The sequence below is a fragment of the Pseudomonas sp. NPDC087803 genome (assembly GCF_044742995.1).
Lineage (GTDB): Bacteria > Pseudomonadota > Gammaproteobacteria > Pseudomonadales > Pseudomonadaceae > Aquipseudomonas.
Genome location: NZ_JBIUVO010000004.1, coordinates 1 through 115,343, shown reverse-complemented (window position 1 = coordinate 115,343; position 115,343 = coordinate 1). Strand labels below are relative to the sequence as shown.

At 62.2% G+C, this 115,343-nt stretch carries 71 protein-coding genes and 2 pseudogenes (1 of these 73 running past the window's edge); 32 read left to right on the top strand and 41 right to left on the bottom strand.

Features of this window, described 5'->3' with window-relative positions:
- Both ACIOUG_RS06195 and ACIOUG_RS06190 read left to right on the top strand, forming a co-directional pair.
- A protein-coding gene (locus ACIOUG_RS06195) for an alpha/beta hydrolase family protein (protein ID WP_401063411.1) crosses the window boundary here: on the top strand, positions 1 to 1,020 show its 3' portion. 12 nt of this gene lie to the left of the window's left edge; only the last 1,020 of its 1,032 coding nucleotides appear in the window; its start codon lies beyond the left edge, outside the window; its stop codon occupies positions 1,018 to 1,020.
- A 138-nt stretch (positions 1,021 to 1,158) separates the two neighbouring features.
- The gene (locus ACIOUG_RS06190) at positions 1,159 to 1,323 is read left to right on the top strand and encodes a DUF2986 domain-containing protein (RefSeq protein WP_401063410.1); all 165 of its coding nucleotides are present in this window, start codon (positions 1,159 to 1,161) and stop codon (positions 1,321 to 1,323) included.
- On the opposite strand, the pseudogene ACIOUG_RS06185 reads toward ACIOUG_RS06190, so the two are convergent.
- Positions 1,318 to 1,503: pseudogene (locus ACIOUG_RS06185) on the bottom strand (AraC family transcriptional regulator); the annotation flags it as partial. The gene ACIOUG_RS06190 and the pseudogene ACIOUG_RS06185 sit on opposite strands and share 6 nt — an antisense overlap.
- On the opposite strand from ACIOUG_RS06185, the gene ACIOUG_RS06180 reads away from it, so the two are divergent.
- The 3 genes from ACIOUG_RS06180 to ACIOUG_RS06170 all read left to right on the top strand — a co-directional run bounded on the left by ACIOUG_RS06180 (position 1,433) and on the right by ACIOUG_RS06170 (position 3,909).
- Positions 1,433 to 1,621, top strand: coding sequence for a hypothetical protein (locus tag ACIOUG_RS06180; RefSeq protein WP_401063454.1), 189 nt, complete (start codon positions 1,433 to 1,435; stop codon positions 1,619 to 1,621). The pseudogene ACIOUG_RS06185 and the gene ACIOUG_RS06180 overlap by 71 nt on opposite strands.
- Before the next feature lie 417 nt (positions 1,622 to 2,038).
- Positions 2,039 to 2,776, top strand: coding sequence for a hypothetical protein (locus ACIOUG_RS06175; RefSeq protein ID WP_401063408.1), 738 nt, complete (start codon positions 2,039 to 2,041; stop codon positions 2,774 to 2,776).
- Positions 2,777 to 2,823: 47 nt separating this feature from the next.
- Positions 2,824 to 3,909, top strand: coding sequence for a hypothetical protein (locus ACIOUG_RS06170; RefSeq protein ID WP_401063405.1), 1,086 nt, complete (start codon positions 2,824 to 2,826; stop codon positions 3,907 to 3,909).
- 215 nt (positions 3,910 to 4,124) lie between these two features.
- Here ACIOUG_RS06170 and ACIOUG_RS06165 read toward each other — a convergent pair whose 3' ends face one another.
- Entirely contained in the window at positions 4,125 to 5,468 is a 1,344-nt protein-coding gene (locus ACIOUG_RS06165) for a hypothetical protein (protein WP_401063403.1), read from the bottom strand.
- Positions 5,469 to 5,630: 162 nt separating this feature from the next.
- Here ACIOUG_RS06165 and ACIOUG_RS06160 point away from each other — a divergent pair, with 162 nt between their 5' ends.
- The 3 genes from ACIOUG_RS06160 (at position 5,631) to ACIOUG_RS06150 (ending at position 10,335) form a co-directional block, all read left to right on the top strand.
- A complete protein-coding gene (locus ACIOUG_RS06160) occupies positions 5,631 to 8,009 on the top strand; it encodes a DUF3772 domain-containing protein (protein ID WP_401063401.1) in 2,379 nt (792 codons plus the stop codon).
- Positions 8,010 to 8,214: 205 nt separating this feature from the next.
- Complete coding sequence (locus ACIOUG_RS06155) at positions 8,215 to 9,396, top strand: MFS transporter (protein ID WP_103486029.1); 1,182 nt, start codon at positions 8,215 to 8,217, stop codon at positions 9,394 to 9,396.
- A 33-nt stretch (positions 9,397 to 9,429) separates the two neighbouring features.
- Positions 9,430 to 10,335, top strand: a complete 906-nt coding sequence (locus tag ACIOUG_RS06150; protein ID WP_007966361.1) for a LysR family transcriptional regulator — start codon at positions 9,430 to 9,432, stop codon at positions 10,333 to 10,335.
- Here ACIOUG_RS06150 and ACIOUG_RS06145 read toward each other — a convergent pair.
- The 5 genes from ACIOUG_RS06145 to ACIOUG_RS06125 all read right to left on the bottom strand — a co-directional run bounded on the left by ACIOUG_RS06145 (position 10,309) and on the right by ACIOUG_RS06125 (position 14,758).
- Complete coding sequence (locus tag ACIOUG_RS06145; RefSeq protein WP_401063397.1) at positions 10,309 to 11,073, bottom strand: ABC transporter permease; 765 nt, start codon at positions 11,071 to 11,073, stop codon at positions 10,309 to 10,311. The genes ACIOUG_RS06150 and ACIOUG_RS06145 overlap by 27 nt on opposite strands.
- Complete coding sequence (locus ACIOUG_RS06140) at positions 11,073 to 12,272, bottom strand: ABC transporter substrate-binding protein (RefSeq protein WP_401063394.1); 1,200 nt, start codon at positions 12,270 to 12,272, stop codon at positions 11,073 to 11,075. Before ACIOUG_RS06140 ends, ACIOUG_RS06145 begins: the two co-directional genes overlap by 1 nt.
- The gene (locus ACIOUG_RS06135; protein WP_401063391.1) at positions 12,238 to 13,080 is read right to left on the bottom strand and encodes an ABC transporter ATP-binding protein; all 843 of its coding nucleotides are present in this window, start codon (positions 13,078 to 13,080) and stop codon (positions 12,238 to 12,240) included. Before ACIOUG_RS06135 ends, ACIOUG_RS06140 begins: the two co-directional genes overlap by 35 nt.
- The gene (locus ACIOUG_RS06130) at positions 13,077 to 14,147 is read right to left on the bottom strand and encodes an acyl-CoA dehydrogenase family protein (RefSeq protein ID WP_401063389.1); all 1,071 of its coding nucleotides are present in this window, start codon (positions 14,145 to 14,147) and stop codon (positions 13,077 to 13,079) included. Before ACIOUG_RS06130 ends, ACIOUG_RS06135 begins: the two co-directional genes overlap by 4 nt.
- Before the next feature lie 65 nt (positions 14,148 to 14,212).
- A complete protein-coding gene (locus ACIOUG_RS06125; RefSeq protein ID WP_027614171.1) occupies positions 14,213 to 14,758 on the bottom strand; it encodes a carboxymuconolactone decarboxylase family protein in 546 nt (181 codons plus the stop codon).
- 103 nt (positions 14,759 to 14,861) lie between these two features.
- Here ACIOUG_RS06125 and ACIOUG_RS06120 point away from each other — a divergent pair, with 103 nt between their 5' ends.
- On the top strand, positions 14,862 to 15,773 hold the full coding sequence (locus ACIOUG_RS06120; protein WP_401063387.1) for a cupin domain-containing protein: 912 nt from the start codon (positions 14,862 to 14,864) through the stop codon (positions 15,771 to 15,773).
- Between the two features lie 1,299 nt (positions 15,774 to 17,072).
- Positions 17,073 to 17,534 carry a DUF3574 domain-containing protein gene (locus tag ACIOUG_RS06115; protein ID WP_064587263.1) on the top strand — a complete coding sequence of 154 codons (462 nt, stop codon included), beginning with the start codon at positions 17,073 to 17,075 and terminating at the stop codon, positions 17,532 to 17,534.
- Here the strand turns inward: ACIOUG_RS06115 and ACIOUG_RS06110 are convergent.
- From ACIOUG_RS06110 to ACIOUG_RS06060, 11 genes are all read right to left on the bottom strand, one after another.
- On the bottom strand, positions 17,531 to 18,895 hold the full coding sequence (locus ACIOUG_RS06110; protein WP_401063385.1) for an APC family permease: 1,365 nt from the start codon (positions 18,893 to 18,895) through the stop codon (positions 17,531 to 17,533). The two genes, ACIOUG_RS06115 and ACIOUG_RS06110, sit on opposite strands and share 4 nt — an antisense overlap.
- A 41-nt stretch (positions 18,896 to 18,936) precedes the next feature.
- Complete coding sequence (locus ACIOUG_RS06105; RefSeq protein ID WP_401063383.1) at positions 18,937 to 21,324, bottom strand: TonB-dependent receptor plug domain-containing protein; 2,388 nt, start codon at positions 21,322 to 21,324, stop codon at positions 18,937 to 18,939.
- Positions 21,325 to 21,752: 428 nt separating this feature from the next.
- Entirely contained in the window at positions 21,753 to 22,418 is a 666-nt protein-coding gene (locus ACIOUG_RS06100; RefSeq protein WP_401063380.1) for a sulfite oxidase-like oxidoreductase, read from the bottom strand.
- A gap of 68 nt (positions 22,419 to 22,486) precedes the next feature.
- A complete protein-coding gene (locus ACIOUG_RS06095; RefSeq protein WP_401063378.1) occupies positions 22,487 to 23,542 on the bottom strand; it encodes a substrate-binding domain-containing protein in 1,056 nt (351 codons plus the stop codon).
- Positions 23,543 to 23,573: 31 nt separating this feature from the next.
- Complete coding sequence (locus tag ACIOUG_RS06090) at positions 23,574 to 24,599, bottom strand: ABC transporter permease (protein ID WP_401063375.1); 1,026 nt, start codon at positions 24,597 to 24,599, stop codon at positions 23,574 to 23,576.
- Entirely contained in the window at positions 24,592 to 26,142 is a 1,551-nt protein-coding gene (locus tag ACIOUG_RS06085; protein ID WP_401063373.1) for a sugar ABC transporter ATP-binding protein, read from the bottom strand. Before ACIOUG_RS06085 ends, ACIOUG_RS06090 begins: the two co-directional genes overlap by 8 nt.
- 8 nt (positions 26,143 to 26,150) lie before the next feature.
- Positions 26,151 to 26,822 (bottom strand): methionine ABC transporter permease, encoded by a 672-nt coding sequence (locus ACIOUG_RS06080; RefSeq protein ID WP_401063371.1) that lies wholly within the window; start codon positions 26,820 to 26,822, stop codon positions 26,151 to 26,153.
- Positions 26,819 to 27,619, bottom strand: a complete 801-nt coding sequence (locus ACIOUG_RS06075; RefSeq protein WP_401063370.1) for a methionine ABC transporter ATP-binding protein — start codon at positions 27,617 to 27,619, stop codon at positions 26,819 to 26,821. The genes ACIOUG_RS06080 and ACIOUG_RS06075 overlap by 4 nt, the downstream gene beginning before the upstream one ends.
- Positions 27,616 to 28,425, bottom strand: coding sequence for a MetQ/NlpA family ABC transporter substrate-binding protein (locus ACIOUG_RS06070; protein WP_401063367.1), 810 nt, complete (start codon positions 28,423 to 28,425; stop codon positions 27,616 to 27,618). Before ACIOUG_RS06070 ends, ACIOUG_RS06075 begins: the two co-directional genes overlap by 4 nt.
- 27 nt (positions 28,426 to 28,452) lie before the next feature.
- Positions 28,453 to 29,505, bottom strand: coding sequence for an isopenicillin N synthase family dioxygenase (locus tag ACIOUG_RS06065; protein WP_401063365.1), 1,053 nt, complete (start codon positions 29,503 to 29,505; stop codon positions 28,453 to 28,455).
- Positions 29,506 to 29,720: 215 nt separating this feature from the next.
- The gene (locus ACIOUG_RS06060; protein ID WP_401063362.1) at positions 29,721 to 30,656 is read right to left on the bottom strand and encodes a Gfo/Idh/MocA family protein; all 936 of its coding nucleotides are present in this window, start codon (positions 30,654 to 30,656) and stop codon (positions 29,721 to 29,723) included.
- Positions 30,657 to 30,904: 248 nt separating this feature from the next.
- Between ACIOUG_RS06060 and ACIOUG_RS06055 the strand changes: the two genes are divergently transcribed.
- Positions 30,905 to 31,168 (top strand): hypothetical protein, encoded by a 264-nt coding sequence (locus ACIOUG_RS06055; protein ID WP_003224234.1) that lies wholly within the window; start codon positions 30,905 to 30,907, stop codon positions 31,166 to 31,168.
- Positions 31,165 to 31,323: pseudogene (locus tag ACIOUG_RS06050) on the top strand (cell filamentation protein Fic); the annotation flags it as partial. The gene ACIOUG_RS06055 and the pseudogene ACIOUG_RS06050, both read left to right, overlap by 4 nt.
- 304 nt (positions 31,324 to 31,627) lie before the next feature.
- Here ACIOUG_RS06050 and ycaC read toward each other — a convergent pair.
- Positions 31,628 to 32,260 carry an isochorismate family cysteine hydrolase YcaC gene (gene ycaC / locus ACIOUG_RS06045; RefSeq protein ID WP_007966399.1) on the bottom strand — a complete coding sequence of 211 codons (633 nt, stop codon included), beginning with the start codon at positions 32,258 to 32,260 and terminating at the stop codon, positions 31,628 to 31,630.
- Between the two features lie 506 nt (positions 32,261 to 32,766).
- Between ycaC and ACIOUG_RS06040 the strand changes: the two genes are divergently transcribed.
- Positions 32,767 to 33,525, top strand: coding sequence for a helix-turn-helix transcriptional regulator (locus tag ACIOUG_RS06040; RefSeq protein WP_401063359.1), 759 nt, complete (start codon positions 32,767 to 32,769; stop codon positions 33,523 to 33,525).
- Positions 33,526 to 33,585: 60 nt separating this feature from the next.
- Here ACIOUG_RS06040 and ACIOUG_RS06035 read toward each other — a convergent pair whose 3' ends face one another.
- From ACIOUG_RS06035 to ACIOUG_RS06005, 7 genes are all read right to left on the bottom strand, one after another.
- Complete coding sequence (locus ACIOUG_RS06035; RefSeq protein WP_401063357.1) at positions 33,586 to 33,945, bottom strand: DUF6124 family protein; 360 nt, start codon at positions 33,943 to 33,945, stop codon at positions 33,586 to 33,588.
- Between the two features lie 140 nt (positions 33,946 to 34,085).
- Complete coding sequence (locus ACIOUG_RS06030; RefSeq protein ID WP_401063354.1) at positions 34,086 to 34,460, bottom strand: DUF6124 family protein; 375 nt, start codon at positions 34,458 to 34,460, stop codon at positions 34,086 to 34,088.
- A 653-nt stretch (positions 34,461 to 35,113) separates the two neighbouring features.
- A complete protein-coding gene (locus tag ACIOUG_RS06025) occupies positions 35,114 to 37,069 on the bottom strand; it encodes a MacB family efflux pump subunit (protein ID WP_401063351.1) in 1,956 nt (651 codons plus the stop codon).
- Positions 37,070 to 37,071: 2 nt separating this feature from the next.
- Positions 37,072 to 38,220 (bottom strand): macrolide transporter subunit MacA, encoded by a 1,149-nt coding sequence (macA, locus tag ACIOUG_RS06020; protein ID WP_401063349.1) that lies wholly within the window; start codon positions 38,218 to 38,220, stop codon positions 37,072 to 37,074.
- Between the two features lie 66 nt (positions 38,221 to 38,286).
- Positions 38,287 to 56,130 carry a non-ribosomal peptide synthase/polyketide synthase gene (locus tag ACIOUG_RS06015; RefSeq protein ID WP_401063347.1) on the bottom strand — a complete coding sequence of 5,948 codons (17,844 nt, stop codon included), beginning with the start codon at positions 56,128 to 56,130 and terminating at the stop codon, positions 38,287 to 38,289.
- Positions 56,127 to 69,137, bottom strand: coding sequence for an amino acid adenylation domain-containing protein (locus tag ACIOUG_RS06010; RefSeq protein ID WP_401063345.1), 13,011 nt, complete (start codon positions 69,135 to 69,137; stop codon positions 56,127 to 56,129). Before ACIOUG_RS06010 ends, ACIOUG_RS06015 begins: the two co-directional genes overlap by 4 nt.
- Before the next feature lie 275 nt (positions 69,138 to 69,412).
- Positions 69,413 to 75,826, bottom strand: a complete 6,414-nt coding sequence (locus ACIOUG_RS06005) for an amino acid adenylation domain-containing protein (protein ID WP_401063342.1) — start codon at positions 75,824 to 75,826, stop codon at positions 69,413 to 69,415.
- A 487-nt stretch (positions 75,827 to 76,313) separates the two neighbouring features.
- On the opposite strand from ACIOUG_RS06005, the gene ACIOUG_RS06000 reads away from it, so the two are divergent.
- The 4 genes from ACIOUG_RS06000 (at position 76,314) to ACIOUG_RS05985 (ending at position 79,840) form a co-directional block, all read left to right on the top strand.
- Entirely contained in the window at positions 76,314 to 77,108 is a 795-nt protein-coding gene (locus tag ACIOUG_RS06000) for a helix-turn-helix transcriptional regulator (protein WP_401063341.1), read from the top strand.
- A gap of 84 nt (positions 77,109 to 77,192) precedes the next feature.
- The gene (locus ACIOUG_RS05995) at positions 77,193 to 78,599 is read left to right on the top strand and encodes an efflux transporter outer membrane subunit (RefSeq protein ID WP_401063339.1); all 1,407 of its coding nucleotides are present in this window, start codon (positions 77,193 to 77,195) and stop codon (positions 78,597 to 78,599) included.
- Positions 78,600 to 78,755: 156 nt separating this feature from the next.
- Positions 78,756 to 79,361: an SCO family protein gene (locus ACIOUG_RS05990; RefSeq protein WP_115987469.1), complete on the top strand. Its 606-nt coding sequence runs from the start codon at positions 78,756 to 78,758 to the stop codon at positions 79,359 to 79,361.
- Positions 79,361 to 79,840 (top strand): copper chaperone PCu(A)C, encoded by a 480-nt coding sequence (locus ACIOUG_RS05985; RefSeq protein WP_027613130.1) that lies wholly within the window; start codon positions 79,361 to 79,363, stop codon positions 79,838 to 79,840. Before ACIOUG_RS05990 ends, ACIOUG_RS05985 begins: the two co-directional genes overlap by 1 nt.
- A gap of 69 nt (positions 79,841 to 79,909) precedes the next feature.
- On the opposite strand, the gene ACIOUG_RS05980 is transcribed toward ACIOUG_RS05985, so the two are convergent.
- Complete coding sequence (locus ACIOUG_RS05980) at positions 79,910 to 80,404, bottom strand: hypothetical protein (protein ID WP_401063336.1); 495 nt, start codon at positions 80,402 to 80,404, stop codon at positions 79,910 to 79,912.
- A gap of 183 nt (positions 80,405 to 80,587) precedes the next feature.
- Between ACIOUG_RS05980 and ACIOUG_RS05975 the strand changes: the two genes are divergently transcribed.
- The 3 genes from ACIOUG_RS05975 to ACIOUG_RS05965 all read left to right on the top strand — a co-directional run bounded on the left by ACIOUG_RS05975 (position 80,588) and on the right by ACIOUG_RS05965 (position 83,697).
- Positions 80,588 to 80,962: a hypothetical protein gene (locus ACIOUG_RS05975; RefSeq protein WP_003224193.1), complete on the top strand. Its 375-nt coding sequence runs from the start codon at positions 80,588 to 80,590 to the stop codon at positions 80,960 to 80,962.
- The gene (locus ACIOUG_RS05970) at positions 80,959 to 81,156 is read left to right on the top strand and encodes a helix-turn-helix transcriptional regulator (protein WP_003224191.1); all 198 of its coding nucleotides are present in this window, start codon (positions 80,959 to 80,961) and stop codon (positions 81,154 to 81,156) included. Before ACIOUG_RS05975 ends, ACIOUG_RS05970 begins: the two co-directional genes overlap by 4 nt.
- 309 nt (positions 81,157 to 81,465) lie before the next feature.
- Complete coding sequence (locus ACIOUG_RS05965; protein ID WP_401063333.1) at positions 81,466 to 83,697, top strand: LTA synthase family protein; 2,232 nt, start codon at positions 81,466 to 81,468, stop codon at positions 83,695 to 83,697.
- 132 nt (positions 83,698 to 83,829) lie between these two features.
- Here the strand turns inward: ACIOUG_RS05965 and ACIOUG_RS05960 are convergent, their stop codons facing one another.
- Positions 83,830 to 85,866 carry a TonB-dependent receptor gene (locus ACIOUG_RS05960; protein WP_401063330.1) on the bottom strand — a complete coding sequence of 679 codons (2,037 nt, stop codon included), beginning with the start codon at positions 85,864 to 85,866 and terminating at the stop codon, positions 83,830 to 83,832.
- 337 nt (positions 85,867 to 86,203) lie between these two features.
- On the opposite strand from ACIOUG_RS05960, the gene katG reads away from it, so the two are divergent.
- The gene (gene katG / locus ACIOUG_RS05955; protein WP_401063328.1) at positions 86,204 to 88,474 is read left to right on the top strand and encodes a catalase/peroxidase HPI; all 2,271 of its coding nucleotides are present in this window, start codon (positions 86,204 to 86,206) and stop codon (positions 88,472 to 88,474) included.
- A gap of 221 nt (positions 88,475 to 88,695) precedes the next feature.
- Here katG and pepN read toward each other — a convergent pair whose 3' ends face one another.
- The 6 genes from pepN to ACIOUG_RS05925 are packed head-to-tail and all read right to left on the bottom strand — an operon-like array spanning position 88,696 to position 95,212.
- Positions 88,696 to 91,353 carry an aminopeptidase N gene (gene pepN, locus ACIOUG_RS05950; RefSeq protein WP_401063327.1) on the bottom strand — a complete coding sequence of 886 codons (2,658 nt, stop codon included), beginning with the start codon at positions 91,351 to 91,353 and terminating at the stop codon, positions 88,696 to 88,698.
- A 10-nt stretch (positions 91,354 to 91,363) separates the two neighbouring features.
- A complete protein-coding gene (locus tag ACIOUG_RS05945; protein WP_401063325.1) occupies positions 91,364 to 92,194 on the bottom strand; it encodes a DUF2797 domain-containing protein in 831 nt (276 codons plus the stop codon).
- A complete protein-coding gene (locus tag ACIOUG_RS05940) occupies positions 92,191 to 92,451 on the bottom strand; it encodes a YeaC family protein (RefSeq protein ID WP_401063322.1) in 261 nt (86 codons plus the stop codon). The genes ACIOUG_RS05945 and ACIOUG_RS05940 overlap by 4 nt, the downstream gene beginning before the upstream one ends.
- Positions 92,452 to 92,484: 33 nt before the next feature.
- Positions 92,485 to 93,354, bottom strand: a complete 870-nt coding sequence (locus tag ACIOUG_RS05935) for a rhomboid family intramembrane serine protease (RefSeq protein ID WP_401063319.1) — start codon at positions 93,352 to 93,354, stop codon at positions 92,485 to 92,487.
- Positions 93,351 to 94,325 (bottom strand): metallophosphoesterase, encoded by a 975-nt coding sequence (locus ACIOUG_RS05930; RefSeq protein ID WP_401063450.1) that lies wholly within the window; start codon positions 94,323 to 94,325, stop codon positions 93,351 to 93,353. The genes ACIOUG_RS05935 and ACIOUG_RS05930 overlap by 4 nt, the downstream gene beginning before the upstream one ends.
- Complete coding sequence (locus tag ACIOUG_RS05925; RefSeq protein WP_003224174.1) at positions 94,322 to 95,212, bottom strand: NAD(+) kinase; 891 nt, start codon at positions 95,210 to 95,212, stop codon at positions 94,322 to 94,324. Before ACIOUG_RS05925 ends, ACIOUG_RS05930 begins: the two co-directional genes overlap by 4 nt.
- Before the next feature lie 115 nt (positions 95,213 to 95,327).
- On the opposite strand from ACIOUG_RS05925, the gene ACIOUG_RS05920 reads away from it, so the two are divergent.
- A complete protein-coding gene (locus ACIOUG_RS05920) occupies positions 95,328 to 96,278 on the top strand; it encodes a DUF1853 family protein (protein ID WP_401063315.1) in 951 nt (316 codons plus the stop codon).
- Between the two features lie 131 nt (positions 96,279 to 96,409).
- On the opposite strand, the gene ACIOUG_RS05915 is transcribed toward ACIOUG_RS05920, so the two are convergent.
- Entirely contained in the window at positions 96,410 to 97,693 is a 1,284-nt protein-coding gene (locus ACIOUG_RS05915; RefSeq protein WP_401063313.1) for an arsenic transporter, read from the bottom strand.
- Positions 97,694 to 97,849: 156 nt separating this feature from the next.
- Positions 97,850 to 98,407, bottom strand: coding sequence for an NADPH-dependent FMN reductase (locus ACIOUG_RS05910; RefSeq protein WP_401063310.1), 558 nt, complete (start codon positions 98,405 to 98,407; stop codon positions 97,850 to 97,852).
- A gap of 183 nt (positions 98,408 to 98,590) precedes the next feature.
- On the opposite strand from ACIOUG_RS05910, the gene ACIOUG_RS05905 reads away from it, so the two are divergent.
- Positions 98,591 to 98,827 (top strand): hypothetical protein, encoded by a 237-nt coding sequence (locus tag ACIOUG_RS05905; RefSeq protein ID WP_025109098.1) that lies wholly within the window; start codon positions 98,591 to 98,593, stop codon positions 98,825 to 98,827.
- Positions 98,828 to 98,912: 85 nt separating this feature from the next.
- On the top strand, positions 98,913 to 99,806 hold the full coding sequence (locus ACIOUG_RS05900; RefSeq protein WP_401063307.1) for a LysR substrate-binding domain-containing protein: 894 nt from the start codon (positions 98,913 to 98,915) through the stop codon (positions 99,804 to 99,806).
- Here ACIOUG_RS05900 and ACIOUG_RS05895 read toward each other — a convergent pair.
- The 5 genes from ACIOUG_RS05895 to ACIOUG_RS05875 all read right to left on the bottom strand — a co-directional run bounded on the left by ACIOUG_RS05895 (position 99,772) and on the right by ACIOUG_RS05875 (position 105,180).
- The gene (locus tag ACIOUG_RS05895) at positions 99,772 to 100,386 is read right to left on the bottom strand and encodes a GNAT family N-acetyltransferase (RefSeq protein WP_401063305.1); all 615 of its coding nucleotides are present in this window, start codon (positions 100,384 to 100,386) and stop codon (positions 99,772 to 99,774) included. The two genes, ACIOUG_RS05900 and ACIOUG_RS05895, sit on opposite strands and share 35 nt — an antisense overlap.
- A 14-nt stretch (positions 100,387 to 100,400) precedes the next feature.
- Entirely contained in the window at positions 100,401 to 102,656 is a 2,256-nt protein-coding gene (locus ACIOUG_RS05890; protein WP_401063302.1) for an Orn/Lys/Arg decarboxylase N-terminal domain-containing protein, read from the bottom strand.
- A gap of 243 nt (positions 102,657 to 102,899) precedes the next feature.
- Positions 102,900 to 103,658 (bottom strand): DNA polymerase III subunit epsilon, encoded by a 759-nt coding sequence (dnaQ, locus tag ACIOUG_RS05885; protein WP_401063299.1) that lies wholly within the window; start codon positions 103,656 to 103,658, stop codon positions 102,900 to 102,902.
- Positions 103,659 to 103,868: 210 nt separating this feature from the next.
- Positions 103,869 to 104,330 carry a ribonuclease HI gene (gene rnhA, locus ACIOUG_RS05880; RefSeq protein WP_003224162.1) on the bottom strand — a complete coding sequence of 154 codons (462 nt, stop codon included), beginning with the start codon at positions 104,328 to 104,330 and terminating at the stop codon, positions 103,869 to 103,871.
- Positions 104,331 to 104,421: 91 nt separating this feature from the next.
- A complete protein-coding gene (locus ACIOUG_RS05875) occupies positions 104,422 to 105,180 on the bottom strand; it encodes a methyltransferase domain-containing protein (protein ID WP_003224159.1) in 759 nt (252 codons plus the stop codon).
- A gap of 66 nt (positions 105,181 to 105,246) precedes the next feature.
- Between ACIOUG_RS05875 and gloB the strand changes: the two genes are divergently transcribed.
- From gloB to ACIOUG_RS05835, 8 genes are all read left to right on the top strand, one after another.
- The gene (gene gloB / locus ACIOUG_RS05870; RefSeq protein ID WP_401063295.1) at positions 105,247 to 106,014 is read left to right on the top strand and encodes a hydroxyacylglutathione hydrolase; all 768 of its coding nucleotides are present in this window, start codon (positions 105,247 to 105,249) and stop codon (positions 106,012 to 106,014) included.
- Between the two features lie 99 nt (positions 106,015 to 106,113).
- Positions 106,114 to 107,580, top strand: a complete 1,467-nt coding sequence (locus ACIOUG_RS05865; RefSeq protein ID WP_401063293.1) for a LysM peptidoglycan-binding domain-containing protein — start codon at positions 106,114 to 106,116, stop codon at positions 107,578 to 107,580.
- Positions 107,581 to 107,756: 176 nt separating this feature from the next.
- Positions 107,757 to 109,589: an extracellular solute-binding protein gene (locus tag ACIOUG_RS05860; protein ID WP_401063290.1), complete on the top strand. Its 1,833-nt coding sequence runs from the start codon at positions 107,757 to 107,759 to the stop codon at positions 109,587 to 109,589.
- Positions 109,586 to 111,427, top strand: a complete 1,842-nt coding sequence (locus ACIOUG_RS05855) for an extracellular solute-binding protein (RefSeq protein ID WP_401063287.1) — start codon at positions 109,586 to 109,588, stop codon at positions 111,425 to 111,427. The genes ACIOUG_RS05860 and ACIOUG_RS05855 overlap by 4 nt, the downstream gene beginning before the upstream one ends.
- Before the next feature lie 4 nt (positions 111,428 to 111,431).
- A complete protein-coding gene (locus ACIOUG_RS05850) occupies positions 111,432 to 112,505 on the top strand; it encodes a microcin C ABC transporter permease YejB (protein WP_003224148.1) in 1,074 nt (357 codons plus the stop codon).
- Between the two features lies 1 nt (position 112,506).
- Positions 112,507 to 113,526: an ABC transporter permease gene (locus tag ACIOUG_RS05845; RefSeq protein WP_401063284.1), complete on the top strand. Its 1,020-nt coding sequence runs from the start codon at positions 112,507 to 112,509 to the stop codon at positions 113,524 to 113,526.
- A 1-nt stretch (position 113,527) separates the two neighbouring features.
- Positions 113,528 to 115,138 (top strand): ABC transporter ATP-binding protein, encoded by a 1,611-nt coding sequence (locus tag ACIOUG_RS05840; RefSeq protein ID WP_401063281.1) that lies wholly within the window; start codon positions 113,528 to 113,530, stop codon positions 115,136 to 115,138.
- A 19-nt stretch (positions 115,139 to 115,157) separates the two neighbouring features.
- Positions 115,158 to 115,343 (top strand): SDR family oxidoreductase (locus tag ACIOUG_RS05835; RefSeq protein ID WP_401063279.1); only part of this gene is annotated, 186 nt, incomplete at its 3' end.

Below are 115,343 nucleotides of genomic sequence, written 5' to 3'. Positions count from 1 at the left end.
CTCGGCACCCTTTTCCTGATCGGCCTGTGCACCAGCGCAGTTGCAGAAACTCACCCCGTCGGCTTCCACACCAGCACTCTGCCGGACCCGCAGCGGCCGCTGGAAATGGCGGTCTGGTACCCATCGACCAGTACCGCGACGGCGCAAGTGATCGACAACAATCCAGTATTCGTCAGTACTTCCGCCGTGCGCGACGCGCCGCCGACGGCTGGCGAGCATCCGCTTGTGGTGCTGTCCCACGGTTATCGAGGCAACTGGAGCAATCAGATGTGGCTGGCCAATGCGTTGGCCGATCAGGGCTACATCGTCGCGGCGGTCAACCATCCCGGCAGCACCACCCACGACCGCAGCCCGCAAGCGGCCGCGCAGCTGTGGCAGCGGCCGGTTGATCTGCGGCGGGCCATTGAAGCCGTTGTGGCGCAGCCGGGAAAATTTGGCGCGGTGGCGCCGCAGCGGATTGCCGTCGTCGGGCATTCGCTCGGTGGCTGGACGGCTCTGGAAATCGCCGGCGCACGCTTCGACCCCGAGCGCTTTGCCGAGGACTGCAAAACCCATGCGCAACTCGCCAGTTGCAGCGTCTACAAACAGATGAACCCTGCCAGCACCGCGCAAGCCAAGGCCGACCTCGCTGCCGACCGGCGCTACGAACCGGTCACTGCCATCGTTTCGCTGGACCTGGGCCTGTCACGCGGCATGACCGACGCAAGCCTCGCGGCGCTGCCGGTACCGACGCTGGTGATTGCCGCCGGTGCGCCGTCCGCAGACCTGCCGGCACAACTGGAATCCGCCGACTTGGCCAAACGCCTGCCAGCGGCTACCACGCGTTATGTCGAGATCAGCGACGCCACTCACTTCAGTTTCACGTCAATGTGCAAACCGGGGGCGATCGAAATGCTCGAAGAAGATGCGCCGGGTGACGGCGTCATTTGCCGGGATGGCGAGCATGCCCGCCCGCGTGAGGAGATCCAGCAGCAGGTGGTGGCGCTGATCGGCGATTTTCTGGTGACGTCGAAACCATGATCCCAGCAGCTGACGCGGATCGAGCTACGTGAGCAGTTTGATCCCGCGTCGCTGCGACAGGCTCGCCAAATCGCTCAGACCCGGTTTTAATGCGCGCTTGATCGGCATATGCCCGGCTCCCCTTCATCGAGTAGACACATGAACCGCCAAAAGAAACTGCAGCAGTTGTTCAAGGAAAAGGCCAAAAAGGCCAGCGCCAAACTGGCGCCGAAAAAGCCCAAGTACATCAGCAAGGCTGACCGCGCGAAAATGGCTGCTGACGCGGCGGCCGAACCGGTTGAGGCCAACGAAAACGCTTTATAAAAACGCTGAAATATTGCTCATTGCCCGCGTGACATAGAGTTCCTTCTCGCCAACCGGTGCCACGTAGTGAAACGCGCTGCGTGCGGCCTCCAGACCGACAAGGCGGGCAATGAACCAGGCCGCCAGGTACTACGTAGACAAGCACCCGCCTGCGGTGGCGACATTGCCACTGGCCACGAACGATCAGCGCGGCATTCTCAGCTTCCGCGCATTCACCTCAATGCCCGAGAGCGCCCCTCCTGAAACCGCTCAAGCGACCTTCCTGGTAAAACGCATACTGCTGAACCCAGGCATCTGATGAACCGAACAGTCTTGCTGCCCGCATCCCATTAAAGCCTTCATCATCTTTGGCATCCACGACCTGCAACTTCCCGACTGCTTAAACTCTGACCGGTGTCGAACGCTCCATTCACACTGGAGGCGTGGTTTTCCCGAACTTACTATTAAATTCGCTGGATTCATGGCCAACCATTAATCTGGCCGAACTTAAATTAAAACTTCGACGATAGCTGCCAATTTCGCAGAGACTCACTATTGCGCATCTTGTTCAGCAAAACATGTAAACCAACACGTTACAGTTATTTCTGAAGGTTATAGCCGAAATTACAAAAAAATATAAAAACCTGTCACTTCTGACAGGTGGACTAAAAAACGCAGTCTTTTAGAATGAGATCTCCTAACTCCCATTCGACAAAAACATAACTTCGAGAAGAACATGGACCAATACATATTCGGCAATGAAATCCCACCTAAAATTGACTACGAAAACGAAAGAATCACAATCGTGGAAAGACTGATACTTCATAAAATCGGAGAGGAACTAAAGGTTTCAATTAGTTCCCGCACTGGAATTTTAGAATATTATGAAGACACCCTTGACAAGATTGAAATATCTACCCCCGAGGCTGGAGATATTTTTGCTAGCGAGGATGGATATCGCTGTCGCTTTAGGCTTGGAGATGGAAATTGGCATGATCAGATTCACATTCAGCGCTTTAGCGGTGCAAATGCAAAAAATAGTTCGGCCAATATCAGTCAAAGCAGTGTAGAGCAAGCCATATGGTCAAAGTGGTACGAAAGAGAGCCAGATATTCTCACCGACAAAACAAATGAGTTGCAACGCGAATGTAACGTAAGATTTTTAGAAGCCCAGAAAGAACTTAACATCACAAGCACCACACAGTTAAACTTCAACCCCACCAAAGAGCAAGAATACGAAGCTTTACGCATTAAACTACCCAACTCCAAACCTAACGCAACAGAGGAAGAACTCAAGGCAAGCATGGGCGCCGCCAAGATAGAATCGAAAAAAAACAGAATTGAACAAGATTATCAAACCGCCTACAAAAATCTATTAGCTCAAGGTGTAAAACGCATTGCCGTCGATTTCGCCATCAGAGAAATAAAACAAACAGCCAAAGACAAGATAGTTTCAATTATTTTAAACAAGTGAAACATGTCTCAAAACAACCGTCATCATCCTTTAAGGAGAACTTAAACATGTCAATCGCAGTCAGTGCAGGAGGAGATGCCGCAGCTGCTGTTACAGCAATGGTAGAGGAAATCATTGATAATGGATTTGCCACAGATCCACTCATACGCCCCGACAAATATAGCATCCACCAACCAGGAGCGGTTAAAACCTACAACGAGAGTAAAACCATCTCAGCGCGATATCGAAATTGGGCTGATCTGGGAAACAACAGAGCAGTGTTATTACCCTTACCTGTCCTATACCCGCAAATTTGGTTTCACACTGAAACAAGCAAAGAATTCAGAAGCGTTTGGGATTGTGAATACGGAGCCGACAAACCTTCGTATTCCGGACCAGAAGGTAATCGCAACAGTGTAGAGTCAGATACACGCTGCGCCTACAGTGGTAAAGGTGCACGCGCGGGACAGTTGATTTATAAGTACGGCGAGAATGGTCTGGCACAACCCGTCTGGAATGAATACAGCTTCACCACTTTAAACGAAGAGGGTGAGCTTTATTTCAGAATCAACACTACAAATGATGACTTGGAATCAAATTTAGGATATATGAATCTAATAATCGCCCGAAACCCGGTAAGCACGCCAAGACAAGACATGATATATACAGTTTACGCAAAGCGGGGGTGGACAAGTACGAAACTCCCCCGCTGGACCAACTGGAAATTTATAGACAAAGAGGGATATAGCCCGAATGCTTTCATGTCAATGCCAATGCCTGCCATTGTGGAGCGCGGTGCATTTTGGCTATACGCTTCGGACCCCGAACCAGAAAAACCCGTGAAAGATACTAGTGGAGCCTTTCGATATCCTTACTGCGGACCTGGCGGATGCAAAGAAAGCGTCGAGGGTGATACGCGATATCCCTATCACGGCCCAGGTGCCAAACGGGGGCAGCTACTTTTCAAGTATGGAGCAAAAGGAACTGTTCTTCCCCTCTGGAGCGGCGACGCGGTTTATGCACAAGAATGCGCGGGTTCGTTATATCTGGCTTGTAACGGGCCCACGGTTATTCTTCCAGACGACAACATCATTCGAAGTGACGTTGATGTCAGCAGTGCAGGGTTTGGTCTATTACCATTACGAGTATCTTGAGTAAAAACAACATTACACCTCCAGCCTTCGCTGGTGCCCAGCCGGTTTTTTGCAAAGTTTAAAGTTACAATGACGCAGAAAGCCGGCATTTCAACTTCCACTTTATCGTTAAATAGTCCAGCTCAAAAAATAACGGCACTTTAGCTTAAACATTATTATCACGCTCAACGCGACGGGATCATCAGTGTCTGTCCGCAGCCCCTCGGATTTCAACTTCATGTCAGCCTGGCCACCGACCCTGCCGGCAATGCCCCGTCCTTCTCAAGCGCACTCAGTTTCTCGACAATTCGGGCACGCTCGCTTTCCGATGTTTCTCGGTCGGTAATCGAGTAAGTCTGGCCATAGACCCATGCACGCAACTGCTCAAGCGCGGAAGGTTCAGCCGGTGCGCGAAACAATTGCTGCAACAGATACCCGGCCTGCGTCCACTTGGGCATCAGCTCAAGCAGCGCCTGACGTCGAGAGGCGGACAGCGCTGGCCAGAGGGCTTCGAGCTGAGCGCGGAATGCTGACTCGATGACTTTCCATGGCTGCGGGCGCAGGCCGCGTACACCGGCTTCGAACACCGGGCGTGACGGATCCGCGATCGCCGCGATCAGTAACTCAGGCCGGCTCTCTCCTTCGAGGCTCAGGACCAGCGACCGAACCTCGCCACTGTTTTGACTGAGGGCCGCGTTCATCCACCCTGGCGGGATCCCCAGGCCCAGCGACTGTGCCAACCCGAGTACGCCAAGCCAATGGGCTTTGCTGGCGGGAATCTCGCCTGCCAGTTGCGCTTGAAGTACCTGCAATGGGTCGACGCCATACTTTCTGGCGGCCCAGAGCGCAGTCGATCTTGCTGCAGACGATGGGTCGGTCAGAAAGTCTTCGATCAGCCGTGTGCGATCCGTTTGCAACTCAATGGCCTGCAGAAACGCCAGGCGCCTGAGAATACTGCTGTTGCTGGATAGTCCATGAGCGATGGCCTTCTGAGCCGATGCCAGGGGCAGCGCCATTGCCCTGCCGAGCGCAGCCCGACGCACACTGAAGTCTGCATGCTGAAGGCTCGCGACAAGAAACGCCTCCAGTTCATCCCCGCGCTTTGTCTGCACGAGTACCCTGAAAAACAACCGCGTACAGGCGCCACGGCTGGTTTCCAAGGCAGCCGTGGTTAGCGCGAGGCATTCGGGTGTTGCCAGCAGCGCTTCAAGCTTTTGGATGGTAACGCCGTGGTCTTCGCGTCGGCGCTGCTCCAGGGCAAGGATCGCGGGAGTCTTGGCAATCAGCCAAGGGCCATACTCGGGGGTCAGATAGTCTGCGAAAGCGTCTCTGGCTGCCGCGCGTACCTGCGGCACCCAGTCGTTGAGCCGCACGATAATGGACGCCAGCCGCTCGACCGACTGCGATGAGCGGATTTGCCGTAGACCGGCCTCCCGAGTGAATCCATCCCAGGACGTGACCAGCCACTTCCAGTCATGTGCCGGCAATACTTCAGGTGGATCTACTGGATCTACCGAGCGTTCGGTCTTTGCTGTGGTGGATGTTTTTCCGGTGAGTCTTTGCAACAAAACTTTCCACATGTAGCTGACTATCCCTGACGTCCAACCATTGGCGTGAGCCATAGCATGCCTGTCGCCGAGTTTTTTTGAAACGCATGCCCTGCTCCCCCGAAATTTTCCGCCGCGCCCGGTTCGATCACCTAACCTCATAGATTGTGTGATCAACGAGAACCGGCCCCTCTCATGCGCAACACATTGAAGTCTTTGTTTTTTTTCGCGCTGCTCCTGCTCGCTGCGGGCAGGTCGGTGGTGTGGGCGGCGGATTTGCCGGCGCCCTCGGCGACCGCTGCGGCGCCGCTGGTGGAGGTTTCGCAAAGTGATCTGCAAGCCCTGCAACTGCGCCTCGACGGGCTGAAGCAGCAGATTTCCGCCGCCAACAACTACAACCAGCTCGAAGGCCCGCAAGACCGGGTACAGACGTTCATTCTGGACATTGATCGGTTGTCGGCTTCGCTGTTGCCGCAGCAGGCACAACTGGCGGTGCAACTGGGGGTGCTCGGCGCAGCGCCGGATACGCAGATTGCCGCCGAACAGGCGGAAATCGCCGCACAACGGGCAATGCTCAGCGAACAGAAAAACAAGGTCGATGCCACGCTCAAGAGCCTTGCCGCGCTCAAGCAGAGCGCAGCCGAGCTGATCACGCAAATCGCCGGCATCCGCCGCACGCTGCTTGAAAGCGAATTGACGCTGCGCACCGACAGCATCCTGAGCCCGGACTTCTGGTCGCCATTGGTGTCGCCAGAGCCGGATGACCGCCAGCGCCTGAAGTTTTTCATCAATCAGGTGAACCTCACCTGGGCCACGGTCTGGGCGCCCGGGCAACGCTTTTTCACCTGCGTGCTGGTGCTGCTGGCGCTGGCTTTCTGGACGGTCGGCCGCCGACTCGCCGAGCGCGGCCTGACCTGGCTGTGCATCCACCGCATGCCGGAGGGTCGTCTGCGCCGCAGCGCGCTGGCATTCGCTTCGGCGCTGGCGACCCTTGGGACCACGGCCATCGCCCTGCATCTGCTGTTTTACGCCTGCACCCGCCACGAACCGCTGACGCCGGTGCTGCAGACTTTTTCCGAGGAATTCGAAAAAGCCGTTTACGCCTGCGTCCTGATCACCGCGCTGAGCCGCGCATTGCTGTCGACCAGACATCCCTCGTGGCGGCTGCCGGCGATTGCCGATTCGGTGGCACTGGCACTGAGACCCTATCCAAGGATTCTCGCGACCATCCTGCTGGTGCTGGTGACGCTGGTGCAGGTCAGCAATGCCACCGGCATGAGCAGCCAGATCGTTATCGCTCAACGTGGGGTGGTCGCCATCATGGTGATCGCGATTCTGGTACCGCTGCTGTTGCGCGTCGGCAGAGTGCGCAAGGCGTTGATCACTGCCAATGAACCGGAGGCCGGCAGCACGTTTGCCGGGGCGATCTACAGCATCGCCACGGTGTGCATGTGCGTGTCGGCGCTGGCTCTGCTCACCGGCTATGTGTCGCTGGCCCGCTTCGTCACCTATGAATTGGTCTGGGCCTATATCGTGTTGGCCGGGTTCTATTTGCTGGTGCAGGTGGTCAAGGACGCCTGCGAATACCTGTTCTCGCCACGCTATTCCGCCGGCAAAACCATCAAGCAAACCCTGGGCATAGGCGACCGGCGTCTGGAGCAGATCTCGACCGTGCTGTCCGGGGCCAGCCGCGCCGGGCTGTTGTTGCTGGCGGTAATCACCCTGTTCGTCGGCGGCATCGGCACCACGTTCGGGCAGCTGACCAGCAACGTCATGGGCATTCTCGGCGGCGCCGGGTTGCGCAAGCTGAACATCGTCCCGGCGCATCTGATCAATGCCGTGCTGGCACTGCTGATCGGCATCTACCTGATACGCGCCCTGCGCCGCTGGCTCGACAACGAATTCCTGCCCAAGACCGACATGGACCCGGGCATGTGCGCGTCGCTGAGCACGCTGTTTTCCAACATCGGTTATGCCACGGTCCTCCTCCTGACGCTGTCGTCGCTGGGCGTGCGTTGGACCAATCTGGCGTGGATCGTCAGTGCGCTGTCGGTGGGGATCGGTTTCGGCTTGCAGGAGATCGTCAAGAACTTCGTCTCCGGGCTGATCCTGCTCACCGAACGGCCAGTGAAGGTCGGCGACCTGATCAGCATCAGCGGCGTCGAGGGCGACATCCGCCGGATCAACGTGCGCGCCACGGAAATCCAGCTCAGCGACCGCTCCATCGTCATCGTGCCCAACTCGCAACTGATCTCGCAGAACCTGCGCAACGTCACCCTCGGCGGCAGCGCCCAAGGAGTGGCGAGCCTGGAGCTGATGTTCCCGCTGGACATCGACCCCGAGCAGGTCAAGGAACTGCTGTTGAACACCTACCGCGAAAACGAAAACATCCTCGACAAACCGGCGTCGTACGTACGCTTCAGCAAACTCTCGCCGGATGGCATCACCTTGACGGTAACCGGCTACGTTGGCAGCCCACGGATTGTCGGCGGGACCAAGAGTGATCTGCTGTTCGAGATCCTCAAGCGGCTGGGCGCCGAGGGCATCGCGCTGGCCAAACCGCCAGCGACGTAATCCTCCTTGCAGGAGCTGCGGCAGGCTGCGATCTGATGATCTTGAAATCCAGACATTGCACTCGACAGAGCCTGCAGGCTCTCGTGCCGCGAATGGATTCTGGCAAGGTATAAATCTATTTATGCCAGTACGCGAAATCGCCAATTTCACTTATGCGTCACCAATCCCTAGCCTCTCGCCAAATTCCTTCTTGAGCGAGGCTCCCATGCCCTTTGTCATCTACATCTTTACCCTCAGCGCCTTTGCCTTGGGTCTGGCCGAATTCGTTCCGATCGGCCTCACCGACGTCATGGCTCGCAGTCTCGGCGTCGACGTCGAGGCGACCGGGGCAACCATCACTGCGTACGCCTTGGGCGCCACTTTCTCAGCACCGATCTTCAGTGCACTGACGGCAAGTTGGTCGCGCAAGAACGTAATGCTGGTGACCGCTCTGGTGTTCAGCGTCGGCAGTCTCGCCGCGGCGTTTGCAACCTCGCTGACCTTGATGCTGGTAGCGCGATTCATCGCCGGCATGGGACATGGCCTGTTCCTGGCGGTGGCTTCAAGCACCGCGGCGCGTCTGGCCGGGCCGGGTCGCGCAGGGAGCGCAGTGGCAGTGGTGTTTGGCGGGTTTACCCTGGCGATGGCGATTGGCGTGCCTGTCAGCACCTATCTGGGTGGCGTAATGTCGTGGCGCCTGGTGCTGGCGGCGATTGCCGTGTTCGGAGCAATTGGTTTCTTCGGCTTGCTGTTCGGCATGCGCGATCCGCTACCGACTGCATCCGACGGCAGCTCGGCGTTGCACAGCCTTAAAGCGCTGCTCAACGGCAAGTTGCTGGCCGGCGCCCTGGTCACTGTGCTCGGCTACGCCGGTTCGTTCGTCGCCTACACCTACATCGCGCCAATGCTGACTGAAGTCACTCATACCACTGCCGCCACTGTCGGCGTGTTCATGTTGTTGTACGGCGCGATGGCAGCCATCGGCAATGTACTGGGCGGCAAACTGACCGATGCCTGGGGAGTGGATCGCGCCAGCGCCGCATTGATTGCCGGGATCGTAGGGGTGACAGCGGGCATGTGGGGCTTCTCCGGTTCGCCGTGGATGATGGGCTTGCTCGTCGGCTTGTTGGGGATGTTCAGCTTTGCTGCAGTGCCGGCCTTGCAGGCCCGGCTACTGGGAATCGCCGAGCGCCATGCGCCGCACGCGCATGGCGTTGCGGCCGGGCTGAACATTGCCGGGTTCAACTCGGGGATCGCGCTGGGTTCAGTGCTGGGTGGCGTGACGATCAGCCAGGTGGGCCTCAGTCATGTCGGGCTGACCGGTGCGGCAGTCTCAGCGCTCGGGCTGCTGCTGGTGTTAAGTCAAATGTTCGCTACGCCACGCTATCGCACGGCTGATAATCTGTAAGCCAACCTACATTTTCACGGGCGCCGAAGCACCATGAGCCACCTCACCCACCTGCGCACATTCCTCGAAGCGTACCGCACCAAGTCGTTCTCCAGGGCGGCGGACCATTTGGGCATCACCCAACCGGCGGCGTCGATGCATGTGCAGGCGGTGGAGGCGCTGGTCGGCAAACCGCTGTTTCAGCGTTTGCCTCGCGGGGTGGAACCTACCGAAGCGGCGGATGAACTGGCGCGTTCGGTGGCACCGTTTCTCGATGGGCTGGAAAACAAGATCGCGTCGCTGCGTCCGGGCCTGATCAAGGGCGGCACAGTGCATCTGGTCGGCCCCTCCGACTTCCTTCATGCGCTAGTCGCCGCTCGCCTCGCACCGCTGATCGACGAAGGCTTCACCCTGCGTTTTCACACCGGTGCCAAAAAGCGCATTTACGAGATGCTCGAAGCGAAGCAGACCGACTTCGCGATCACGGCCTCCATGCCCAACGAGCAATCCCACGGTTACGCCCATCTGCTCACCGAACGCCTGTTGCTGGTGTATGCACCGAGCCTCCTGGATCGCCTCGGCAAAGACCCGAATCAAGCACAACTCAAGCAAGTCCCGTTGATCGCTTTCGATGAGGATCTGGCGCTGGTTCGGCCACTGTGGACTTCAATGTTTCAGGTCGCGCCGCAACTGCAAGCGGCGCTGACGATTCCCGACCTGCGGATCATCAAGCAGCTGGTGCTCGACGGTCACGGCTGGAGCGTGCTGCCGGACTACCAGTGCGCCGACGCCATCGCTGACGGTCGGCTGATTTCACCGACACCGCCCAGCGAGGCACCGGTCAATGTGCTCTATCTGGTGTGGAGCAAAAGCGTGATGAAAAGCCCGAGCCTGCTTTACGTGCGCGACTATTTGCTCGCTGCATTCAGCGCCTCAGGCCGGCGCCCAACGCCGATGTAGCCATCGCGCAAACGCATCCAGCGCAAAGCCCAGCACACCGATCAGCAGCACCATCGCCATCAGCTCCGAATACGCCAGTCGATCTCGCGTATCGAGAATGAAGTAGCCCAGCCCCGCGCTGACCCCGAGCATTTCGCACGGCACCAGCACGATCCACAGAATGCCGATCGACAGCCGCACGCCGGTCAGCACATGGCCGAGTACGCCGGGCAGGATCACTTTGCGCAGGGTTTCCCAACGGGTGGCACTGAGGCTGCGACTGAGTTGCAGCCAGCGCGGGTCAAGTTGGCGCACGCCGGCCACGGTGTTGAGCAGGATCGGCCACACCGCAGCGAAGGTCAGCAGAAAATAGATCGGCTGATCACCAACGCCCAGCAGCATCACCACCACCGGCATCCACGACAACGGCGAGATCATCCGCAGAAACTGAAACACCGGCGTGGTCGCCGCCTCCAGATGCCGGTAGCTGCCGATCATCAGGCCCAGCGGCACGCCGATCAGCAATGCCAGCAGCAGGCCGACCACAATCCGTTTCAGGCTGACCAGCACATGCTCGTACAGCTCCGGGCGCAGCAGCAGTTCGCCGAGGCTGGCCAGTGTCGCCTCGGGTGAAAAGCGCAACGCCAGGCTGTCGTTGCCACCGAGCAGATGCACGCCTAGCCACCACAGCAGCAACAGGCACAACAGCCCTGCTACGCCCAACAAACCGTGCACGGTCGATGAAGATCGTTGACGCATCAGAGGCTGAACTCCTCGCTGCGTTCGAAGCTTTCCGGCAGGCCGAAGGTCTGCATGCCACCCACCGCCGCAATGGCGTTGCGTACAAAGCGGTCGTCCACCAGATCTTTAGCGGTTTGCTGCGGATCGAGGCTGGCGAGAAAGCCTTTATCTCCCTCGATCAAGGTGTCCTTCAGACGCTTGACCAGTTCTTCGGTGTAGCTGGGGAACGGGTACGGTTGAAAGTCGATGCGCTGCTCGTCCCACTGGCTGTGCTGGATCGCACCGCTGGCCAGGTATTGCTCGCGGTCGCTGGTGGCCGGCGACAGCACCCGGTCGAGCACCGGTTGCGCGTGCGGGGTGTAGCGATTGGCGCCATCCTTGGACAGCAGTTTCGCCGCCTCGGCGCGGTTGTCGCGGGTCCAGACCTGCGCCTTGACGATCGCGTTGACCACTTTCTGCGACCACTCGGGACGGTTGTTCAGATCCTGCTCATGCATGAACACCACGCAGCAAGCGTGATTGCGCCAGACGTCGCCGGTAAAGCGCTGCACGCGGCCGACCTTGAGCTCCTCGGCCAGCGCATTGAACGGCTCGGCGACGATGTAGCCGGCGATGCGTTTGCTCGCCAGGGCTGGTGGCATGTCCGACGGCGGCAGCACCAGCAGATTGACTTCGTTCGGCGCCAGCGCGGCGTTCGCCGACTTGCTCACCGGCACCAGTCCATGGTCGCGGAACAGTTGCTGCACCACCACGTTATGAATCGAATACCAGAACGGAATCGCCACCGATTGCCCGCCCAGTTGCTTGACCTCGGTGATGCCCGGCGCCACGGTCAGACCCGAGCCGCCGACGTGGTTCCACGCCACGACCTTGGCCGGCACCTTGCTGCCGTAGCGCGCCCACACGGTCATCGGCGACAGCAGGTGAATCACGTTGACCTGTCCGGAAATGAACGCCTCGATCACCTGCGCCCAACTGCGCAGCAGCACCGGGCGTTCAGCCTGAATGCCTTCGGCCTCGAACAGGCCATTGTTGTGTGCGACCAGCAACGGCGTGGCGTCGGTGATCGGCAGATAACCGATGCGCACTGGCGCGTTCGGATCGGCAGCGGCGCGCGCGCTGAGGCTGTTGAGCAGCGGCAACGCACCGCCGGCAGTCAGCAGCGCGCTGAGTTTGAGGAAGTCACGACGTGTGTGAGTGAAGTCGTCCAGGCACATGGTCAATCTCCGACGTAGCGGGCACAGGTTGAGTGAGGGGGTTGCGGCTCGCCCGCCGAAGGGTTTTGAGGATGTCAATGCGCAGCGCACCCAGTTCCTCGACCAGCTCGGCACGCGGCTGAGGCAGGTCGATGCGCCACTCGCCGAGGATGTGCGCCGGGCTGTTACCCAGTAGCAGAATCCGCTCGGAAAGCAGCAGGGCTTCGTCGATGTCGTGAGTGATCAACACCGCTGCGGTGTGGTGCTCGGCAATCAGTTGCAGGAGCAACTGCTGCATGTCGGCGCGGGTGATTTCATCCAGCGCGCCGAACGGTTCATCGAGCAACAGCACCTGTGGCTGACGGGCCAGACAACGGGCCAACGCGGTGCGTTGGGCCATGCCGCCGGACAACTGCGCCGGGTGCTGCAACCGCGCGTGTTCGAGGCCGACCGCAGCGATGGCGTGGTCGATCCGCGCCTTGCGCTGCTCGGCCGTCAGGTGCGGCTGGCGGGCGAAGTCGAGGCCGAAGGCGACGTTCTTTTCCAGGGTCAGCCACGGCAACAGGCTCGGATCCTGAAACGCCACCGCCACCCGTGGATGCGCGCCGGTCAGTGGTTCGCCAAGCAGGCTCACCCGGCCCTGTTGCGGCGCCTGCAAACCCGCCAGCACTCGCAGCAGACTGGATTTGCCGACACCGCTGGGGCCGAGAATGGTCACCACTTCACCGGGCTGCAATTGCAGGTCGAAGTGCTCCAGCACGGTGTGCCAGCCCTGCTCTCGCGGGTAGCCGAGGCTGATGCCGTGCGCTTCCAGCAACGGTGCGGTCATGCCGTCGCTTCCCGTTTCTGCCGCTGCAATTCGGCGCGCAGTTGCACCAGGCTTGGGGTGACAATCGGCACGAACGCCGACTCGCGCCAGCGCCGGGCGAAACCGCTGCCGTGCTCGGTCAGATAGGCTTTGCCGCCGCTGGATTGCAGTTCCAGTTGCACGGCGTTGGCGGCGGATTCGGCCAGCGCGATGCGGATCTGGAACAACGCGCCCGGCTGGGTCAGGAAACGTCCGTCGTGCAGGCCCTGCTTGAGCGCTTCGACGCTCTGCGCCAGTTGCTCGCGTTGTTCCTGCAACGGCTCCAGCAAGATCGAGCGCCCGTCCCGCAAATGTCCTTCGACCTCGGCCAGTGCCCGTCGCGCCAGACCGATCGCCATACCGCATTGCAGACCGAGAAACGCCGGGCGCACCGCCGGCAGAAACTTGCGTGCATCTTCATGCAGCAACCATTCGCGAGCGACCGCCACTTGGGCAAAATCAATGGCCGCAGTGTTACTCGACTGCAGCCCCATCAGTTGCAGGTCGGCGGAGCGTTGCAAACCGGCCGCGTCATCCGCAATCGCCAGCACGAACGGCGAACCGCCCTCCTCGTGCTCGATTGCCGCCGCCACCACAAAACCGCTTTTGCGCAGATTGGTGACCCAGTGCAGACGCCCGTTCAAGGTCCAGCCGTCTGCGGTGTGGGCGGCGCGCACTTGCAATGCCTCGATGCCGGACAGGTACTTCATCGCGTTGGACAAGCCGGTGGCTCCGGCCAGCTCTCCACTGAGCAGCGACGGCAGCAGTTTTTCCCTCAGCGCAGCATTAGGAGTGTGCAACAGGTATTCGATAAAGGCTCGTTGACCCCAGAACACAAACGCCGCCGCCAGTGAATGGCTGGCGACAGCAGCCAGGGTTTCCACGGCATCACTGACGTGACCGCCGCTGCCGCCCAGTGCCGGGTTGATGCCGACGCGCAGCACCTCGGCTTGCGCCAATTGCGTCAGCACCTGCTGCGGATCGCCGTCGCCCGCATCCAGTGCCTGGGCGTTGTGTTCCAGCCATTGAATCAATGCCGGATTGAGCATGTCGTTTTTCTCCTTTTTACGCAGCCGCATCAACCATAGACGACGCTGCCGGAACCGCTGGCCGATTACGCGCGATACGGGGCCAGCTCGGGGTTGAGCGGCGTGTCGGCGAACACATTGGCGAAGTTGCACAGGGTCGCCAGGCTGATGCCGAGAATCACTTCCAGCGCATTGCCTTCGGTATAGCCGGCAGCCTTGAACTGGTTGAAGGTCTGATCGCTGACCTTGCCCCGGGTGGCAATCACTTCGCGGGCAAACGCGGCCAGGGTTTCCAGTTTTTCCACGGGGACAGTGGCTTTTTCACGCAGCGCACTGACCACTTCCGGCGGCAGTTTTGCCTTATTCAGCGCGACGGCGGTATGACCTGCGACACAGAAATCGCAACCATGGTTGGTCGCCGCAATCAGTTGCACCACTTCGCGCTCGGCGAGGCTGAGTTCGGACTTGCCATTGAGCGCCGATACCGTAACGTAGGTTTCCAGCGCGGCCGGGGCATTGGCCAGCACGGCCAGCAGGTTCGGAATGAATCCGGAGTTTTTCTGCGCATTTTCCAGAAACGGTTTGGCGGCTTCGGGAGCGCTTTGCACGGTGTGTAGAGTAAGGCGCGACATGGAGTGGACTCCTGCTGTTGAGTGTCCGGCCAGTCTGTTGGTTATAAAAATTTCGATCCATATTCTAAAGTAGCGATTACTTGCTCCTGAGTGTTTCCATTAGATGATTTCGTCCAGCCCACTGGTTGATTGGTTATTAGAAAGCCTCGAACTCGACGCCAGTCTGTTTCACGTCGGCCGCTATTGCGGTGGTTGGCACGCCAGCACCCAGGGGCTGGCGCGCGCAAGTTTCCACTTGATCGTACAGGGGCGTTGCTGGCTGCACATTGACGGACAGGAGCAGCCAATTCCGCTGAACACCGGGGATGCAGTGTTCCTGCTGCGGGATCTGAATTACCGCCTCTCCAGCGCCGAACAGGCGAGCATCGCCCAGACGCTGCCGCGCATAGCCATGACCGCGCTCGACAGCCAGGCGCAAGACGGTGTCGGGCTGGTTTGCGGGTTCTTTCATTTCAAGTCGGGATTGTCATCGCTGATCATCGAAGGCTTGCCGGACTGGATCATCCTGCGCGCGGGCGATCCGTCTTCCAGCGCCGCGCGAGCCTTGTTCGAGTTGATCCTGCAAGAGTGCGAGCGCCTGCCGGCGCCCTCCTCGGCGCTGCTCGAACGCTTGAGTCATCTGCTGTTTTTGTACGTGTTGCGCCAGCAGATGGCCGACAACCAGAGCCTCGGCGGCCTGGTGGCATTGGCGCGCAATCCGCAGTTCGCGCCGTTGCTGGATCAATTGATCGAACAACCGCAATTGCCGTGGTCGCTGGAAAGCATGGCGGCGACTATCGGCCTGTCGCGCTCGGCGTTTTTCAAACGCTTCAACGAACTGGCCGGGCAGTCGCCGGGGCAAGTGCTGCTGGCGTTGCGCGTTCGGCATGCCTGCCAGTTGCTGCGGGCCAATCACACGGTGGAGCAGGTTTGCGCGGCGGTGGGCTATCAGTCGATCGCCGCGTTTACCCGAGCGTTTGCCAAGTCGGTGGGGGTGCAACCGGGGGCTTATCGCAAGCAGCATGAAGGGCGCTGAGTGGCATATTTATATATGTCTTGATGGTGCGTTTTTCAGTGTCGATCAAGGGATCAGTGCACGCCACCAAACCTGTGGGAGCTGGCTTGCCAGCGATGGCGTTGGTACATCCAACATCTTCGTTGACTGAATCGGCGCTTTCGCGGGCAAGCCCGCTCCCACAGGGGATGGTGTCGATCAAGGGATCAGTGCACGCCACCAAACCTGTGGGAGCTGGCCTGCCAGCGATGGCGTTGGTACATCCAACATCTTCGTTGACTGAAACGGCGCTTTCGCGAGCAAGCCCGCTCCCACAGTGGATGGGGTCGATCAACGGCTCAGTGCACACCGCAAAACCTGTGGGAGCTGGCTTGCCAGAGATGGCGTTGGTACATCCAACATCTTCGTTGACTGAACCGGCGCTTTCGCGGGCAAGCCCGCTCCCACAGTGGATGGTATCGATCAGCGGAACTGTGCACACCGCAAAAACCTGTGGGAGCTGGCCTGCCAGCGATGGCGTTGGTACATCCAACATCGTCGTTGACTGAACCGGCGCTTTCGCGGGCAAGCCCGCTCCCACAGTGGATGGTGTCGATCAAGGGATCAGTGCACGCCACCAAACCTGTGGGAGCTGGCTTGCCAGCGATGGCGTTGGTACATCCAACATCGTCGTTGACTGAACCGGCGCTTTCGCGGGCAGGCCCGCTCCCACAGTGGATTGTGTCGATCAACGGATCTGTGCACACCGCAAAACCTGTGGGAGCTGGCTTGCCAGCGATGGCGTTGGTACATCCAACATCTTCGTTGACTGAACCGGCGCTTTCGCGGGCAAGCCCGCTCCCACAGTGGATTGTGTCGATCAACGGATCTGTGCACACCGCAAAACCTGTGGGAGCTGGCCTGCCAGCGAAGGCGTTGGTAGATCCAACATCTTTGTTGACTGAACCGGCGCTTTCGCGGGCAGGCCCGCTCCCACAGTGGATTGTGTCGATCAACGGCTCAGTGCACACCGCAAAACCTGTGGGAGCTGGCCTGCCAGCGATGGCGTTGGTACATCCAACATCTTCGTTGACTGAACCGGCGCTTTCGCGAGCAAGCCCGCTCTCACAGTGGATGGGGTCGATCAGCGGATCTGTGTATACCGCAAAAACCTGTGGGAGCCGGGCTTGCCCGCGAATGCGGCGGTACGTTTGGCATCCTGGCGTAGTTCGTTTCTTATTCCATTAATCAACCACAAAGCCATTTTTTAATCTTTTATCGCTATTAAACCCGCCCCTTATAATTGCGCGTCTGCACTTAACTCATAAAAAGGGATGTTCCATGCAAAGACGCCTGTTACTCGCTGCACTGTTTGTCGCTGTCGCCGGGTGCGCCAGTCCTCCTGCTGTTTCGGTGCATACCAAAGACCCCGCCAGTTCGACTCTGCAAGGCGACGCCACGCGTCCGGCGCAGGCACAGTGGATCCGCACCGAGCTGTATTTCTCGGTGGGCACGGTGGATGGCAAGGAAGGCGCGGTCAGCCCGGCGCGCTGGCGCGAGTTTCTCGACAAGGAAGTGACGTCGCGGTTTCCCGACGGTTTCACCGTGTTCGATGCCTATGGGCAGTGGCGCGATCATGGGGCGAAGGAGCCTGAGCGGCTGAGCACCAAGGTGATCGTGATCCTGCACGAGAACAATCCGCAGAACGCCGGCAACATCGAGGCGATCCGGCTGGCGTACAAGCGCATTACCGGGGACTTGTCGGTACTGCGTCTGTCACAACCGGCCGACGTATCGTTCTAATCGCGGGTCTGCGCGAGAGCTTGCCGAGGCGTCGACGCCAGGCGGCTCAATCCCGCCAACAGCAGCGCCCCCACCAGCAACACGCCAATCCCCAGAAACGCGCCCCACCCCACCACCGTCACGCTCGAACAAAGCATGTACAGGCACAGTCCGAAAAACAGCAGCGGCAACAGCGGATACAACGGCACCCTCACCGGCCTCGGCACCTCGGGAAAACGCCGGCGCAGGATGATCAACGCCAGGCTGCTGAAACTCAGAAACAGCCAGTACACCGGGGTCAGGTACTCGACCATGGTGTTGAAGCCGCTCTGGGTGAAACTGCCGAACAGCACCAGCAACAATGCCACCGCGCCCTCCGCCAGCAAGGCCTTGCGCGGCACGCCGTCGCGTTCGTCCCACTCGCCGAAGCGGCGCAACTGCGGCACATCGCGGGCCGCGGCATAAGTGGTGCGCGCGCCGACCAGCAAGGTCGAGTTGATGGTGGCGATGGCCGCGATGCCGACCATCAGCAGAATCAGCAGCACCCCCGGCGCACCGAATGCACGGTTCAACAGTTCCACGGCCGGTGCGTTGCTCGCTGCCAGTCCAGCGAAACCCAGACCTCGAACGAACGCCCAGTTCAGCGCCAGATAAATCGCCATCAGCACCGTCAGCGCACCGAGCATGGCGATGAATATTCCGCGTCGACCATCGCGCACTTCCGCCGATAAAGTCGCCGCATCGCTCCAGCCGCCGAATGCCAGAAACACGAAAATCATCGCCGCCGAAAACCCGGCCATACCGGTATTTTCCGGCGTGACCGAAACGCTCGCTGGCGCTGCTTCAATCCCCTGCCACGCCAGCCACACCCCGGCGCTGGCGATGCTCAGAAAGCCCAGCGCCAGCAAACCCACCAACAAGGTCTGGGTAATGAAACCGATGTGCTTGCCAGTGAGATTGAGCAGCACCAGCGAGGCGATCACCCCGCCAGCAAACAGCCCCGATCCGTACCGACCGAGCGGCACCACGGCATTGACGTAATCGGCAAACATGAACGCCGACAGGGCGATCCAGCCGGTGTGCATCACCGAGAAGCGCGACCAGGCAAACAGGAAGCCCATGCACTCGCCATAGGCCGTGCGCAGAAAGTGATAGTCGCCGCCTGGGTGCGGAAATGCGCTGGCCATTTCGGCGAAACACAAGGCCCCACTCATCGACGCGAGACCGCCGAGTACCCAGACCCAATAGAAATATTCCGGCCCGACGTTCAGCGCCACGGTCGGCGCGGTTTTCAGGATGTCGGTGGTGATCACCATGCCCAGCGTGATCAGCAACGCCTGCAGCACCGGCAGATGGCGCTTGGGGCCGTTGGTGTGATTCATGGAGAGTTCCGCAAAAAGTCCGCCATCCGTGGCGGATCGGCTCAGAAGCCGTAAGTGGCGCTGGCGTAGTAGTACGCGCCATTGGTGCCGATTGGCGACAGCACGTCATACGGCAGGTTGCCGCCGTAGTTGATCGCCGAGCCGGAGCGTTCCGGGTAGTTGTCGGTGAGGTTGTTGCCGCCCAGGGCGACGCTGAATTTCGGGGTGAATTTGTAGGTCACCTCGGCGTCCAGTTGCCACACCGCGCCGTAGGTCTGCTCCGGTTGCGAGTCGCCGAAGTCGAACACCCGGGTGGTCTCGCCCTGACGCGTCAGACGCCCGAGGAGGCCCCAGTGTTCGCTGGCCCAGTTGGCGGAAAACACGAAACGATCCTTGGGCGCGGCGTCGGTCAGGGTGTTGGTTTCTTCGACACCGACCAGTGCATCATTGCCGATACCCAACGCCGTCAGTTGCGATGGCGTGCCTTTGGTGCTGGTGACTTTGGTGTGGTTGTAGGTGTACGCGGTGGTCAGGCCCAGTTGCCCTTCATACAGCGGCTGATGGTAGTTGAGCACCAGTTCGGCACCGTGGGTGCTGGTGTCGGCAGCGTTGGTGAAGAAGTTGACGTCATGCACCCCGGCCACGCCGAAGTTGTCGTTGATGTATTGCTCCATGGCGTCGCTGCCGATGCGCTGCGACAGGGTGATGCGGTCCTTGACGTCGATGCGGAATACATCGAGCGAAGCGTCGAAGCGTTCGTTGAGCTGGAAGGTCAGGCCGAGGCTGAAGTTTTTCGAGGTTTCCGGATCGAGCTTTTCGGCGCCGAGGGCGCGGGCAATCGGATCGTTGACCGAGAGCACGCGAATATCGGTGAGCGTGCCGCCTTCGCCAAAGTTGCTGGTGGTGTTCTGGAAACCGCTCTGCGCCAACGATGGCGCGCGGAAGTTGTTCGACACCGCACCACGCAGCGCCCACTGCTCGGTCAGTTTGTAGCGACCACTGAGCTTGCCGGTGAGTTTGCTGCCGGCATCGTCGTAATGTTCCCAGCGCGTGGCGGCGTCGACGAAGAAGCGCTCGGTGAGATCGCCCGACAACTCGGCGTAAGTCGCGAACACGTTGCGGTCCAGGTCCGATTCTTCGCTGGGGCGCAGGCCATTGGCACCGTCAGCACCGGAGCCAATGTAGGAGGCCTCGTCACCGGCGTAGGTCAGGTAGTTTTCGTAGCGGTATTCGCCGCCCAGCGCCAGCACGAACGAGCGTCCGCCGAGGCGCAGTTCGCGGCTGAAATCGAGGTTGGTGGTGGTCTGGCGCAGTTCGTAATCGCCAGTGTCGAACCTGGTCGGCGAGTCCTCGCCGAGGCTGACGTTAAGGGTGCGGCGGGTGGATCCGTCGAAGCGGTTACGGCCATGGGTGACGCTGCTGTCGAAGTCCCAGTCTTCGCCGATCATGCCTTTGAAACCGGCGGTGGCGGAGACGTCCTTGTTGTCGCCCAGCGACTGCGGCAGGTAGCCGTTGGGGTAGAACTGCGGCTGCTCGTAGGGGTAGCGATAGAATTCGGCGCCCGTAGTGTGGCGCTGGTTGTAGGTGCCGAAACTGTAGGCTTTGCCACCGGCCAGCGGCAGTTCGCTGTTGAACCACAGGTTGACGTCTCGCGCCAGGCCGTCGCCCATCACGTAATTGCGCTGGTCGGGGGTATCGGCAAAGCCGTCAAAACCGGCGCGGTTGGTCGGGTTACGGTTTTTGTACTCGGTGCCGCCGCGAATGAACCCGCCCTCTTCGCCCAGGCGCGTGCCGATCTTGGCGGTGGTCACGCTGTTCTGGCCGTCGGTGGTGGTTCTGCCGATGGCGTCCTGATGGGTGTGAAACGCGCCATAGCTGGTGGACACTTCGCCGCCCTCGGGCGCGTCGTCGAGGATGATGTTGATCACCCCGGCAATCGCGTCGGAACCATACTGCGCCCCGGCGCCGTCGCGCAGCACTTCGATGCGTTTGATCGCGCTGATGGGGATCGAGTTGAAGTCCACCGGCGCTGTGCCGCGGCCGATTTTCGACGAGTCGTTGACCACCGCCGAAGTGTGGCGGCGCTTGCCGTTGACCAGCACCAGCACCTGATCCGGGCTCATGCCGCGCAACTGTGCGGCGCGTACATGGTCGGCGCCACCGGAGTTGGACTGACGCGGCATGCTGAACGATGGCAGCAAGGTTTGCAGTGCCTGGCCCAGCTCACCGTCGGCCGCGCCAGTGGACTTGAGATCGGCGGCGGTCAACACGTCCACCGGCACCGGAGAATCCAGCACCGTACGCGCAGTGCCACGGGTGCCGGTGACCAGCACGGTACCCAACCGTGTGTCATCGTCAACGCGGGCGGAAGTGTCTTCGGCTTGCGCCGGAAGTTGCCAGATCGCACCGACAACTGCGATGGCCAGTAATGAACGGGAACGGTGATACATGGGACAGCTCCTTTATCGCAGCTAATACCCGGCCGTTGCCGACAATAAGGGGTCGGCAATCAATGCACGGCAATGTCTGCTGTAGTTTTAGAAATCAGGAAGGCGGTGAAAGCTTTTTAGCGTGCTTAGTCAATAAAGCGCAGGATCCCCAAAGTTAGTTGTTTCCCCATGAACACCGATGCTAGACGGGCGGAGGCTCGCCGTAAAAGAACCAATAACACTTAGGTTAGATCGCTCTAAAGGACAGCTCTTAGTTCAACACAAGTGTTGCTGGACCAACAGTTGATGCAACTAACAAACAACGATTACAACTGCAAAAAAGATCCCTGTGGGAGCTGGCTTGCCAGCGATAGCGGTGTGTCATTCAACAGAAACAGTGACTGAATGGACGCCATCGCTGGCAAGCCAGCTCCCACAGGGTGGTTGTATTAGTCGAATTCCTTTTCCAGCCAGGCATCCTCGGCAATGTCCAGGGCCTGCGCACTGAAGCGTTGTTCCGCAAACGGATCAGCGTGCAGGTGAAAGCCGTTGCGCTCCCAGAAACCGGGTTGTTCTTCGTCGACAAACTCCAGACCGCGCAACCATTTGGCGCTCTTCCAGAAGTAGCGCCCGGCGACCACCAGCCGCAGTGGCCAGCCGTGCTGGGCGGTCAAGGGTTGACCGGCGTAATGGGTGGCGAGCAGGCTGTCCGGGTGCAGCAGGTCGTCGAGTGCCAGGTTGGTCTGATAGTCGTGATCGGCGTGGGCCATGACGAAACGCGAAGCGGGCTGAATCTCGAACGCGCTCAGCAGATCCTGCAAATGCACCCCGCTCCACTGCGTGTCGAACTTCGACCAGCGTGTCACGCAATGAATGTCACATTGCACCTGGCGTTGCGGCAACCTTTGCAGATCAGCAAAACTCAACTCGACGACACCCCCGACCTTGCCGAACAGGCGCAGTGACCAGGTTGCCAATTCATACTCCGGCACCGTGCCTTCGTGGAGAATCGGGAACCGCTCCGTCAACACCTGCCCCGGCGGCAAGCGTTGACCAATCGCCGGGTCAGCCTTAGGTGCGCGGCTGTTGCGCAAGCGCATGGCTTTGTTGTGCATATTCACTCCCAAGCGCGCCAGAAGGCCTGCCGCGCATATAGCGCATCACCCAGTGAAAACGTCTGCATTCAGTTCGCCACAGGAATCCATTCGGCCCGCGCCACGTTGGCGGTATCACCGAACGCCGGGAGTTTCTGAGACAAGTCGCGGACGTTTTTCACGTCCAGATCGAGCAACTGCTGACGGGTGATCAGGGTCGGTGGCACCAACACCTGATGTCCCGGATTTTCGCCGGCAATCAACATCGCCAGACTGCGCACGCTGATCGCCCCCGCCACTTGCGGATTGACCGCTGCGGTCGCCGCCCAGGCGCTGTCCGGTTCTTTCATGATCTGAATGTCGGCGGTGGAAATGTCGGCGCTGTAGATCTTCACCTTGCGCCCCAGCCCGGCCTCGTCGACGGCGATTTTCGCGCCTTTGGCGAACTCGTCGAACGGCGCGAAGATCACGCTGATATCCGGATTGGCCCGCAATACAGCGCTGGCCTGATCCGCCACCGAGTTGGCAATCGGCGGATTGAGCGTGCCGAAACGCGCCTTTTCGATGATGCCCGGATTGGCCTTTTTCACCTGACTCCAGATCTCGTCGCGGCGCTCCATCGGCGTGAAGCCGCTGATGTACACGTAACCGGCATCGAACCGCGTGCCGTTGTCCTTCACCGCCTGATCCAGCGCCAGTCGCGCCAGTGCATGGTGATCCTGTTCGACCTGAGTCACGTGCGGACTGTTCAGATCAACGTCGAACGCCACCACCTTGATGCCTTTGGCGATCGCCCGGTCAATCGGTCCCTTGAGGGTTTCCGCCAGGCCCAGTTGCACGATGATCCCGTCGACCCCGAGGTCGATCGCCTGATCGATCATCTCGCCCTGACTCGCCGCCTGCTGCCGCGCATCGAACACCCGCAGATTGGCGCCCAGCGCCTCGGTCTGTTTCTCCACGCCGCGCAGGTACGCCTCGGGAAAGTCCCCGGAAAACAGATAGCCGACCAGCGCGATCTGCACCTGCCCTTTGTCGAACGGCGCCGGAGCCCCCGGTAATGCCTTGGCCTGAGCGCTCAAAGCCAACGCCGAGAGCACCGCGCCGGCGAGGCAATGGCGTGCGAACTGCTTGATTGAACCGTGCATACATCTTCCTTGCAGCGACAAATGAACCGGCTCAGCGCGCCCGATGCGCGAGGCCGAAGGTGAACATCAGGGCCAGCACCAGCACCAGTCCCTTGACGAAATCCTGTGCGTAATACGGCGCGTTGAGCATGGTCAGGCCATTGAGCAGCGACGCTACCAACAGTGCGCCGACCAATGTGCCGAAGGCATTGGGCTTCTTCGCCCCGAGCACGGCAAAACCGATCAGCGCCGCGCCGAGGGCGTCCAGCACCAGACCATTGCCGGAGCTGACATCGCCCCGGCCCAGGCGCGCCGCCAACAGCAAACCGCCGAGCGAGGCGAGCAATGCCGAGAGCACGTAAGCGAGCAGCTTGAAGCGTTGCACTGGCGCGCCTGCCAATCGCGCTGCCTGCTCGTTGCCGCCAATCGCATAAAACAACCGGCCGATGCGCGTGCGCTCAAGAAACAGCCACACCGCCAGCGCCACCAGCGCAGTGATCAACACCGGCACCGGCACCACCTCCCACAAGCGCCCGCGGCCAAGGGCGAGAAACGTCGCACTGAAGGTGCCTTCGGTTTCCACGCCGCTGGGCAAGGTCATGCCCACCGCAATCGAGCGCCCACCCGTGGGAATCAGTTGCACGCCGATCACCAGAAACATGCTGCCCAGCGTTGCGAGAATGTCCGGCACCCGCAGCTTGACGATCAGCCAGCCATTGAGCAGCCCGACCAGTGCGCCACCGGCCAGACTGATCAGCACCGCCGGCACCGCGCCCCAGCCGAGCACCACCATCACGTAACTGGCGATCATCAGGCTCATCGCCGCCACCGCCCCAATCGACAGATCAAGTCCGCCGACGGCCATGGTCAGGGTCACACCGAGGGCCAGCAGCGCGACGATCGACACCGACTGCAAGATGCTGAACAGATTGCCGACGCGCAAAAACGCCGGCTCCGCGACACTGAAAAACACCACGATCAGCGCCAGCAGCCACAACAGACCGTAGCGGATCAGCGCTTGCAGCAGGCGCTCGGCGGGTGCCGTAGCGGAAGACAACAATGAACTCGAATCAGGCACTCGCTCTGCTCCTTGGCGTGGCGTGAAAGGGATTTTCGCTAGCGTCGCTGCCGGCCAGCGCGGCGACCAGGGTCGCGCGCTCAAGACCGGCACGCGGGTATTCGGCGACCACCGCGTGATCGCGCACCAACAGAATGCGGTCGGCGATTTCCAGGGCTTCATCGACATCGGCGCAAATCACCAGGGTCGCGCGGCCGCCGGCACTGTCGCGCAGCAGCTGGCCAATCTCGCGGCGGGCGCGCACGTCGACGCCCTGAAACGGCTCGTCGAGGATCAACACCCGCCCGTCCCCGAGCAGCCAGCGACCAAGCACAACCTTCTGTTGATTGCCGCCGGACAGCGCGCTCATCGGCACCTCGATACCGGCGGTCTTGATCCCCAGCGCCGCGACTTGCGCCTCGACCGCTGCCGCTTCGGCACGGTTGCGAATGAACCCGGCTCGGGTGAAGCGCTGCAGAAACGGCAGCGTCAGGGTGCGGCGCAGGGAGAAATCCGGCACCAGCGACTGACTGGCGCGATCCTCCGCCGCGAGAAACACACCGCTGCCAATCGCCGCCCTTGGCGAACCCGGCAGCCAGTCCACGCCGTCCAGTTGCAGGCTGCCAGCCACGGCTTTGCGCAAGCCGAACAGCACTTCAGCGATCTCGCTTTTGCCGGCGCCGAGCAGCCCGGTCAGCACCACCACTTCGCCTTGGTGCAGGTCGAAATCGAAGCGCATGGAGCGCGGCAAAATCTGTAAACCGCGCGCACCAAGGACATTTCGGCCCACGCTGCCGGGCGTGTAGACATGCCCGTCCAGCGCCTGCCCAAGCATGGCGTGTACCGCTTCCGGCAACTGCCGCGCACTGAATTCTCCGGCCAGTCGCCCATCGCGCAAGACAATGGCGCGATCAGCCACCCGTTGCAGATCGGACAAGCGATGGGAGATATAAACAATCGCCACGCCACGGCTGCGCAGGGTGTCGATCAGCCCGAACAGCCGTTGCGCCTCGGCGTCCGACAACGCGGCGGTCGGCTCATCGAGAATCAGCAGACGCGGTTGCAAGGCAAAGGCCCGCGCCAGCACCACCAACTGCCGTTCGGCCTGGCCCAACTGTTCGATCGGCTGCTCCAGCGGCAACACCAGACCCAGCCCGGCGGCGATGCTCGCGGCGCGCTCCAGCAGACGTTGGCGATTGAGCCAGAAGTCTGCGTCGGGCTTGCACAACTCATCGAGCAGCAGGTTTTCTGCCACGCTCAAACCGGGCGCAATGCCTTCGTTGATCTGCTGATGCACCGCGACAATTCCGACCCGGCGTGCCGACAGCGGCGAACCGAACTGCCGGGGCTGGCCGTCGATGTAAATCTCGCCGCCGTCGGCGCGCTGGCTGCCGGCAAGTATCTTCACCAGCGTCGATTTGCCGGCACCGTTGGCACCGAGCAACGCCACCACTTCGGCGGGATGAATCTGCAGGCTGACACCATCCAGTGCGCGGTTCGAGCCAAAAGTTTTGCTTAGTTCACGCACCTGAATCAGCGGCGCGCGGGCCACGACGACACTCATAAAATTCCTTAACGTCGATGGGCCAGCGAACGTACCAGCCGGTCGCCCAGGCTCTGCACGCCTTGCACCAGAATGACCAGCACCACCACGGTGGCGACCATCACTTCATTGTTGAAACGCTGATAGCCGTAACGGATCGCCAGATCGCCCAAGCCGCCACCGCCAATCACCCCGGCCATGGAAGAAAAGCCGATCAGCATCACCAGCGTCAGAGTGATCCCCGCGAGCAATGCCGGCAGCGCTTCGGGCAGCAGCACTTTGAAAATCACATGGCGGATATCGCCGCCCATGGCGAGGATCGCTTCGATGCGGCCCTTGTCGACTTCATCCAGCGCGTTCTCGACGATCCGTGCAAAAAACGGAAACGCGCCAATAGTGATCGGCACTACCGCCGCGGTGCTGCCGAGGGTGGTGCCGACCAGCAGACGCGTCAGCGGAATCAGTGCGATCAACATCACCACAAAGGGCAGCGAGCGCCCCAGATTGACCAGCGAACCCAGCGCGGCATTGAGCCGTGGCAGCGGCCACAGTCCGTCGCAGCGACTGACAAACAGCAACACCCCCAGCGGCAAACCGATCAGCAGCGTGAACAGCCCGGCAAGCAAGACCATGTACAGGGTTTCGCCGGTGGCGTTGAACAGCAGTTGCAGGATTTCATTCCAGTCGATGCTGCGGTTCATGATTGCGCCGCCCGCACGCCGTATTGCTTGAGGAAGCTGAGCCCGGGGATGTCGTGGCCCAGCGGCAATCCGCAGGTCGGACGCAACGAAGTGCCCAGACTCGATTGCGGATTGGCGAGCAAGCGCGGCACCGGCCCGGCCTCGACCAGGCGTCCGTCCGCCATCAACGCCGCGTGATCGCAGATCGACTTGACCACCTCCAGCTCATGGGTGATCAGCACAATGGTCACGCCCAGTTGCCGGTTGATGTCGCGCAGCAGGTCGAGAATCGACGCGGTGGTTTCCGGATCGAGCGCGCTGGTAGCTTCGTCCGACAGCAGATACGCCGGCTCCGCCGCCAGGGCACGGGCAATCCCCACCCGCTGTTTTTGCCCACCGGACAACTGCGAGGGAAAAGCTTGCGCCTTGTCGGTCAAACCGACCAGTTCCAGCAGCTCACGCACCCGCACATGGCGCCACGGTTTGCCGACGTTGGCGATTTCCAGCGGCACGGCGATGTTGTCGAAGACGGTGCGCGAGTGCAGCAGATTGAAGCCCTGGAAAATCATGCCGATGCGCTGCCGCTGGCGGCGCAGGTCGCTGGCAGACAGCGTCAGCAGATCCACACCGTCGAGCAGGATTCGCCCGCTGTCCGGGCGTTCGAGCAGATTGAGACAGCGCAACAGGGTCGACTTGCCTGCCCCGCTCCGCCCGAGGATGCCGTAGATCGCGCCGTCGGGAATACTCAGCGACACCTGATCCAGTGCCGGTGCCGGCGCCGAAGGGTAGGTCTTGCTCAACTGCTCGACGATGATCATGGCTTGGCATCCACCACCGGGATCACCGAACCGTTGAAGTTTTCGGTGATGTATTTCGCCACTTGCGGCGAGGTCAGGTCTTTGGCCAGTTGCGCGATGCGCGGATCGTTCTGCAGTTTCGGCGTGGTCACCAGAATGTTGGCGTAGGGATTGTGCTCGGCCTTCTCCAGACCCAGCGCGTCCTTGGCCGGCACCAGTCCGGCTTCCAGTGCGTAGTTGCCGTTGATCACCGCCAGATCGACGTCGTCCAGCGCCCGGGGAAGTTGGGGTGATTCGATTTCGAGGATCTTCAGCTGTTTCGGGTTCTCGGCGATGTCCTTGGGCGTGGCCTGATCGGCCGCCGGATCATTGAAACCGGGCTTGAGTTTGATCAGCCCGTTGTCCTGCAACAGGTACAGCGCACGGCTCAGGTTGGTGACGTTGTTGGGCAAGGCCACGGTGCCTTTCTCCGGCACCTCGGCGAAGCTCTTGTGCCGGCGCGAATAAATGCCCAACGGCTCGATATGCACCGTGGCGGCCACCGCGAGTTTCTGCCCCAGCGCTTGTTCCTGGGATTTCAGATACGGCAGATGCTGGAAGTAATTGGCATCGACATCGCCATGCACCAACAGCTCGTTGGAGTTCACGCCGTTGGGAATCTCGATGACCTTGAGGTTGAGTTGCGGATCGATCTTCTGGATGTACGCGAGAATCTGCGCGTGGGGCACCGGGTCGGCCGCCACCCGCAACGGCTCCAGTGCCTGCGCGCCGAACGAAGTCACCAGCGCGCCGAGCACGGCCAGGGTCAAACCTGCTTTTTTCAACATGTGCGGAGTCCTTGAGCGAGTGATGAGTCAGGCGTTGGCGGTCTTGCGCAGCGTTGCGGCGGGCATCAGCGCATCGGCATAAAAGCGTCGGGCGACGTCGGGATGCGAACGCAACCGGCCCTTGAGGTAGTTCCAGCCGACATCGCGAAACAACGGGTTGAGCGGATCACTTGCCGGACCACGCGCTTCGCGCAACAGCGCGGTGGGCAACGGATACAGCGGTACCACGGCATCGAGTTGCGCGCCGAGGAAAAACGCAATCGACAGGCGCTCGCTGCCTTCGGGCGGCGACATTACCCGATGCACCGTGGCGCGCAGATAACCGTTGCTGGCCAGTTCCAGCAGTTCGCCGATGTTCACCACCAGCGTGTTGTCGCGGGGCAGCGCATCAATCCAGCGCCCCTCCTCGACCTCCACTTGCAACCCGGCCTGCTGGTCTTGCAGCAGAAAACTCAGGAAACCCGAATCCTTGTGCGCGCCAACGCCTTGCTGGCTCGCGTTGGCGGCCTGGCCTGGATAGCGCATCAGTTTGATGTGTTCGTTGGGCTTGTCGCCGTACAACTGATCGAACGCGTCCGCCCGCAGCGACAGCGCCTGGGCGAAGGCACGCAGCAGACGCAGCGCCATGCGCGTCATCGCCTGCTGCCATTCGAGCAGCAGCGGTTTTAGTTCTGGCAGCGCCGCCGGCCATTGGTTGGGCCCCTGCAAGCGCGCCCACAACGGGCTGTCCGCGTTCAGCGGCAACGCTTCGCGCTCGGCGCCGAGATCGAACTGCTCACGCCAGTCGGGTTGACCACGGGTGATCTCGGAAGCGGCACGGTTGTACCCGCGAAAGTGCGGCGAATTGATCATGCCGACCGCGGTCTTTTCCTGCTCGGACAAGGCGAAGAACTGCCGGGCGTGATCCTGCACCTGCTTGAGCAGGTCGCTGTCGATGCCATGGCCGGTGAGATAGAAAAAGCCGACGTCACGCGCGGCGTGACGCAGGTTTTCAAGAAATTCATAACGCTGTTGCGCGGTGCCTTCGAACAATGAAAGGTCCAGCGTCGGCAGCGTGGTGATATCCAGGGTATGCGGCATGATTCACTCCCGTGTGAACCAAACCTGAAGAGCCTTTGATCGATTCAGCGTGTGCCGTCATGGCAATCGGGGGTCTATCGGTTTGATGCGTTTGATTCGTCGTGAGACAAAACTAAACGATCTTAAAAACCACGAACAAATACCCTTTTTGCATTAGCTTAGGCCTGGCGCTCAGGTTCGCAGTCATCGCGTAACAGCTATCTCGCTTGAACTGATCAGCGTGCCGGGTCATAAAACGGTTCGACCGACACCCGGCTGCCGACAAAGAAACTGTCAGCCACCAGCCGCAGTGGCTGCAGATCCACGTCGCTGGCCCGATCGCCAATCAGTTGCTGAAAGTGCCGATACACCGCCGTGTACTCGCCCTCTTCCGACACCGCCTGGCGCACGCCGTCGATGCTCAACAGCGCCCCGCCGTTGTCCAGACGCAGCAGCCCTTCGGCGCAGCGAATCTCGATGCTCCAGAGTTCGTCGTGACCGTGATCAAAATCGAACTCGGCCTGCACGTCGAGCCTGTTGGCATCGGACATCTTGATCGACGCGGCAATCGGCGACTGGCAGTTATCCGGTACGCGCAGTTCGGCGGACTCGACAAACAGGGGCTGCGCGAGCAAACGGGTGACTATCGACAAGGCATTGATGCCCGGATCGAAAACGCCCAGGCCACCGGGTTGCCAGATCCACGTCTGACCGGGATGCCACTTGCGCACGTCTTCCTTCCAGTCGATCTGCACGCTTTGCAGCGTGCGGCTGGCGAGCCAGTCGCGGGCGACTTCAATACCGGGGGCGTAGCGCGAATGCCAGGCGAACAACGCACTGACACCCTGTTGCTGCGCTTGACTGACCAGGGCCATCGCTTCGCCCAGCGTGGCGCACGGCGGTTTTTCCACCAACACATGTTTGCCGGCGGCCAGCGCCTGCTGCACCAGTGCGAATCGACCTTGCGGCGGCGTACAAAACGCAATCGCATCCACCTCGGGGCCGTTCTCCAGCAACTCACTCAACGAGTGAAAGTTCTCCACCCCGGCACAGGGTTTGCCTTGCGTGGCGACCGCCACCAAACGAAATCCGGGGTTGGCGTTGATCGCCGGAACATGTTGATCCTGGGCAATCTTGCCGTAGCCCACCAGACCGAGACGGATCGGTTGCATCAATGACTCCTGTTTTTGTCTTGTTGTCGTCAGCGAGTGCGCAGATTAGCCGTAAATGTCTGGGAATACCCAGCTGAGTCTGATCAAAAAACCGCAGAAGCCAGCGCTCACTTCAACGCGCCGGGTAGCATGCGTCAATGTAGCGGCCCGCTTACTTTCCGTATCTTCCCAGCTAGCTGCACGTTAGCTGGCACGCTCACAGAAACGACGCCGTGCTATGCTCCGGGAGAGAAAACGAGGGGTTCCAAATGACCAGATCAGCCACTGAGAGCGTCGCGACTGAAGTTCGCTTGCTCGCCAAAGCCCACAAGGTTACCGCCGACCGTGACAACCTCAGTTGCATGGCGGTGACCATCACACGCCTGGCCGGTGATGTCGTGGAACTGGACGGTGTTGAGCAATTGCTCGTCAACCTCAAAAGAAAAGGCGTTCTGAGCAAGACAGAAATCATGGCCCTGCAAGGCCGCTACTTGCAGGAAAAAAGGCGTTGCAAAAAGCAACTCAGCGCATGAATTTCGACCCCTTCGGCGATTTTGAGACTGAAGGCTATCTTCAAAACTCGCTCAAACTCAAAGATCCCACTGAAGTCAAAGAATCCGAGCACCTCTCATTTGAAGCCAGTATCGACGACGCTCTCGCCTATCTCGCCAAGAAAAAGCCCATTGAGTGACCATCAGTTGTAAAGCCCTCCCTGCGAATCCTCATGACGTTTGAGTTGGGCCGCACGCCTGCAGGCTGACAACGGAAAAAAAGCCTGTTTTTCAGGGCTAATGCTGCTCACTTAAGAAATTTTGCGTTCAATTGAAACCCGTGGCGAGGGAGCTTGCTCCCGCTGGACTGCGTAGCAGTCCCTCTTTTGGGGCCGCTTCGCGGCCCAGCGGGAGCAAGCTCCCTCGCCACAGTCACAGTGTCGGGCTTAAGTGAACAGCATTAACTTTTCAGGGCAGGCTTTCGCGTTCACAACGCTGCAGTCACTTCTGCTGCGCGGTCAACGCCGAATAACTGTTCATCAGGTTGCGGTAGTTCGGAATCCGCTGCGACAGCAGATTGCCCAGCCCTTCGATGTCGTTGCGCCAGTCGCGGTGCAGCTCACAGGCGACCGAGAACCAGTTCATCATTTGTGCGCCGGCCTGGGTCATGCGGCTCCACGCGGCTTGCTGGACGGTGGTGTTGAAGGTGCCTGAGGCGTCGGTGACGACGAATACGTCGAAGCCTTCGGCCAGTGCCGACAGGGTCGGGAATGCTACACAGACGTCGGTCACGACGCCGGCGATGATGATCTGCTTGCGGCCGGTAGCCTTGATCGCCTTGACGAAGTCTTCGTTGTCCCAGGCGTTGATCTGGCCCGGGCGGGCGATGTACGGCGCGTCGGGGAACATTTCTTTCAGTTCCGGGACCAGCGGGCCGTTGGGGCCTTGTTCAAAACTGGTGGTGAGGATGGTTGGCAGGTTGAAGAATTTCGCCAGGTCGGCCAGGGCCAGGACGTTGTTCTTGAACTCGTTCGGCGAGAAGTCCTGAACCAGAGAAATCAGACCGGTCTGGTGGTCGACCAGCAGAACTACGGCGTCGTCTTTGTTGAGGCGGTTGTAGGTTGCAGTGCTCATGGTTGAATCCCTTTTCTTGGTTGTGGTGGTTGGGGTTGCGTTGAACATGGGCACAGATTACTGACACCACCGGAACCGATAAATCGGTTGAAAAGGGTTTAACTGTCAACTCATAACGGACAATCCAACGACACAACACTGACTTGCCGGCCCCCGACTTAATCCGCTTCGGGCATGGGTTTGGCGATCATCAAACTGCACGTTGCCCCATAACCCTGTGGGAGCGGGCTTGCTCGCGAAGGGGTCATTCCAGGCAACCTCTCAAATGACTGACACACCGCTTTCGCGAGTAAGCCCGCTCCCACAATGATCTCGGCAGGCCGCCATTCCTGAGTTCACCTCACAATCCTGTGGATGATGTTATGAGCTAATAACACCTTCATTAAACCGTCTTTCAATCGTTGTACTAGGATAGGATCCACATCCTGACATTGCGCCGACCAGGGAACATGCGCGGCGCAGGTCAGGAATGGGACTGTTTCACCTGCAACTCATGGATGAAGTTTATGAACTCACACCTGTTTCCCCACATCGGTAAAGTCATCGCCAGCACCGGCAGCCGGCACTTTCCGCGGATGCTGCATGACCTGATCCAGACACAATTGGCGGTGGACGCCACACACATTCGCCAGATGCGCGTCGAGCCGGTGGGCCGCCCCGCCCATCGCAACCCGCCGGAAACCGGCAAAGACTCGGCCCAGCAGGCTGAAACGGTATTCTGCGAACAGATTGCCGCACGCTCGAGCGAGCCGATGGACCCGCCAGCCTCGGCCAGCGCCGATGCCTCGCAGCTGCACCTGACCCGGCGCAAGGACGGCTACCGCTACGTGATTTCGGTGTATCGCAACGACCAGTCGCAACATTTCTCGGCTCAGGAGCAGAGTTTGTTGCAGGACATTTCTCCGGTGCTGTTGCCGATGCTGGAAAAACACATTCACGCCCTGCAACCCCACCAGGCCAACACAGAAGACCCGTCGCCCGGCGCTGACGGCGCACAACCGGGCCTGGAAAACCTGCGGCTGCGCTTCAACGAGCGTCTGCAGCAACTGGGCCTGAGCCTGTCCAATCGCGAAACCGAAGTGTGCATCGGCCTGCTCGCCGGGCGCACCGCGCCGGAACTGGCCGAGCAGTTGCAGTTGAAGGTCAACACCGTGGAAAGCTACCTCAAGCGCGCCGCGATCAAGCTGGGAATCAGCGGCCGGCATTCGTTGATGCGCTGGATGTATTCGCCGGAGGACACCAGCCACGCCACCAGCGCAGCCTGAGTCCGTAGCTGAACAAAAAACCGCCGCCCTCCCCGGACGGCGGTTTTTTACATGGGTGGCCTAATCCTTCGGCACGACTCTATCCAGCGCTTGATTCACCGCCAACTCCCCCAGCATCACCACCTGCGCAATGCCCAGCGCCGTATTGCGCCCCGGCCCTTCCAGCGTCCCGGCGAAATCCCCGAGCATGACCGTGGCCGAGGCCAGGGATTCGCAGGCGTTGGCCAGCAGGGATTCGGTATCGGTTTGCGGGTTGACCAGGAACATGCTGCTGGGCGTGTAAGGCGTCGCCATGATTTGCGCGGGCGTGAAGTAGTGGTCGAGGGCGCGTTCGGCGGCTTCGTGGAGTTTTCTCGAGTTGCGGGATTCGTAGGGTGATACCGATTCTGTGATCGGCGGATTGGGTAGGGTTTCGGGCATCAGCTGGAACTCCGATCGAGTTACTTTGAATGGATTACTCACTGTAGGAGCTGCCGAAGGCTGCGATCTTTTGATCTTGATCTTGAAAAACAAGATCAAAAGATCGCAGCCTTCGGCAGCTCCTACAGGGGACCGGGCAATTAGTTCGGGATGCGGCGGGCGTCCAGTACTCGGTTGACCATCAGTTCACTGAGCATGATCACCTGATGCAGCATCAGCATGGCCCGGCGCTGTGGATTGTCGACGACGTCGCCGATATCGCGGGCCATGTCGCTGGCGGCCGCTAACGACTCGCAGGCTTCGACGAGCAAGGTTTCTTCGTCTACGGTGGGGTCGATGAGGAAGATCCTGCTGGACTTGCGTGAGGGTGTTGCAGGGATCGAGATCTTCAGTGCGCCGGAGTTGAGGTAGAGGTTGATGGCACGGTCGGTTGCGGCTTTTATTTTCTGCGGGTCGAGGGCCGGGTCGTACGGGATCGGGTCGACGTCTGGGGGGTTGGGTGTGGCTTTGAACATAGATGAAGCTCCGTATCGGGAAATAGGAGCCATCACCCTCGCTACCAAACGATGGGTGGCGGCCATGCGCGGGTTGGTAGACCGGTCGATACGGAACCCGGCGCTCACGAATGAGCCCCACGCATGTCCACCATATAAAGCTGAGCCGCAAAAAAGAGGCTGCATAAGGTGATGCCACACGACCGTACCGAAATGGGCTACCAAACCCGATCACTGTTTTCCAGTGACAGGGAAACAATAAGCCCAACGCATAGCTCGTGTAAGCCGGCGGATTCTGGCGTACGCGTAGGTAACGGCGCAAGGCGTTGTAGCCGGTATGGCGTAACGGTTCGTGTATTTTAAACGTGGTTGCAGGGTGCGTTTATGTGCGGGGTCTGCTCTGTTGTTTTGATGTTGTCTGGCAGGCCGCCATCGCTGGCAAGCCAGCTCCCACAATTTGACCGAGAGCATTCAGTCAGGGATTGGTCGGCTCGTAGGCCGTCATCGCCAGCAGGCTGGCTCCCACAATTGGATTGGGTGCATTCAGTTGGGGACCGGTTGGCTGTCAGGCCGCCATTGCCAGCGGGCCTGGACGAAAAACAGGGACGGGTTGATGACCCGTCCCTTTCGATTTGTGCACTTCAGGCGCAAGCCCGGCCAAGCAGCTCCGGCAATCAGTCCCGTGCCAGCGCCTCGATCGGGTCCAGGCGCGAAGCATTTCGCGCCGGGACGAAGCCGAAGACGATGCCGATCAGCGTCGAGCAGATCACCGCCGTCACCACCGAAGCCATGGAGAACACCATCTCCCATTCCTTGATGAACACCGAAAACAGGTGGCCGATGGCATACGACAGGGAAATGCCGATGGCCCCGCCGAGCAGGCAGACCATCACCGCTTCCACCAGAAACTGCTGACGAATGTCCGACTGGCGTGCGCCGACCGCCATGCGAATGCCGATCTCGCGGGTACGCTCGGTGACCGACACCAGCATGATGTTCATCACGCCGATGCCGCCGACCACCAGCGAAATCACCGCGATCAGCGACAGCAGCAAGGCCAGCGAGCGGCTGGTTTTCTGCACGGTCTGCATCACGCTGTCGAGGTTGTTGGTGTAGAAGTCCTTGATGCCGTGGCGTTGCAGCATCAATTGGGTGACGTGATTTTCTACGACTTTGCTCGACTGGCCGTCCTTGATCCGCACGCTGATGCTGTCGAGGAAGCGCTGGCCGAGCAGGCGCCCGGCAGCAGTCTCGTAGGGCACCCAGACGTTGAGGGTCTTGCCCGAGGCAAACAGGTTCTTGTTCTCGGCCGCCACGCCGATCACCGTGCACGGCAGGTTGCCGATCAGGATCACCTGGCCCAGCGGATCGACGCCCTCGGCGAACAGCCGATGCCGGGTGTTGTAGTCGATCACCACCACCTGCGCCTGACGCCGCGCATCACTCTCGCTGAAGGTGATGCCCGCCTCCAGTTTGATTCCGCGCACCTGAAAGTACTGCTCGCTGACGCCGTTGATCTGCGCGTCGAGGTCGATGTTGCGATAGCGCAGGAGCATGCTGCGGCCGACCACCGGGGTGGCGCTGTCGACGTAATACAGCTGATTCAGCGCGGTGACATCCGCCGGCACCAGTGTCTCGATCGAGGCGGCGCGCTTGTCGCCGAAACTGGTGCCGGAATAGATATCGATGGTGTTGCTGCCGATTGCCGAAATGTCCTTGAGCACGTAGTTTTTCGCGCCCTCGCCGATCGCCGAAATCGACACCACCGAGGTGATGCCGATGACGATCCCGAGCATGGTCAGCAAGGTGCGCATGCGGTGTGAAATCAGCGCCACCCAGGCCATGTTGAAGGCTTCTTTGAACAGCCCGAGGCTGGCCACCAGGCGGCGGGTCGCCGGGGGTTTTGGCGGCACGTCTTCACTCGGTAGCTGCCCGGTGTCGCGCTGGTTGCGGCGGTCGCTGAGGATTTCACCGTCGCTGACTTCGATGATGCGCTCGGCGTTGGCCGCGACTTTCGGGTCGTGGGTCACCAGAATCACCGTGTGCCCGGCCGCGTGCAGCTCCAGCAGGATGCGCATCACTTCCTTGCCGCTGGCGGTGTCGAGGGCGCCGGTGGGTTCGTCGGCGAGGATCACTTCACCGCCGTTCATCAAGGCCCGGGCGATACTCACCCGTTGCTGCTGACCGCCGGAGAGCTGGCTCGGCCGGTGGGTCAGGTGTCCGTCGAGGCCCAGCCGCGCCAGCAGCTCACGGGCGCGGGCATGGCGTTGCGGCGCGGGTATGCCGGCGTAGATTGCCGGCATCTCGACGTTGTGCATCGCGCTCAGGTGCGGCAGCAAGTGATAGCGCTGGAAGATGAAACCGAAGTAATCGCGGCGCAGTTCGGCCAGCGCCTGATCGTCGAGGTCGCGGGTCTCCTGGCCGTTGATCTTGTAGCTGCCGGCAGTGGCGTAATCGAGGCAGCCGAGGATGTTCATCAGGGTTGACTTGCCGGAACCCGAGGCGCCGATGATCGCCACCATTTCCCCGGCATTGATCGTCAGGTTGATGTTCTTCAGCGCGAGAAATTCACGGTCGCCGGCGGTAAAACTGCGGGTGATGCCGGTCAGTTGCAGTAACGGCTGCGTCATGCTCAAGCCCCCGCCACGGCGGGCAACGGATCACCGATCACCACCCGCTCGCCTTCGCTGAGGCCCTGATTGATCTGCACTTTGACGTTGTTGTTGATCCCGGTCTGCACGTTGCGCGACTGCGCCTGGCCCTTGGCGTCCAGCACCCGCACCGGAAAGCTGCCATCAGCGTTGCGTGGCCCGAGCGCGGCCACCGGCACGGTCAGCACCGATTGCGCGGTATCGAGGACGATGCGCACCTGTGCGGTCATCGAGATACGCAAGCGATGGTCGGGATTGGGCACCTCGAACAGCGCGTTGTAGAACACCGCGGTGTTTTGTTTCGGGGTGCCGGCCGGCGGCGTTTCGAGGAAGTTCTGCGGCGCCGGCTCGGTGCCGCGCAGCTTGCCGTAATAGCGTTTGTCTTCACCGAGAATGGTGAAATACACCTCCTGCCCCGGCGCGATGTGAATAACATCGGCCTCCGAGACCTGCGCCTTGATGGTCATGGTGTCCAGATCCGCCAGTTTCAGCAGGATCGGCGCCAGTTGGTTTGCGATCACGGTCTGACCTTCCTGGGTGACGATGCCGACCACGTCGCCGTCGATCGGCGCAACGATCCGCGTATACGCGAGGTTGACCTTGGCGGTGTCGATCTGGATGTGCGCGCTTTTGATCTGCGCGTCCAGCGACAGCAAATTGGCCTGCTGCACCTCGTAATTCGATTGCGCAGTCTCGAAATCCTGGCGCGAGATCGACGCATCTTCCTGCAGGTTCTGATAGCGCTCGTATATCGCCTTGGTCTGCTTCAGCTGGGCTTGCGTGGCACGCTTTTGCGCCTGCAGGTTTTCCTCATCGACCTGCGCCTGACGCAGGGTGTTCTGCAGCACCAGCGGATCGATCTCGGCCAGCCACTGGCCCTTCTTCACCTTGTCGCCGACCTTGACCTTGAGCGACTTCAACTGCCCCGACACCTGAGCGCCGACGTCCACCTGCTTGACGCCTTCGAGCAAACCGGTGGCGAGCACGGTGTTTTCGATATCCGTGCGTTCGACCGGCGCCGTCTGGTATTTCGGCGCTTCGGCGGGTGCCTGCACCGTGTACAGCAGCAACCCGGCCACCGCCGCCAACGCCAACCCCATACCGACTTTGCGCAACTTCGACTTTTCCATAAATAACCACAAGTCCGTTCAGGGATGGACCCGGCCAGCGGCCGGGTCTTGATAGAAAAACAACACTCAGGACAGCGCTTCGCCGACCGCCAGCGCCAGACCGTCATGCCACCACGCGGCGAAACTGAAGACGTTGGGCGCCTTGAGAATCGTGAAGTGGTTGCCCGGCCCGTACCACACCGCCAGATCGCTGACCTGTCGCTGCCAGCCTGCAAGCACCGCCGCCTGTTCGCGCTGATTGCCCCACTCGTCCAGCGTCGGGTCATCGACCAGCACCAGCCGCACCGGTCCGGTGTAGGCCAGACGCGGTTGATAGACCGTGCGCAAGGCGCTGGCGAAGGTCCGCACCGGGCCATGCATCGCGTCCGGCGCCGCCCGCTCCGACAACACCCCGGCGCGCACCATGCCTTCGTGCAGCAGGCGCAATTGCGTGCTGTCATCGGCGTTGGCGAAGGTCGCAGGATCAATGCCCAGCGACTTGCCACAGGACAGTTGCAGGGTGTCGATCAGCCGTTGCAGCGCGGCAGTGGCCGTGTACGGTTTGCCCGCCGTGCCGTCACCGCCCGGTGCCTCGCTGTCGATCAACGTCAGCGAAGCCACCTCGCGCCCGGCCGCCTGCAACTGCGCGGCCATGGCATGCGCGACCCAGCCGCCGAACGAATGACCGATCAGGTGCAGCGGCCCTTGCGGGTGAATTTGCTCGATGGCCCGCAGGTAGAACGCGGCAGCGGCTTCGACCGCGCTGTGCGGCACACTGACGCCGTCCAGCCCGCGCGGTTGCAGGCCGATGATCGGCCATTCCGGGCCGATCGCCTCGGTCAGGTGAATGAACCCGGTGACACTGTCACCCGCCCCCGGCACGCAGAAAATCGGCGCATGCCCCGGCTGCCCGGTCTGAATCGTCAGCAGCGGTTGATACAGCGTCGGCTCCGGCGTCACCAGGGTTTCCAGGGCCTGGGTAATGGCCTGACCGAGTGCCTGAATGTGCGGGTGCTTCATCATCGTCCGGTGATCGCCGGGGATGTCGATGCAACGCAGCAAACCAATGTCGAAGCGCTCTTCCCAGCCGCGCGTCGGGCTCGGCAGCGACTGGCCGTCCATCAACTCCTGTGCACGGAACAGATGGATCGGCTGGCTCGCCGGGCTGACCCGGTAATGCGCCAACGCCAGACGATGCGCCGCTTCGCGATCAAAGTAATGCCAGGCGTCCGCCGCGCTGACCGTGGCCAGTTCCGGATCGGTCAGTTGCTGCGCCTGACAGCGCTTGAACAGCTCGGGGAAATCCAGTTGTTCGACTTGCGCTTCCAGCGTTTGCACCGCCGCCAATGCCGCCTCGGTTTCGGCACCGAGCATCAGCGAACGGCCACGGCAATGGCCGAGCAACTGGCGCTTGTCGAGGCCGTCGCCGCTCCACAGCGCCTTGTCCTGGGCCAGCGGGTTTGGCGCGTAGCTGTCGAGCATGCCGATGAACTCCACCGGTTCATCGAGGCCGAGCAATTGCTGCGCGACCTCATGCGCCAGCACCCCGCCGAACGACCAGCCTGCCAAGCGATACGGCCCATGCGCCTGCACGGCGCGGATGATCCCGACCATGCGCTGCGCCATGCACTCCAGCGTGCGCAATTGCGCTTGCCCCAGCGGCACACCGGGCAGGCCGTAAATCGGGAACTCGCCACCGATGTGCTGGGCCAGCGTCGGGAAATACACGTCCCTGCCGCTGAATTCGTGCATCAGGAACAGCGGCGTACCGTGCGTCCCGGCACGCACCACGACCAGCCCGTCAGGCTGACTGACCGCCTCGCCCTGGACGAGCAGCGCAGCGGCAGACTCGATGCTCGGATGCTGGAACAGTTCGGCCAGCGACAGTGGCAGCCCGGCCCGTTGCAGCAGATTGACCAGCTTCACCGCCAGCAACGAATGCCCGCCCAGTTCGAAGAAGTTGTCGTGGCGACCGACCTGTTCGACGCCAAGCACCTCGCCCCAGATCTGCGCCAGCCCGGTTTCAACGTCACCTTGTGGCGCCACGTATGGGCGGTTGATCACCGCATCGGCCCCCGGTTCCGGCAGGGCTTTGCGGTCGATCTTGTCGTTTGGTGTCAGTGGCAGCGCATCAAGTTGTACGAACGCACCCGGCACCATGTACTCCGGCAGACGCTCCAGCACATGCGCGCGCAAGGCCTCCAGACTGGCTGCTTCTACGCCCGAGCGCACGGTGTACCAAGCCACCAGACGCTCATCACGGACCATCACCACCGCCTCGCGAATCGCCGGATGCTCGATCAGCCGCGCCTCGATTTCCCCCGGCTCCAGGCGCAAGCCACGCAGCTTGATCTGGAAGTCGTTGCGGCCGAGGAATTCCAGCTCGCCGTGGTGGTTGTAACGCGCCAGATCGCCCGTTCTGTATAGGCGATCCCCAGGCACAAACGGGCTGTCGATGAAGCGCTCGGCCTGCATTTGCGGCAAACCGTGATAACCACGCGCCACGCCGACGCCGCCAATGTGCAACTCACCGCTGACGCCTTGCGGCACCGGCTGACCGTATGCATCGAGCACGTACAAACGGGTATTGCTCAAGGCTGTGCCAATCGGCACCACGTTGTCCGGCACCAGCATTTCCGGTTCCAGCGTCCAGCCCGTGCTGTCCACCGTGGTTTCAGTCGGGCCATAGACGTTGTGCAACCGCACCCACGGCAGGCGATCACGCACCTGGCGCGCCAGCGCTGCGCTGAGTTCACCGCCACCGTTGAGCACATCGGTCAGGCTGGTGCATTGCTCGACACCGTCCTGTTCGATGAACTGCTGCAACAGCGCAGGAACGAACTTGACCACCGTCACCTGCTGCTCGCGAATGGTCTGCACCACATAGGCCGAATCGCGGTTGCCATCCGGTCGCGCCAGCACCAGACGCATCCCGGAACACAGCGGCCAGAAGATTTCCCACACCGAACTGTCGAAGCTGAACGGGGCTTTTTGCAGCAGCGCGCCGTGCTCGGTCGGCGGACTGAGCTGCGAGCCCCAATGCACCATGTTGCAGGCGCTGCGATGCTCGATCATCACGCCTTTCGGCAACCCGGTAGAGCCCGAGGTGTAGATCATGTACGCAAGATTAGAAGCACTGAGACCCGGCACTGGCGAGTCGTGATCCGGCAGATGTTGCCAAGTGTCCTGATTCAGGTCGATCAGCGTCACGGCAGAGTCATCGAACAACCCGCGAGTAGCGGTCTGCACCAGCACCGCGGTCGGCGCGCTGTCCTTGAGCATGTACGCCAGGCGTTCCGCCGGATAGCTCGGGTCCAGCGGCACATAAGCGCCACCGGCCTTGAGAATGCCGAGCAGACCGACCACCAGATCCAGCCCACGCTCGACGCAGATCGCCACCCGCGCATCCGGCTGCACACCTTGTGCGCGCAGGTGCTGGGCCAAGCAGTTGGCGCGCTGATTGAGCTCGCGGTAGGTCAGGTTGCCTTGCGCGGATTGCAGCGCGATGGCGTCCGGTTTGCGCCGCACCTGCGCTTCGAACAGCGTGTGCAACGGCTGCTCAAGCGGGCAGTCGACCTCGCTGGCATTGAAGTCGACGAGCAAGCGCTGCTGCTCCTGCGGTGCCAGCAACGGCACTTGCGCAAGCACGGCCTGATCATCGTTGATCAGCGCCGCCAGCAGCCGCTGGAAGTAGCCGACAAAGCGCTGCACCGTCGACTCATCGAACAAGGCCGTGGCGTAGCGCAGCGAACCGCGAATCCCGTCGGGCGAATCGCCGAGGCTCAGCGACAGGTCGAACTTCACAAAATGGCTGTCGCCGGCCACGCCTTCCAGGGTCAGGTCGCCGAGGGTCAGGCTCGGGCCGTCGTTGTTATCCCAACTGAGCATGGTCTGGAACAACGCGCTGTGCGACAGACTGCGGACTGGTTTGCTGATGTCCACCACTTGCTCGAACGGCAGATCCTGATGCGCCTGGGCGTCCAGAGTCTGCGCCTTGACCCGCTCCAACAGCGTCTCGCCGCTCGGCTCGCCCGAGGTGTCAATGCGCAGCGCCAGGGTGTTGACGAACATGCCGATCAGGCCTTCGATCTCGGCGCGGGTGCGGTTGGCCACCGGCGAGCCGATCACCACGTCGTCCTGCCCGGACAAGCGACTGAGCAACATCGCCCAGGCGCTCATGATCACCATGTACGGCGTCACCGCGCGACGCTGACACAAGGCTTTCAAACCGGCGCTCAAGTGTTCATCGAGCAGCAGGTCGACGCGGCTGCCGGCGTAGTCCTGCTGTGGCGGACGCGGACGGTCGGTGGGCAGGGTCAGCAGGGCTGGCGCGCCGGTCAGGGTCTGCTGCCAGTAATCGCTCTGGCGCTGCAGCACCTCGCCACTGAGCCAGCGCCGCTGCCACACCGCGTAGTCGGTGTATTGCAGCGCCAGCGGCGGCAGCGGATCGTCTTCGCCACGGCTGAACGCTTGATACAACGCGGCCAGCTCGCGGGTCAGCACGCCCATCGACCAGCCATCGGCGATGATGTGGTGCAGCGTCAGCAACAGCACATGATGATCATCAGCCAGACGCACCAGACGTCCGCGCAGCAGCGCATCGTGCTGCAGATTGAACGAGGCGCAGGCCTGTTCCTCGATCAGGCCGCGCAAGGCATTGTCAGCCTGCGGGTGCCGGCGCAGGTCTTCTACCGCCAGCAAAAGAGCGCTCTCGGCCGGCAGGATCAGCACCTGCGGCTGATCGTCGATCTGGCTGAAGCGGCTGCGCAGGGTTTCGTGACGCGCGACGATGCGTGCCAGTGCCCGTTGCAGCGCGTCTTCATCCAGCCGGCCGCGCAGGCGCAGACCGACCGGGATGTTGTAGGCGCTGTTGCCGCCGTCCATCTGCGCCAGGAACCACAGGCGTTGCTGAGCGAATGACAGCGGCAATGGCTGATCACGCGGCGCCGGCAAAATCTCCGGCAAGGTGCTGCGCCCTGCCCGGCTCAGCACCTCGGCGACAGCGGCCAGCTCGGGGTTGGCGAACAGCTCGGCGAGTGTCAGCTCGACGCCCAACTGCTGGCGCACCTGCGACAGCATGCGCATCGCCAGCAACGAATGCCCGCCCAGTTCGAAGAAGTTGTCGTGACGACCGACCTGTTCGAGCTGCAACAAGCCAGCCCAGATCCGCGCCAGATGTTGTTCCAGCGCCGAGATCGGCGCCACATACACCCGGCTGAGCAGCGCGGCCTGCGTCGGCGCCGGCAGCGCCTTGCGGTCGACCTTGCCGTTGTTGTTCAACGGCAGTAAATCAAGTTGCACCCACGCGCTCGGCACCATGTATTCCGGGAGTCGCGCCAGCAACTGCGCGTGCAGATCGGCGCTGTCCAGACGGCCGGCGTGCGCGGTGTAATACGCCACCAGACGCGTGATGTCCTGACCATCGCGGCTCGCCAGCACCACGGCTTCCTTGATCCCTTGGCAGTTGAGCAGGCGATTTTCGATTTCGCCCAGTTCGATACGGAAACCGCGAATCTTCACTTGATCGTCATTGCGCCCGATGCAATCGAGCTGCCCCGGCGCCAGCCAGCGTGCGAGGTCGCCGGTGCGATACAGCAGCGCGCCCGGCTGTTCGCTGAACGGATCATGCAGGAACTTTTCGGCGGTCAGATCGGCACGGTTCAAGTAACCGAGGGCCACGCCTTGCCCGCCGATGTACAACTCGCCGGTCACGCCCATCGGCACCGGTTGCTGATGCGCATCGAGTACATACACCTGCGTGTTGGAGATCGGCCCGCCAATCGGCACGCTCTCGGCGTTTTCCTTCACTTCACGCACTTCGAAGGTGGTGGCGTAAGTGGTGGTTTCGGTCGGGCCGTAGCAGTGCACGATGCGTAACTGTGGCGCTTCGGCCAGCAATCGGCGGAAGCTTGCCGGATCGCCACGTTCACCACCGCACAGGACCATGCGCAAGCCTTTCAGCGCCTGCGGAATCAGTTGCACGTACTGGTTGAACAGCGCGGTGGTGACGAACAGGATCGTCGCCCCGCTGGCGCTCAATTCACGACCGAACGCACTCGGATCGAGCAAGGTCTGGTGATCAATCACCAGCACCCGCCCGCCGTTGAGCAGCGGCCCCCAGATGTCCATGGTGCTGGCGTCGAACGCCGGGTTGGAAGCGAATACCACGCGGTCCTGCGCATTGAAATCGGCGTAGCCGTTGTTCAGCACCAGGCGGCCGATGGCGCGGTGCGGCACCATCACGCCTTTCGGCGTGCCGGTGGAGCCGGAGGTATACATGATGTACGCCAGCGACTCCGAGGGCTGCGCCAGGTTCGGGTTGTGCGTCGGTTGGCCGCTGAGGATCAAGCGGTCAAGGTCGATGCGTGGTGCGGTGTAGTCGATGTCTTCACTGCTGAGGGTCAGCAACGCCGCTGCCTGACAGTCCTCGACCATGAACGCCTGCCGCTCGCTCGGCGCGTTGATGTCCAGCGGCACATAGGCCGCCGCGCATTTGGCAATCGCCAGTTGCGCCACCAGCAACTCCAGCGAGCGCGGCAGCAGGATCGCCACGTGGTCGCCGGGCTGCACGCCGTGGCTGATCAAATGATGCGCCAGACGGTTGGCCTGGGCGTTCAGCTCAAAGTAGCTGAGCGAATGCTCGCCATGCACCGCCGCCACCGCTTTGGGATGCGCCGCTGCCTGCTGCTGGAAAATCCCGTGGACGGTCAGCGTTTGCGGGTATTCGCGCGCCGTGGCATTGAAGTCGTACAGCAAGCGCTGACGCTCAGACTCGGCGAGCAATTGCACCCGCTCCAGCACGCTCTGCTCATCGCTGACCATCGCCGCCAGCAGGCGCTGCAAGTAGCCGACGTAACGCTCGACGGTCGCTTGATCGAACAACGCCGTGGCGTATTCCAGCGATCCGCGAATCACCCCGTTGACCTCACCCAGGGTCAAAGTCAGGTCGAACTTGGCCACCCGACCCGGCGCGGCCACACCTTCGAGGCTCAGATCGCCCAGCGCCAGGTTCGGCCCGACGCTGCTGTCCCAGCTCAGCGTGCTCTGGAACAACGGGCTGTGCGCCAGGCTGCGCGCCGGCCGGGCGATTTCCACCACGTGCTCGAACGGCAGATCCTGATGCGCCTGCGCCTCCAGCGTGCGCGCCTTGACCCGCGCCAGCAGCGTGGCCACGCTCGGTTCACCCGAGGTGTCGATGCGCAGCGCCAGGGTGTTGACGAACATGCCGATCAGGCCTTCGATCTCAGCGCGGGTGCGGTTGGCCACCGGCGAGCCGATCACCACGTCGGACTGCCCAGACAGACGACTCAGCAACAGCGACCAGGCACTCATCAGGGTCATGAACAGGGTCACGCCGTGACGCTGACTCAAGGCTCTTAGCCCGGCACTCAGTTGCTCATCCAGGCGTACTTCGACGCTGCTGCCGGCAAAATCCTGCTGTGCCGGACGCGGACGGTCGGTGGGCAGGGTCAACAAGGCCGGCGCGCCGTCGAGGGTCTGCTGCCAGTAATCGCTTTGCCGCTGCAGCACTTCTCCGCTCAGCCAGCGCCGCTGCCACACGGCGTAGTCGCCGTATTGCAGCGCCAGTGGCGGCAATGGATCCGGCTGACCGTGACTGAAGGCCTGATACAACGCCATCAGCTCACGGGTCAGCACGCCCATCGACCAGCCATCGGCGACGATGTGATGCACGGTCAGCAACAGCACATGATGTTCGTCAGCCAGACGTACCAGACGTCCGCGAATCAGTGGATCGTGCTGCAAATCAAAGGCAGTCGCGGCTTCCTGCGCAAGCAGCGCCTGCACGCTGGCTTCGGCCTGCGGGTCCTGGCACAGGTCTTCAATCGGCAACAGCAGACCGCCGTCGACCGGCGCAATCACTACCTGCGCCTGATCGTCGATGCTGATGAAACGGCTGCGCAGGGTGGCGTGGCGCGCAACGATCCGCGTCAGCGCGCGTTGCAGCGCCTCGCCATCGAGCTGCCCGCGCAGGCGCAGGCCAAGCGGAATGTTGTACGCCGAGTTGCCGCCGTCCATCTGCGCGAGGAACCACAGGCGCTGCTGAGCGAAGGACAGCGGCAACGCTTGATCAGGCGCCGCCGCGACGATCTCCGGCAGCGTGCTGCGCCCGGCACGGGTCAACACCTCGGCCACGGCGCTGAGATGCGGATCGGCAAACAACTCGCTCAGGGGCAATTCAACGCCGAGACGCTGACGCACCTGCGACAGCATGCGCATCGCCAGCAACGAATGCCCGCCCAGTTCGAAGAAGTGGTCATGGCGGCCGATCTGCTCGACTTGCAGGGTCTCGGCCCAGATCTGCGCCAGCGCGGTTTCCAGTTCACCTTGCGGCGCAACGTATTCACGGGTGAACAACGCCGCAGCATCCGGTGCGGGCAAGGCTTTGCGATCGACCTTGCCGTTGTTGTTCAGCGGCAAGGCATCGAGCTGCACCCAGGCACTCGGCACCATGTATTCCGGCAACTGCGCCTGCACGTGCTCACGCAGGTCGGCGAGGTCCAGCGTGCCGTCGTGCGCGGTGTAGTAGGCCACCAGCCGCAGCGGTTCCTGACCTTCGCGACGGGCGAGCACCACCGCTTCGTTGATCCCCGGATAGCCCAGCAGACGATTTTCGATCTCGCCGAGTTCGACGCGGAAACCACGGATTTTCACCTGATCGTCATTGCGCCCGATGCAATCGAGCTGCCCCGGCGCCAGCCAGCGCACGAGGTCGCCGGTGCGGTAGAGCAACGCGCCCGGACGGTCGCTGAACGGATCGCGCAGGAACTTCTCGGCAGTCAGATCCGGGCGATTCAGATAACCCAGCGCCACGCCCTGCCCGCCAATGTACAACTCGCCGGTCACGCCGATCGGCACCGGCTGCTGGTGCGCATCGAGTACATACACCTGGGTGTTGGAGATCGGCCCGCCAATCGGCACGCTTTCGGCATTTTCCGCCACCTCGTGCACTTCAAACGTGGTGGCGTAAGTGGTGGTTTCGGTCGGGCCGTAGCAATGCACGATGCGCAACTTTGGCGCCTCGGCCCGCAAGCGGCGGAAGCTTGCCGGATCGCCGCGTTCACCGCCGCACAGAACCATGCGCAAGCCTTTCAGGGCCTGCGGAATCAGTTGCACGTACTGGTTGAACAGCGCCGTGGTGACAAACAGGATTGTCGCGCCGCTGGCGTGCAATTCCCGAGCGAGCGCGTGCGGATCCAGCAGGGTCTGGTGATCGATCACCACCACGCGCCCGCCGTTAAGCAACGGCCCCCAGATGTCCATGGTGCTGGCGTCGAACGCCGGGTTGGACGCAAACGCCACGCGATCCTGCGGGTTGAAATCGGCGTAACCGTTGTTCAGCACCAGACGAGCGATGCCACGGTGCGGCACCATCACCCCCTTCGGCGTGCCTGTGGAACCGGAGGTGTACATGATGTACGCCAGCGCCTCCGGGCTTTGCGCCAGGTTCGGATTGTGCGTCGGCTGACCGCTGAGCTTGAGCCGGTCGACGTCGATACGCGGCGCGACGTAATCAATAGCTTCGCTGCTGAGGGTCAGCAGCGCAACGGCGCGGCTGTCCTCGAGCATGAATGCCTGACGCTCGCTCGGCGCGTTGATGTCCAGCGGCACATAGGCCGCCGCGCACTTGGCAATCGCCAGTTGCGCGAGCAACAGCTCCCGCGAGCGCGGCAGCAGGATCGCCACGTGATCGCCCGGCTGTACGCCTTGAGCGATCAGGTAGTGGGCCAAGCGGTTGGCCCGATCATTCAAATCGCCATAACTCGAGGTTTGCCCGCCATGCACCACGGCGATGGCGTGCGGATCTGCCGCCACTTGCCTTTCGAACAATGCGTGCACGGTCAGCGCACGCGGGTATTCCCGCTCGGTGGCGTTGAACTCGACCAGCAATTGCCGGCGTTCGTCTGGCGCCAGGATCGACACCTGGTCAACGCTCAGTTGCGGTGTCTGTTCCAGTGCCAGCAGCAGGTTGCTCACTGCCCGTTGCAGGTACTCGCAGATGCGTGCGGGATCAATGCCGGGGGCAGCCAGTGCGGTGAAGCCGAAACCTTCGCCGAGGTCATCGACACTCACGCTCAACTGATAATTGGTGTGCTCCTGGGTATTGAGCAACTGCATGCCTTGCCACGCGTTCGCCGCCTCCGCGGAAGGCGTGCCGGCAGCAGCGCTGTGGCGATAGTTGAACAGCGTGCTGAACAACGGCGTGCCGGCGGGCATGCCACTGCAACGCTGGGCCAGTGCCAATTGCGCATGCTCATGTTGCAGCAGCGCGTTCAACTGTTGGTGGGTGGCGAGCGCGGCTTCCTGCGCCGAGCGTTGCCCGAGATCGACGCGCAGCGGCAAGGTGTTGATGAACACCCCCAGCGCGCGTTCGGCGCCCTCGCCCGCCTGCAACCGCCCCAGCAACACGGTGCCGAACACCACCGCGTCTCGCCCGGAGAGTTTTCCCAGCACCTGCGCCCAGGCCAGATGCATCAGGCTCGCGGCGCTGATCCCCAGCCGCCGGGCCTTGGCCCTGACGCGCTGACTCAGATCGAGGTCGAGCATCCGTCGTGCTTCTGCGGCGTGGCCCTCGGCAATGCTGTGCTGGCCGTACGGCGCGCTCGGTTCGCTGATGTCACCAAGCATCTCGCGGAAGAACGCTTCATGCGCCTGATCACCTATCGCGTCACGGGTGTGTGCCACGTAATTGCGATACGGCACCGGTTCGGCCAGACGTTGCGGCTGGCCGCTGAGGAACGCCTGCATTTCGTGTTGCAGCACCTCCAGCGCCACGTGGTCCATCACCAGGTGATGGAACAGCAACAACGCCACCACACGTTGATTGGCTGCATCCCGCGCGTGTACCACGCGCATCAGCGGCGCCTGATTGACGGCCATGCGGTACTGCACGGCGTCGAAGCGTTGGCGCAATTGCTCGAGTGCATCGCCGTCCGCGCCATTCAGTTCCAGCGCTTCGCAAGCCAGCGGCGCCTCACGCCAGACCACTTGCACCGGGTCTTGCAGCCCGTCCCAGAACAGCGAGGTGCGCAGGATGTCGTGGCGCTGGATTACGTTCTGCAAGGCCTGGGTGAAAGCGTCAAGGCGTTGCTCGTCAGCAAACGCGAACTGCGCCTGCAACACATACGGATCGCCCTGTGCGGCGGATAGGTGATGAAAGAGGATGCCGGTCTGCAACGGCGCCAGCGGGTAAATGTCCTGCACGTTGGCCACGCCGCCGGGGATGCTGGCGACGATGCGGTCGATGCTTGGCTGGTCGAGCGCCACCAGTGGCAGCAGCTCGGGAGTGATGCGCGTGCAGTCCGCAGTGATCAGGTTGGCCGCGACCTCAGCCTCCGGTTCACCGCCCACGGCAGCGGCCAATGCGGCGAGGGTCGGCTGGTTGAACAGCACGCGGATGTCGGCGCTCAGGCCAGCGCGACGCATCCGTGCCACCAGATTCACTGCCAACAGCGAGTGGCCGCCGAGTTCGAAGAAATGGTCGTGGCGCCCTACCCGCTCAACCTTGAGCATTTCCGCCCAGAGCTGCGCGAGGACGATTTCCACTTCGCCGACCGGGGCTTCGTATTCACGGATGATCAGCGTCGCCAGATCCGGGGCCGGCAGCGCCTTGCGGTCGAGTTTGCCGTTGGGGCTCAGCGGCAGTGCATCGAGATGCATGAACAGCGCGGGCACCATGTAGTCCGGCAGGTTTTCCAGCAGATGGCGGCGCAGTGTTTCGACTTCCAGCGGCGCGCCGGTGTAGTACGCGACCAGACGTTTATCGCCCGGCACGTCTTCGCGGGCCAGCACGGCGGCTTCCTGCACGCCGTCGATCTGGGTCAAACGCGCCTGGATCTCGCCAAGTTCGATGCGCAGGCCACGGATCTTCACCTGATCGTCGTTGCGGCCGAGGTATTCGATATTGCCGTCAGGCAGATAGCGGGCGACGTCGCCGGTGCGGTACATCCGTCCATTGTTCTGGAACGGATCGTTGAGGAAGCGCTCGGCGTTCAGTTCCGGGCGATTCAGATAACCGCGCGCCACCTGCACGCCGCCGATGTACAGCTCGCCGACCACGCCGTGCGGCACCGGTTGCTGCTGGGCATCGAGGATGTACATGCGGGTGTTGGCGATCGGTTTGCCGATTGGCGTGTTGTCCGGGGTACTTTCCAGAGGGCCGGCGCAGTTCCACGCCGTCACGTCCACTGCGGCTTCGGTCGGGCCATAGAGGTTGTGCAATTGGCTGTCCGGCAGTTGCTGCTTGAAGCGTCGCACCACGCTGCCCGGCAGCGCTTCGCCGCTGCACATGACTTGCCGCAGGCTGCTGCAACGTGCGGTGTCGGCGTGGGCGAGAAAGACATCGAGCATCGACGGTACGAAGTGCAGCGTGGTGATGTGCTCGCGTTCGATGATGTCGCTGAGGTACAGCGGATCCTTGTGCCCCTCGGGCCGAGCCATGACCAGACGTGCGCCGGTCATCAGCGGCCAGAAGAACTCCCAGACCGAGACGTCGAAGCTGAACGGCGTTTTTTGCAGCACCGTATCGACTGCCGTCAGCTGATAGGTGTCCTGCATCCACAGCAAGCGGTTGACCACCCCGCGATGTTCGTTGATCACGCCTTTCGGTTGGCCGGTGGAGCCTGAGGTGTAGATCACGTAAGCGCTGTGCTGCGGGGTCAATTCTGCAAGAGAAAGGTTTTCCGTTGGCAGCGACTGCCAGTGCGGCTGATCCAGAGCGATCACCGGCACTGAGACTTCGCCGAGTAACGAACGCGTGGTTCCCTGCACCAGCACCGCCAGCGGCGCGCTGTCCTCAAGCATGTAAGCCAGCCGTTCCAGCGGATACGCCGGGTCCAGCGGCACATAACCGCCGCCAGCCTTGAGGATCGCCAGCAGCCCGACCACCATGTCCAGACCGCGTTCGACGCAGATCGCCATCCGCGAATCCGGCCCTATACCCAATTCACGCAGGTGCCGCGCCAGTTGATTGGCCCGAGCGTTGAGTTCGGCGTAATTCAGTTGCTGCTCCCCCGCGACCACGGCGGGTGCCTGCGGCGTAAGCGCCACTTGCGCCTCGAACAGACCATGAATCGTCTGCTCAAGGTCGTAATCGACGTCCGTGGCATTGAACTCGACCAACAAGCGCTGTTGTTCTTCCTGCGCCAACAGCGGCGCCTGTTCCAGCACTGCCTGATCGTTGGCGACCATCGCCTGCAACAGGCGCAGGAAGTAACCGGTGAAGCGCTCGACCGTGCTCTGGTCGAACAACGCCGTGGCGTATTCCAGCGATCCGCGAATGCTGCCGTTGGACTCGCTGAGGCTCAGCGACAGGTCGAACTTGGCGAAGTGGCTCGGCTCGGCCACGCCTTCCAGCGTCAGTTCGCCGAGGGCCAGCGCCGGGCTTTCGAGGCCATCCCAACTGAGCAAGGTCTGGAACAACGGGCTGTGCGCCAGGCTGCGCACGGGCCGGGTGATTTCCACCACTTGCTCGAACGGCAGATCCTGATGCGCCTGGGCGTGCAGGGTTTGCGCCTTGACCCGCGCCAGCAGCGCTTCGACGCTCAGCTCGCCCGAGGTGTCGATGCGCAGCGCCAGGGTGTTGACGAACATGCCGATCAGGCCTTCGATTTCGGCGCGGGTGCGGTTGGCCACTGGCGAACCGATCACCACTTCAGTCTGCCCGGACAAGCGGCTGAGCAACATCGCCCAGGCACTCATCAGCGTCATGTACAGGGTCACGCCGTGGCGCTGGCCCAAGGCTTTGAGCCCGGCGCTCAAGCGCTCGTCGAGCACGACGGCAACGCTGCTGCCGGCATAGTCCTGCTGCGCCGGGCGCGGCCGATCGGTCGGCAGCATCAACAGCGCCGGGGCGCCAGCTAGGGTCTGTTGCCAGTACTCGCTCTGGCGTTGCAGCACCTCGCCGCTGAGCCAGCGCCGTTGCCACACCGCGTAGTCGGTGTATTGCAGCGCCAGCGGCGGCAATGGATCCGGCTGACCATGACTGAACGCCTGATACAGCGCCATCAGTTCGCGGGTCAAAACACCCATCGACCAGCCGTCGGAGATGATGTGGTGCAGGGTCAGCAACAGCACATGGTGATCGTCGGCCAGGCGTACCAGACGCCCGCGAATCAACGGATCGTCCTGCAAGTCGAACGGCCCCGAGGCTTCGCCCTGAATCAGCGCCTGCAGGGTTTCGTCGGGTTGCGGGTGCTGGCGCAGGTCCTCGACCCGCAGCAGCAGACCGGTGTCGACCGGGGCAATCAGCACCTGTGCTTCGTCGTTGAATTGTGCGAAGCGGCTGCGCAGGGTTTCGTGGCGGGCAACGATCCGCGCCAGTGCGCGTTGCAGCGCCGCATCGTCGAGACGGCCACGCAGCCGCAGGGCCACGGGAATGTTGTAGGCGGTGTTGGCGCCTTCCATTTGCGCGAGGAACCACAAGCGTTGCTGGGCGAACGACAGCGGCAAGGCGCCGTCACGCGGGACCGGCACGATTTGCGGCTGCGCACAGCGCCCGGCCGCGCTCAGCACTGACGCGACCGCCGCCAGTTCGGCGTTGGCGAACAAATCGCTCAGCGCCAGCTCCACACCCAGGCGCTGGCGCACTTGCGAGACCATGCGCATCGCCAGCAACGAATGCCCGCCGAGTTCGAAAAAGTGATCCTGGCGCCCGACCCGTTCAACCTGCAGCACCTCGGCCCAGATCTGCGCCAGCGCGGTTTCCACTTCGCCTTCGGGCGCTGCGTACTCGCGGGTGAACAGCGCCGCCAGATCCGGCGCCGGCAAGGCCTTGCGGTCGACCTTGCCATTGGCGGTCAGCGGCAGCGCGGCGAGTTTGACGAACGCCGTTGGCACCATGTACTCCGGCAAACGGCTGAGCAGTTGCGCGCGCAATTCGCCCACCGGCAGCGCTTCGACCTGCGCCTGTTCGGTGAAGTAAGCCACCAGTCGCGGCTGGCCGGGTTGATCTTCGCGGGCCAGCAGTACCGCTTCCTGAATCCCCGGCAGCTGGTTGAGGCAGGTTTCGATCTCGCCCAGTTCGATGCGCACGCCACGGATTTTCACCTGATCGTCGTTGCGCCCCAGGTACTCGAGGTTGCCGTCCTCGCGCCAGCGTGCAAGGTCGCCGGTGCGGTACATCCGCGCATTCGGTGCGCGGCTGAACGGGTCGCGCAGAAAGCGCTCGGCAGTCATTTCCGGGCGGTTCAGGTAGCCACGAGCGACCCCGGCGCCGCCAACGTACAACTCGCCCGCCACGCCAATTGGCACCGGGCGCTGTTGTTCGTCGAGCAGGTACACCGTGGCGTTGCTCAGCGGTTTGCCGATGTGCAGCGCATCGCCGCTTTGCACCAGACCTGAAGTCGCGACCACTGTGGCCTCGGTCGGACCGTAGTTGTTGATCACGTCGAAATGCTGGTTGCGGTTGAACTGACGCAAGCGGTCGCCGCCGATCAGCAGTGTGCGCAGGGTCGGGTGTTCGAGGTTCTGGCTGAAAGCGTATTCGGCCACCGGCGTCGGCAGGAAGCTCACGTCCAGCGGCTGCGCGCACCACCACGCGAGCAAGGCGTCGATGTCTTCGCCGCCCTCGTGGGTCGGCGCCAGATGCAGGGTCGCGCCCGCGCACAATGCCGGCCAGACTTCCCAGGCCATCGCGTCGAAGCCGAACCCGGCGAGGCTTGAGGTGTGGCGACCGGCGCACAGGTCGAACGCGGTGCAGTGCCAGTCGACCAGATTGCTCAAGGTGTGATGCTCGACCATCACGCCCTTGGGCAGACCGGTGGAGCCGGAGGTGTAGATCACGTAGGCCAGGTGCGCGGTGCTCAGCCCCGCTACCTGCGGGTTATGCGCGACGGTCAGCGGCCAAGTGCAGTGATCGAGGTCGAGCACCGGCACGTTCAGCGCCGGCAGTCGCTCGCGCAGATGGCTTTGGGTCAGCACCGCCACTGGGGCGCTGTCGTCGAGCAGGTAGTTCAAACGCTCCGCCGGGTGCGCCGGATCAATCGGCACGTAACCGGCGCCAGCCTTGAGGATCGCCACCAGTCCAACCAGGGTGTCCAGCCCACGGCGGGCGACAATCGCCACGCGGTCATCCGGTTTCACGCCCAAGCCGATCAGGTGCTGCGCCAAGGCGTTGGCCTGACGGTTGAGTTCGGCGTAGGTCAGTTGCGCGTCGGCGAACACTGCCGCCAGCGCGTCCGGCCGTTCGGCCGCCTGCGCCTCGAAACGTCGCTGGATGGTCTGTGTAGCCGGGAAATCCACTTGAGTGGCATTGAACTCGAGCAGTACCTGCGCAAGCTCCGCCGCCGGCAGGATCGGCAGTTGATTGACCGGTGTCTGCGGCGCCTGCTCCAAAGCGAGCAGCAGGTTTTCCAGCGCGCAGTGCAGGTAATCGCAGATGCGCTGCGGATCGGTCTGGGTGCTGGCCAGCAGGGTCAGGCTGAACCCGTCACCGAGGTCATCGACACTCATCGTCAGCGGATAGTTGGTGCGTTCCTCGGAATGCAGGGTGGTGATGCCCTGCCACGCTGCGAGGGTTTCGGCACTGGCGGTGGCCACGTTGTGGCTGTGGCGATAATTGAGCAGCGTGCTGAACAGCGGCGTCGGCGCCACCACGTTGCTGCAGCGCTGAGCCAGGGCCAGCGGTGCGTGTTCGTGACGCATCAGCGTGGTCAGCCGTGCGTGGGTGGCGTTGACCGCCGCGCGCACATCCTGCCCGTCGATATTCACCCGCAACGGCAGGGTGTTGATGAAAATCCCCAGCGCCCGGTCAATCGCTTCGGCGCCTTGCATGCGGCCCATCAGCACGGTGCCAAAGACCACCTGCTGCTTGCCGGTCAGCGCGGCCAGCACCTGCGCCCAGCCGAGGTGGAACAGACTGGCGACACTGACGCCGAGCGTCCGCGCCTGCGCCCGCAGTCGCTGGCCCAATAGCGCCGGCACCGGCACGCTGAGTTCGACGATCTGGCTGCCGTCACCCTGCACATCCTGCAAGCCGTAAGGCAGCGTCGGTTCGTCGATGTCGCTGAGCATGTCGCGGAAAAACGCCTCGTGCTCGGCTTCGCTGACGCCCAGCCGCGCCTGCGCTACGTAATTGCGAAACGGCACCGGGCGCCCCAGCAGCGCACTTTGCCCGGTGAGGCAGGCGCGCATTTCGTGGCGCACCACGTCGAGGGCCGAGTGGTCGAGGGCCATGTGATGGAACAACAGCGTGGCGATCACCCGTTGCCCGGCTTCATCCCAGGCGTGGGCCAGACGCATCAGCGGCGCCTGGGCAACGTCGAGGCGGAAGTGCCGGGCGTCGAAGCGCTCGTGCAGATACGCCAGAACGTCGCTGGTGGCATCTGGCAGCGTCACTTCTTCCACCGGCAGTTCGGCCCGGCGCCAGACCACCTGCACCGGCGCGTCCAGCCCTGCCCAATGCACAGCGGTGCGCAGAATGTCATGGCGATCGATCACGCTTTGCAGGGCCTGGGCGAACGCCTGAAAACGCTCACGGCTGGCGAAGGCGAAATGCGACTGCATCACATACGGATCACCGTCACCGCCACTGACGTGGTGATAGAGGATGCCTTCCTGCAACGGCGCCAGCGGGTAAATGTCCTGCACGTTGGCGGCGCCGCCGGGGACTTGTGCGACGAGCTGGTCGATAGTCGCCTGGTCGAGTTGGACCAGCGTCAGCATCGCCGGGGTGATGCGCGTGGTACCCGCAACGATGCCGTTGGCCGGCACTTCGACCTGGCCGTGCTTGCTGGCCGAGTATTGCCCGGCCTTGATCAGCTCGATCAGCGCCGGTTTGTGCTCGCGCAACAGCGCCAGCAACGCCGGATCGTTCAACGCCTGTTTGTTGCCATTCACCCGCAATTGGTCGTCCGCGACCGCCAGCTGGATATCTTTAGCCTTCAATGTGGCCAACAGTTCGATCACGTTCACAGGACGATCTCCATTCGTTCGGTAATTGCGGCGTAGCCGGCCAGGGTCGGATGTTCGAACAGCGACCTGACATCGGCTTCCATGCCTTCCTGACGCAGCCGGCCGATCAGACTGACCGCCAGCAGCGAGTGACCACCCAGTTCAAAGAAATGATCGTGGCGCCCTACCCGCTCGACGTTGAGCAATTCAGCCCAGAGCCGTGCGAGGATGATTTCGACGTCGCCCACCGGGGCTTCGTATTCGCGCACCGGCAATGCAGCCTGATCCGGCGCCGGCAGCGCCTTGCGGTCGAGTTTGCCGTTGGGGCTCAGCGGCAATGCATCGAGATGCACGAACAGCGCGGGCACCATGTAGTCCGGCAGATGCTCCAGCAAGTGGCTGCGCAGCACGTCGATTTCCAGGCGTGCCCCGGTGTAGTACGCCAGCAGACGCTTGTCGCCGGATGCATCTTCGCGGGCCAGCACGGCGGCTTCCTGGATGCCGTCGATCTGGGTCAAACGCGCCTGAATCTCGCCGAGTTCGATGCGCAGGCCACGGATCTTCACCTGATCGTCGTTGCGGCCGAGGTATTCGATATTGCCGTCCGGCAAATAGCGGGCGACGTCGCCGGTGCGGTACATCCGCCCATGGCTCTGGAAAGGGTCATTGAGGAAGCGTTCGGCGTTCAGCTCCGGGCGATTCAGATAACCGCGCGCCACCTGCACGCCGCCGATGTACAGCTCGCCGACCACGCCGTGCGGCACCGGTTGCTGTTGCGCATCGAGGATGTACATGCGGGTGTTGGCGATCGGTTTGCCGATTGGCGTGTTGTCCGGGGTGCTTTCCAGAGGGCCGGCGCAGTTCCACGCCGTCACGTCCACTGCGGCTTCGGTCGGGCCGTAAAGGTTGTGCAATTGGCTGTCCGGCAGTTGCTGCTTGAAGCGTCGCACCACGCTGCCCGGCAGCGCTTCGCCGCTGCACATGACTTGCCGCAGACTGCTGCAACGTGCGCTGTCACCGTGGGCGAGGAATACGTCGAGCATCGACGGTACGAAGTGCAGCGTGGTGATGTGTTCGCGTTCGATCACTTCACTGAGGTACTGCGGATCTTTGTGCCCTTCAGGTCGGGCCATGACCAGACGTGCGCCGGTCATCAGCGGCCAGAAGAACTCCCAGACCGAGACGTCGAAGCTGAATGGGGTTTTCTGCAACACCGTGTCGCTGGAGGTCAGTTGATAGGCATCCTGCATCCACAGCAAGCGGTTGACCACCCCGCAATGTTCGTTGATCACGCCTTTCGGTTGGCCGGTGGAGCCTGAGGTGTAGATCACGTAAGCGCTGTGCTGCGGGGTCAATTCTGCAAGAGAAAGGTTTTCCTCTGGCAGCGATTGCCAGTGCGGCTGATCCAGATCGACCACCGGCACTGAGACTTCGCCGAGTAACGAACGCGTGGTTCCCTGCACCAGCACCGCCAGCGGCGCGCTGTCCTCAAGCATGTACGCCAGACGCTCCAGCGGATACGCCGGGTCCAGCGGCACATAACCGCCGCCGGCCTTGAGGATCGCCAGCAGCCCGACCACCATGTCCAGACCGCGCTCGACGCAGATCGCCACCCGCGTATCCGGCCCTGCGCCCAACTCACGCAGATGCCGCGCCAGTTGATTGGCCCGAGCGTTGAGTTCGGTGTAGCTCAGTGGCTGCTCACCCGCGACCACCGCTGGCGCCTGCGGCGTGCGCGCCACTTGCGCCTCGAACAAGCCGTGGATGGTCTGCCCAAGGTCGTAATCGACGTCCGTGGCATTGAGGCCGAACAGCAACTGTTGGCGCTCGGCATCCGCCAGCACCGACAGGCGATTCAAGGCCTGCTGCGGTGTCTGCTCCAGCGCCTCGACCAGCCCCGCCAACGCCTGCTGCATGTAGCCACAAACCCGCGCCGCGCCAATCTGCGACGGGGTCATGGCAGTGAGGTCAAAACCCTGGCCGAGGTCATCGACGTTGAAGCTCAGCGGATAGTTGGTGCGCTCCTCGCTGGACAGGTTTTCGATGCCTTGCCAGGCCAGACGATTGGCCTGCAACTGTTCCTCGCTGACACTGTGCCGGTAGTTGAGCATGGCGCTGAACAGCGGCGACGGCGCGGCGACCCCGCTGCAACGCTGGGCCAATGCCAAGGACGCATGTTCATGGCCGAGCAATGCGGTCAGTTGCGCATGGGTGGCGCGCACCCCGGCACGCACCGAAACATCGCCCAGATCCACCCGCAGCGGCAGCGTGTTGATGAACATCCCGAGGCCGCGATCAGCGCCGGTACCGCCCTGCATCCGCCCCAGCAGCACGGTGCCGAACACCACGCGCTCATGCCCGGAGGTCGCCGCCAATACCTGGGCAAACGCCAGATGAAACAGGCTCGCGACACTCACGCCCAGCTGCCGCGCCTGGTTGCGCAAGCGCCGCGCCAAGGCGTCGGGCAGGCGCTGCCGGACTTCTTCGATGTCATGGCCGTCACCGTGCACATCGAGCAGACCGAACGGCAGCGTCGGTTCGTCAATTTCGCCGAGCATCGCGCGGAAGAACGCTTCATGTTCCTGCTCGCTGACCCCCAGCCGGGTCTGCGCCACGTAATTGCGATACGGCACGGCGGGGATCAAGGCTTCGCCGTGACCGAAGAGCAGCGCTTGCAATTCCTGCTGCACCACTTCCAGCGCCGTGTGATCCATGGCGATGTGATGGAACAGCAGCATCGCGACCACCCGGTGGTTGGCCGGATCCTGCGCATACACCAGGCGAATCAACGGCGCCTGACTGAGGTCGATGCGGTAATGCCTTGCGTCGAAACGCTCGTACAACTGCGCCAGAACATCACCGGCCGCCGGGTCGAGGACCACTTCCTGCACCGGCAACTCAGCTTCACGCCAGACCACTTGAACGGGTGTTGCCAACCCTTCCCAGACCACTCCAGTGCGCAGAATGTCATGGCGAGTCATGACCTGACGCAGCGCGGCGGCAAAGGCCTGCAAGCGTTCAAGGCTGTCGAATGACAGGCGCGATTGCAGCAGGTATGGATCGCCCTGCGCGGCGCTCAAGTGGTGATAAAGAATGCCTTCCTGCAACGGCGCCAGCGGATAAATGTCCTGCACGTTGGCGGCACCGCCGGGCACCGTGGCGACGATGCGCTCGATGCTGGCCTGATCCAGTTGTGCCAGCGGCAGCAGCTCCGGGGTAATGCGCGTGCAACCGGCCGGAATGAGGTTGGCCGGCACCGCGACTTCGCGACCACTACCAACGGCGGCGGCCAGTGCGGCGAGGGTCGGCTGGCTGAACAGCACGCGCACGTCGGTGCTCAGGCCGAGCTGACGCATGCGCTCGATCAGGTTCACCGCCAGCAGCGAATGCCCGCCCAGTTCAAAGAAGTTGTCGTGCCGCCCGACCTGTTCGACCTGCAGCACCTCGGCCCAGACCTGCGCCAGCGCGGTTTCCACCGGTCCTTGCGGTGCTGCGTATTCGCGGCTGAGCCAGGCGTCCTGAGCCGGTTCGGGCAAGGCCTTGCGGTCGAGTTTGCCGTTGGCGGTCAGCGGCAGCGCCGCAAGCCGCACGTAGGCTGCCGGCACCAGTGCCTGCGGCAGATGCGCTTGCAGATGGCTGCGCAGGTCCTCGATATCGACCGTTGTGCGGGCGGTGAACCAGGCGATCAAGCGTGCCTCGCGCACCAGCACCACCGCGTCCTGCACCGCCGGATGGCTGGACAGCGCGGCTTCGATTTCCCCCAGTTCCACGCGCACGCCGCGCAGCTTGACCTGATCGTCGTTACGCCCCAGGTACTCGATATTGCCGTCGGCCAGCCAGCGCGCAAGGTCGCCGGTGCGGTACATGCGCGCCTGCGGCTCGTCACTGAACGGGTCTTCGAGGAAGCGTTCGGCGGTCAGCTCGGGACGGTTCAGATAACCACGGGCGACACCCGCGCCACCGACGTACAGTTCACCGGCAACACCCACCGGCACCGGACGCTGCTGTTCATCGAGCAGGTAGATCCGGGCGTTGCTGATGGGCCGGCCGATGTGCAGCAACTGGCCGGCATTGATCTGCCCGGAGGTCGCGACCACCGTGGCCTCGGTCGGGCCGTAGTTGTTGATCACGGCAAACGTCTGCTCACGCGAGAACTGGCGCAACTTGTCGCCGCCGATCAACAGCGTGCGCAAGGTCGGATGACCCAGCTCACGACTGAAGGCGTATTCGGCAATCGGCGTCGGCAGAAAACTCACCTGCAACGGCTGTGCGCGCCACCACTCGAGCAGTTCATCAAGGTGTTCGTTGCTGATCGACGGCGGCGGCAGGTGCAGGGTCGCGCCGACACACAGCGCCGGCCAGACCTCCCAGGCCATCGCGTCGAAACCGCAACCGGCGACGCTGGCGGTGTGGCTGCCGGCACGCAGGTCGAACGCCTCGCAATGCCAGTGCACGAGGTTTTCCAGGGTCGCGTGTTCGACCATCACGCCTTTCGGCTGGCCGGTCGAACCCGAGGTGTAGATCACGTAGGCCAGATGCGCCGGAGTCAGCGTCGGCAGTTGCGGATTGCAATCGGACAGGTGCTGCCAGGTGACATTGTCCAGATCAATCACCGGCACCCGGCCCAGCAGCTCGCGGGTCGAGCCCTGCGCCAGCACCGCCACCGGATCGCTGTCCTGCAACAGGTAGGCGATGCGCTCCGCCGGGTACGCCGGATCGACCGGCACGTAACCGGCACCGGCCTTGAGAATCGCCAGCAGCGCCACCAGCATCTGCGGGCTGCGTTGCAGGCACACGGCAATCCGGTCGTCCGGCTGCACGCCGAGGCCGAGCAAGTGCTGCGCCAGACGATTGGCCTGCTGATTGAGTTGCGCATAGGTCAGTTGCTGCGTGCCCTGCACCACCGCCAATGCCTGCGGCTGCTGCTCGGCCCGGGCTTGCACCAGTGCATGAATGGTTGCCCCACGGGGATACGCCGCCGTCGGGTTGAAACCGACCAGCAAGCGCTCGTATTCCTCCACCGCAAGAATCGGCAAACGGTTGAGCGCACGCTGTGGCGCCTGTTCCAGCGCGTGCACCAGATGTTCCAGCGCGGTGTGCATGTAGCCGCAGATTCGTTGCGCGCCGATCTGCGCCAGCGCCAGCACCGACAGGGCAAAGCCTGCGCCGAGATCGTCGACGCTGAGGGTCAGCGGATAGTTGCTGCGCTCTTCGCCACCGAGCAATTGCACGCCTTCCCAGATGCCCTGACCGTCACGCGGTTGCGCCTCGGCCGCGCTATGCCGGTAGTTGAGCAAGGCGCTGAACAGCGGCGCCCCAGACACCGCGCTGCAACGCTGGGCCAGCGCCAATGGCGCGTGTTCATGGGCGAGCAATGCCGTCAGTCGGGCGTGGGTGGTCTTGACCGCTGCGCGCACGCCTTCGCTGACATCCACCCGCAGCGGCAAGGTGTTGATGAACACGCCAAGGGTGCGATCCGCGCCCTCGCCGCCCTGCATCCGTCCCAACAGCACCGTGCCGAAGACCACGTCGCGGCGGTTGGCAAGCACCCCTATCACCTGCGCCCAGGCCAGGTGCATCAGACTCGCCGGGCTGACACCCAACTGCCGCGCCTGTTCACGCAGGCGCAGGGTCAACCCGGCATCCACGGCTTGCTGCGCCTCCTCGATGGCACCGCCATCGCCTTGCACGTCGTGCAGGCCGAACGGCAGGGTCGGTTCATCGATATCGCCGAGCATGTCGCGGAAGAACGCTTCGTGCTCCTGCTCGCTGGCACCCAGACGCGCCTGCGCCACGTAGTTGCGGTACGGCATCGGCGTGCCGAGGCTGTCGGCCTGATTGAACATGAACGCGCGCATTTCCTGGCCCACCACCTCCATCGCGGTGTGGTCGAGGATCAGGTGCTGGAACAAGATGATCGCCACCACCCGTTGTTGCGCCGGGTCTTCGGCGTAGACGATGCGCATCAGCGGCGCCTGGCTCAGGTCGAGGCGGTTGTGCCGGGCGTCGAAGCGCGCGTGCAACTGCTCGAGGACGTCGCCCTGCGCCGGATCCAGCGGCACCGCTTGCACCACCAGCGGCGCCTGACGCCAGACCACTTGCTGCGGACTCGCCAGCCCTTGCCAGACCACACTGGTGCGCAGAATGTCGTGGCGCGCGATGACCTGCTGCAAGGCTTGGCTGAAGGTACGCAGACGCTCGACGCTGTCGAAGATCAGCCGCGATTGCAGCAGGTACGGATCGCCCTGTTCGGCGCTCAAGTGGTGGTAAAGAATGCCTTCCTGCAACGGTGCCAGCGGATAGATGTCCTGCACGTTGGCGGCCCCGCCCGGCACCGAGGCAACGACGCGCTCGATGCTCGCTTGATCGAGTTCAGTCAGGCTGAGCAGGTCCGGGGTGATGTGCGTGCAGCCCAGCGGAATGCGGTTGGCCGGCACCTCGATTTCGCGACCACTGCCCACTGCGGCGGCGAGTGCGGCCAGGGTCGGCTGACTGAACAACACGCGAACGTCAGCCGCGAGGTTGATCTGGCGCATGCGTTCGATCATGCTCACCGCCAACAGCGAATGCCCGCCCAGTTCGAAGAAATTATCCTGACGCCCGACGCGCTCGACTTTCAGCACGTCGATCCAGATCTGCGCCAGCGCGGTTTCCACCGCACCCTGTGGCGCCTCATATTCGCGGCTGAGCCACGCGCCCTGCTCCGGTTCCGGCAAGGCCTTGCGGTCAATCTTGCCGTTGGCGGTCAATGGCAATGCGTCCAGACGCACGTAAGCCGCCGGCAGCAGCGCATCCGGCAAGCGCGCCTGTAAATGCGTGTGCAACTGTTGGATATCGACCGCTGTGCACTCGGTGAACCACGCAATCAGCCGCCCGTCGAGAACCAGAACCACCGCCTCGCGCAGCGCAGCGTGGCTACCGAGCGCGGCTTCGATTTCACCGAGTTCGATACGCACGCCACGCAACTTGACCTGATCGTCGTTGCGCCCCAAGTACTCGATATTGCCATCAGCCAGCCAACGCGCCTGATCGCCAGTGCGGTACATGCGCGCCTGTGGCTCGTCGCTGAACGGATCGAAGAGGAACTGCGCAGCGGTCAGTTCGGGACGATTCAGATAGCCGCGTGCCACACCCGCCCCGCCGACATACAACTCACCAGCCACACCCACCGGCACCGGGCGCTGCTCAGCGTCCAGCACATACACTTTGGCATTGGCGATCGGGCGGCCGATATGCAGCGGCTGATCCAGTTCGACCGGCCCCGAGGTGGCGACCACCGTCGCTTCGGTCGGGCCATAGTTGTTGATCACTGCGAAGGTTTGCTGCCGACTGAACTGACGCAGTCGGTCGCCGCCGATCAGCAGCGTGCGCAAGGTCGGGTGCTGCAATTGCCGGCTGAACGCGTATTCGGCCACCGGCGTCGGCAAGAAGCTGACCTGCAACGGCTGCGCGCACCACCAGTCGAGCAATTCGTCCAGATGCTCGTTGCGGATCGACGCCGGCGGCAGGTGCAAAGTGGCGCCGACACACAGTGCCGGCCAGACCTCCCAGGCCATCGCGTCGAAACCGAAACCGGCGACGCTCGCGGTGTGGCTACCCGCGTGCAAGTCGAAGGCTTCAGCGTGCCAATGCACGAGGTTTTCCAGAGTCGCATGCTCGACCATCACCCCTTTCGGCTGGCCGGTGGAACCGGAGGTGTAGATCACGTAAGCCAGATGCTTCGGCGTCAATGCTGGCAGCTGCGGATTGGCATCCGACAGGTGCTGCCAGAGGTCGTTGTCCAGGTCGATGACCGGCACGCCGCCGAGCAGATCGCGGGTCGCTGCCTGCGCCACAACCGCTATCGGGGCGCAGTCCTGCAACAGGTAGGCGATGCGTTCCGGCGGATACGCCGGATCGACCGGCACATAACCGGCGCCGGCCTTGAGGATCGCCAGCAGCGCCACCAGCATGTCCGGGCTGCGCCGGACACACAGGGCGACTCGATCATCGGGCTGCACGCCCAGTCCGATCAGGTGATGCGCCAGGCGATTGGCCCGCTGATTGAGTTCGCCATAGCTCACCTGCTGCGCACCTTGCAGCGCCGCCAAGGCCTCGGGGTGCGCGGCCGCCTGGGCCTCGAACAAACGCTGCACGGTTTGCGCCTGCGGGTAGTCGCGACCGGTGATGTTAAAGCCGACCAGTACCCGCTGGCGTTCGCTCGGCGACAGCACCGAAATCTGCCGCAGCGGCGTGGCCGGATTGTGCTCGAGTGCGGTCAGCAGGTTGTGCAGCGCGGTTTGCAGGTAATCGCAGACCCGCGCGCCATCCACTTGCGGAACCGCCTGCACGCTCAGGCGGAAACCTGTGCCGAGGTCGTCGACGCTGACCACCAGCGGATAGTTGCTGCGCTCGCGCGAGCTGAGAATCTCGATCCCGTCCCAGGCCACGCCTGCCGGTTCTGCCGCGCTGTGGCGATAGTTGAGCAAGCTGCTGAACAGCGGCAGCGACGCCGCCACACCGCTGCAACGCTGGGCCAGCGACAGCGAGGCCTGCTCATGCGCCAGCAGTTGCGCCAGACGCTCATGAGTAGCGCGCACGCCTTGCTCCACCGTGGTCGCGCCGACACTGACCCGCAACGGCAAGGTATTGATGAACATGCCGAGTGCGCGATCGGCGCCTTCGCCGCCCTGCATGCGCCCGAGCAGCACGGTGCCGAACACCACCTCTTCGCGCCCCGAAACCTGCGCCAGCACCTGACCCCAGGCCTGATGCACCAGACTGGCCGCGCTGATGCCGAGCCGCCGCGCCTGCTCGCGCAAGCGTTCGGCCACGCCGGCGTCCAGCGCCTGCTCACTGTCAATGATGGTGCTGCCATCGCCATGCACATCCTGCACACCGAAGGCCACGGTCGGCTCGTCGATGTCGCCGAGCATGTCGCGGAAGAACGCTTCGTGCGCCTGAGTATCGGCCTGCTGTTGCGCCTGTGCCACGTAGTTGCGGTACTGCACCGGTGGCGGCAGATCGGCGCCGCTCGGGTACAGGCTGTCGTTCATTTCCGCGAGCAACACTTCCAGTGCGGTGTGGTCGAGCACGATGTGGTGCAGCAACAGGATGCCGACCCAGCGCTGCTGCTCACGGTCTTCGGTGTAGGCCAGACGCATCAGTGGCGCCCGGCGCAGGTCGAGGCGATAGTGGCGTGGATCGAAACGTGCCTGCATATGCGCCAGCACATCGCCCTCGAGCAAGTCGGCATCGACCCGTTCCAGCGCCAGCGGCGCCTCGCGCCAGACCACTTGCACCGGCTCTTCAAGCCCTTCCCAGACCACGCTGGTGCGCAGAATGTCGTGGCGCTCGATCACCGCGTTCAACGCGCGGACGAAGGCCTTGATCTGCGCCAGACCGGCGAAAGCGAATTGCGCCTGCAACACGTAGGGGTCACCGGCGCTGGACGCCAGATGGTGATAGAGAATCCCCGCCTGCAACGGTGCCAGCCCATAAATGTCCTGCACATTGGCCACGCCACCGGGCACGCTGGCGACCACGCGGTCGATGGCCGCCTGATCCAGAGTGGCCAGTGGCAGCATGTCCGGGGTGATCCGCGGGCAATCGGCGGCAATCAGATTGTCCGGCACTCGCAGGGCATGACTGTGACTCAAGGTCGCCGCCAGTGATGCCACGCTCGGCTGACCGAACAGCACGCGCACGTCGCACTGCAAGTCGTGCTGACGCATGCGCTCGATCAGTTTCACCGCCAACAGCGAATGACCGCCAAGTTCGAAGAAATTGTCATGCCGACCGACCTGCTCGACACCGAGCAGGGTCTGCCAGATCCCGGCGATCAGGGTTTCCACCGGTCCCAGCGGGGCTTCGAAACCGCGCCGGGCGAACGCCTCGCTGTCCGGTTGCGGCAAGGCTTTGCGATCGAGCTTGCCGTTGCTGGTCAGCGGCAACGCATCGAGGCGCACAAACGCGCTCGGCACCATGTAGTCGGCCAGCGACAGCAGCAACTCGTCGCGCAATTGCGCGGCGCTCGGCTCAGTGCCTGCGGCGGCCAGCCAGTAGGCGACCAGACGCTGATCGCCGGGGCTGTCTTCGCGGGCGATCACCACCGCTTCGCGTACCCCGGCGCAGGCTGCGAGGCGAGCTTCGATTTCACCGAGTTCGATGCGGAAACCACGGATCTTCACTTGATCGTCGTTGCGCCCCAGGTATTCGAGGCTGCCATCCACCGCCCAGCGCGCCAGGTCACCGGTCTTGTACAGACGCGCCTCGGCACGGCCGCTGAACGGGTCGGCGATAAAGCGTTCAATAGTCAGCGCTTCACGATTGAGGTAACCCCGGGCAACCCCGGCGCCACCGACGTACAACTCGCCGATCACGCCGACCGGCACCGGTTCGCGCTGCGCATCGAGCACGTACAGCTGCAGGTCGGGAATGCCCACACCAATCGGGCTGCGCCCGACCAGTAACGCGTCCGCCGCTTCCAGTGGGCGATAGGTGACGTGCACCGTGGTTTCGGTGATGCCGTACATGTTTACCAGTCGCGTACCGGCATTGCCGACCCGCGCATACCACGGTTTGAGCAGGCCCGGTTCCAGGGCTTCGCCGCCGAAGATCACTTCGCGCAACGAGTGCTGCAACGGGCTGCGGCCCTGCGCGGCGATCAACTGGCGGAAGGCGCTCGGGGTCTGATTGAGCACGGTGACGCCAGTGCGGCAGAGCAATGCGTAGCAGTCGTCCGGCGAGCGGCTGACGGCCTGCGGCACCAGCAACAACTGACCGCCAAACGCCAGCGCACCCCAGATTTCCCAGACCGAGAAGTCGAAGGCGAAAGAATGGAACAGCGCCGACACATCTTGCGGGTTGAAGTTGAACCAGTCGTGGGTCGCCGAAAACAGCCGCACCACGTTGCGGTGTTCGACCATCACGCCTTTGGGCAGCCCGGTGGAGCCTGAGGTGTAGATGACGTAGGCGAGATGACTTGGAGTCAGCTCGGGAATCTGCGGATTGCTGCTGAGTTCAGCCTGCAACTGCACGCTGTCCAGATCAATAATCGACACGTTGAGCGCGCCAACCCTGGCCAGCGTATCGGCCTGGGTCAGCACCGCCACCGGGGCGCTGTCCTGCAAGGTGTAGGTGATGCGCTCCAGTGGATAGGCCGGGTCAATCGGCACGTAACCGGCGCCCGCTTTGAGGATGCCGAGCAGGCCGATGAGCATTTGCGGGCCGCGTTCGACGCAGATCGCCACGCGCTGATCCGGGCGAATCCCTTGTGCCAGCAGGTGATGCGCAAGTTGATTGGCGCGGCGGTTCAGCTCGCCGTAGCTCAACGCCTGCTCCTCGAACAGCAGCGCTGTGGCTTCAGGACGCGCCGCCGCATGCGCTTCGAATTGCTGATGAATCAGCGGCGTTTCCGGGAACTGCGGCAACGGCGAGTTGACCCCGTGCAGCAGGTATTCGCGTTCGGCGGCCGGCAGAATATTCAGGCGTTGCAGCGGCGCGTCCGGGGTTGATTGCAAGGCCTGCAGCAGACTGTGCAACGCGGTGTGCAGATAAGCGGCGATGCGTTCGGCACCCAGCGCTGCATCGGCCAGCGCGGTGATGCGCAAGTCTTCACCGAGGTCGTCGATGTTGATCGTCAGCGGGTAGTTGGTGCGCTCGCGGGCGCCCAGTACCTGGACGCCGGGGGCCAGTTCGCTGACCTCGGCGATCTCTTCATTGCTGCTGTGGCGATAGTTGAGGATCGCGCTGAACAACGGCGTCGGCACCGCCACCGCGCTGCAACGCTGGGCCAGTGCCAGCGAGGTCTGCTCATGGCCGAGCAACGCGGTCAGGCGTCGATGGGTGGCCAGCACCCCGGCACGCACGCCGTCCTGCCCGACATCCACCCGCAGCGGCAAGGTGTTGATGAACATTCCCAGGGCCTGTTCGCCGCCCTCACCCGCCGCCATCCGTCCCAGCAGCACGGTGCCGAACACCACCGCCGTGCGCCCCGACAACTGCCCGAGCACCCGCGCCAGCGCCAGGTGCATCAGACTGGCGACGCTGACGCCGAGCTGACGCGCCTGCCCGCGCAGTTGCCGGCTGAAATCGGTGTCGAGCATCAGCAAGGCTTCTTCGATGCCTTGGCCGTCGCCCTGCACATCCTGCAGACCACAGGGCAAAGTCGGCTCGTCGATGTCGGCGAGCATTTCGCGGAAAAACTCTTCGTGAACCTGCTCGTCCAGGCGCAGACGGGCCTTGGCCAGGTGATCGCGGTACGGCACCGGCGGCCCGACCTGCGCGGTCTGGCCGAGCAGGTGCGCGCGGGTTTCGCGGCGCACCACGTCGAGGGCGACGTGGTCCATGATCAGGTGATGGAACAGCAACAGCGCGACCACACGCCCGTTGTCCGGATCCATGGCGTAGACCAGACGCAGCAGCGGCGCCTGCTGGATGTCGAGGCGGAAGAACCGTGGGTCGTGGCGCTCCAGCAGTTGCGTCAGGACGTCCGCGCCCGGCGCGAGGGCGATCTCTTCGCAATACAGACGAGCCTGCCGCTGCACCACTTGCAGCGGTTCATCCAGGCGTTCCCAGACGAACGAGGTGCGCAGAATGTCGTGGCGTTCGATCATCCATTGCAAAGCCTCGGCGAAAGCCTCCAACCGTTCGCGGCTGGCGAAGGCGAAGCGCGCCTGCGACACGTAGGGGTCGCCGGCGGGCGCCGACAGGTGCAGATAGAGCATGCCTTCCTGCAGCGGTGCCAGCGGGTAGATGTCCTGCAGGTTGGCGGCGCCGCCGGGCACCTTGGCGACCAGCCGGTCAATGGTCGGCTGATCCAGCTTCACCAGCGGCAGCATGTCCGGGGTGATGCGGAACGCCGGGCTCAGCCAGTCGCCACCGTGGCGGGCGACCAGTTCCAGCAATTGCGCCTTGTGTTCGCCGAGGCTGTCCCACAACGCATCGTCCAGCGCGTCGTCACTGCCCAGAATGACCAGGTCTTCATCTTCCTGTTGAAGGCGGATCGCATGGGTGGAAAGAACAGCCATCAGTTCGCTGAAATGCATGGGATAACCTGCTGTAAATACGAGAAAAAAGGAGCGCGCAGCGGCGAGTCCGTGCTTGCTGCGTGCAGCCTGGAAAAGCTAAAACATCGGGGCCTGCGGGGCTGACATGGGAAGCGGGGACAAGCCGGCCTCCCTGCGGGTGAGCAACGCAAATCCCCTGTGGGAGCGGGCTTGCTCGCGAATGCGGTGGGCCAGTCGATGTTGATGGTGACTGTTGCACCGCATTCGCGAGCAAGCCCGCTCCCACAGGGTTGGTTTGTACAATCAGTTTTGGGTCAGAGCCGGCGCTTGCGGTTGAGGCTCGGGATGGTGGTTTGCGGGATGACGACTTGCTGCGCCTGATTCGAGGTGCTGAGCGCCAGTGCCGCCAGCGTCGGCTGGCTGAACAGCGCCCGGGCGTCGGTGTGCAAACCGCTCTGACGCATACGCGCCACCAGGCTCACCGCCAGCAACGAATGCCCGCCCAGTTCGAAGAAGTTGTCGTGGCGACCGACCTGTTCGACGCCGAGGACTTCACCCCAGATCTGCGCCAGCGCGGTTTCAACGTCACCTTGTGGCGCCACGTAGGGGCGGTTGATCACCGCGTCCGCCCCCGGTTCGGGCAGGGCTTTGCGGTCGATCTTGTCGTTTGGCGTCAGCGGCAGCGCATCAAGTTGTACAAACGCACCCGGCACCATGTACTCCGGCAGACGCTCCAGCACATGCGCGCGCAAGGCCTCCAGACTGGATGCTTCTACGCCCGAGCGCACGGTGTACCAGGCCACCAGACGTTCATCACGGACCATCACCACCGCTTGGCGAATCGCCGGATGCTCGATCAGCCGCGCCTCGATTTCCCCCGGCTCCAGACGCAAGCCGCGCAGCTTGATCTGGAAGTCATTACGGCCGAGGAATTCCAGCTCGCCGTGGTGGTTGTAACGCGCCAGATCGCCCGTTCTGTATAGGCGATCACCCGGCACAAACGGGCTATCGATGAAGCGCTCGGCCTGCATTTCCGGCAAACCGTGATAACCACGCGCCACGCCGACACCGCCAATGTGCAACTCACCGCTGACGCCTTGTGGCACGGGTTGAGCGTACGCATCGAGCACGTACAAACGGGTATTGCTCAAGGCTGTGCCAATCGGCACCACGTTGTCCGGCACGCTCATGTCCAGCTCCAGCGTCCAGCCCGTGCTGTCCACCGTGGTTTCAGTCGGACCGTAGACGTTGTGCAACCGCACCCATGGCAGCCGCGCTCGTACCTGACGCGCAAGCGCCGCACTGAGTTCACCGCCACCGTTGAGCACATCGGTCAGGCTGGTGCACTGCTCGACACCGTCCTGCTCGATGAACTGCTGCAACAGCGCCGGGACGAACTTGACCACCGTCACCTGCTGCTCGCGAATGGTCTGCACCACATACGCCGAATCGCGGTTGCCATCCGGTCGCGCCAATACCAGGCGCATCCCGGAACACAGCGGCCAGAAGATCTCCCACACCGAACTGTCGAAGCTGAACGGTGCTTTTTGCAGCAGCGCACCGTGTTCGGTCGGCGGACTGAGCTGCGAGCCCCAATGCACCATGTTGCAGGCGCTGCGGTGTTCGATCATCACGCCTTTCGGCAACCCGGTAGAGCCGGAGGTGTAGATCATGTAGGCAAGGTTCGAAGCACTCAGGCCCGGCACCTGCGGATTGCCTGCCGGCTGCTGCTGCCAACTGTCGTGATCCAGATTGATCAGCGGCACACCCGGTTCGCCCAACAGTTGTCGCGTCGCGCCATGTACCAGCAGTGCGACGGGCGCGCTGTCCTGCAACATGTAGTTCAAGCGTTCCAGCGGATAGTCCGGATCCAGCGGAACATAAGCGCCGCCCGCCTTGAGGATGCCGAGCAGACCGACCAGCAGTTCCAGCCCACGCTCGACGCAGATCGCTACGCGCGAGTCCGGCTGCACGCCGAGTTCGCGCAGGTGATGGGCCAGACGATTGGCGCGCTCATTGAGTTGTTCATAGGTCAGGCTTTGCTCGCCGGTCTGTGCGGCGATTGCAAAAGGTTTACGCCGCACCTGCGCCTCGAAAAACGTGTGCAACGGCTGCTCCAGCGGACAATCGACTTCGGTGGCGTTGAAGCTGATCAGCAAGCGTCGCAACTCTTCGGGTTGCAGGATCGGCAAGCGGTTCAACGGCTGTTGCGGTGTCTGTTCCAGGGCCTGCAGCAAACCGTGCAGCGCGGCTTGCATGTAGCCGCAAATCCGTTGTGCGCCAATCTGCGCGACAGTCCGGCCGGTGAGGCGCAAGCCGTTGCCAAAATCGTCCACGCTCATGGTCAGCGGGTAATTGGTGCGCTCCTCGTTGGCCAGGGTTTCGATGCCTTGCCAGGCCTGACTGGATGGCTCCAGCAGTTCAGATTCGTCACTGTGCCGGTAGTTGAGCAGCGCGCTGAACAACGGTGACGGCGAGGCGACGCCGCTGCAGCGCTGCGCCAGTGCCAGCGACGCGTGCTCATGGCCGAGCAGCGCGGTCAGCCGCGCATGGGTGGCGTGTACGGCATCGAGCACCCCGGCATCAACGTCGATGCGCAGCGGCAAGCTGTTGATGAACACGCCCAAGGCCCGGTCGGCGCCCTCACCGCCCTGCATGCGCCCCATCAGCACGGTGCCGAACACCACACGCTGCTGGCCGGACGTCGCCGCCAGCACCCGCGCCCACGCCAGATGAATCAGGCTCGCCACGCTGACCCCGGTCTGTCGCGCCTGGGTGCGCAAGCGCTGGTAAACGTCCGCCGGCAGCGCCTGCTGCGCTTCGTCGATACCGCTGCCGTCGCCCTGCACTTCCTGCAACCCGAACGGCAGGGTCGGCTCGTCGATGTCCGCCAGTTGCGCGCGGAAAAACGCCTCGTGTTCCTGCTCGCTGACGCCCAGCCGCGTCTGCGCCACGTAATTGCGATACGGCACCGGCGGCGCCAGCGTCACGACCTGCCCCGACAGGCTGGCCTGCATCTCGCCGCGCATCACTTCCAGAGCAATGTGGTCCATGGCCAGGTGATGGAACAGCAAAATCCCCACCAGCCGATCCTGCGCCGGATCACGGGCATACACCAGGCGCATCAGCGGCGCCTGACTGACGTCGAGGCGATAACGGCGGGCGTTGAAGCGCTGGTGCAACTGCTCGATGATCGGGCCATCGGCCGGATCCAGTTCGACCTCCTGCAACGGCAGAATCGCCTCGCGCCACACCACCTGTACCGGGGTGGTCAGGCCTTCCCAAAGCACCGCGGTGCGCAGAATGTCGTGGCGCGCCATGACCTGACGCAGCGCTGTAGCGAAGGCCTCGACGCGCTCAAGACTGTCGAACGCCAGTTGTGATTGCAGCAGGTACGGATCGCCCTGCGCGGCGGTGATGTGGTGGTAGAGAATGCCTTCCTGCAACGGTGCCAGCGGGTAGATGTCCTGCACGTTGGCGGCGCCGCCCGGCACCGTGGCAACGATCCGCTCGAGAGTCGGCTGATCCAGTTGCAGCAGGGTCAGCATCTCCGGGGTGATGTGGGTGCAGTCGGCGGCGATGCGGTTGGCCGGCACTTCGATCTCGCGACCGCTGCCGACCGAAGCCGCCAGCGCCGCGAGGGTCGGCTGACTGAACAGCACGCGCACGTCACTGCTCAGACCGAGCTGACGCATGCGCTCGATCAGAATCACCGCCAGCAACGAATGCCCGCCCAGCTCGAAGAAATGGTCGTGACGCCCGACCCGCTCGACTTGCAGGACTTCGGCCCAGATCTGCGCCAGGGCGATTTCAACGTCACCTTGCGGCGCCTCGTATTCGCGGCGGATCAGATCGTCCGCCCCGGGCGCCGGCAACGCCTTGCGATCGACCTTGCCGTTGGCAGTCAGCGGCAGCGCCGGCAGACGCACATAGGCGCTCGGCAGCATGGCGCTGCTCAGGCGCGTTTTCAGGTAAGCGTGCAGCTCATTGATGTCCAGCGGCGCCTGCTCGGTGAACCACGCCAACAATTGTCCATCGCGCACCAGCACCACCGCTTCGCGCACCGCGGCATGGCTGGCGAGTGCGCTCTCGATCTCGCCCGGTTCGATCCGTACGCCACGGATTTTCACCTGATCGTCGTTGCGCCCCAGGTAGTCCAGCGTGCCGTCGGCGCGCCAGCGTGCAAGGTCGCCGGTGCGGTACAGGCGCGCGCCCGGTTCAGCGCTGAATGGATCGCGCAGGAAGCGTTCGGCTGTCAGGTCCGCGCGGTTCAGGTAACCGCGCGCCACGCCGGCACCGCCAACGTACAACTCGCCACTGACGCCAATCGGTACCGGCCGCTGCTGCTCATCGAGCAGATACACCGTGGCGTTGCTCACCGGTTTGCCGATGTGCAGCGCCTGCCCGGCGCTGATGCGCCCCGAGGTCGCCACCACCGTGGCTTCGGTTGGCCCGTAGTTGTTGATCACTTCGAACGATGGCTGACGCGGGAACTGGCGCAGGCGATCGCCACCGATCAACAGCGTGCGTAACGTCGGGTGATCGAGTTGGCGGCTGAACGCGTATTCGGCGATCGGCGTCGGCAGAAAACTCACGTCCAGCGGCTGCGCACGCCACCAGTCGAGCAGCCCGTCAATGTCTTCGTTGCCATCGCTGACGGGGGCCAGGTGCAAGGTCGCGCCGACGCACAGCGCCGGCCAGACTTCCCAGGCCATCGCGTCGAAACCGAATCCGGCGAGGCTCGAGGTATGGCTACCGGCATGCAAATCGAAGACGTCAGCGTGCCAGTCGACCAGATTGCACAGGGTGCGGTGCTCGACCATCACGCCTTTGGGCAGGCCGGTTGAACCGGAGGTGTAAATCACATAAGCGAGGTTGGCCGGGGTCAGCCCCGGCACCTGCGGCGCGCCTACATCGAAGGCGGACCAGCTCGGCTGATCCAGCTCGATCACCGGCACCGAGAGTGCCGGCAGATGCTCGCGCAGCGCACGCTGAGTCAGCACCGCCAACGGCGCGCTGTCTTCCAGCAGATAGCTCAGACGCTCGGCCGGATGCGCCGGATCAAGCGGCACATAGGCGGCGCCGGCCTTGAGAATCGCCAGCAGCCCGACCAGCGTGTCGAGGCCACGCCGGGCGACGATCGCCACCCGCTCATTCGGGCGCACACCGAGTTCGAGCAGGTGATGAGCGAGCGCATTGGCGCGTCGATTCAGTTCGGCATAGCTCAGGCCTTGCCCTTGATCAACCGCCGCCAGCGCCTGCGGCCTTAGTGTCGCCTGCGCTTCGATACGCTGCTGAATAGTCGTCGGCGCCGGATATTGCACCCGTGTCGCATTCCACTGTTGCAGCTGCACGATTTCTTCCGGCGTGCTCAGCTCGAAATCCGCCAGCGGCAGGTCCACCGCTTCCAGCCCCTGCTCCAGAATCAGCAACCAGCGTTCAGTCAGCGCCTTGACTTCATCGGCGCTGAAATACGCCTCGCTGTAGATCAGGTAGAGGCGCGCATCGTCATTGGCAGGATTGCTCAGCAGGTGCACCGCCAGCGGTGTGGCTTCCTCCAGATTCGAGGCTTTGATGATCCGTCCCGACGCCTCGCCGTAGCGATAGTCGTGAGTGCCCTGCTCGTAGGACACCGTGACCTCGAACAATTGCGAACGCTCCTCCCGCAACAGGCCGAGCGCGCGGTTCATCTCACTCACGGGGAAGCGTTGATGACGGAAGTCCTTGCGCAGTTCGTCACGGATCGCCCGGATCAGTTCAGCGAATGTCTGTTCGCGGCCAAACCCCATGCGCACCGCGCTGACCTGCGCGAACAGCCCGAGCGTGGATTTGAAGCGCGCGCCGGAGCGGTTGAGAATCGGCAGCCCCACCACCCACTCGTCACGCTGTTCGGTACGGCTGAAATACACATGCAGCGCCGCCAGCAACACATGGAACGCCGAGCCGCCCAATGTCCGGGCAACCTGCTTCATGCGTTCGTGCAGCAGCGCCGGCAAGGGCTGCGCATGCACCTGCGTCTGCGCGCCATGGCCGGCGAGGTTCTGTTGATGCCGCGGCAGCAACAGTTGCTCGGGTAATTGTCGGTATTTGTCCAGCCAGTAGGCGCGGTCCTGCGCACAACGCGGCGAGGCCTTGTAGCGCGTATTGTCCTCGATGAAGTCGATGTAGGATGGCGCCGATTTCGGTGCCGGTTGGCCGTGCGCCAGAGCGTTATAGATCTCGTCCAGCGACTTGAACATTTCGCCGAAGCTCCAGCCATCGACGATCAAGTGATGAGCCTGCACCGACAGCCAATGTCGCTGGTCATCCAGGCGGATCAACAGAAAGCGCAACAGGCAGCCGCCGTCCAGCACGAAGGGCTGATCCATGCGCGCCTGGACCAAAGCCCGCGCCGCCGACTCCGGGTCGGCGTGCGCCGACACATCGTGAATCGGCATCGGCACCGCACATGACTCGGCAAACTGCTGCAGAGGCAGGCCATCGGCGCTGGCGCCCGGCAGCAGAATCGTGCGCAGCGCGTCATGCCGGGCCACCAGTGCCTGGAGGGCGGCGTGCATCCGTGCCGGATCCAGCGGACCGCTGAGGTCCATGTAGCCGCCGATGTTGTACAGCGGCGAATCACCGCGACTCAACTGATCCAGCCAGATATCCAACTGCGCAGCGCTCATCGGATACGTCTGGAGCGATGCGGACGGCGTGGCCACCGCAGGGGCAGAAATAGGCGGCATAAGATCCTTCTCATGTGATTTTGCGCCTATTCAAGCATCGGCCCCGATGCCGACATGACACGTAAAACCCGGACAACCTCCCCCCGACGCGGGCCTGTCAGCGCTTGTTGAGCCTTATTGGGTGGGAACCAGCTAAAAGTTCGGAGAGGAAACACTGAAATTCTTGTAGGAAAAATGCCACAGACCAGCGCTGCCATCGCCCTGATCAGTCACCCCGGCAAAACGCAACTGCCCCGGTTTTAAAGGTCGTGCCGTGACCAAACAGTCACGCGACGGGCGACACCTGTACCGAACGGCGTCAGAAGCCCGGCGCCAACATTCGGAAATGATGGCACTTTGTGTCCCTGTTTTCCCCTACAGACGTAGGACAAATCCATAGGCTTAAATCCCGCCCCAGATCAGTTTCAAGGAGAGACGATTGCGTGGGCGGCTTTTGCATCAACAGCGGACGACTCGGTGATGACTCGGAACCAGGGATGACAAGGATATGAATCTGACCGGCAGCATTCGCAACATGGAAAACCCGCACTTCTACTGGCAACTGGGGGAACTGATTGCCAGCACCGGCGACGATCATTTCGCCAGCAACCTGTTCCAGTTGGTCGACACTCTGGTGCCGGTCAATCGCGTCGATCTCAGCGAGTGGACGCTGGACGAGCGCCAGGCCAGCGTGGTCGAAATCAAGGCATTGGGCAGCGCCGGTCTGCCGCAGACCTTCCCGCCACCGGACCCGCTGCAGAGTCCGGACGATCATCCGTTGTTGCAGAAGATGATCGAGATGAATGACTCCCTGCTGATTCAACTCAAAGCATCGCTCCAGCCGCAACATCCGCAGCACAGCGTGCACCAGTGCAATCTGGTGTCCCGCACCTCCAACCGCCGCTGTGTCATCTCGTTCTATCGACCGCATACGCAACGGGTGTTTTCCCTGCCGGAACTGTCGTTTCTCAAAAGCCTGTCCGACACCCTGCTGCCGCTGATCGAGCGGCACGCCCACCTCAGTCGGCAATTTGTTGCCAAACAGCCGCGCCTGCCGTTGGCCGATCTGGAGCAGGCACCGTTGCCGCAGGTGTTTGACGAACGCCTGGCACTGGGCGGCATCGTCCTGTCGGCCCGGGAAAAGGAAGTCTGTCTGGGTCTGCTGACTGGCGGCACCGTGCCGCAACTGGCCGAGAAACTGCGGGTCAAGGGCAGTTCGGTCGAGACTTACCTCAAGCGTGCGACCGCCAAATTGGGGGTCAGCGGACGGCATGGTCTGGCGCGCTGGATGGCCGGGGCGTAACCGCGCGGTCGTGGTCCAACGGTGTTCGATGGTGGTGTGGGGACGCAGTCCCCGGCACGTGTTTTTTCTGCATGAGAGCGTTCGATGCTGCGCATTTCCCTGCTGTCCCTTGCCGTCCTGCTGGCCGGTTGTTCGTTGATTCCCGAGTACCAGCGCCCTGCCTCACCGAGCGCTGCGCAATACCCGCAAGGCGCCGTTTACCCGACGCAGACACCCGCGTCGGCGCGCGCTGAAGACTGGCGCACGCTGTTCAACGACCCGGCGCTGCAACAGTTGATCGAAAGCGCGCTGGTCAATAATCGCGACCTGCGGGTGGCGGCGCTGAACGTCGAGGCGTTCCAGGCGCAGTACCGGATCCAGCGTGCCGATCTGCTGCCGGCGGTGTCGGCCAATGCCAGCGAGTCGCGCCAGCGCCTGCCGCCCAGCGTGACCGGCAGCAAAGCCATGATCAATTCGACCTATGCGGTGAATCTGGGTGTCAGTGCCTATGAGCTGGATTTTTTCGGCCGGGTGCGCAGCCTCAGCGAGCAGGCGCTGCAAACCTGGCTGGCCACCGAACAGGCGCGGCGCAGCGCCGAGCTGAGTCTGGTGGCCAACGTCGCCAATGCCTACCTGACCTGGCGCGCCGATCAGGAGCTGCTTGAACTGACCCGCCAGACCCTGGCCGCCGATCAGCAAAGCTTGCGCCTGACCACGCGCAACCGTGACGCCGGCAAGTCTTCGGCGCTGGAGCAGGCGCAGGCGCAGACCAGCGTCGACAGTTCGCGAGCCAATCTGGCGCGATACAAGCGCCAGGTGGCGCAGGATCTCAACAGTTTGACGCTGCTGGTCGGTGCTCAGGTTCCCGAGCAACTGCCGGCGCAACCACTGGCCAGCGATCTGGTCCGGCAACTGCCGGCCGGCTTGCCCTCGGATCTGCTGCAGCGTCGCCCGGACATTCTGCAGGCCGAGTACAAACTGAAAGCGGCCAACGCCAATATCGGCGCGGCGCGGGCGGCGTTTTTCCCCAGTGTCAGCCTGACCGCCAGCGCCGGTACCTCCAGCCGCGATCTCTCCGGGCTGTTCAGCGGCGGCTCTGGCGCCTGGACGTTCCAGCCGCAAATCAACCTGCCGATTTTCAACGCTGGCAGCCTGCGCGCGAGCCTGGATTATTCGAAATTGCAGAAAGATGTGGCGGTCGCCGAATACGAAAAATCGATTCAAACCGCGTTTCAGGAAGTCGCCGACGGTCTGGCGGCGCGCAGTACTTATCAGCAGCAATTGCAGGCGCAGCGCGATCTGGTGCAGGCCACTCAGGACTACTACGACCTGGCGCAACACCGTTATCAGAATGGCGTCGACAGCAGCCTGACGTTTCTCGATGCACAGCGTTCGCTGTTCAGTTCCCAGCAGGGGCTGATCACTGATCGTCTTGCGCAGCTGGTTGCCGAGGTCAACCTGTACACCGCGCTGGGCGGCGGCTGGCGGGCCGATGAGGCCAGTGTTCAGTAGTCACTCGTCACTTTTTCTTACACCTTTTGTCGCCCGATCCGGCGCCGCGCGGCGATCCGTGACCGGCGTCTGCCGTCAGTTTGGTATCATGCGCCGCTTTTACGGTTAACCCCCCGCCAGTCCTGCCGACTGACGGGCTGCAAAAGGCGGTATTAGATGACGGCTTTGTTGACTCGCCGCAAGGTGCTTGCGGGAATGGGCGTGCTGGGCCTGGGCCTGCTCGCCGGCTGCGACACTCGTGGCCAACTGTCGTACAAGTACGGCAAGGACCTGAGTGACAAGATCCTCGGACGCACCTTCAAGCTGAAGAACACCGACGGCGAAACCATGACGCTGTCGAGCTTTCGCGGGATGATGCCGATGATCTTTTTCGGCTTCACCCAATGCCCGGCGGTGTGCCCGACCACCCTCGCCCGCGCCGCACAAATCAAGAAGCTGATGGGCAAGGACGGCGACCGTCTGCAGGTGATCTTCATCACCCTCGATCCGGAACGCGACACGCCGCAGATCCTCGACGCCTACGTCAAAGCCTTCGACCCGAGCTTCGTCGCGCTGTACGGCACGCTGGAAGAAACCCGGGCCACCGCCAAGGAATTCGACGTGTTCTTCGAGAAGGTGCCGGCGGGCGACACCTACACCATCTCCCACACGTCCACCAGTTACGTCTATGACTCGCGCGGCCAGCTGCGCATGGGTCTGTCTGTATCGCTTTCGGCACAAGAGTGCACGGAAGATTTGCTCACCGTTATGGAGGTCTGCTGATGCACCCCGTTTTGAACAACATCAAACGCGCCGTTTTCGCCCTGTCCCTGCTGGGCCTGGCTTTTCAGGCCAGCGCTCAGACCAAGGTCGACGATGCCTGGGTGCGTGCGACCGTGCCGACCCAATCGGCCAGCGGTGCGTTCATGACCGTCACCGCTGACAGCGACAGCAAACTGCTGAGCGTTGCCTCGCCGGTGGCCAAAGATGTGCAGATCCACGAAATGTCGATGAAGAACGACGTGATGAGCATGGGTCCGGTCAAATCGGTCGACCTGCCAGCCGGCAAAGCCGTCACCTTTGACCCGAACGGCTACCACGTGATGCTGATGGGCCTGACCGGCCAGCTCAAGGAAGGCGAAAGCGTGCCGCTGACCCTGACCGTGGAAAACGCCAAGGGCGAGAAGGAAACCGTCGAAGTCAAAGCTGAAGTCCGTGCGCTGACGCACATGGAAGGTCACGATCACAGCAAGATGCATTGATCTGACTTGGCGGCAATAAAAAGGGGCGGCCTGATCGATGATCAGGTCGCCCCTTTTTTATCGCGCATGTCAGCCGCGCTTGCGGGCCAGTGCGTTGCGCACGCTTTCCCTCGACATCCCCGAGCGCGAAGCCTCCGCAGCTTTCTCCACTGGCGCCGCCGCTAACTGCTGCTTGCGCTTCAACACCTGACTCCAGCGATAACCGAGATAGCCGGCCGCCGCGAAGAACCCCAGCCAACCGGTGATCATATTGACCACCGTCCACAGCCCGAGGGTAATCAGCACGGATTTCCAGGTGAACAGCTTCAGGCTGGCGTCGACAGGCACCTTTTCAACCGGCGGCGCTTGCGCCACCGATATGGGTTGCACCCCGTTCAGATCGAAGCGCAGGGAAACGTCCGCGCCGGGCACCTGAACGTCTATTCGATTGCCATCAGCGGTATGCACCCGAACTTCGCCATTGACGACCGACACCGAACTGAAACTGATCTGGGTTTCGCGATGAATCTCGCCGTTGACCATGGTCACGATCGTTCGCTGTTCGCCAGTGGGGGTCTCGCGCATGTCAATTCCTTGAGAATTTCACGTCGGACGACGTGTTGAGGGAAATTCCGTTGAGCGCGAATGCTACTGAGTGGCCATCAGGCTGTCCAGAAACAACCCGGTCGAGGTTTATGGAAAGCCTGCTTTACATAAGGAAAAATCTTAGCAAGTATGTAAAGGGTCTTTTACATAGGAAGTTGAAGAATGAACCGGTACTACCTTGAAATGGGCGCGGCGTTGATCCTCTATATGCTGGTGTTGACGGCCTCAGTGATCGCTACGCAATACCTGACGGATGCCAACATGATTCTGCGTTCAGCCGTCGCGCTGACACCGATTATCCCGGCAGGATTGATGTGCTGGAGCATCGTGCGCAACATGCGGCGCATGGACGAAATGCATCTGCGTATACAGTTCGAAGCGCTGGGATTTGCCTTCGCCGCCTCGGCGCTGCTGACCTTCAGTTACGGTTTTCTGGAAAACGTCGGCGCCCCACACATACCGTGGACTTGCGTGTGGCCCGTGATGGGCGCCATGTGGATTCTCGGCCTGCAAATCGCGCGACGTCGCTACCAATGAAAAATCGCCTCAAGGCACTCCGCGCCGAGCGCAACTGGTCGCAGGTCGATCTGGCTGAACGCCTCAAGGTGTCGCGCCAGACGATCAACGCCATCGAAAACGAGCGTTATGACCCTAGCCTGCCACTGGCGTTTCAGATTGCCCGGGCGTTCGAGTTACCGATTGAAAGCATCTTCGACGACGGTTTGAACTGAGCGCCGAATTGGCTGACGGTGGGCGATGCCTCAGAGTTGTCAGCTGCCGGCATCGCCATGCGCTTCTTCGATTCCCGCTGCCGTCGTGGTGTGGCTTTCATACAGTGCGGGCGGCTTCCTTAAACAGCCTGAAACAATAAATCAGCCGTCGATAGCAGCCCGCCCATCCGCCGCTATCGGGCTGACACGAACGCCGGTCACGGCCTCAACGCTTTTACCGCGCCTGCGCGAGCAGATCAGCCAGGCGTTTAAAAGGGCGATCAGACAGCCCACCCTTGGTATCATCGCGCACACTTTTATGACGGTTTGATGGCTGGAAGGTCTTTTTTTGTGAGCGTTCTTTTGCGTTGGTTGCGGCAGCCGCATGCCCGCCTGTTCTCCTTGATTCTGCTGGTGCTGATCGTGCCGGTGTGCCTGCGCGCGGCGTTGGGCTGGTCGTCGCCGCTGGGCTATTTGTCCGACCTGGCGATTGGCAGTTTGCTGGTGCTGTTGCTGCATCGCCGCGCGTGGTGGCTGGCGTTGCCGTTGCTGCTGTTCTGGGGATTGCTGGCGGTGGCGACGACCGAGTTGGTCAGCGCTGTCGGCCGGCTGCCGAATCCTGCCGACCTGCATTACCTGATTGACCCGCAGTTCGTGGAAAACTCCACCGGTGGCGGTTTCGCTCATCCGGCGCTGGGCGTGGCCCTGTTGCTGGCGCTGCTGCTGTGGTTGCTGACGCGTTTCGCCAATCGCGCGCAACCCGCTGCTGCCCTGCCCCGTGCCGTGTGGGCCGCACCCGCGCTGCTGTTCGCCGCGCATTGGGCCGTGCAAAACCAGTGGCCGAGCGAGGAAGACCCATGGCGCATGTACAACCTGCCGCATCAATTGCTCGCCTCACAAGTCGCCGATCTGCAGTTGCAGGCCGAGGAATGGCTGGACGGTGACGTCGAACCCGCCGCGCCACAGATGGCCGGGCTGACCGATCTGGATCTCAATGGCCACAAGCTGCTGACCGCGCCGGGCCAGGCGCGCAACGTACTGATCATCGCCCTGGAAGGCATTCCTGGCGCTTACATCCGCGCCAATCGCGAGGCCATCGGCAGCCATTATCAGGAAGACCTGATGCCTAACCTCAGCCGCTGGGCCGAGCGCGGCATGAACACTCCGGATTACGTGCTGCATACGCACCAGACCATTCGCGGCCTGTACGCCATGCTTTGTGGCGATTACGACAAGCTCAACAACGGCACGCCCAAAGGCGTGGAAATGCTCACTCAGCACGAGCGCAATCAGGCCTGCCTGCCGGCGCAACTGCGGCAGAACGGCTTCAGTACCCACTATCTGCAAGGTGCCGGTCTGCGCTTCATGGCCAAAGACAAGATCATGCCGCACATCGGTTTCGATGCGACCCATGGTCTGGAATGGTTCAGCAACGCCAACTATCTGGAGTTCCCGTGGGGCAAGGATGACAAGGCGTTCTTCGAGGGCGCGCTGGATTACGTGGGCCAACTGAAGAAGCAGAAAAAACCGTGGATGCTCACCCTGCTCACCGTCGGCACCCACCAGCCCTACTCCGCACAGGAAGAATATCTGGCGCGCTACGAGACGCCGAAACAGGCTGCCGTCGGTTACCTCGACGATGCGCTGGAGCAGTTCCTCAGCGGTCTCGAACGCCGAGGCGTGCTCAAGGACACGCTGGTGGTGATCACCTCGGACGAATCCCACGGCATTGACGGCGTGCGTCTGGCGTCGTCGTGGGGCTTCAACCTGACGCTGGCCCCGGAACACGAACAACTGCCGCGACTGAATGCCGGGGTGTACGGTCATGTCGATCTGAGCGCGTCGATCCTCGACTATTTCGATCTGCCGGTGCCGTCGGCGCTGAGCGGCCGTTCGCTGTTTCGCGACTACGACAGCGGGCGCGAAATCATGTCTTACACCAACGGCAAGCTGCGCTACCACAACGGTCAGGGAATCTTCTCCGAGTGCGACATGCCGCGCCGTTGCCGATACTACGAAAGTGCCGGTTTCATTGCCGAGCGCGCCACCCTCAAAGGCAATGAAAGCAGCCAGCAGGCCCGCCAGATAGCCGCACGAGCGATGGCGCTGGACCTGTCACTGTTGCGCACCCCACTCAATCAGCGTTACCAGTTCGGCAGCAACAACGTGATCCCGCTGCAGGCGCAGATCAAGGACGACTGGGCCGACAACCTGATCGGTGCGCAATACCTGGAAATGCCCAAGGGCTCGCACACCCGAGTGCGCCTGACCGTGCGCTCGGTGGATCCGCAGCAGGCGGCGTACATTCAGCTCAAGGCCAAGGAGTTCGAACAGGACGTGCAACTGGGCCTGCCGACCGAGATGGTCGCCACGGCCGATCAGCCGCTGGAGATGGATTTCAGCTTCGACAACCCGCAGCAGCGCAAAGCCTTTTCCTTCCACTTGCTGGGTTATGGATTGGGCGCGGTCGAGGTCACGGATTTCAGCGTGATCACCGAGTTGCCGGGGCAGGAAGATCCGCTGGATGCGTTGCCGGATGATGAGACTGCGCAATCGAGCTGAAGCCCCCCCGTGTAGGAGCTGCCGCAGGCTCGGGCCGCGTTCGGACGATCTTTTGATTTTGTTTTTTCAAGATCAAGATCAAGATCAAAAGATTGCAGCCTTCGGCAGCTCCTACAGGGGGGCGAGGGACTATCAGAACGTCGTGCGCAACCCCACCTGAATGCTGCGCCCTTCTGCCGGTGCAATATCGCGCAGGATCGAGCTGGCGTAACGCACGGTCTGGTTGGTCAGGTTCTCGGCGTTGACGAAGGCCAGCCATTTGCTCTGGCCGACATCGAAGTGGTACCCCACATTCGCCCCCAGCGTGGTGTACCCATCGGTGCTGCTTTCATTGGTCGGCACACGATGCTGCGAGCTGGCGTGCTCGATATCGATCCGTGCCTGCCAGCGATCCAGTTCCCACAACAAACCGCTGTTCAAGCGCAATGGCGCAATGCGCGGCAGGTCCTGGCCGTTGTCGAGATTCTTGGCGCGGGTGTAATCACCCGACAGCTCCAGCGCGAACTTACCGTAGGCATTTTCACCAAGGGTCCAGCGATCCTGCGCCTCGATGCCGCTGAAACGTGCACGCACGCCCGAGTAGGTGTATTCGGGAATCCCGCCGCCATCCTCTTCGCCTTCGTCATTCAGGGTGCGGCCAGTGCCGAGCAAGCCGATGTAGTTGGAAAAGTGGCTGTAGAACACGCCGACGCTGCCTTTGTGCGTGCCGTTGTCGAAACGCAGCGCGAGGTCGCTGGACACGGCTTTTTCTTTCGACAGCCCGGCATCACCGACTTCATAGGTGCCGGTCGCGACGTGGGCGCCGTTGGCGTACAACTCATAGAAAGTCGGCGCGCGCTCGGTGTAGCCCAGTGTCGCGGCGACCGACCAGACCGGCGTCAGCGTGTACACCGCGCCAGACGACAGGCTGCCGGCGGTGAAACGGCTGGAGCGGTCGGCATTGGCGAAGCGCTCGTTGCCTTTGGCGTCCGGGTCGACCGTGGTGTGTTCCAATCGGCCGCCAAGGGTGAACAGCAGGCGCTCGGTGGCTTGCAACTCTTCCAGAATGAACAGTGCGCCGGCGTCGGTATCGGTGTGCGGCACAAAAGCTTCTTCGCCCAGTGCCGAGAACTCGTTGCGGCTGACCTGAGCGCCGATCACCCCGTTGAACGGGCCGAACGGTTGATGCCGAGCCTCGATCCGCGCTTCGTAGCCCTTGTTCTTGAACGTGGTGCCGACTTCACCGCCCTCGATTTCCCGATGCTGATAATCGGTGTAGCCGGCGTCGAGTTTGACCGAGCTGAACGGCCCGTCGAGATTGCGCATTTCCGAGGCGAACGCGTAGTGCTCCTGCTGCATGCGAATGCGCACATCGTCTTCGGCGGGTGAGCCGTAGTTCGAATCGTAATTACTGTAGGACAGACCGGCGTAACCGTCATCCCAGGTGTAGGAACCGCCGACGGCGCCACCGTCCTGACGACCGTCGCTGTTGGCCAGTCGATGCTTGCGCGAGTCGCCGTCGTCGTTGGCGCGTGCCGCGCCGGTCTTGGCGTAACCGGGGATTTTCAGGTCATTGAATTCCCGGGCGCTGGCGTCCAGGTGCAAGGCGAACTGACCGTTGCCGGCCTCCAGTTTCCCGGCGCTGCTGCGGGTGGTGTCGGCACCGCCGTACCGCAACTCGCCCGCACCTTGAATGCCATCGATGGCTTCGGTGGGGATGCGGTTATCGAAGGTGTTGATCACCCCGCCAATCGCACTGCCGCCATACAGCAACGCTGCCGGGCCACGGACGATTTCAATGCGCTCGACGTTGACTGGGTCCAGCGGCACCGCGTGGTCGTAGGACAGTGACGAGGCATCCAGCGCGCCGACGCCGTTACGCAGGATGCGAATGCGATCACCGTCCTGACCGCGAATGATCGGTCGACTCGCGCCGGGGCCGAAGTATGACGAGGACACGCCGGGCTGCTTGTTCAGCGTCTCGCCGAGGCTGCCCTTCTGCTGCAACGTAAGGTCGTCGCCGCTGAGCACGGTTGAGGGTGATGCCAGGGTCTGGCTGCCCAAAGGGTTGCCGGTGATGACTTGCGGTTGCAGTTCGAGCGGTTCGGCGGCGAACACTGGAGAGGCGATCAGCAGCGCGGCAGCCAGAGGAGTCAGGCGTCGTTGAAGGGGTTGGGAACGGGCAGGCATTTCAGAACTTCCGTGAGCAGAAAAGTGAGGAATCGCTGCCGGTGATTGGCAAATAACACCGGCAGAAACAGAATGAAATCTTTTTTATGTTATACAATAACATTTCTTTCTGTCATCACGATTCTTCCAATTCGTTTTGCAGCAAGCGCTCAAGCACGCGGATTTCAGCTTCGAATCAGCGAGTCAGGCTGCCTGCGCAACAGCAAAAAACCGCTGAAAGACTGCGCCTATCAGCCTCCAATAGTCGGCCTATTAGCTGACTACCCAAGTCGGGTCTAGCCTTACTAGTCCGAAGTCGGCACGAGCCGGCCACACAAGACCTGATAAGGACTCGAACATGGCAAACGAATCGAAATGCCCGTTCAACCACGCCGCCGGTGGTGGTACGACGAACCGTGACTGGTGGCCGAATCAACTGAACCTGAAGATCCTCAGCCAGCACTCGCCCAAGTCCGATCCACTGGGCAAGGACTTCGACTACGCCAAAGCCTTCAAGAGCCTGGACTTTCAGGCCGTGAAACAAGACCTGCGCGCGCTGATGACCGATTCGCAGGACTGGTGGCCCGCCGACTTCGGCCACTACGGCCCGCTGTTCATCCGCATGGCCTGGCACAGCGCCGGCACCTATCGCACCGCCGATGGCCGCGGTGGCGCCGGCTCCGGGCAACAGCGATTCGCACCGCTCAACAGCTGGCCGGACAACGTCAGCCTCGACAAGGCCCGCCGCCTGCTATGGCCGATCAAACAGAAATACGGGCGCAATATTTCCTGGGCCGACCTGATCGTGCTCACCGGCAACGTCGCGCTGGAATCCATGGGCTTCAAGACTTTCGGCTTCTCCGGCGGACGTCCCGATGTCTGGGAACCGGACGAAGACGTTTATTGGGGTTCGGAACACGAATGGCTCGGTGGCGACAGCCGCTACGGCAAAGACAAATCGGCCATGCAGGAACCCGGTGACGGCACGCTGGTGGCCGAGCCGGACTTGCACGGCAAAGAGCAAAGCCGCACCGATCAGGGCGAACGCAACCTGGAAAACCCGCTCGCCGCAGTGCAGATGGGCCTGATTTATGTGAACCCGGAAGGCCCCGAGGGCAACCCGGATCCGGTGGCTTCGGGTCGCGACATCCGCGAAACCTTCGGCCGCATGGCGATGAACGACGAAGAAACCGTGGCGCTGATCGCTGGCGGTCACGCCTTCGGCAAGACCCACGGTGCCGGCCCTGCCGACAATGTCGGGCCTGAGCCGGAAGCGGCCGGCCTGGAAGAACAAGGCCTCGGCTGGCGCAACGCGTTCGGCACCGGCAAAGGCGCCGACACCATCACCAGCGGCCTGGAAGTGACCTGGACCACCACCCCGACCCAGTGGAGCAACAACTACCTGGAAAACCTGTTCGGTTTCGAGTGGGAACTGTTCAAAAGCCCGGCCGGTGCGCACCAATGGAAACCAAAAAACGGCGCCGGGGCCGGCACCGTTCCCCATGCGCACGATCCGAGCAAAAAGCTCTCGCCGACCATGCTCACCTCCGACCTGGCGCTGCGCTTCGACCCGATCTACGAGCCGATCGCCCGACGCTTCCTGGCCAACCCGGATCAACTGGCGGACGCCTTCGCCCGCGCCTGGTACAAGCTGATCCACCGTGACATGGGCCCGCTGTCGCGCTACCTCGGCCCGGAGCTGCCGAACGAAGAACTGCTGTGGCAGGACCCGATTCCTGAAGCCACTCACCCGCTGATCGACAGCAACGATGCGACGGCGCTGAAAAGCAAAGTGCTGGCGTCGGGGCTTTCCGTCTCGGAGCTGGTTTCGACGGCATGGGCCGCCGCATCAACCTTCCGTGGTTCGGATAAACGCGGCGGCGCCAACGGCGGGCGTCTGCGTCTGGCCCCGCAGAAATTCTGGCAGGCCAACCAGCCGGAGCAACTGGACAAGGTGCTGAAGACCCTTGAGGGCATTCAGAACGAGTTCAACGCCGGCTCATCCGGGAAGAAAGTGTCGCTGGCGGATCTGATCGTGCTGGCGGGTAACGCCGGGGTCGAGCAAGCGGCGAAAAACGCCGGGCACTCGGTCTCTGTGCCGTTCAATCCAGGCCGCACCGATGCGACTCAGGAGCAAACCGACGTCGAGTCGTTCGGCTTCCTTGAGCCGATTGCCGATGGTTTCCGTAACTACAGCAAAGGCAAATACACCGTTTCCGCCGAAGCGCTGCTGATCGACAAGGCGCAACTGCTGACCCTCTCCGCTCCGGAAATGACCGTGCTGGTCGGTGGTCTGCGGGTATTGGGGGCGAACGTCGGGCAAAGCCGACATGGCGTGTTCACCTCGCGTACGGAAACGCTGAGCAACGACTTCTTCACCAACCTGCTGGACATGGGCGTGGAGTGGAAGCCGACCTCGGGGGCCGCGGACGAGTTCGAAGGACGCGACCGCAAAACCGGCAGCGTGAAATGGACGGCGACGCGGGTCGATCTGGTGTTTGGTTCCAACGCGATACTGCGTGCGCTGGCCGAGGTGTATGCGAGTTCTGACGCGAAGGAACAGTTCGTCAAAGACTTCGTGGCGGCGTGGGCGAAAGTGATGGATCTGGATCGATTCGACCTGAAATAGCCTGTAGGAGCTGCGGCACGCTGCGATCTTTTGACCTTGATTCAAACAACCAGAATCAAAAGATCGCAGCCTCGTTGCACTCGACAGCTCCTACAGGGGTTTGTGCACGACGCAAAAAACTGTGGGAGCGGGCTTGCTCGCGAATGCGGTGTACCAGTCGACATCTGCGTGTCTGATACACCGCTTTCGCGAGCAAGCCCGCTCCCACACGTCGTTATGCGTTACGCCAGGCTTTTGCTGACCACTTCGTAAACATCGCTCGACAACTGCCCCGAAGCCAGAATCCGCTCCAGCTCAGCCTTCATCAACGCCTGACGGGCGCTGTCGTATTTACGCCAGCGGGTCAGCGGCGCCAGTTGGCGCGAGGCGATCTGCGGGTTGAAGCCGTTCAGCTCGATCACCAGATCCGCGAGGAAGCGGTAGCCCGAACCGTCGGCGGCGTGGAAGTTGATCAGGTTCTGCCCGGCAAATGCACCGACCAGTGCACGCACCTTGTTCGGGTTCTTGATGTTGAACGCCGGGTGCTGCATCAAGGCTTTCACGCGTTCCAGACCGCCCGGCAGCGTGCTGCCGGCCTGCACGCTGAACCACTGATCCATGACCAGCGGGTTGTCCTTGAAGTGCTCGGCGAAACTCGCCAGCGCCACGGCTTTCTGCTCGTCGAACGGCGAGTTGACCAGTACCGCCAGTGCGGTCAGGCGCTCGGTCATATTGTCGCTGTTTTCGAACTGTTCCTGCGTAGCGGCCAGCACTTCCGGCTTGCCGCTCAACATCAGGTACGACAGCGCAATGTTCTGCAGCGCGCGACGGGCGAAGTGCTCGGCTTCGGCCACATACGGCGTCTGCTTCGACAGGTCGCGGTTAGCCTGATAACGCAGCCACAGCGCTTCGAACAGGTTGTCCGCCAGTTGCTTGCGGGCAAACTCGCGAGCGGTGTGGATCGCCTCGACATCCGCCACCTCGCTGATTTCGGTCAGATACGCTTCGCTCGGTAGCGAGAGCATTTCGGCGACCATGGCCTGATCCAGCGTCTCGTCGGACAGCACGGTTTTCAGCGCCGAGATCAGACGCGGATCGAGCACCAGGCTCTCGCCCTTCTGCTGCTGGGCGATCAGCTCTTGCAGCACCTGCACCGACAGTTGCTGACCGGCATCCCAGCGGTTGAAGCCGTCGCTGTCGTGCTGCATCAGGAACATCAACTGGTCGCGGTTGTACGGGAAGCTCAGTTTTACCGGTGCGGAAAAACCACGGAGCAACGATGGCAGCGGCTGTTCAGCGATGTCGACGAAGGTGAAGGTCTGCTCGGCTTCGATCACCGAGATCACGCGGCTGGTGCCCTGGGCCGATGCTTCGCCAGCCAGACGCAGGGCAATCTCGTTGCCTTTGCTGTCGAGCAGACCGAGTTCGACCGGGATCACGAACGGCAGTTTTTCAACCTTGTCCGGGGTTTCCGGGCAGCTCTGACGGAAGGTCAGGCTGTAGGTTTTCGCCGCGGCGTCGTAGGACTCGCTGACCGCCAGACGCGGTGTGCCGGCCTGGCTGTACCAGCGTTTGAACTGGGTCAGGTCGACACCGTTGGCGTCTTCCATGGCCTTGATGAAATCGTCGCAGGTCACGGCCTGGCCGTCGTGGCGTTCAAAGTACAGGTCACTGCCCTTGCGGAAGCCGTCGGCGCCCAGCAGGGTGTGGATCATGCCGACCACTTCCGAGCCTTTTTCGTACACGGTCAGGGTGTAGAAGTTGGAAATCTCGATGAAGCTGTCCGGACGCACCGCGTGCGCCATGGGACCTGCATCTTCGGCGAACTGGTGGGTACGCAGGTACGCCACGTCCTGAATGCGCTTGACCGTGGCCGAGTTCATGTCCGAGGAGAAACCGGCGTCGCGGAATACGGTGAAGCCTTCCTTGAGCGACAGCTGGAACCAGTCGCGGCAGGTCACGCGGTTGCCCGACCAGTTGTGGAAGTATTCGTGGGCGACGATCGCCTCGACCCGCTGGTGCGCGGCGTCGGTGGCGGTTTCAGCGCGGGCCAGCACGGCGCTGGAGTTGAAGATGTTGAGACCCTTGTTCTCCATCGCGCCCATGTTGAAGTCGTTGACCGCGACAATCATGAAGATGTCCAGATCGTACTCGCGACCGTAGACCTCTTCGTCCCAGCGCATCGACTTCTTCAGGCTGTTCATCGCGTGCTGGCACTTGTCGATGTTTTCCGGCTCGACGTAGATGCGCAGCGCGACATTGCGATTGGTCATGGTGGTGAAGGAGTCTTCGACGCACCACAGGTCACCGGCCACCAGTGCAAACAGGTACGCCGGCTTCATGAACGGGTCTTCCCAGGTCGCCCAGTGCCGGCCATCTTCGCCAGGGCCCGAGGCAATCGGGTTGCCGTTGGACAGCAGCACCGGATAGCGATGCTGCTCGGCGACCACCGTGGTGGTGAACTTGCTCATCACGTCCGGGCGGTCGAGGTAATAGGTGATCTTGCGGAAGCCTTCAGCCTCGCACTGGGTGCAGAACATCGTGCCGGACTTGTACAGGCCTTCCAGCGCAGTGTTGGTTTCCGGGTGGATCCTGACGCTGGTATCGACCGTGAAGCTGGCGCTGGCCGGTTGCAGGGTCAGGGTGTTTTCGCTCAGCTGATAATCGCCGGCGCTCAGTTCCTGGTCGGCCAGGGTCACCGACAGCAGCTCCAACTGCTGGCCGTCGAGCACCAGCGGCGGCAGGCCCGGGCCACGCTCCGGGTTGCGGCGCATCACCAGTTGCGCGTGGACCACGCTGTGGTCCTCGAACAGCTCGAAGGTCAGGTGCGTCTCGTCGATCAGGTACTCGGGCGCCTGATAGTCCTTCAGGTAAATCATCTTCGGTTGTTCGGTGCGCATGCTGGAATCCTTATTGATGCACGGCGAGTTGATAGGCCGTGTATTTACGAATGTTGATCACGCCGGTGTCAAAAATCAGGTACTGCCCCTTGATTCCCAGCAGCGTGCCTTCGGCAATCGGGTTCTTGTCCAGGTTGAAGCTGACGATTTTGGCCGGGTATTGCTCGACCGGATAGCGGATTTCGAGAGGTTCTACATCAGCAATTGTCTGAATGGCTTGTAGGCCGAATCGCTGTTGCAGGCCTTGCAAGCCCTCGGCGCAGCTTTCAAACAGTTGATCGCGCACTTGCGCCAGGTCCACCGCCGCCGCATCGCCCTTGAGCAAGGCGCGCCAGTTGGTCTTGTCGGCCACCTGACTGCGGAACAGGTCTTCGACGAAGCCCGACTGCTGGCGCGTCGATACGCGCATGATCGGCAGCGCCTGACTCGCGCCCTGATCGAGCCAGCGGGTCGGCAGTTGCGTGGCGCGCGTGATGCCGACCTTGATCCCCGACGAGTTGGCCAGATACACCACGTGATCGGTCATGCAGAACTGCTGGCCCCACACCGGGTCGCGGCAGGTGCCGGCGTCGAAGTGGCAGCGTTCCGGACTCATGATGCACAGGTCGCACTGCGCCAGTTTGGTCATGCACGGGTAGCAGTAACCCTGACTGAAACTGGTTTTGGTCTTGCGCCCGCAATGGGTGCAGTGGATCGCCCCAAGATACTCCAGACGCACCGTGGTGCCGATCATGGGATTGACCGGCACCTCGACGTCATCCAGACGAAACGCGTATTGCACATTCGGCCCGTCCAGGCGCGCCGACATTTTGCTGATTGCACCGCGGCCAATCTCGATCAATGGATGGCATCCGACTTGAACAGGATGTTCGGCACTTCGATCGACTTCGACGCACATTCCTGCGGGCCCATGTAACCGGTGCGCTGGTCTTCAGGCAGGTTCTGGATTTCCCAGGCGATCATCGCCTGCAGCGACAGCTCGCGCTGTTCGGCGGTGAGTTTGCCGCCGTCGGACCACTTGCCGATTTCCACGGCCAGTTTCAGGCTCTCGTAGAGGTCCGGGGTGATGTTGTTGATCATGTCGTTAAAAGAGGACATCAGGGTCTCCGTGCTCTTTATTCACTGAAAATTTTAGGCGGCCAGTTTACGGCGGTTATACAAACCACCCAACAGACCGGTGAAGCATCCGATGAGTAAGCCGCTGACGTGCGCGGCATTGGCGATCTGGCCGAAACCGATCATCGAGACCAGCCCGGACATGCAAATCACCAGCCACACCAGCATCATCACCAGCACGCCACGCGGCAGGCGATACGCCGGGTTCGGCGCCAGCAACTGGAAAATCCAGCAGTGGCCAAGCAAACCGTAGAGTACGCCGGACAGGCCACCGAACAGGCTCGGGCCACTCCAGGCAAACTGCGCGTAGTTCGACACCAGGCTGAACAACAGGGTCAGACCGAGCAGATTGATGCTGCCCTGACGCGATTCGATGCGCCGCCCCAGCTCCCAGTACCACATGCCGTTCATGGCCAGGTGCAGGATGCCGAAGTGCAGCAGCATCGGCGTGAACAGGCGCCACCACTGCCCCGCCGCCAGGCTGTCGGCCAGCGGCGTGAACTGGATGTACTCGCCGACCACGCGGAAGTCGAGGAAGGTCAGCCAGCGAATGGTGTCGAGGTTGTCGCCCAGATAGGTCAGGCCGCCGACCAGCAGGCTCAGCAGCAGGATGAACCCGGTGGCCTTGGCGTGTTTGAGTTGTTCGGCGAAGCCCGCACGCTTGAAGGTCGGCTCAGGCGGAATGTCCAGTTGCTGATCGGGATCACCGGCCGGGAAGCGTTCGTACAGCGAACGCACGTCCTCGCTGATTTCCGCCGGCGCCCACAGCACCTGCTCGCCCGCCTCCTCGCTGACCCGATGCGGCACTTGCATCCGTTGCAGCAGTTTGACGAAACCGCTCAGGTCCACCGCCAACGGCAGACGCAATACCGCTACCGCACTCATTGCAGCACCTCCGGCCGCTCGACATCGACCCAGACAAATTTATGCGGATCCAGGCGTGTTTCCTGATCCAGACGATAGGCCACCAGTTTGCCGTAGAGCACCGCGCTGTAATCGAGACACGCGAGGTTCGGGCGGATCGGCGCCGGTTTGCCGCTGCGCCAGTAGTGGCCGACGAACAGCAACGGCTCGTCGATGCCGTAGCGCAGCAGGTTGTTTTTTTCGCTGGAGGTCAGCGGCTTCTGCGCCACCGGCTCCGGCAATGCATCCGGCTGGAAGACGATGTCGCCGTAGGTTTTCGGGTCGTCTTCCCAGAATTTGGTGCGGAAGAACGAACGCACCAGACCGTCGCCGCTGGTCATGGTCAGGCCGTCCGGCAGGCGCATGTCAGTGCCGCGCAACAGCCGATCGAACACGGTGCAGGCGAAGCTGTCCGGCACGGCAGAGGCCTGCAGGAAGTGTTCGTCGATGCAGCCAGCGGGGAACAGCGCGCGCAACGGTTCGATCAGTCCGGCATCCCAACAGGCGTGCACCACGCGGAAACGTCCGGCGTCGACAAACAGCGGCAGTTGGTAGAACCAGCGCTGGAAATCGTGCCAGTCCGCGGGGTGGCCTTCGAACTGGGTCAGGGTTTCCTGGAGCAGACGCGCATGGCGCGGCGTGTGCTCTCGGACGAACTGCTTGCCGCTGCCCGGAGGCGCCGGCGTGCTCCAGCCCAGTGCGTTGAATTCGTGGTTGCCCATGATGCACAGCGCCTGCCCGGCCTCGACCATGTCGTGGACGATGTGCAGGGCCTCACGGATTCGCGGGCCACGGTCGATGATGTCGCCGACGAACACGGCCATGCGCGATGGATGCCGCCAGACCCCGCCCTGCTTGTGATAACCGAGACGGTCAAGCAAGTGTTCGAGGGTCAGGGCGCATCCGTGCACGTCACCAATCAAGTCATAACTGCGCGCGGGATCGAGCATCAGTCGCCTCCACCACCCAACTTGCTACCCCAGCCGAGCTTGGTCCGGCAGACTTCGTAGTAGTTGTGGTCGAGCGGGTGAATCAGCCGCAGCTTCTGTGCTTTCTTGCTGACGGTGATGGTGTCGCCCGGCGCGCAGGTGAAGTGGTTCTGGCCGTCGCAGGAGACCTGCGGGTAGATCTGCATGTTTTTCGACACGACGATTTTCAGCTCACTGTTGCCATCGACCACAATTGGCCGGCTCGACAACATATGGGGGTACATCGGCACGATCACAATGGCATCGAGCTTGGGATGCATGATCGGCCCGCCGGCCGACAGCGCGTAGGCGGTGGAACCGGTCGGGGTGGCGACGATCAGGCCGTCGGCTTTTTGGCTGCAGACGAACTGGCCGTCGATGTACAGCTCGAACTCGATCATCCGCGTCGATTTGCCCGGGTGCAGCACCACGTCGTTCAGCGCATCGCCCTGGCCGATGGCCTCGGCATGCCGGCGCACTTCGGCTTGCAGCAGGAAGCGGTTTTCCACCAGATAATGGCCGTCGAGCACCTTGGCCACTTCGACTTCCAGTTCATCGGGGCGAATATCGGTGAGAAAACCGAGGCTGCCACGGTTGATCCCCAGCACCGGAATGTTGTGCTTGGCCAGCGCCCGCGCGGCGCCGAGCAGGCTGCCGTCACCGCCGACGACGATGACCATGTCGCAGACTTCGCCGAGCATCTTGCGTGACGAGGTTTGCAAGCCATGACCCGGCAGAACTTCGGCGATGGTGTCTTCGAGAATCACGTGCAGGTGACGATCGAGCAGAAAGCGTTTCAGTCGGCGGACGGTATCCAGCACCTGGGAACTGCCCAGGCGACCGATGATGCCGATATTACGAAATTGCTCCATGGGACCTCTGCGGACAATCGAAAACGCGAAAAACCCGATTATGGGCGAAAGCCCGCGATAGACAAAATCCTTTCAGCCTCAAGGGTGCGCCCGCGTTTAAGGCTATGCTCGCAGGATGATCCTGTTTCCCGACTTGCTCCAGCTGCCACACCAATTACGCCATCCGGAAGTGCGTGACCTGGCGTGGGTGATTCTCGCCCCACCGATGCTGGCCGTGACGCCATGGCCGCAGCGCCATCCGCTGGCCGGCAGCGACTGGGTGAGCGATCCCGCGCGCCTGGAACACTGGCTGCGGCAACTCGATCGTGACAGTTATGGCTTGTTGCACTGGCTGGCGCAGGCGCGCACTCGGCGGCTGGGCCTGTATTACGAGCGGTTGTGGCAGTTTGCGGTGCAGCATGCGCCGGGCATCGAGCTGATTGCCGCCAACCTGCCGATCCGCCGTGAAGGCCACACCCTCGGCGAACTCGACATGCTGCTGCGCGACCGCGACGGCGTGCATCACCTGGAGCTGGCGATCAAGCTCTACCTCGGCCCGCAGGAGGGCAACGGCCACGATCCGGCGCAGTGGCTGGGGCCTGGCTGCCATGATCGGCTGGACCGCAAGTTGGCGCATCTGGCCGAACATCAACTGCCGATCTCGGCGCGCCCGGAAAGCCGCGCCGCGCTGGCCACGCTGGACATCGAAGTGTTCAGTGCACAACTGTGGCTCGGCGGATACCTGTTGTATCCGTGGCCCGGCCAGGCCGAACCACCGCAAGGCGCGCATCCGCAGCACCTGCGCGGCAGTTGGCTGCATCAGAAGGACTGGAAAGCGTTCGTCGCCCAGCGCCCGGCCGGCCGCTGGCAACCCCTGCCCCGCCATGCGTGGCTGGCGCCGGCGCATTACCCGGCGGATCAGACCTGGAGTTCCGCGCAATTGCAGGCGTGGCTGGAGGAACTGCAAGCGCTGGCGCCGGCGCAACTGCTGGTGCGCCTGACCGAGAATGCGCAGGGCGAATGGGAAGAGGCGGAGCGGTTGTTTCTGGTGGCGGATCTTTGGCCGAATGTGCCGGGGCAGGCCTGAGATTTTGCGGTGTTTGCACCGGCCCCATCGCTGGCAAGCCAGCTCCCACAGGGATCTTCTGTGTGCTCGCTTCCTGAGCCACGCCACAAAACCTGTGGGAGCTGGCTTGCCAGCGATAAGGCCAGCGCGGTCTAAAGGGATAACCGCAGCGCCAAAGCCGCCAAGGTAACCAACAACACCGGCACCGTCAGCACGATCCCGACCTTGAAGTAATACCCCCAACCAATCCGGATATCCTTGCGCGCCAGCACATGCAGCCAGAGCAAGGTCGCCAGACTGCCGATCGGGGTAATTTTCGGCCCCAGATCGCTGCCGATCACGTTGGCGTAGATCATCGCTTCCTTGACCACACCGCTGGCCTGACTGGCATCAATCGACAACAGCCCGATCAACACCGTCGGCAAGTTGTTCATGATCGAAGACAGCAACGCCGTCAGCACCCCGGTGCCCAGCGCCGCGCCCCACACGCCGTACCCGGCGAACACGTCCAGCCAACCGGCCAGATAGCCGGTCAGCCCGGCATTGCGCAGGCCATAGACCACCAGATACATGCCCAGCGAGAAAATCACGATCTGCCACGGCGCCTCTTTCAACACCTTGCGTGTGGAGATCTTGTGGCCACGGGCGGCGATCCCCAGCAGCAGCGCCGCGCAGACCGCCGAGATCGCGCTGATCGGGATGCCCAACTGCTCGAGGAAAAAGCAGCCGATCAACAAAATCACCAGCACCACCCAACCGGCGTAGAACGTGGCTTTGTCATGGATCGCCGTCTGCGGCGGGTCGAGTTGTTCGGGGTCGTAGGCCTTGGGAATGTCGCGGCGGAAGAACCACATCAGCACGCCGAGCGTCGCGGCCACGCTGACGAAGTTGACCGGCACCATCACTGCCGCATAACGGTTGAAGCCGATGTGGAAAAAGTCCGCCGAAACGATGTTGACCAGGTTCGACACCACCAGCGGCAGGCTCGCGGTGTCGGCGATGAAACCGGCGCCCATGACGAACGCGAGGGTCGCCGCCGGGGAAAAACGCAGCGCCAGCAGCATCGAGATCACGATCGGGGTGAGGATCAACGCCGCGCCGTCATTGGCGAACAGCGCCGACACCAGCGCACCGAGCAACACCATGTAGGCAAACAACTTGCGTCCGCTGCCCCGCCCCCAACGCGCCACATGCAGCGCCGCCCAGGCGAAGAACCCGGCTTCGTCGAGCAACAGGCTGATGATGATCAGGGCGACGAAGGTGCCGGTGGCGTTCCAGATGATCTGCCACACCAGCGGAATGTCGCTCAGGTGCACAACGCCGAAAATCAGGGCCAGCACCGCGCCGAGCGTCGCGCTCCAGCCGACCCCGAGGCCTTTGGGTTGCCAGATGACAAGGGTGATGGTCAGCAGAAAGATCAGTGACGCAGCGAGCATTCGCAACAGCCTTGGATTGAAATGAAGAAGTGAAGCCAACACCAAAAACTGTAGGAGTGAGCCTGCTCGCGATAGCGATCTGTCAGTTACCGATAAGTCGACTGACACACCGCTATCGCGAGCAGGCTCACTCCTACATTGTGTTCCGGGTATGGCTTATTTTTTGTGTTGCTCTACGAATTGTCCGTAGGCATTGATGAAATTCTGCAGAAAAGGTTTCACCGACTCGCTCAACTTGCCGGCCTCATCGAACGCCGAACCCGCCCCGCCCAGATACGCCTCTGGCTGCTGCATGCACGGTACATCGAGAAACACGAAAGACTGGCGCAAATGCTGGTTGGCGCCAAAACCGCCAATCGCCCCCGGCGACACGCTGATCACCGCCCCCGGCTTGCCGCCCCAGACGCTTTTGCCATACGGCCGTGAACCCACGTCAATCGCATTCTTCAACGGTGCCGGTACCGAGCGGTTATATTCCGGGGTGACAAACAGCACCGCGTCGGAAGAGCCCACCTGCTGGCGAAAAGTGCTGTAGGCTGCCGGCGGTGAATCGCCGTCGATGTCTTCGTTGTACAGAGGCAGGTCGCCGATTTCGACAATCTTCAGTTTGAGGTTCGCCGGTGCCAGTTCAGCAAGCGCCAGCGCGACTTTGCGATTGATCGAAGCTTTGCGTAGGCTGCCGACGACTACAGCGACGTTGTAGACATTGCTCATGGAAGACTCTCGACTGTCCGTGGAAGGAGCCTGTAGTTATAGATGATCCGATGCCGACTCCACCAGTGAGCGAAGGAAATTCCTCCGCACTGATTATTTTTTTCCTGTAGGAAAACTTACAGGGCTTGATCACGGTCTACCAAGCCGCAAATCAAGTGTTTTATCTCCAGAGGTTCTAAGCAGATGGCAGCAGTACTCGTCGGTCAGTTCCATGCAAGAGATGCGGAAGGCCGCGTTTATTCCGTGCATGAGTTCCAGGAATCCACCCCGTCGGCAGACGGTCTCACCGGCATGGAGCCTGTCACCACCTACAAGCTGGCCATTGGCGATCGCGTCAAAAAGCTCAGCGACAGCGAGTTTTTGCTGGTTCAGTCGGACATCACGCTGATTCGCGAACCCGAGCCAACCGTCGCTCAATAACCGCGCGTTATGAGCAGAAGTCATATGCGCAGACTTGGGGTAGGATTCAGCCACTGACCCCACCTGCTGAACATGGACTTCACGCATGCGTTTACGTCATATCGAAGTGATTCAGGCGCTCTTGCAGACCGGTCACCTGGGCACCGCCGCCGAATGGCTGCAACTGCCGGTGACCGACGTCGAAGAGCGATTGCGCGAAGCCGAGAGTCAGCTGGGGTTCATGCTGTTCGCCAGCGTACGGGGCCGACTGCAATCGACGCCTGAAGCGCGGGCGTTGCAGGTGGAAATCGCTCACGTCTATCAAGCGCTGGAACCGGTGCAGCGTCTGGCCAGCAGCCTCAAGCAATACCTCGCCCCGCCCCTGCGCATTATCGGCACCCCGCCGCTGGCGCAACAGTTGTTGCCGCAAAGCATCGCGCTGCTGCGCCGACGTTTGCCCGATGCCCCCTGCCGCTTGCTCAGTTCGCCCACGTGCGACATCGTCCGCAGCCTGTTGCTGCGTGAAAGCGATCTGGGCCTGAGCCTGCACGACCCCGAACATGCCGACATCCACTGCCAGCCATTGGCCCACGGCAAGCTGCAACTGCTTGCGCCCCACGGCTGGCTGCAACCGAAACAGAAATACATTTCCCTGCAGGATCTCGCCGGACAGGCGATGGTCGGCCTTGAAGGCCACGACCCGTTGAGCCCGGCACTGGAGAACAAACTCCAGGCCCTGCGCCCGGCGCCAAGCATCCAGACCCGGGTGCAGACCCATCAGATGATGCGCAGCATGGTCGAGGCCGGCGCAGGCCTGGCCATCGTCGATCCGTTCACCGCCCTCGGCGCGCGGGCCGGCGGACTGGATGTCTGCCCGTTGTCACCGGCGGTGCCGATCACCCTGTATGCCCTGACCTACCAGCACTCGGCGACGCCAGCGGCGATTCAGTCCCTGCTGACGATCATCACGGAACAAGCCGAGGCGATGCTGGCGAGCTGAGCGGGTTTTCCAACGGATTATCGAACAGTCGGTACCAGAACAGCGCAACTTCAGCGGTGTTCGGGTCAATCCCGCGATAACGCAAATGGTCGATACCGCCAATCTCGTAGCCACAGCGCTCATACAGGCGACAGGCACCGAGGTTGTTGTTCTGCGTCTCGAGCATGATCCCCGGCAGTTTCTTCTTGCGACTCCAGAACTGCGCGACATCCAGCAATGCCTTGGCCACGCCATGCCGGCGTGCCGGGGCATGCACGGCCAACTCGTCGATGTGGGCGAAGCCGTTCCAATTGGTGCTGACCACCAGATGACCGACCGGCTCGTCGTCCAGATATGCCATGAAGATCGCGCTGTCGGCGCCATCGCGGTAGCTGCTGAACTCCTCAGGGTCGATGCCGTAACACTTGCGGTACGGCACGATCGGGGTCACCGCCCAGCGCTCGACCGGTTGGCCGATCACTGCCGTGCCATACGCGGCCACCTCAAAACTGAAATCGCTGCCCCAGATATAAGCGGCGAAACCATCGTCGGCGACGCGCACCGACAGCCCTGGGTATTTCGGATTCATGACCGGTTGCATACTCGGAAAGGTCCTCATTCCTTGACGCAATCGACGGTGTACTGCCGCCCATTGCCTTCGTCTTCATGTTGCAGTCCATGCACATCAGCGACAAAACCGGGGAAGCTGCTATCGAACGTGCGGGCAAACTTCAGGTAGTCGATGATCGAGCGGGTTGCCTCGGTAAAGCGCTCGCCTGGCATGATCAACGGAATCCCCGGTGGATACGGCACCAGCATCACCGCCGCGATCCGCCCTTCCAGCGCGTCGATCGGCACCGCCTCGACTTCGCCACGCACCAGATGATCGTAGGCGTGGGCCGGTTTCATGGCGATTTCCGGCAGCACCGTGTACATGCGTTTCAGATGTTTGGCGGTGGCGTTGCTGCGGTAACAGGCGTGCAGCTGATCGCACAGGTCACGCAGGCCCATGCCGCGATAGCGCGCGGTGTCTTGCTGCGCCACGCACGGCAGGCAGGTCGCGAGGCTGACGTTGGCGTCGTAACTGCGTTTGAATTCCAGCAACTCGGTGAGCAGCGTGCTCCACTTGCCCTTGGTGATGCCCATCGAGAACAGCACCAGGAACGAATACAGCCCGGTTTTCTCCACCACCAGCCCGCGCTCCCAGAGGAACTTGCTGACCACCGCCGCCGGGATACCCTTTTCGCTCAGCGCGCCGCCGGCATTCAATCCGGGCATGACCAGGGTCACTTTGATCGGGTCGAGCAACACATAGTCGTCGCTGACTTCGCCGAAGCCATGCCAGTCAGCGTCCGGCTGCAACAGCCAGTCTTCGGTTTGCACCCGGTCGATGCCTTCGACGCCCGGCGGCTGCCATATCGAAAACCACCAGTCATCCGCCGCAATGTGCTGGCGCAGATTGGCCAGCGCCCGGCGAAAACTCAGCGCTTCATCGAAGGTTTCCTGCAACAACGAGCGCCCGGCCGGTCCTTCCATCATCGCCGAAGCCACATCCAGCGAAGCGATGATGCTGTATTGCGGCGAGGTCGAGATGTGCATCATGAACGCTTCGTTGAAGCGGTCGCGGTCCAGTTGCCGCGCACCGCCGTCCTGCACATGAATCATCGAGGCCTGGCTGAATGCAGCGAGCAGCTTGTGCGTGGAATGGGTGGTGAACACCAGCGGGCTGTCTTCCGTGCGCGAAGTGGCCATGCCATAACGCCCGGCGAAGAACTCGTGAAACGCCGCGTAGGCGTACCACGCCTCATCGAAATGCAGCACTTCGACGCTGTTGCCCAGGCTCTGCTTGATCAGTTCGGCGTTGTAGCACAGGCCGTCGTAGGTCGAATTGGTGACCACCGCCAGTTTGACTTTCGGCGCCCGGCCCTTGGTCAGCGGGCTGGCGTCGATTTTGGCCTGGATCGACTCGCGGCTGAATTCGCTCAGCGGAATCGGGCCGATGATCCCCAGCTCATTGCGCTCCGGGCACAGGTACAGCGGGATCGCACCGGTCATGATGATCGCGTGCAGCACCGATTTGTGGCAGTTGCGATCCACCAGCACCAGATCATCACGGCCGACCATCGAGTGCCAGACGATCTTGTTGGCGGTCGAGGTGCCGTTGATCACGAAAAACGTGTGATCGGCGCCAAAGTTGCGCGCGGCGCGTTCTTCGGCTTCGGCCAGTGGCCCAGTGTGATCGAGCAGCGAACCCAGCTCTGGCACCGAGACCGACAAGTCCGAACGCAGGGTGTTTTCGCCAAAAAACTGATGAAACGCCTGCCCCACCGGACTCTTGTGATAAGCCACGCCACCGCCATGACCGGGGGTGTGCCAGGAATAGTTGGAATCGGCGGTGTGCTGCACCAGCGCCTTGAAGAACGGCGGCAGCAGACCATCCAGATATTTGCGCGCCGCCCGCGCCACTTGCCGGGCGAGAAACGGCACGGTGTCTTCGAACAGATAGAGAATGCCGCGCAACTGATTGAGTTCGGCCATGGCATCGGCCGGGGCATTTTCCAGGGTCACCTGTTCGCCCAGAGCAAAGATCGGCAGATCCGGCGCCCGCACCCGCGCCAGGCCGATCAGTTCGGCCATGTTTTGTAAGAGATGGGAATTGGTGCTGGCGTCTTCGGCAGCGATCAGCATGCACGCCAGCCCATGATGGGTGGAAGCCACCAACCGCCCTTCGGTATAGTCGATGGCCGAAACGATATTGAAACCTTCCTGCTCCAACTCCCGGGCGATGCCACGGATACGGTCACCGGCGACCGTGTCGGCCTTGATGTCGCGGTGGACGATCAACACCGGAAACTTCAAATCTTTGTACATGAGGCTCAGTGTCCCGAGGCGGCGGATCAAAGTCTGCCAATGCACTCAGGGTAGAGGGTTGCAGCGAAAGTGGCGAGGGTGGCCACTTGGCTTCACTCAGCCTGACTCGGCTTTTGTGGCGAGGGAGCTTGCTCCCGCTGGGGCGCGAAGCGGCCCCCGGTATTCGTTCAGCAGCAATGTGCATTCAGGTTTTATGACTGCTTCGCAGCCAAGCGGGAGCAAGCTCCCTCGCCACAAATGTGTTCAGGCCTGAGCATCAGCCTCGGCAATCTGCGTCCACAACGCCGGCCCACCCGCCGACTTGGCAATGATCTCCAGCCGCGCCATATGCGCCGCCAGTTCGTCTTCCGTCGCGCGAATGATCCGCGCAGGCTGACGATCCGCCGGCAGACGACGGATCTCGGTAGCGGAATTGTCCGCGCCCTCGCCCGTGCCATTGCCGTCGGAAGCGTTGCCGGCCAGCGAAAGGCTGGTCTGGCCACCGGTCATGGTCAGGTAGACGTCGGCCAGAATCTCCGAGTCGAGCAAGGCGCCGTGCAGTTCACGGCCGGAGTTGTCGACGCCATAACGCTTGCACAAGGCGTCGAGGCTGTTGCGCTGCCCCGGGTGACGTTCCCGGGCCATCATCAGGGTGTCGAGGATCGTGCAGTGCTGCGTGATGTCCGCACGATCATGCTGGCCCATCAGGGCGAATTCGTTGTTGATGAAGCCAACGTCGAACGCCGCGTTATGGATGATCAGCTGCGCGCCGTTGATGAACTCGAAGAACTCGTCGGCGACTTCGGCAAAGCGCGGTTTGCCGACGAGGAATTCGTTGGTGATGCCGTGAACGCCGATCGCGCCCTCGTCACTTTCGCGATCCGGTTGCAGGTAAACGTGAAAATGCCGGCCCGTCAGGCGCCGACCGATCAGTTCGACACAGCCGATTTCAATGATCCGGTGACCATCGGTCACCGGCATGCCGGTGGTTTCGGTATCGAGTACAACGGATCTGGTGGCCATCAGTGTTCAGTTCTCAACGGGGTCAATCGTGCAAAAGCGGCGATGTTAACACGCTCGGTGGGGTGTTTCAGTCAGACCGTGTCGCGCCCATTCGCGAGCAAGCCCGCTCCCACACATGATCTGCGGTGGTCACAATGTTGATGTACGCAGGAGACCCAGTGTGGGAGCGGGCTTGCTCGCGAAGGCCACGACTCGGTGCAACGGAGGGAATCAGCTCTGCTTGTACCCGCGCACTTCATCCACCCCACGGTTGGCCAACTGGTCAGCCCGTTCGTTACCGTGGTGACCAATGTGTCCGCGCACCCACTTCCAGGTGACTTTGTGCCGGTTGACCTGCTCGTCCAGCTCTTTCCACAGGTCAGCATTTTTCACCGGCTCTTTCGCCGCCGTCTTCCAGCCGCGCTTCTTCCAGTTGGCCATCCACTCGTTGATGCCCTTCATCACGTATTGCGAGTCGGTCACCAGCAGCACTTCGCAGGGCCGCTTCAAGGCTTCGAGGCCACGGATGGCGCCGAGCAGTTCCATGCGGTTGTTGGTGGTGTTGGCTTCGCCGCCCCACAGTTCCTTTTCGACGCCCTTGCACACCAGCAAGGCGCCCCAGCCGCCCGGGCCGGGATTGCCCTTGCAGGCGCCGTCGGTGAACAGTTCTACGCTATCGACGCTTTCGCTCATGCCACTCTATCCAGAAAAATGCCTGGCCCCGTCAATCGCGGATCGACGATGGCCGCAGCCGGAGCAAGTCCGGCCACTATAAAAAGAAGGTTTACGGTTCGATACGACGGCGGTTGACCTTGGCCATCGGCAGCGGAATCAGCTTACCCATCGGCTCGCGGCGTTCCTGACGCACCGGACGCAGGCCAACCACGATCTTGCGCGCGACCAATAAATAGAAGCCACCGCCCGACAGTTGCCAGTCGCCGGCCTTGCGTTCCCAGCCGGCCAGTCGGGCCTGCCACTTGGGCGACGCGAGCGGCGGACGATAGCACCCGAAGCGGCGTTTCTCCAGCGCAAAGCCCAGCAGGTTGAGCCAGTCGGCGACTCGCGACGGCGAGATGCAGCGCGCCTGGCGCAGGGCGTCGTGGGCGAACACGTGACGCAAGCCCCAGGTGCTCCAGGGGTTGATGCCGATGATCAGCAGATGCCCGCCGGGGCGTACGCTGCTCGCCGCTTCACGCAGCAAGCCGTGGGGCGACAGGCAGAAATCCAGACCGTGCTGCAACACCACCACGTCAGCGGCGTGCTCGCTCAACGGCCAGGCCTGCTCCTCGCAGACAATCTCGACCCCCGGCAATGGCGCGCCGAGCCGCACGTTACGCTGCACCTGCGGCGCCGACGGCGGGGTCTGGGCCGACGGCCCGTAATGCACCAGATAACCGCCGAAGAAGCGCCCCAACTCGTCTTCGAGCATGCGCCGTTCTTCATCCAGCAGAAATTGCCCGAGCGGGCCGGCCAGCCATTCACGGGCCGCGCCGATCAACGCCAGCCAGTCGGGATCGGCCTGAGCGAACGCTTTATCGGTCATGTCATTCTCCAACGCCGCTAGAAGCTCTAAGATGCGCCAATGTTTTCCGCTTGGCGAATTCCGACGATGATACAGATCAGTGCCCTGCCCGCGTTCACCGACAACTACATCTGGTTGTTACAGGATCACCGCACCCAGCGCTGCGCCGTGGTCGACCCGGGCGATGCCGCGCCGGTGCAGGCCTGGCTGGCCGCGCACCCGGGCTGGGTGCTGAGCGACATTCTGATCACCCATCACCACCATGATCACGTCGGCGGCGTCGAACGCCTGAAAGCCGCGAGCGGCGCCAAAGTCTACGGCCCGGCCAGCGAAAACATTCCAGGGCGCGACGTGGCGCTCAAGGACCACGACAAGGTCAGCGTCCTCGGTTGGGACTTCGATGTCTATGCAGTGCCGGGTCATACCCTCGGCCACATCGCCTATTACCACCACGGCCTGCTGTTTTGCGGCGACACCCTGTTCGCCGCCGGTTGCGGACGCCTGTTCGAAGGCACGCCGGAGCAAATGCACCACTCGCTCAGCCGCCTCGCTGCCTTGCCCGAGGATACGCTGGTGTATTGCACCCATGAATACACCCTGAGCAATCTGAAGTTTGCCGCGGCGGTCGAACCGGGCAACCCGGACATTGCCGCCCGTCTGGAAAAAGTCACCCAACAACGGGAAAAAGGCGTGATGACCCTGCCCTCGACGCTGGCCCTGGAAAAGCTCACAAATCCGTTTTTGCGTACCTCTGAAACATTAGTTACACAAAAAGTGGACGAACGGGCAGGCGCTCAAAACCGGGCGCCGAGTGAGGTTTTTGCGGCTCTGCGGGCATGGAAAGATACGTTCTAAGTGACTCACCACTTGGTACAAAAATTCTGAATGGTTGACCGCGGGGGGTGCGCTTTCTAGAATCGCCCGACATTTTTGCCCGGAACTTACTTCCAGCCAATGTCGTCATCCATACGTAAGTCCGTCAATTCAGACACGCTGACCCGCCTGGCGCAAGCCATCGCGGTGGCTGTGTCCGCCACGTTGGCGGGCTGTTCCAGCCATGCTCCGCAGCCTGAAGCGAGCCATACGCCGAACATTGCTGCGCGCGCCAAGCAGAAGCCGATCTGGCTCAGCGAGAAGCCCAGCCCGCAGGTGCCTCAGGACATCTGGGAACGCATGCGCGGTGGTTTCCAGCTGCAGGACGGCCTGGGCGTCAACCCGCGCATCGAGCAGCAGCGCCTGTGGTTCGCCAGTAACCCGTCCTTTCTGGAGAACGCCGGCGAACGCGGCAGCCTCTATATTCATTACATCGTCGAACGCCTCGAAGAGCGCAACATGCCGCTGGAACTGGCCCTGCTGCCAGTGATCGAGAGCGCCTACAACCCGATGGCCTATTCCCGGGCCGACGCATCGGGCCTGTGGCAATTCATTCCGTCCACCGGCCGTTACTACAACCTGCGCCAGACCCGCTTTTATGATGGCCGTCGCGACATCACCGCCTCGACCACCGCCGCGATGGACTACCTGACCCGTCTGCACGACATGTTCAACGGTGACTGGCTGCTGGCCCTCGCGGCCTATAACGCCGGTGAAGGCACGGTCAGCCGCGCCATCGAGCGCAACGAAAAGCTCGGCCTGCCGACCGATTACTGGAACCTGTCGTCGTTGCCGGCGGAAACCCAGGCCTACGTGCCAAAGCTGCTGGCCCTGTCGCAAGTGGTGCTGGCCCCGGAAGCCTACGGGGTGAACCTCAACCCGATCGCCAACGAACCGTATTTCCAGGTCGTCGAAATCAACCAGCGCATGGACCTGTCCAAGGTCGCAGCGGTGGCCAACATCGACGAAGACGAGCTGTTCCAGCTCAATCCGGCCTTCAAGCAGCGCACCACCATCGACGGCCCGCAGCATCTGCTGGTGCCGACGTCCAAGGCGCAACTGCTGACCGCCAGCCTGCAGACCATGCGGCCTGAAGAACTGATCAGCCCGCGTTCGCTGAAGCCGGTGTTCGACGGTGCCGACCCGACTGAAGTGGCGAAGCTCAAGCGCGCCTATCGGGTCAAACGCGGCGACAACCTCGGTTCCATTGCCAAGGCCAACAAGGTCGAAGTCAGGGATCTGCAACGCTGGAACAAGCTGTCCGGGAAGAACCTCAAGGTCGGCCAGACCCTGGTGATGCAAGACACCACCAAACGCGTCCCGACTCGCAACAGTGGCCGGGTCAATACGGTGATTGCCGCCAACAGCAAGACCAAAGGCAAGGCCGACAGCCAGCAGCAGACCCAGTACAAGGTCAAGCGTGGCGACACGTTGTATGTGGTGGCCAAGCGTTTCAACGTCGAGATGCAACATCTCAAGCGCTGGAACCCGGGTGCCGGCAAGGCCCTCAAGCCTGGGCAGATGCTCACGGTTTACCAGCCGCACTGAGTTGAAATCAAAAGATCGCAGCCTTCGGCAGCTCCTACATTGTTCTCTGTAGGAGCTGCCGAAGGCTGCGATCTTTTTTTTGCATTAACACAGCATTAACCCGCTATCTTTTTCCTGTCCAGACAAGCTGTTACTGTACGGCCCACAAAGCCCAAGCCGCCTGGATCGGATCTGACTTGAAGCGTCCCCTCCTCCTGCTCCTGATCAGCCTGGCCTTGAGCTCACCCGCAAGCGCGACGATCACCGAAAGTCACGGTTATGCGCAGTTCGGCACGCTCAAGTACTCGGCCAGATTTACCCACTTCGACTGGGTCAACCCGCAAGCGCCCAAGGGTGGTACGTTGCGGGTGATGGCGTTCGGCACCTTCGATACGGTCAATCCGTACACGTTCAAGGGCACCAGCCCGGTGACCACCCCGAATTTCCTGCAGTACGGCATCAACGAGTTGAACGAGCCGCTGATGATCGGCACCGGCCAATATTCGCCCTCCGGTGACGAACCGGCGTCGAGCTATGGCTTGATCGCGCAATCGGTGGAGTACAGCGAAGATCGCAGCTGGGTGGTGTTCAATCTGCGCCCGGAAGCACGCTTTCACGATGGCACGCCGATCACCGCCTACGACGTCGCGTTCTCCTATCGCTTGCTGCTCAAGGACGGCCACCCGCTGTACCGCACCGCTCTGCAGGAGGTCTCGCGGGTCGATATCCTCAACCGCCAGCGGATTCGCTTCGTGATGAAGCGCTCCGGTAATCCGCTGCTGATCCTGCGCCTCGGTGAGTTGCCGGTGCTGCCGCAGCATTACTGGAAGGATCGCGACTTCAAGGCCACCACCTTCGAGCCACCGCTGGGCAGTGGCCCGTACCGCATCACCTCGGTGACGCCGGGGCGCCAGCTGATTTTCGAGCGGGTCAAGGATTACTGGGGCAAGGACCTGGCGGTCAATCGCGGCAAGTACAACTTCGATCGCATGGAGGTCGAGTTCTACCGCGACAGCGACGTGGCCTTCGAAGCGTTCAAGGCCGGCGAGTTCGACATCTACATCGAGCATCAGGCGAAGAACTGGGCCAACGGCTACAACTTCCCGGCGGTGCGCCGTGGCGAGGTGATCAAGGCGCAGATCCCGCACCAGATCCCGACCCAGAGCCAGGGTCTGTTCATGAACACCCGACGCGCGACCTTCAGCGACGTCAAGGTGCGCGAAGCGCTGGGCCTGATGTTCGACTTCGAGTGGACCAACCGCGCACTGTTCAGCGACGCCTACCAGCGCACCACCAGCTATTACCCGAACAGCGAATTCAGCGCCAGCGGCCTGCCGGTCGGGCATGAGTGGCTGATGCTCAAGCCGTATAAAGATCAGCTACCCGCGAAGCTGTTCACCGAGCCGTTCAGCCTGCCGCAGACCGACGGCCGCGGCATCCCCCGGGAAACCATGCGCAAGGCCCTGGCGCTGCTCGCCGAGGCCGGCTGGAAGCTCAACGGCCAGCGCCTGCAAAACGCCAAGGGCCAGCCGCTGAGTTTCGAGTTGCTGCTGGTCAATCCGAACCTTGAACGGATCCTCCAGCCGTACATCGAAAACCTCAACAGCATCGGCATCGACGCGCGCCTGCGCACGGTGGATCGCGCCCAGTACAAACAGCGTCTGGACCAGTTCGATTTCGACATGATCCTGATGACGCTCAACCAGACCCTCAGCCCGGGACTGGAGCAATGGCAGTACTTCCATTCCAGTCAGGTCGGGGTCAAGGGCAGCAAGAATTACGCCGGCATCGCCAACCCGGTGGTCGATCACCTGCTCGAACAATTGCTCGCCGCGCAAACCCGCGACGAACAGGTCGCCGCCGGCAAGGCGCTGGACCGCGTGCTGCTGTGGCAGCACTACAGCATTCCCAATTGGTACCTCAATTATCACCGACTGGCCTACCGCAACCGGCTGGCCTTCGTCACCACGCCGCCCTACACCCTGGGCCTGAGCGCGTGGTGGCTAAAATCTTCGGAGAACAATAAATGACGCCCATCCGCGCCCTGCTCGTGCAGGCCAGCGGTCTGCTGTTCGCCGGGCTGGCGATTGCCGCCCCGCAACACGCTGTGACCCTGTACAACGAGCCGCCGAAATACCCGGCGGACTTCAAGCAGTTCGATTACGTGAACCCCGACGCGCCCAAGGGCGGGATCTTCCGTCAGGCCGGATTCGGTGGCTTCGACAGCCTCAACCCGTTCATCAGCAAAGGCGTGCCGGCCGATGATGTCGGGCAGATCTACGACACCCTGACCAAGCACAGCCTCGACGAGCCGTTCACCGAATACGGCCTGATCGCCGCGAAAATCGAGAAAGCCCCGGACAACAGCTGGGTGCGTTTTTACCTGCGCCCGGAAGCGCGTTTTCACGACGGCCATCCGGTGCGCGCCGAAGACGTGGTGTTCAGCTTCCAGACCCTGACCAAGGACGGCTCGCCGCTGTTTCGCGGCTACTACAGCGATGTCGAAGAGGCTATCGCCGAAGACCCGCTCAAGGTGCTGTTCAAGTTCAAGCACAACAACAATCGTGAGTTGCCGCTGATCCTCGGCCAGTTGCCGGTGCTGCCGAAACACTGGTGGGCCAATCGCGATTTCACCAAGGGCAACCTGGAGATTCCACTGGGCAGCGGCCCGTACAAGGTCGCCGAAGTGAAAGCCGGGCGCTCGGTACGCTATGAGCGGGTCAAGGATTACTGGGGCAAGGATCTGCCGGTCAATCGCGGCTTCTACAACTTCGATGTGATGACCACCGATTACTACCGCGACAACACCGTCGCCCTCGAAGCGCTGAAGGCCGGCCAGTTCGATTACTGGCTGGAAATGACCGCGAAGAACTGGGCCAACGCTTACAACATCCCGGCGGTCACCGAAGGTCGCCTGATCAAGGAACAGATCGCCAACAGCAACCCGACCGGCATGCAGGGCTTCGTTTTCAACCTGCGCCGTCCGGTGTTTCAGGATGTGCGGGTGCGGCAGGCGCTCGGTCTGCTGTTCGATTTCGAGTGGACCAACAAACAGCTGTTCAACGGTGCCTACTTCCGCACCCGCAGCTATTTCGAGAACTCGGAAATGGCCGCCACCGGCCTGCCCGACGCCGAGCAACGGACGATCCTCGAACCGTTTCGCAGCAAACTGCCGGCGCAGGTGTTCAGCGAAGCCTTCGAGAATCCCAAGACCGACGCCAGCGGCATGATCCGCGCCCAGCAGCGCGAGGCCTATCAACTGCTGCAAGAGGCCGGCTGGAAGATCGTCGACGACAAAATGGTCGACGCCAGCGGCAAACCGGTGGTCATCGAATTCCTCCTCGCGCAGACCGAATTCGAACGCGTGCTGCTGCCGTTCAAACGCAATCTGGCCGACCTCGGCATTGATCTGGTGATCCGCCGCGTCGACGTCTCGCAGTACATCAACCGCGTGCGCTCGCGGGACTTCGACATGATGGTCGGCAGCTTCCCGCAATCCAATTCGCCGGGCAACGAGCAGCGCGAATTCTGGATGAGCGCCGCCGCCGACAAACCGAGCAGCCGCAACACCATGGGCCTGAAGGATCCGATCGTCGATCAACTGGTGGAAAACCTGATCAACGCCGACTCGCGCAGCAGCCTGGTGGCGCATGCCCGGGCGCTGGATCGGGTGCTGCAATGGGGTTACTACGTGGTCCCCAACTGGCACATCAAGACCTGGCGCGTGGCTTACTGGAACCACATCGGTCACCCGCAAGTCTCGCCTAAATACGACATCGGAATTAACACCTGGTGGGTCAAGCCTGACGCGAAACCCGCCATAGAAGTCGAAACCAAACTGCAAGCCGACCCTGTGGGCACGGAGTAATCAGATGCTGGCGTACATTTTTCGGCGACTGCTGCTGATCATCCCGACCCTGTTCGGCATCCTGCTGATCAACTTCGTGATCATCCAGGCCGCGCCCGGCGGCCCGGTGGAACAGATGATCGCCAAGCTCGAAGGCTTCGAAGGCGCCACCAGCCGCATCGCCGGTGGCGGTGCCGAGGTTTCGGTGGCCGGCTCCGCCTATCGTGGCGCGCAAGGCCTGGACCCGGCGCTGATCAAGGAAATCGAGCACATGTACGGGTTCGACAAATCGGCCCCGGAACGTCTGTGGATCATGGTCAAGAACTACGCGAAGCTCGATTTCGGCGACAGTTTTTTCCGTGACGCCAAGGTCATCGACCTGATCAAGGAAAAGATGCCGGTGTCGATCTCGCTCGGGCTGTGGAGCACGCTGATCATGTACCTGGTGTCGATCCCGCTGGGGATCGCCAAAGCCACGCGGCACGGCAGCCACTTCGACGTGTGGACCAGTTCGGCGATCATCATCGGCTATGCGATTCCGGCGTTCCTGTTTGCCATCCTGCTGATCGTGGTGTTTGCCGGCGGCAGTTATCTGGACTGGTTCCCGCTACGCGGGCTGACCTCGAACAACTTCGATGAACTGAGCCTGGGCGGCAAGATCCTCGACTACTTCTGGCACCTGGCGCTGCCGGTAACCGCGCTGGTGATCGGCAACTTCGCGACCATGACCCTGCTGACCAAAAACAGCTTCCTCGACGAGATCAACAAGCAGTACGTGGTCACCGCCAAAGCCAAGGGCCTGACGCGCAACCGCGTGCTCTACGGCCACGTGTTCCGCAATGCCATGCTGCTGGTGATTGCCGGGTTCCCGTCGGCGTTCATCGGCATCTTCTTCACCGGCTCGTTGCTGGTGGAAGTGATTTTCTCCCTCGACGGCCTCGGCCTGATGAGTTTCGAAGCGGCGATCAACCGCGATTACCCGGTGGTGTTCGGCACCCTGTTCATCTTCACCCTGCTCGGCCTGGTGGTGAAACTGATCGGCGACCTCACCTACACCCTGGTCGATCCGCGCATCGACTTCGCCAGCCGGGAGCATTGAGATGAACCTGTCCCCTCTCAATCGCCGCCGCTTCGAACTGTTCAAGGCCAACAAGCGCGGCTGGTGGTCGCTGTGGCTGTTCCTGATCCTGTTCGGCCTGAGCCTCGGCGCCGAGCTGATCGCCAACGACAAGCCGCTGCTGGTGCATTACGACAACAACTGGTACTTCCCGGCGATCAAGCGCTACCCGGAAACCACCTTCGGCGGCGAATTTCCGCTGGAAGCCAACTACAAGAGCCCGTACATCCGCGAACTGCTCAAGGCCAAGGATGCGTGGGTGTTGTGGGCGCCGATCCCCTACAGCTACCAGAGCATCAACTACGACCTGAAAGTCCCGGCCCCGGCCCCGCCCTCGGCGGACAACCTGCTGGGCACCGACGATCAGGGCCGCGATGTGCTGGCGCGGGTCATCTACGGCTTCCGCATCTCGGTGCTGTTTGCCCTGACCCTGACCGTATTGAGTTCGATCATCGGCGTGATTGCCGGCGCCCTCCAGGGTTTCTACGGCGGCTGGGTCGATCTGGCCGGGCAACGCTTTCTGGAGATCTGGTCGGGTTTGCCGGTGCTGTACCTGCTGATCATTCTCGCCAGTTTCGTCCAGCCGAATTTCTGGTGGTTGCTGGGGATCATGCTGCTGTTCTCGTGGATGAGCCTGGTCGACGTGGTGCGCGCGGAGTTCCTGCGTGGGCGTAACCTCGAATACGTGCGCGCCGCGCGGGCGCTGGGCATGCAGAACGGCGCGATCATGTTCCGCCACATCCTGCCCAACGCCATGGTTTCGACCATGACCTTCATGCCGTTCATCCTCACCGGCGCCATCGGCACCCTGACCGCGCTGGATTTCCTCGGCTTCGGTTTACCGGCCGGCAGCCCGTCGCTGGGTGAACTGGTGGCCCAGGGTAAATCCAACCTGCAAGCGCCGTGGCTGGGCATGAGCGCGTTTGCCGTGTTGGCCTTGTTGTTGAGTTTGCTGGTGTTTATCGGCGAGTCCGCTCGCGATGCCTTCGACCCGAGGAAGTGAAATGAATCAGGACAATCTGATCGAAGTGCGCGACCTCGCCGTCGAGTTCGGCCTCAACGAGCGGCGGCATCGGGTGGTCGAGGGCGTGAGCTTCGACATCAAACGCGGTGAAACCCTGGCGCTGGTCGGTGAGTCTGGCTCGGGCAAATCGGTCACGGCGCACTCGATCCTGCGCCTGCTGCCCTACCCGCTGGCCCGCCATCCGGCCGGCAGCATCAGTTATGCCGGGCAGAATCTGCTGGATCTGAGTGAAAAGACCATCCGCCACATCCGCGGTAACCGCATCGCGATGATCTTTCAGGAGCCGATGACCTCGCTCAACCCGCTGCACTCGATCGAGAAGCAGATCAACGAGGTATTGGGCATCCACAAGGGCCTGAGCGGCAAAGTCGCGACCAAACGCACCCTGGAGCTGCTGGAGATGGTCGGCATCCCCGAGCCGCACAAGCGCCTCAAGGCCCTGCCCCATGAACTGTCCGGCGGCCAGCGCCAGCGGGTGATGATCGCCATGGCGTTGGCCAACGAGCCGGAACTGCTGATCGCCGACGAACCGACCACCGCACTGGACGTGACCGTTCAGCTGAAAATCCTCGATTTGCTCAAGGAACTTCAGGCTCGATTGGGCATGTCGCTGCTACTGATCAGTCACGATTTGAACCTGGTGCGAAGAATTGCGCATCGCGTATGTGTCATGCAGCGCGGTTGCATCGTCGAACAGGCATCGTGCGCAGAGCTGTTCCGTTCGCCGCAGCATCCGTACACTCGGGAATTGCTCGGCGCGGAGCCCAGCGGAGGCCCGGCGACCAATAAAATCGGGGCGCCGCTGCTCGAAGTCGAGAACCTGAAAGTCTGGTTCCCGATCAAGAAAGGCCTGCTCAAACGCACGGTGGATTACGTCAAGGCAGTCGACGGCATCAATTTCAGCCTGCCTCAGGGACAGACGCTGGGGATCGTGGGGGAAAGCGGTTCCGGCAAATCCACGCTGGGTCTGGCGATTTTGCGGCTGATCGGCAGCAAAGGCGCCATTCGCTTTGAGGGCAAGCAGCTAGACTGCCTGACGCAGAACGAGGTTCGCCCGTTGCGGCGGGAGATGCAGGTGGTGTTTCAGGACCCGTTCGGCAGCCTGAGCCCGCGGATGTGCGTCAGCGACATCGTTGGCGAAGGCCTGCGAATTCACAAGATGGGCACCGCCGCCGAGCAGGAAGCGGCGATTATTGCGGCATTGAACGAGGTAGGTCTGGATCCGGAAACCCGGCACCGCTACCCTCACGAATTTTCCGGTGGGCAACGGCAACGTATCGCCATTGCCCGGGCTTTGGTGCTGAAACCGGCGCTGATCCTGCTGGACGAGCCAACGTCGGCGCTCGACCGCACGGTGCAGCGGCAAGTGGTGGAGCTGTTGCGTTCACTGCAAGCCAAGTACAACCTGACGTATTTGTTCATCAGCCATGACCTGGCTGTCGTCAAAGCGCTGAGCCACCAGTTGATGGTGGTCAAGCATGGCCAAGTGGTCGAACAGGGAGCTGCGCAAGATATTTTTGCCGCCCCCAAACATCCGTATACACAGCAGTTGCTGGAAGCCGCTTTTCTGGCACCAGCCACTGCGCAATAACCTGAAAGAGGAGCAACACATGGGTTTTCTCGCCGGTAAGCGCGTACTGATCGTCGGTGTCGCCAGCAAGCTGTCCATCGCATCCGGCATCGCTGCCGCCATGCATCGCGAGGGCGCTGAGCTTGCCTTCACTTATCAGAACGACAAACTCAAGGGTCGCGTTGAAGAGTTCGCACAGGGCTGGGGTTCGAGCCCTGAGCTGTGC

Coding starts and splice junctions, on each gene's coding strand:
- ACIOUG_RS06190 (WP_401063410.1), top strand. CDS start 1,159: ATGAACCGCCAAAAGAAACTGCAGCAGTTGTTCAAGGAAAAGGCCAAA.
- ACIOUG_RS06180 (WP_401063454.1), top strand. CDS start 1,433: ATGAACCAGGCCGCCAGGTACTACGTAGACAAGCACCCGCCTGCGGTG.
- ACIOUG_RS06175 (WP_401063408.1), top strand. CDS start 2,039: ATGGACCAATACATATTCGGCAATGAAATCCCACCTAAAATTGACTAC.
- ACIOUG_RS06170 (WP_401063405.1), top strand. CDS start 2,824: ATGTCAATCGCAGTCAGTGCAGGAGGAGATGCCGCAGCTGCTGTTACA.
- ACIOUG_RS06165 (WP_401063403.1), bottom strand. CDS start 5,468: ATGTGGAAAGTTTTGTTGCAAAGACTCACCGGAAAAACATCCACCACA.
- ACIOUG_RS06160 (WP_401063401.1), top strand. CDS start 5,631: ATGCGCAACACATTGAAGTCTTTGTTTTTTTTCGCGCTGCTCCTGCTC.
- ACIOUG_RS06155 (WP_103486029.1), top strand. CDS start 8,215: ATGCCCTTTGTCATCTACATCTTTACCCTCAGCGCCTTTGCCTTGGGT.
- ACIOUG_RS06150 (WP_007966361.1), top strand. CDS start 9,430: ATGAGCCACCTCACCCACCTGCGCACATTCCTCGAAGCGTACCGCACC.
- ACIOUG_RS06145 (WP_401063397.1), bottom strand. CDS start 11,073: ATGCGTCAACGATCTTCATCGACCGTGCACGGTTTGTTGGGCGTAGCA.
- ACIOUG_RS06140 (WP_401063394.1), bottom strand. CDS start 12,272: ATGTGCCTGGACGACTTCACTCACACACGTCGTGACTTCCTCAAACTC.
- ACIOUG_RS06135 (WP_401063391.1), bottom strand. CDS start 13,080: ATGACCGCACCGTTGCTGGAAGCGCACGGCATCAGCCTCGGCTACCCG.
- ACIOUG_RS06130 (WP_401063389.1), bottom strand. CDS start 14,147: ATGCTCAATCCGGCATTGATTCAATGGCTGGAACACAACGCCCAGGCA.
- ACIOUG_RS06125 (WP_027614171.1), bottom strand. CDS start 14,758: ATGTCGCGCCTTACTCTACACACCGTGCAAAGCGCTCCCGAAGCCGCC.
- ACIOUG_RS06120 (WP_401063387.1), top strand. CDS start 14,862: ATGATTTCGTCCAGCCCACTGGTTGATTGGTTATTAGAAAGCCTCGAA.
- ACIOUG_RS06115 (WP_064587263.1), top strand. CDS start 17,073: ATGCAAAGACGCCTGTTACTCGCTGCACTGTTTGTCGCTGTCGCCGGG.
- ACIOUG_RS06110 (WP_401063385.1), bottom strand. CDS start 18,895: ATGAATCACACCAACGGCCCCAAGCGCCATCTGCCGGTGCTGCAGGCG.
- ACIOUG_RS06105 (WP_401063383.1), bottom strand. CDS start 21,324: ATGTATCACCGTTCCCGTTCATTACTGGCCATCGCAGTTGTCGGTGCG.
- ACIOUG_RS06100 (WP_401063380.1), bottom strand. CDS start 22,418: ATGCACAACAAAGCCATGCGCTTGCGCAACAGCCGCGCACCTAAGGCT.
- ACIOUG_RS06095 (WP_401063378.1), bottom strand. CDS start 23,542: ATGCACGGTTCAATCAAGCAGTTCGCACGCCATTGCCTCGCCGGCGCG.
- ACIOUG_RS06085 (WP_401063373.1), bottom strand. CDS start 26,142: ATGAGTGTCGTCGTGGCCCGCGCGCCGCTGATTCAGGTGCGTGAACTA.
- ACIOUG_RS06080 (WP_401063371.1), bottom strand. CDS start 26,822: ATGAACCGCAGCATCGACTGGAATGAAATCCTGCAACTGCTGTTCAAC.
- ACIOUG_RS06075 (WP_401063370.1), bottom strand. CDS start 27,619: ATGATCATCGTCGAGCAGTTGAGCAAGACCTACCCTTCGGCGCCGGCA.
- ACIOUG_RS06070 (WP_401063367.1), bottom strand. CDS start 28,425: ATGTTGAAAAAAGCAGGTTTGACCCTGGCCGTGCTCGGCGCGCTGGTG.
- ACIOUG_RS06065 (WP_401063365.1), bottom strand. CDS start 29,505: ATGCCGCATACCCTGGATATCACCACGCTGCCGACGCTGGACCTTTCA.
- ACIOUG_RS06060 (WP_401063362.1), bottom strand. CDS start 30,656: ATGCAACCGATCCGTCTCGGTCTGGTGGGCTACGGCAAGATTGCCCAG.
- ACIOUG_RS06055 (WP_003224234.1), top strand. CDS start 30,905: ATGACCAGATCAGCCACTGAGAGCGTCGCGACTGAAGTTCGCTTGCTC.
- ycaC (WP_007966399.1), bottom strand. CDS start 32,260: ATGAGCACTGCAACCTACAACCGCCTCAACAAAGACGACGCCGTAGTT.
- ACIOUG_RS06040 (WP_401063359.1), top strand. CDS start 32,767: ATGAACTCACACCTGTTTCCCCACATCGGTAAAGTCATCGCCAGCACC.
- ACIOUG_RS06035 (WP_401063357.1), bottom strand. CDS start 33,945: ATGCCCGAAACCCTACCCAATCCGCCGATCACAGAATCGGTATCACCC.
- ACIOUG_RS06030 (WP_401063354.1), bottom strand. CDS start 34,460: ATGTTCAAAGCCACACCCAACCCCCCAGACGTCGACCCGATCCCGTAC.
- ACIOUG_RS06025 (WP_401063351.1), bottom strand. CDS start 37,069: ATGACGCAGCCGTTACTGCAACTGACCGGCATCACCCGCAGTTTTACC.
- macA (WP_401063349.1), bottom strand. CDS start 38,220: ATGGAAAAGTCGAAGTTGCGCAAAGTCGGTATGGGGTTGGCGTTGGCG.
- ACIOUG_RS06010 (WP_401063345.1), bottom strand. CDS start 69,137: ATGCATTTCAGCGAACTGATGGCTGTTCTTTCCACCCATGCGATCCGC.
- ACIOUG_RS06005 (WP_401063342.1), bottom strand. CDS start 75,826: ATGCCGCCTATTTCTGCCCCTGCGGTGGCCACGCCGTCCGCATCGCTC.
- ACIOUG_RS06000 (WP_401063341.1), top strand. CDS start 76,314: ATGAATCTGACCGGCAGCATTCGCAACATGGAAAACCCGCACTTCTAC.
- ACIOUG_RS05995 (WP_401063339.1), top strand. CDS start 77,193: ATGCTGCGCATTTCCCTGCTGTCCCTTGCCGTCCTGCTGGCCGGTTGT.
- ACIOUG_RS05990 (WP_115987469.1), top strand. CDS start 78,756: ATGACGGCTTTGTTGACTCGCCGCAAGGTGCTTGCGGGAATGGGCGTG.
- ACIOUG_RS05985 (WP_027613130.1), top strand. CDS start 79,361: ATGCACCCCGTTTTGAACAACATCAAACGCGCCGTTTTCGCCCTGTCC.
- ACIOUG_RS05980 (WP_401063336.1), bottom strand. CDS start 80,404: ATGCGCGAGACCCCCACTGGCGAACAGCGAACGATCGTGACCATGGTC.
- ACIOUG_RS05975 (WP_003224193.1), top strand. CDS start 80,588: ATGAACCGGTACTACCTTGAAATGGGCGCGGCGTTGATCCTCTATATG.
- ACIOUG_RS05970 (WP_003224191.1), top strand. CDS start 80,959: ATGAAAAATCGCCTCAAGGCACTCCGCGCCGAGCGCAACTGGTCGCAG.
- ACIOUG_RS05965 (WP_401063333.1), top strand. CDS start 81,466: ATGGCTGGAAGGTCTTTTTTTGTGAGCGTTCTTTTGCGTTGGTTGCGG.
- ACIOUG_RS05960 (WP_401063330.1), bottom strand. CDS start 85,866: ATGCCTGCCCGTTCCCAACCCCTTCAACGACGCCTGACTCCTCTGGCT.
- katG (WP_401063328.1), top strand. CDS start 86,204: ATGGCAAACGAATCGAAATGCCCGTTCAACCACGCCGCCGGTGGTGGT.
- pepN (WP_401063327.1), bottom strand. CDS start 91,353: ATGCGCACCGAACAACCGAAGATGATTTACCTGAAGGACTATCAGGCG.
- ACIOUG_RS05940 (WP_401063322.1), bottom strand. CDS start 92,451: ATGTCCTCTTTTAACGACATGATCAACAACATCACCCCGGACCTCTAC.
- ACIOUG_RS05935 (WP_401063319.1), bottom strand. CDS start 93,354: ATGAGTGCGGTAGCGGTATTGCGTCTGCCGTTGGCGGTGGACCTGAGC.
- ACIOUG_RS05925 (WP_003224174.1), bottom strand. CDS start 95,212: ATGGAGCAATTTCGTAATATCGGCATCATCGGTCGCCTGGGCAGTTCC.
- ACIOUG_RS05920 (WP_401063315.1), top strand. CDS start 95,328: ATGATCCTGTTTCCCGACTTGCTCCAGCTGCCACACCAATTACGCCAT.
- ACIOUG_RS05915 (WP_401063313.1), bottom strand. CDS start 97,693: ATGCTCGCTGCGTCACTGATCTTTCTGCTGACCATCACCCTTGTCATC.
- ACIOUG_RS05910 (WP_401063310.1), bottom strand. CDS start 98,407: ATGAGCAATGTCTACAACGTCGCTGTAGTCGTCGGCAGCCTACGCAAA.
- ACIOUG_RS05905 (WP_025109098.1), top strand. CDS start 98,591: ATGGCAGCAGTACTCGTCGGTCAGTTCCATGCAAGAGATGCGGAAGGC.
- ACIOUG_RS05900 (WP_401063307.1), top strand. CDS start 98,913: ATGCGTTTACGTCATATCGAAGTGATTCAGGCGCTCTTGCAGACCGGT.
- ACIOUG_RS05895 (WP_401063305.1), bottom strand. CDS start 100,386: ATGCAACCGGTCATGAATCCGAAATACCCAGGGCTGTCGGTGCGCGTC.
- ACIOUG_RS05890 (WP_401063302.1), bottom strand. CDS start 102,656: ATGTACAAAGATTTGAAGTTTCCGGTGTTGATCGTCCACCGCGACATC.
- dnaQ (WP_401063299.1), bottom strand. CDS start 103,658: ATGGCCACCAGATCCGTTGTACTCGATACCGAAACCACCGGCATGCCG.
- rnhA (WP_003224162.1), bottom strand. CDS start 104,330: ATGAGCGAAAGCGTCGATAGCGTAGAACTGTTCACCGACGGCGCCTGC.
- ACIOUG_RS05875 (WP_003224159.1), bottom strand. CDS start 105,180: ATGACCGATAAAGCGTTCGCTCAGGCCGATCCCGACTGGCTGGCGTTG.
- gloB (WP_401063295.1), top strand. CDS start 105,247: ATGATACAGATCAGTGCCCTGCCCGCGTTCACCGACAACTACATCTGG.
- ACIOUG_RS05865 (WP_401063293.1), top strand. CDS start 106,114: ATGTCGTCATCCATACGTAAGTCCGTCAATTCAGACACGCTGACCCGC.
- ACIOUG_RS05855 (WP_401063287.1), top strand. CDS start 109,586: ATGACGCCCATCCGCGCCCTGCTCGTGCAGGCCAGCGGTCTGCTGTTC.
- ACIOUG_RS05850 (WP_003224148.1), top strand. CDS start 111,432: ATGCTGGCGTACATTTTTCGGCGACTGCTGCTGATCATCCCGACCCTG.
- ACIOUG_RS05845 (WP_401063284.1), top strand. CDS start 112,507: ATGAACCTGTCCCCTCTCAATCGCCGCCGCTTCGAACTGTTCAAGGCC.
- ACIOUG_RS05840 (WP_401063281.1), top strand. CDS start 113,528: ATGAATCAGGACAATCTGATCGAAGTGCGCGACCTCGCCGTCGAGTTC.